Genomic DNA, 115343 nt, shown 5'->3' on the forward strand with positions numbered 1-115343 from the left:
TCTCATCAGATTTCAGGGATTCAGGCATCGCTGGAAGCTGTTTTCCCCACTGTAGTAATTGCCGGTACTTCTCTTCCCAGCCATGAAGATCCTGCATCACTTGCAGAATATCATCAGCTGTCATTTGCTCACCAAACGGAGCTGTTGTCACAATTTGCATCTCTGAAAGCACTTTCTATGATTGATGTTTTTGAATCAGTTTTTCTATCAGCCGGGCAGCAGCAATCAGACCAAAGCTGGCAGTGACCATCATCGCTGCACCAAAACCGCTGGCACAATCCATTCTTTTCGGCCCTTCTGCGGTTGATTTTGCCGCACAAACCGAGCCATCTGGCTGTGGATATTTCAGCTGTTCCGTTGAAAATACGCACTCAATACCAAATTTCCGGGCAGGATTTCTGGGAAAATTAAATTCCCGTCTTAAACGATCTTTAAGCTTTTTCGCTAACGGATCCTGAATTGTTTTTGTCAGATCCGCGATCTTAATCTGCGTCGGATCCGTCTGTCCGCCAGCGCCACCTGTGGTAATCACTTTGATTTTTTGTCTGCGGCAGTAAGCCAGCAATGCGGCTTTCGCTTTCAGGCTGTCAATCGCATCCAGCACATAATCAAATTCGTGCGTGATATACTGCTGAAGATTATCCGGTGTAATAAAATCATCGATCAAATTCACCTGGCATTCAGGATTGATCTGCCGGATTCTCTCTGCCATGACTTCGATTTTACTCTGACCCACCGTATTAGCCATCGCATGAATCTGACGATTCACATTCGTCACACAGACATCATCCATATCAATCAGCGTCAACGCACCAATTCCCGTCCGGGCCAGTGCTTCTGCCCCCCATGAACCCACACCGCCTATGCCAATAACGCACACATGCGCCGCTCTGAGGATCTCAACTTCATCATGCCCATAAAGCCGGCGGGTACCGCCAAAACGCTGCTGATAAGCTTCTGAAGCCGGGGAAGTTAACTCTCGCATAAAAAGCACCCAAATGTGATAACCGGACGAAAACAATAGCCGGAAAAGATAAAGAAAGAGTGCGATTTATACGCACTCCTTTGTCAAAAGTCCAGCGGCCATCAGCCGCGGAACGAACAAAAATTATCACTCAGTTTTTTCTGGTGGTAAAGCCCAGGGGGCCTGAGTTGCTGTGCCAATGAGTCCGAGTTTCCACACCCGGCCAAAATGACGGTAGTGCCCTGCGGCAGTACCGGCACGTGCCCCCATGCCATGATATAAATCCAGATGATTATCTTTGACCGCCCCGCCGGTATCGAGCACGATAAGTAATTTTAACTCATGCGTACCACTCCAGCTTCCATCTGCATTCAGCAGAGGTACTTCAGCCAGAATCGGGGTTCCCATTGGAAATATGCGTTTATCGCCAGCAACCGATGCCATCGGAATTAAAGGAATTCCGGCAGTTCCGGTCACGGGCGCTGCGGCTTTGGGGGCAAAAAAGACATACGAAGGATTCTGCTCCAGTAATTCCCTGACCTCGTTTTCCGGATGAGTCATCACCCATTGCTTAATCGCTTTGAGTGACATTTTTTCCTTTGGGATCTCTTTTCGGTCAATCAGCACTTTGCCAATACTGACATAAGCTTTTTTATTTTTGCCGGCGTAGGCGAAATATTCCAGAGAGTCATCATCCCCGAAATGAACAAACCCACTTCCCTGAACTTCCATAATAAACGGATCAATCCGGTTAGCGGCATATCCAAGTTCAAGTCCCTGACCTTCTAGTGCACCGGCGTATATTTCCGCTCTGGTCGGACAATCATCTGTACAATCCGGTTTCTGATAAACCGGGAAACGAAACCGTCGGTTGGCGGTATGCCTGAGTTCAACAACCGGCGAAAAATACCCGGTGAACAAAACATTCCCCCGCTGATCAGCGCCGCCTAGCTGTGCACTCTGAATACCGTATTGACTGAGTGCCTGAGGGTCACCACTTTTTTCTGCCCACTCACGAAGCTGCACATAAAGTGGCTGATAAATTTTAGACAAGGATGGAGATTTTTCTGCCACCAAAGCACTCTGGCGATTAAATTCACTAAAATCTCTTGGTGAATTTGAGCGGATATGATCTGTTTTGTTTAATATCTCAGGTAACACACCATCAGCATATTGTTGGGCTCTGTCTGTAGGATTGACACATCCTCCCAAAAGAAAGGCACTAAAGAGCAGAGCCAAAAGCTTATATAAATTCACCTGTATTCCTCATCATCGATATCCAATTAAACAGAGACCCAACAGTCTGACAATGCAGGGCACAATTTCAGAGCAGAGTTTATCACCTGAATGTCATAAAAAATCAATATGGTAAAACGACATCATATACTCAGGGGATGAATATAAGCTGAAAAAATCAGAATCACAAAAACAAAGCAATAAAACACTTGCCTGAGAATGAATAAAAAGTCATCATTTCAGCATAATTAAACAAGGAGATGCCTGAACTGTGAAAATCAGAAGTACTGCACTCGTTAAAGGATTCCGCCAGTCTGTCCCTTATGTCAACGCCCACAGAGGCAAAATAATGGTCATTATGATTGGTGGAGAAGCTATTGCTGATAAAAATTTTGCCAATATCATCAGTGATATAGCTTTACTCCATAGTCTGGGAGTAAAAATCGTACTGGTCTATGGTGCCCGGCCACAGATGAATCAGTTACTGGATGCTCACAACTGCAATACGCCTTACCATAAAGGTATCCGGATTACTGATGAATTGGCACTTCCATATGTTGTTCAGGCTGCCGGACAACTTCAGCTGGCAATCACCGGCCGGCTGTCATTGAGTCTGAACAACACACCAATGGCCGGTAATCAGCTCAGCGTTATCAGCGGAAATTTTGTGATTGCACAACCGCTGGGAGTTGATGACGGAATCGACTACTGCCACAGTGGTAAAGTCCGCCGTATCAATATCGAAGGCATCAATCAGGCATTAAATCAGAATTCCATTGTCTTACTTGGCCCCATTGCCAGCTCAGTGACCGGAGAGTGCTTCAATCTGTTATCAGAAGAAGTCGCCACGGAAGTGGCCATCCGTTTAAAAGCAGAAAAACTGATTGGGTTCTGCTCCGAACAAGGTATTTTTGATGAAGAAGGCAACTCAATTGCTGAGCTGTTCCCGGCGGATGTAGAAGCGATGCTACAACGAGTCGAACAAGAGACGGAAGAACCAGAACATACAAACCGTGGCCGGTTCCGCTTCTTGCGGGCAGCGATAGCAGCCTGCAGAGCCGGTATTCCCCGAAGTCATCTGGTGAGCTATAAAGAAGATGGTGCGCTGATTCAGGAGCTGTTCTCCATCGATGGTATCGGCACACAGTTGGTCATGGCAAGTTCAGAGCAGGTCCGGGAAGCGCATATTGACGACATTGGCGGTATATTCGATCTTATTCAGCCGCTGGAAGAGAAAGGAATTCTGGTCCGCCGCTCCCGTGAACAACTGGAACAGGAAATTCATCAATTTACCATTATAGAAAAAGATGGGCTCATCATTGGTTGCGCTGCACTTTATCCCTATCCGGAAGAGCGGATGGGCGAAATGGCCTGTGTCGCGATTCACTCAGAATACAGAGATGGAAACAGGGGATTAATGCTCCTGAAGCACATCAAGAATCAGGCAAAAAGTATGGGAATCCAGCAAATATTTGTCCTGACGACCCACAGTGTTCACTGGTTCAGGGAACAGGGCTTTGTCGAAACTGGTGTTGAATCACTGCCAATCACCAAACAGAATCTGTACAACTACCAGCGCCGCTCTAAAATTCTTTGTCTGAGCCTGTAAAAACATCGCGGACTTTTCATCCTGTGAAGTCCGCTTCCTGACTCTCTTTCTGACATCTGACTGAGTCATCAATACCACTTCGCAGAAATTTGAGATGAACGCACTCAATCTCCAACAAAGATGGATCCTGATGATTAAACACTTTGATTCATAATGGAGATTGTGTAAAATTCCCGACAATGAGACATATTTATATTGACTTTTGTGACGCATACCTCACTTTAATCGCAATAAATAAACTATGCGTCCGAATTATTTATACAAAAAGTGTAATTAAGAGCATATAGCGTATGAGAACCATCATTTGTAATTCACTACAGAGCTTCTGGGACATGGGAGATAACCATTTTCTGGAAGGGTTAAATGTTCATTGTGTATTTCCGGTAGATGAACGCATCAAAGGATTTATTCTGGGTTCGAAAGAACGCTATAAAATTCATGAAATTACATTTACAAAAGCTTTTTCTTAACCAAATCCCGCCATACCGTCTATTCAGCCCCGGTCAGTTGAGCGACAAGCCCGCTTAACCTTTGAGTTCTGGTCCGGATTGCGCGCCTGAAGACAACTGGATCCGCATAAATATTGAGTTTGTTTTTTGCCCGGGTAATGCCGGTATATATCAGTTCCCTGCTCAGAACAGGATTAAACTCCGGTGGTAAAACCATCAGTGTAAAGTCAAATTCACTTCCCTGCGATTTATGAATCGTCATTGCATACGCCGTCTCATGCTCCGGCAACCGGCTGGGAATCACGCCCTTCACATTGCCATCAAACTGTTCAAAATAAATTTTAAACACTTCCCTGCCTGACTCCATGGTAAGCAGACAAATTCCGATATCGCCATTATAAATCCCCAGAGTGTGATCGTTTTTAGTCACCATCACCGGCCTGCCGTTGTACCAGACTTCCTGATCTTTCTGAATCATTCCCCGCCGTTGCAACAGACTTTCGATTTTCTGATTCAGCCCTGAAACGCCAAAGTCTCCTTCTCTGAGCGCACAAAGCAAACGGCACTGATTAAACAGAGTAAGGACCCGTTTTGCGGTGTGTTCTGCTGTCAGATGTTCTTCAGCCAAAGCGCTGTGAAGTTCAGACAAATAACGACTATACGCTTCCACCAGCGTATTCAGCATATGATTATAATGCCCCCCATCCAGCGTCCTGACTTCAATATCGGAATAGCCCATATCATCAATCTCATGAAAAGGCCGGTATTCTCCGGAATTCACTAAAGCGGCCAGAAATCCGATACCTGAATCAGCATGAAAGCGATAACTTTTCTTCAGTGTACATAAACCATTTGCAATATCAGGGATCTGCTCCCGGACGGGAACCGGTAAAGAATTCCCGGTTAATCGCTCAAGTAAACGGGTTTGTTCACGGGAAAAGCCACAGGACTGAAATGAACAGATATCTCCCAACACCGCCCCGGCTTCAACAGAAGCCAATTGATCTTTATCGCCTAATAAAATCACCCGGGTATGTAACGGCAACGCCATTAATAGTTTATACATCATGGGTAAATCAACCATAGAAGCCTCATCCACCACCAAAATATCGACATGCAGTAAATTTTGTTCGTGGTGTAAAAACTCCGCACTGCCCGGTCTCACGCCCAGTAACCGGTGCAAAGTACTGGCCTGAACCGGAAGCAAGGCTTTGATTTCCGGTGATACCGGTAGTTTCTCAATGGCCTGTCCGATTGATTCTGTCAGGCGGGCTGCAGCTTTACCTGTGGGGGCGACCAATCTGATTAAAGGTGCAATCTGATGTGCCTGAGCCTGAACAACTAACGCTGCAAGTAATCGGGTCACGGTTGTTGTTTTTCCGGTTCCCGGTCCCCCGGAAATGACCGTAAACTGACGGGTCAGTGCGGTTGCCGCTGCTGTTTTTTGCCAGTTCAGACACACACGGTCGGGAATCAGTTCATCCAGCATGGTCAGATCATCAGGATGAGCCGCCTGTCTGACCCGCTGGTGAATAACTGCCCAGTCCGGTGTATCAGGAGAAGTGATATCAAGTAAATCGCAAAGACGCTGCTGCAGTTGTTCCTGCGATTCACTCCCGGATAACTGATGCCACATTGCCCGATAATTCCGGCTGAATAACTGCTGTAACTGAGCTGTTAATAATTCGATATCTTCAGTATCGAGGTGGACGGGTGCAGATAACTGCCGCAGGCGTTCAGCCAGCTTTGCCTCATAATACCAGTAGCGGTGTAAATAAAGCCGCTGACCGTCAAAGACCAGCGGACAATTGTCTTCAGATGAACCAATGAAGGGACATCGCCGAATCACACCAGGCCAGTCAACCGATTCCACATGTGATCTGAAACGGAGTGATTCATCAGTACTCAGACCAAAATATAACCATGTATCATTGAGCCGCCCCTCAGTGTCATAAATGGGGATACAGATATGACCATGCCCAAGCTCAAAACTCACGACAGCACATAGCCAGGCAACCTCAGACTGATCCTGGCTGCATTGTCTGGCAATGAACATCGCAAACTGGTAATCCAGTTGTCGAATCAACTGCTTCTCGCTAAAGTAACTCAGGATATCCGCAAGAGAATCTGTCACAAATCCATCTCCATTTGACCACTTTCCGGGTTGTTGTCTGTCTCTGACTGGCCGGCAACCAGGCGATCCAGTGCCAGAATCAGTGCTTCTTCAGGACGATGAGAAAAAACACCATATTCGGCACGCCCGGCCACACCCCGTAAGAAAATATAATAGACACCACCAAAATGCTTTTTGTAACGATATCCGGGAATGCGCGCAGATAAAAACCGGTGTAATGCCAGTGTATAAAGCTGATATTGCAAATCGTAACGATGCTCAATCATCGCAGCCTGAAGTCTTGACTGACTGTAATCTTCAATATGATAACCAAGGTGATTCGATTTCCAGTCCAGAATGTAATATTGACCCCGATATTCGAATACCAAATCAATAAAGCCTTTCAGCATACCTTCGACTTTGGCAAACCCAAGCATTGCTGCCTGTGCTGACAAGGGATCCTTTTGCCGGATCAGCCGGTTCAGACCCGCGGCCTGCAAGACTTCGACCGGAAGTAAAAACTCCATCTCAGCCAGTCGCTTACGCTTATCGATCTCTGCAAGCCGCAATGATTTGCCATCCAGCGGCGTCGTCAGTACCTGATGCATCATGTTTAACAAAGTGGGTAACCATGCAGAATCTACTGATGACGTTTCCATCAGCGCGGAGATGATCCGGATGTTCTCTTCACTGTCCGGCGGTTGCGTAAACTCCGTTTCTTCAAACAGGCTATGCAGGAAAGTCCCCGGTGCTGCACCTTTGGGAAAGGTGAAAATATTCTTCTCTTCATCTGTCCATAGCATTTCGTCTGACTCTCCGGCAGAGTCGATATCAAACCCCTTTGGCTCCAGTGGTGCATCCAGAAAAGTCTGATGGCCGGACTGCTTCACCAGATTCGAATAGCTGGTCATGCGCCAGTACCGCTCAATCACATGATTGAGGGTTTTCACACATAGGTCATCATGATCGTTTGTCTGCAACGTCAGTGGCGTTTCTCCGGGCTCTGGTGGCGCACATAACACACCAGAAGATGAGCCGAGGACTTTTTCAATACCCTGTTTCAGTAATGCCGCATCCCCCGGCTGCCCCTGTTGAAGCAGATAACCCATCGCACAAAGGTGAGCGAGACTGTCTCCCTTCTTCGAACGTCCGGCGACGGCTGCCACTCCGATAAAGCACCCATAAACGGCCCGGGTCAAAGCAACATAAAGTAATCGCAGATCTTCCGCCAGACGTTCCTTTTCCGCCTGAGACATTGCAAGATCCGAACGGAATAAATCTAATATCACTTTGTCTTGTTCATCATCATGATATTTCGCTTCTGCAGCCTCACGAAAATTCATGGCAAACGGCAGGAACACCAAATCAAACTCAAGCCCTTTGGATTTATGAATCGTGATGATTCTGACCAGGTTTTTCTCTGATTCGAGACGCTGAATATATTCATCCTGATGCGACAACCCCTGTAATGAATCTTCGATAGATTGTGTCAGCCAGCGGGCCAAACCGTGAGCACTATCTGTTTCTGAGGCAGCCTGCTGCAACAGCTCACTGATATGCATGTAATCCGTCAGCATCCTTTCGCCGTCAGAATGCCGGAGCCATCTTTCGGCTAACTGCCGCTGATAAAGCACAGTGCGCAGCATCGGCTGAATCCCTTTATCGGACCAAATCTGACGATACGCTTTAAACTCACGAATGACCTGCTCCCACAGCAACTCGTCAGTATTGAGCTGATCGAGTTCAAAAATTTCCAGCATGAAAAATGCTGAAGCCAGTGCAGCCTTTAACAATCGCTCATTTTCCGGAGCAAGCACTGCCTGCAGCAAGCGCAGAATGTCCCGGGCAACGCCACCGGTAAAAACACTGTCCCGGTTGGATAAATAAACACTGGCGATTCCCTGTTTTGCCAGTGCGGATTTGATCATATGTCCTTCATGTCCGGTACGAACCAGCACAGCAATATCTCCGGCCTGCACCGGCTGTTTCTTTTGACCGGATATCAAATGGCAGCGCCCCGCATCAGACGCCTGTAAAATCGTCTGAATCTGCGCCACTGTCGCACCGGTCATCTGTTGCATGTATTCCTGCTTCATCAGGTAACTTTCCTGATGATCCGGCCACCACCAGGTCATTGCCGGCTGTTGTTCATTCTCCAGCTCCCAATAACGCTCTTTGGCACCCGGCGCCGCAGAAACCGGAATGAAAGGAATATCATTTTCATAAATAAATGCCCGGGAAGCTGAAAGAAACAACTGGTTCACCGCCATCACCATGTCATAACCAGAACGCCAGTTCGTTGCCAGAGTGAAGTGAGAAGAGACCTGTCTCCGTGCCTTCATGTAAGTGAAAATGTCCGCCCCCCGAAAGGCATAAATCGCCTGTTTCGGGTCACCGATCATCAACAGCCCGGTGTCAGTTTCACCCGAATAAATCTGACTGAAAATATGATATTGCAGTGGGTCGGTATCCTGAAACTCATCAATCATCGCGACCGGATATAAACCCCGGATCCGCTGTGCTAACAGCTGTTGATGATCATTTTTTAATGCAACGGAAAGATAAGCAAGCAGGTCATCAAAAGATAACCATTGTTTCTCCTGTTTGGTCCGGGCCAGAATTCGGCGACACTCTTTTATCGCATGAGCCAGCAAGGGCGCCTTCAATGAAACGGGTTGTGCCAGAAAATCCTCAATGGCATCAAATACCGGATGGCTGGGTGGTTCCCCCTTCGGTGTTTTTTCAACAAGCACCTGACGGGAAAAGCGTTCCAGCTTATCGGGAATGTCATAGCTGTTGGTTTCTTTTGCTGCCCAGGCAGAAACCTGCTCAATCCACGCAGGCAGGGATTTTTTGGTATAACTGCGTTTATTCACACCTGAGTCGGCAATTAAGCCCTGAAATTCATGACAACTCTGCCGCCACTGCTGCTTTAATGTTTCAATGCGGGACAGATTTTGCTGATGGAGAGACTCAAGGTCTGTCACAGGAAACGATACGGATAAGTGTGGTTCGCTGCCGGATAAATATAAGCCAATGTCATCCAAAAGATGAGAAGGCGTCGGCCAAAGCTGGCGGACCTGTTCTGCCAGTGTCAAAGACAAACCATAGAAATTACAACGCCAGAAATCAGCCACTGCCATCACTTTTAAACGACTTTCATCTGTAATAAATTCATGCTGAAAACGGCTTCCTGATTCAAACGCATTCTGAACCAGCATTCGCTGACAAAAACCATGAATGGTATAAATAGCGGCCATATCCATATCCCGCTCTGCTTGCAGCAAAACCTGTGCAGCCCGGCCGTGATCTGCCGTCTCTTCCAGCAGTGAGCAAAGAAACGGATCCTCACTTTCTCCACGGGTAAAGGCCAGACGGGCCTGATGAATCCGTTCACGAATTCGTCCGCGTAACTCAGCGGTTGCAGCCTCTGTAAATGTGACCACCAGAATTTGCCCGACAGACAAAGCCTGCGGGTGGGCTGACATTTTATCGCCATGGCCCAGCAACAGACGTAAATACAATCCGGTAATTGTGTATGTCTTCCCTGTACCGGCCGATGCCTCTATCAACCTCATTCCGGATAAAGGGAACACAAGCGGATTCAGATGAGTAATGTTATTTTCCGGCATTTTCAACCATATACCTCGGTAAAACTTAGAGCGTGTTTAATCAGAATAAGATTGTGATCAAACTAATAAAAAAAGACTAAAGTAATGATTATGTAAAATGACATCATGGGGAGTGAGATCTGACTCACGGTTAATGAGTGATTCTGTCATTAAGATGCTCCCCATCGTCTCAGGACAACAAATTTATGGTCCCTCTGACCTGTGGCCGTACAGTAAACACCCTACAATATAATGATTTTCTGACGGCCACCCTACACTCATTCACTCAGCTTCTCTCGCATGCAGTCTGGCTTTTTTCATGACTTTTAACATATATGCCTGTACCTCTTCCGATAGTGTATCTGACCATTCCGGCCATACGCGGGAAATATAGGGTGAATCGCATTCTCCGGGAATTTTCAGATTCCCCAGAAAAGTTTCTGCCATTTTTTTTGCTGCCTTTTCATTATCTTCCTGCCATTGTCCCTGCTTATCCATATTCGCTTCAACACCGGCCAATACCGTTTTGGGGAAATAAGGTAACGGCTGATTCATCCCTTTGAGATAAAGCGCCAATAGTTCATCAATCAGCGACATCGCCTCTGCAGCATCGTTCATCTCATCAAAAACCAGATGCCTGATTCCGGCTTTTTTCTCGTAGCCAATCAAATGAGTCGGGCATGAACACCCCATTGCGGCCATCATCAGATGCTCAATCCAGCCGGCGAGATAATCCTGAGAACGAACTTTTCCGCTGCGGTACCGGACCAGACCGCTCTGGTAACGGCGAGAAATCCAGCCCACAATCCGGATTCCGCGGTTTTCTCCCAAAACAGCGGAAAGAAGATTGACCTCCTGATCCGGCAACGGCTCACGACATAAATCCCGCAGTGCATCAACCATCTGGTTTGCCTGCTCCAGATGGTTGGCAAACTCAAGCTCTCCGAATGCGCCCACCGGTAAAAGTCCCTGAGCCCGTTTGGTTTTCATATAATCTTCTGCCCGCGAGGCCGAAGATTCCTTATCGCCGGCCTCTAACAGAACCGCCACCAGCTCATCACGAAGCTGATAGCTTTCAAGACCATTGAGTGCAAAAGGCTCTTCATCATCCATGACCAGCAAAGATGACTCAAAAACAACCCTTAACCGCCGGTTAAAAAAGTATTTAACCGGCAGATGCCAGAAGCGCTGAAACTCACTTAAATCCAGCTCTGCCGGAAAAGTGAGATCCGCCAGATAATCGGGAAGTTGCTCCGGAATAGCTGGCGTGCCGGGTTCATCACCTCTGGCAACCGGTAACCATTCCCGGGCATAACTGCCCGGATACTGGCTGAATGTTTTCCGGCTGTAAGGTACCATGGCATGGTCAATCGTCAGATACTCCGCCAGTTTTTTTCCGGAAAGATCAACTGGCAGGTCTTCATCACCGGATAAACAGTAATTCTGGCAGCAGTATTCCATCAGCTCGGTCACCAGCACCGACGGCTGACATGATGAGTTATCCCGGACCGACTGACCCACATAACTGATGTAGAGTCGTTCTCTGGCTGACAACAGCGCTTCAAGAAACAGGTAACGATCGTCATCTCTTCTGGAACGATCACCCGGTCTCGGTTGTTCTGCAATCAGATCAAATCCTTCCGCCGGCATATTTCGCGGATAAATACCGTCATTCATTCCCAGTAAACACACAACACTAAACGGGATAGAACGCATTGGCATTAATGTACAGAAATTCACCTGTCCGGCCAGAAAACGTTGACTACCCCGGACACCAGACAGTTGATCCGTTAAATGCCGGACCATCACTTCTGCTGAAACAGCCCGGTCATAACCGGCATCGTCCAGGTTCTCATTCATTCGGGCCAGCGTATCCCGGATACTTTGAAAAATGACTTCTTCTTCCACTGAAGGTGCAAAAAAATCATCCAGCAATGTATTAAGCAGCTGACGCCAGTCATGAATTTCTCTGGGTTGACCCAAAATAGTCCGGTAATGACGAATCCGGCTGATAAACGCAGCAAGTTTGCCGGCCAGCACCGCTTCCAGTCCCTGAACTTCGTTAAAGGGGGCAACGATCCAGGAGCCATACTCAAATACATCGACCGTATGAGACATCGCATAGCCCGACAGCATGCGCTCTATCCCGAATTCCCAGGTATTCTGATGGGTTGCCGGCAACCCCAGAGTACGGGCTGTCTCTTCATTCAGCCCCCAGCGAATTCCGGATGCCTTCACCCAGCTCCGTGCTTGTTCAAACTCCGCTTCAGAAATATCAAAACGGCCCATCATGGCTGGCGTTTCAAGTAACTCAAGTAGTTCAGAAGACAGACAACGCGATTCCGGCAGTTGGATCAGACGAAGAAATGCCTGCAGAACCGGGCTTTCACGATCAGCCGTCCGGTCAGAAATCGAGAAAGGAATAAACCGTTCTCCGGGCGCATTACCGAATACCGCCTCAATCGCCGGACTGTAAGTATTGATATCAGCGACCATGACAATCATGTCACGGGGTTTTAAATCCGGGTTGGTATCAAATAACGTCAAGAGTGCATCATGCAAGACTTCGACTTCCCGCATGGCACTATGGCAAACATGTACAGAGAGAGAATAATCACCTTGATGAATACGTTGTTTATGCTGGCTCGACGCTAAAACTTCATCATTCTGATGCATTTCAAGATGCAGGATATCGGCCTGAATCTGATGAAGCAGACTGTCGCGGGGAGCTTCGATAAAAAATTCATGTTCTTCACATTCAAGCTGAGAAAGCAGATACAGGTGATCCCGTCCCAGTTTGCCCATCGACGCCAGCAAGCTATTCCCGGTCATCAGATCAAGATGCAATTCATCTTCTGACGGTATGTGCCCTTCTTTCAGTAAAGTACCTGACTTACCTGTGATGAGCCTGCCCTGTTGTAGCATCAGCGACTGACGATGTTTATTCGCCAGTCTTGCCAGATATCGCTGATCCCGGATATCTCCCCAGTAATAGCGACAAGGATTTGTCAGCATCAGGTGAACATCAATATGTGCCCCTATTGCGTTAAATATTTCCAGATAGTGAGGTGGGAGTGCAGTAATCCCAAAGATGAATAAACGTTTTGGTAATACGCCTTCCGGCACCAGGCCCTTTTGAAGCGATTCAATAAAAGTCTGATAAAGATTAGCCCGGTGATAATGGGAGTGCCCCTGAGAAAGGGTCTCCTGATATAAACGCTGCCACAGTAACGACTGCCATTCATGTTTCCCTTTCAGTTCGGCAACAACCTCCCCGGCTTCCCATTTCTCGACCCAGTCAGCCCTGTAAACCAGATAACCATCGAATATATCAGCAATTTTTTCTGCCAGCTGGTAACACTTGAGATCCGAACCATCTTTTTCAAGATATTGCTGCAGCGGCTGGAATTGTGGCATATCCAGCATATGCGGCAACGTCTGCATAATTTTCCAGATGAGCGCATTTTTATTAAAAGCACTGCGCTGAGGCACATCCGGTAACACTGACGTATAGAGTTCCCAGATAAAAGCCGCCGGCAGCGGAAAAGCCAGATTTGCAGCCACACCAAACTCTTCTGCCAGCGCCATTTTCAGCCATTGTGACATACCAGAGCTCTGCACCAGTATCTGCTCTGTATCAAACGGATGCGCTAAAGGTTCATTTCTGATCAAATGAAGCAGAATAATTTTCAGGGTATCCAGTTGATTGGAATGATAAACAGTAAACAAGGCCCCATCCGGAAAAATCAGAGATACGAATGTGTATCAGAATAGCATAAGCCTTTCTCAACCCGAACAGATTAGGGTCAGTTGGGTATAACAGTATTTCAGACTCTGGCTTGATCAAAACCTTAAAATCCCTAAGATGATGTTTTACTGCCGCTGATAAGCATTGTGCTCTATGTATCATATATCCCTGAGACAACTTCATATTTTTACCGCCATTACGCAGCATGAAACATTAACTCAGGCATCCGAGGCCCTATTTTTGTCTAAAGCTGCCGTCAGTATGTCGCTTGCAGAACTGGAGAAGCAGCTGGGACATGTGTTATTTGACCGGGTCAATCACCGGCTGATTCTGAATCAGGAAGGAAAAAAACTGCTGCCTCTTGCCGATGAACTGCTGCACAGGACCAATGATATTCAGCAACTGTTTGATAATGAAAACAACCTGACCGGTCAGGTCAGAGTTGGTGCCAGCGATACGATTGGCAATCAGGTCGCGCCATGGCTGCTCAGTGCATTCAGACAAAATTTCAGGCATACATCCCAAACGTTGTTTATTTCTAATTCAGCCCTGATTTGTCAAAAGCTGGTTGACTACGAACTGGATATCGCCCTGATTGAGGGAAAAACCCAACATCCGGAACTCATTGCAGAGCAATTCAGCCACGATCAAATGTGCATCATCAGCTCACCGGATCATCCGCTGGTCAGCCATTCCAATATTCAGCTGGCAGATTTTGAAAACAGCAACTGGGTGTTAAGAGAAGCCGGATCAGGCTCCAGAGAGTTTTTTCTGAGAACCGTCGCCCCCCGTCTGGAACGATGGCAGGAGACATTTCAACTCAATACAACAGAAGCTTTAATCAACAGCGTCGCTGCAAATCTTGGGTTTGGCTGCCTCTCCGAACTGGCTGCGCAATCCGCACTGAAAGACGGACGGGTCGTTCGTCTTTCAGTGCCTCTCAATATGCGGCGGAGATACTGGTTGCTGGTTCATAAAGAGAAATACCAAAATCCGTTACTGAAACATTTTATCCGGTTTTGCTTTGAATGGCCGGTCAATGATTCAGTTTAATTTGAAATGATCAGACACATGAAATACTGTATAAAAGAACAGTAACTATCAATAATCACATAGAGGAAAAACCATGACTGTAATCGTCAAGTATGTGGTAGAGCGCAACGGAGAAGAAAAAATGACTTTCACTTCCAAGGCCGAAGCAGACGCTTATGACAAAATGCTGGATATGGCAGATGAACTGTTTACTTTACTTGGCCAGAGTGAGCTGCTGGATAACGAAGAAAAACAGGAAGAACTGGCCTTATATCTGGCGAAGCACAAAGAAGAGGTTTTATATGCTCTCGGTGCGAAACGTAAACCTGCACCGAAAAAGCCCAAGGCCGTCCCGGAAGATAAGCCGGAAGATACAGACGAACAGGCAGCCTGATACAAAACCATCCCGTGTGGACAGACTGCCCGTTTGAACGCAGCTTCGTCATTAAAAAACGGGAAATATGGATTCTGATTAAAGAGATATATCGGTAAAAAGACAAAACATATCGTTTGACAGACTTTATCTGTCAGAAGACTTTTATCTTTTTCCCGGCTCTTTATCATAACGCCAACATTCAGATTTCGTATTCAACTTACGGCAAAAACGCACAGATACACGGAGATATATCATGTCAGACTTTGCACTTGCTCTTGGGACTGCCACTAAAAACTGTGATAACAAAATCATTGAAGCTTACTTCCCAACGCCAGTTTTCCATCCATCTGCCGCTCTGGTAAAAAGTATCACTGAAATGACAGGGGAAAACGGAAACCATGCCGTTGAAATTTCAGCAGAACAGGCAGCAAAGCTTGCACCGATATTTCTGGCTCATGGTGAAACAACCAGTGCTGAATTTTCTGAAAAAGCATCAAAAGCCTCACAACCACTTGTCCTGGTTGTTCTGCGGACCGATGAGCAACCTCAGTCAGTGGCTGAAGGCTTCCTGAAATTACAACTGATTTCACACCGCCTGGTGCAACCTCACGGGACTGTGCTCGACGGTATTTTCGGCCTGCTTCACAACATTGCGTGGACGAATGAAGGGCCGGTTGACCTGCCAGAACTGGCAGCTCGTCAAATGGAAGCACGCCTGGCCGGAAGAACACTGACGGTAGACTGTGTGGATAAATTTCCGAAAATGGTGGATTACGTTGTTCCGGCCGGGGTACGTATCGCAGATACATCGCGTGTACGTCTGGGTGCTCACGTCGGTGAAGGAACAACCGTCATGCATGAAGGCTTCATCAACTTTAATGCCGGTACAACAGGTGTCAGCATGGTTGAAGGACGAATTTCTGCCGGTGTGATGGTCAATAATGGTTCAGATATCGGCGGGGGTGCATCGATTATGGGCACCCTGTCTGGTGGCGGTAAAGTCGTTGTATCTATTGGGGAAAATTCACTTCTGGGTGCAAATGCTGGTTTAGGATTCCCGCTGGGAGATCGCTGTACAATCGAATCAGGACTTTATGTCACTGCCGGTACAAAAGTTCAGATGTTGGATAAAGATGGCAACCCGGTAGAAATCGTGAAAGCGAGAGACTTAGCCGGTGTCTCTGATCTGCTGTTCCGTCGCAACTCTCAAACAGGTCAGGTAGAATGTCTGGCGAACAAATCAGCGGTTGAGCTGAATGATGAGCTGCACAGTAATAATTAATTGATTCTGATTATATACTTGAGGACACTCATGTATATAAGGCTGGCATTGTCATCATGCCAGCCTTTTTTGTATCTTAAACTGTACCGGAGCAAGCTGAGATGGCATCTCTCAGATTGTTCAGGTATCAATTCATTTTCTGCGGATAATAAAAGAGGCGAGTATGCAAAAATTTATTCAGAAATTACCAAAAATCGAGCTTCATCTGCATATTGAAGGCACGCTGGAACCTGAGCTGATGTTCGAGCTGGCCAAACGCAATCAGGTTGAAATACCATATTCAACCCCGGAAGAAGTAAAAAACGCCTATCAGTTTACTGACTTACAATCTTTTCTGGATATTTATTATCAGGGAGCAAATGTACTTCTTCATGAACAGGACTTTTTTGATTTAACCTGGGCTTATCTTCAGCATTGCCATGAAGAAAATGTCATTCATACGGAAATATTCTTTGATCCTCAAACCCACACAAGCCGGGGGATCCCATTCAAAACTGTGATTCAGGGAATCAGCCGGGCGCTGGAGCAGGCCAGAACTGAACTTGGTATTTCCAGCCAGTTGATCATGTGTTTTCTGCGTCACCTGAGTGAAGAAGATGCGATAGAAACATTCAATCAGGCGCTGCCATATAAAACACTCATTGCAGGTGTAGGTCTGGATTCCTCCGAACAGGGCCATCCACCGGAAAAATTCTCGAAAGTCTTTGCAATGGCAAGAAATGAAGGGTTGCTGACCGTAGCACACGCCGGAGAAGAAGGTCCGGCCGAAAATATTATCACAGCCATCAATGACCTTGGGGTAAGCCGGGTGGATCACGGTGTCAGATGCGTTGAGGACAAAAAACTGGTCCGGCAATTAGCAGAAACCCGAATGCCGCTGACTGTCTGCCCACTCTCCAATATCAAACTTTGTGTGTTTGAGAACATGCAGCAACACAACATAACAGATCTGCTGAAAAAAGGCCTGTGCGTGACAATTAACTCAGATGATCCCGCTTATTTTGGTGGTTACATGAACGCTAATTTTATGGCAGTTGCCGGTGCACATGAATTAAATAAAAATGAACTGGCTCAGTTCACATTGAATGCAATTGAAGCCAGTTTTATCACAGAGGAAGAGAAAGATGCAATGACCAAACTCGTTCTTGATTATCTGGCCACTGCACATTGATGAAGCGCGTATTGATGAAGCGTATTCAGCTTGCCTGAGTACTGCTTTAAGATGCCAGAAGCAGTAGTTTCGGCAACGGCTGTTTTGAATCTCTCAGATATTTTGTTCTTCCTTTCAGCCGTACTTTTCAGCTTAAAATCTTTTATTGACAAACATCACAATAAAATTATGCATTTCACAGCGAATCATTCAGCTTTCAGCCGATTCATCGCCTAAAATTAGTACATAAGGATCCAAAATGTATTGAATCAAGGGGAAAGCTCATGGGTGAAATGCAACATGACTCTCGGCAACCAGAAAAATTTAAAAGTCTGAACTCACAACTCGCCCGGCTTCATGAGAGCATTTGCACAGAAATTCCTCAGATCGTCCGGGTCTCGTTTGCAATTTATGACCAAATGACTGATCACCTTAAAACTTATGCTGACAGCACACCAAAAGGAGAGATTCTGATTCATTATGAGTATCCGCTGAGTAAAATCCCGTCATTGAAAGAATGTGCAGAACAAAACACAAACCGGTATATCAATAATTTGTATAAACGCCTGGAAAAAGAGAGTCATCATAACAACTGGTTAAGAGCACAGAACTTTTCATCCTCTTTTGCTTCCCCCACTTACTACAATGGCGATTTTATCGGCTTTATTTTTATTAATGCATCGGAGGATTTTATATTTGATGAATCATCAGACAGAATTCTTGCTCCCTATCTGGAACAGATCAGAGAAGCCGTTCTCAAAGAATATCAAATCATTCACGCTATCTTAAAAGAAACTGAAGAGATTCTTCAGCGCAATCCAAAACACTTCAAACAGGCGAAAGATCATCAGGAAAGAATGTACTTTTTTACCAAGGTGATAGCTCAGGGCCTGACCGAAGTTTACCAATTGGATGATGAACAGATTGATTTCATCACCCTGTTTTCCCGGCTTCATGACATCGGCAAACTGTCACTTCCCTGTGATTTGCTGACAAAACCGGGAGCGCTTGCGAGCCTCGAAAGGAAACAGGTGACGGGTCACATAGAGAAAGGGGTTGAGATCATCAATAAAATTCTTCCCGGATCTGAATGTGATAATCATGCGTGTATCGCTATTCTTAAAGATATCATGGCATACCACCATGAACTGATGGATGGTTCAGGATACCCACATCGCTTAAAAGGTCAGGACATACCAGTGTCGGCACGCATTATTACCGTCGCCAACATATTTGATGCATTGACCAGTCACCGTCCATACAAACAAGCCCGCTCTGTGCCGTTTGCCTTGCTTGAGCTGGAGAAAATGGTCGCAGAACAAAAACTGGATCGTCATTGCGTCAATGCTTTAAGGAATAATCAGGAATATCTGAAAAAAGTCATTGAGAAATATCCGGAACCCGATCCCAGCAGTTTGTCTGACACCTACTACACATAAACACGCACCGGAATGATATCCGGCCATCACACAATAAAAAATGGAACGGAGCCTGATGATGGGTGATAACAATGCACATGAGGAGTTACTGGTAACACCTGACGAGTATCTTCTGAAATGGGCTCAGTCCCGCCCGGATGATATTTATCTGAAACAAATCAAACACAGGAAATTCGAAACTTATACGTTTTCACAAGTTGCAGACCATGCGTTACGTCTTGTCACTGCACTACAAAATCAGGGACTCAAACCTCAGGATAAAGTGGCCATCATTTCGAAAAACTGTGCAGAATGGTTCATCTGTGATTTGGCCATGATGCTGGGAAATTTTATCAGTGTTCCGGTATTTCCGACCGCCAACTTTGAAACTATTGATTACTGCATCAGCCATAGTGAATGCCGGGCTGTTTTTGTCGGTAAATTAGATGATACACAAACAACCCGGCAGATTCTGGATAAGCATCAACAGCTTTACAGCATCGCTTTACCCTATTCTTCTGCCCCGGATTGCCAACATCAATATTCAGACCTTATTCAACAATGTCACCCGGCAGCAGTTATCCCAAAACATGACAGAGATGACATCATGTCAATTGTCTATACTTCCGGGACATCAGGAACCCCCAAAGGAGCTATGCTGAGTTATGGCGCATTTTTCTGGGCAGTCCGCCAACTGACGAATTTAATTTCGGTCCATATTCAGGATCGCTTATTCTCTTATTTACCCCTTTCTCATATCACCGAGCGGGTTTATATATTTGGCGTCTCAATCATGACGGGCGTTCAAACTGCCTTTCCTGAGTCTCTGGATACCTTTATCGAAGATGTCAGGATGCAGCGCCCGACCCTGTTCATTTCCGTTCCCCGTTTGTGGACACTCTTTCAGCAACGTATTCTGGATAAACTCCCGCAAAACCGTTTGAATTTACTGTTAAAAATTCCCTTCATCAACCAGATCATCAAACACAAAATAGCACGGGGACTGGGACTGGATAAGGCAAGAATTCTGGGCTGTGGCTCAGCACCTGTATCGCCCGGACTACTGTTCTGGTATGACAAAATTGGCTTGCCCATTACAGAAGCATGGGGAATGACCGAATTGCTTGGGCTCAGTACTCTCAACTATCCATATCATCAAAACAAAATAGGTACAGTCGGTATCGCGGCGCCCGGTATTCATCTCAAAACAAATGAAGAGGGTGAAGTTCTGGTACAAAGTCCCGGTGTGTTTTCCGGATACTATAAAAATGAGTCCGCAACCAGGTGTATCTTTGATCCCGATGGATGGATGAAAACCGGTGATATGGGCATGATAGATTCTGAAGGATATCTGAGTTTATCCGGCAGAAAAAAAGACACCTTTAAAACAGCAAAAGGTAAATTTGTTTCACCGGTTCCTATCGAAAAAGCACTGTATCAGGCAGGGCGTTTTGAAATGCTGTGTTTGATTGGTCCGGGACTTCCGGGTCCTGTTCTGCTTGTTGTCCCCCATGAGTTTCCTGACTTTGACCGGCAAAGGTATGAGCGCTCAACCGACAGAATCATTCAGCAAATCAACCAGCAACTACAGGCCCACGAGCAAATCAAAGGTGTCCTGATGATTCAGGAGCCGTGGACAATAGAGAACGGCATCCTGACGCCTACTCTGAAAATTAAACGATTTTTGCTTGAAAAAAAATATCATGAACTGGGATATCAATGGCCGGAGAACAGGCTGATACTGTGGGAAGACGAAATTCAGGAACAGTCTCCGGCTTTTCATGGTTAATCCCAGAATGGACGTTCTGACTCTTTTTTCATCATATTCCGATCAATACCAAGGTCGTCATACAATGATTCGGGCAGTTCCTTCAGCTGTTTCCGGGTACGGTAATTTTGTATCCATATTTTTACTATGGCAAAGATATCCTTAACTATGGTTCGGGGAGAGTTCGATAAAACTGAATCGTATCTTTCCGGCTTATTCAATAGCTCATTCATAATGACTCCTTGATTATCGTTGATTTCATGAGCAATAATCACAAAGTTATCAATGACCCACAAACGATAAAAATTTCCATTCAGTTAAGGAATTCTTAAGTGAAAGAACGACTTCCTCCTCTGCAGGCACTGTACTACTTTTATGTTGCGGCTGAGACCGGCAGTTTTAAACTTGCAGCCGGCCAGCTATTTGTCAGTGCGGCGGCTGTCAGCCAGCAAATTCGTCAGCTTGAAGACTGGTTCAAATGTGATTTATTCGTCAGGCAACACAGACAGGTTCAACTGACCAATGAAGGCAAATTGTTATATCAGTCTGTTAGCAAGGGGTTTAGTGAAATTAAAAATGGCGTGAGATTATTAACTCAGGATCCCGATCCCGGACGTCTTTCTATTTCAACAATTCCATCTTTTGCCCAACACTGGCTGGTCCCGCGTCTCCAGCTTTTCCGTCAACAACATCCGGATATGTTGTTACTGGTTGAACCTGTCAGCCAACTGGCTTCATTTGAGGATTCTTCTCTCGATATTTGCATCCGCTATGGGAAAGGTAACTATGACAATCTGGATTCCATTCTGCTGATGGATGAAGTCCTTTATCCGGTTTGTCACCCTTTGTACCAGCAGCAACATCAGATTCATGATATCGATGATCTCTACCGGGCCGATTTGATCGAAGATATGTGGCCGGATATGAATTGGGCGCTGTGGCTCGAAACGGTTGGTGCGAATCATGCTTCGGCAGCCAGACCTACCCTGAAATATAATGGTGCCCTCTATGTTCTTGAAGGTGCTTTATCGGTTCAGGGGGTTGGACTTGCCAAACATAGCATGGCTTACCGGTTAATTCAGGAAGGGAAGCTGGTCAGAATCGGGCAAAAGAGCACCCGGTCCAGATATAGCTATTATTTGTGTGGTCCGGAAAGTTATATGAAAAGAGAAAAGATAGTCCTGTTCCATCGCTGGTTGAGTGAACAGATTGAGCACTTCCGGAAACAATATCCTCACCAGACAGAAGTTGTTTCCCTGTAGCCATATCATACCATTCTAAGTCATTTTCTGATCTGGATATATCTGGTTCCGCAAACCACTCAAGCCATCCATGGGCGCTTAAACAAGGGCATGACAGAAACAAAAAAGCCCGCCATCAAAGGCGGGCTGTATCTATTCAGTCAGAATGAAGAATGAATTACTTCGCTTCTTTTCTTGCTTTCACTTCAGCAATAACTTCTTCTGCAACGTTTGCAGGACATGGTGCGTAGTGAGAGAACTCCATAGAGAACTGACCACGACCAGAAGTCATTGTACGCAGGTGACCGATATAACCAAACATTTCTGAAAGTGGGACATCAGCTTTAATACGTACACCTGTGACGCCTGCTTCCTGATCTTTGATCATACCGCGACGACGGTTCAGGTCACCAATCACATCACCAACGTGATCTTCTGGTGTGAACACGTCAACGTGCATGATTGGCTCAAGCAGTTGCGCGCCCGCTTTTGGAATAGACTGACGGAAAGCGCCTTTCGCTGCGATTTCAAATGCAATTGCAGATGAATCCACCGCGTGATATGCACCATCAAACAGTTCAACTTCAACATCAAGCACAGGGAATCCGGCCAGAACACCTTCTTGCATCATGCTTGCAAAGCCTTTTTCAACTGCTGGCCAGAATTCTTTAGGAACGTTACCGCCCACAACAGTTGAAGAGAACGTGAAGCCACTGCCAGTTTCGCCAGGCTTGATACGGTAATCGATCTTACCGAACTGACCAGAACCACCAGACTGTTTCTTATGCGTATAGCTATCTTCAACAGGCTGTGTAATTGTTTCACGGTAAGCAACCTGTGGCTGACCAACTTCCAGCTCAACACCGTAAGTACGCTTCAGGATATCGACTTTGATATCCAGGTGAAGTTCACCCATACCTTTCAGGATGGTATCGCCAGTTTCTTCATCCGTTTCAACCTGGAATGAAGGATCTTCTGCAACCATTTTACCGATCGCGATACCCATCTTCTCAGATGCGCCTTTATCTTTAGGCTTAACAGCAATCTCGATAACAGGTGTTGGGAAGATCATTGGCTCAAGTGTACATTCATGCTTAGGATCACACAGAGTGTGACCAGTCTGAACATTCTTCATACCAACAACAGCGATGATATCACCCGCCTGCGCTGAAGAAATTTCGTTACGATCGTTTGCATGCATCTCAACCATACGGCCGATACGCTCAGTTTTACCCGTTGCTGAGTTCAGGATTGTGTCACCTTTGTTCAACTTACCTGAGTAGATACGGATAAAGGTCAGGGCGCCGAAACGGTCATCCATGATCTTAAATGCAAGTGCACGTAGTGGCTCATCTGCATCAACTTTAGCAACTTCACCAGTTGCTTCACCCGTATCTTTATCAGTCAGTGGCTGAGGTTCAACTTCTGTTGGTGCCGGCAGATAGTCAACAACACCATCCAGCATTGGCTGCATACCTTTGTTTTTGAATGCAGAACCACAGAAAGTCGGGAAGAATGCAAGATCACGAGTCCCTTTACGGATACAAGCTTTCAGTTGCTCAACAGTTGGTTCTTCACCATCCATATAAGCCATCATCAGCTCATCGTCCTGTTCAACCGCTGTTTCAATCATCATTTCACGGTATTCAGCAGCTTTATCAGCATACTCAGCAGGAATATCTTCAAGTGTGTAGTTTTCTGGCTGACCAGACTCATCCCAGATCCACGCTTTCATGTTCAGCAGATCAATCACGCCTTTGAAGTCATCTTCAATACCGATAGGCAGAGTCATCACAAGTGGGTTTGCACCCAACACGTTTTTCACCTGTCCAACAACACGGTAGAAATCTGCACCCATACGGTCCAGCTTGTTCACGAAGATCAAACGGGCAACGCCTGATTCGTTCGCATAACGCCAGTTTGTTTCTGACTGAGGTTCAACACCACCAGAACCACAGAACACACCAACACCGCCATCAAGAACTTTTAGTGAACGATATACTTCAACAGTAAAGTCCACGTGTCCCGGAGTATCGATAATGTTCAGGCGGTGGTCTTTCCAGAAACAGGTTGTTGCTGCAGACTGGATAGTGATACCACGTTCAGCTTCCTGCTCCATGAAGTCAGTAGTAGCAGCGCCATCGTGAACTTCACCGGTACGGTGGATTTTACCAGTTAGCTTAAGGATACGCTCGGTAGAGGTAGTTTTACCCGCATCTACGTGAGCAAAAATACCAATGTTTCTGTACTTTGATAAATCAGTCATTGTCTTACTCTGTTAATAAGGTATAAATTGCGCGCAGAGTATATCATAATCTATCCAGACTGATAGCCCTGCATGCACTTTGGTTAAAAATAATTTCAGTCGGTGACCAGATAGTCATTACAGGCTGTTTCAAACGACTGATTCTTTGTTGAGTGATACAAATGCATCACCTTTTAAATATGTTTTTACTCTATAACGCATCAAAGGCTTCTATTGCCTCTGAAAGTTTTTTCACCGGATGAATCTGCATACCGGATATACCACCTTTGGGCATATTTGCCGCCGGAATTACCGCGGTTTTAAAGCCGTGTTTAAAGGCTTCATTCAGACGCTCTTGCCCGCTGGGAACCGGACGAATTTCGCCAGCCAGCCCCACCTCTCCAAATATAACGACATCTTTTGGCAAAGGACGATCCCGGAAACTGGAAAGCAGAGCCATCACCAAAGCCAGGTCAGCACTGGTCTCAGTCACTTTAACGCCACCGACAACATTCACATAAACATCCTGATCGGCCATCATCAGTCCACCATGTTTGTGCAAGACCGCTAAAAGTAGTGACAACCGGTTTTGTTCCAGACCAACAGCCACCCGGCGAGGGTTTGCGAGCTGAGAATAATCGACAAGTGCCTGAATTTCAACCAGCAAAGGACGAGTTCCTTCCCAGATCACCATCACAGAGCTACCTGACGTTTCTTCTTCCCCTCTGGACAGAAATATAGCAGAAGGATTACTCACCTCCTTCATTCCATGCCCCGTCATGGCAAACACGCCCAGCTCATTCACGGCACCAAAGCGGTTTTTATGGCTTCTGAGTGTCCGGAAGCGGCTATCAGTACCACCATCGAGCAAAACAGAACAATCAATAATATGTTCGAGCACTTTAGGTCCGGCAAGCGTGCCGTCTTTAGTCACATGGCCGACAATAAACACAGCAACATTATTCTGCTTGGCATAACGTGTCAGTGCTGTCGCAGACTCACGCACCTGAGCCACACTGCCCGGAGACGACTGAACATCAGAAACATGCATCACCTGAATCGAGTCAATGACCATAATTCCGGGACGTTCTTTCTCTGCAAGCTGACATATTTTGTCAACACTGGTCTCTGACAACATTTTCAGGTGTTGTTTTGGCAGTTCAAGCCGGGATGCCCGCATTGCCACTTGTTGCAACGATTCTTCTCCGGTGACATACAACGTCGGCATGGTATTCGCCAGATAGCACATCACCTGTAATAATAAGGTGGATTTTCCTGCACCGGGACTTCCCCCGATGAGAATCGCAGCACCCGGGACAATACCGCCCCCCAACACCCGGTCAAACTCTTTAAATCCACTGGTAAAACGGGGAACTTCCTGCAGGTCTATCTCTGCCAGTACCTGTACTTTTGACTCTGACAGAGTGCCGGAGTATCCCGTCAGGCGCTCATTTCTTGCAGCCTGCGGTGATGCAGGCATTCTGACTTCTGTAATTGTGTTCCATGATCCACATGCATTACATTGACCTTGCCATCTTGGAAAATCGGCTCCACAATCATTACATACATACGCTCTTTTTAATTTAGCCATGCTTCCCCGGTAAATTATTTAATGTGATCCAGAAAACAATTTAAATTTAACATGTTTTGAAATATAACAAGATAACACTAAAGATCGATTAAAAAAGTCGATAATGATATTCAGGCCGGAAACTTGATAAGAATATGCAACAATCTGAAATATTGTCTCTTGCGGAAAAGCTCATACCCATTTACAACACAGAAGAGTTTGAACAGATTTTGTCTCAGATTACCAAGGGGCAACCACCATCTGTAAAACTACTGGTAAAAATGGAGCTGAACAGAAAAATGGCACCATGTTCCAAGCCTGTTGATTTAAGGGGGCGGGTTCAGGGTGAGTGCAGAGAATATATCCTGGATGGTCTGACTCACTGGCTCGATGATGTTGCTTTTAACGACTATCACAAAAACGTAAATAAGTTTGGTCGTTATACAGAAGGTGTCTGGGAAGCGTTATACAACACCAGAAACAACTTCCGGGTGATGAATGAAAAGCCAAACGGCTCAAAAGAAGATCTCTCAACTGCTGATAATCCGTTTCTCGTGGAAATCATTGATTTAGGTTATGATTTATTGCGTCAGGAAAACCGGCTGAAATTCTCATCTCAGGCAGAAATAAAACTTGCCAACGGTCAGCTGGTCAATGCGCTGACTGTCGATTTATCTCCTTCGGGCGCAAAACTGAAAGTCCCGGCTGCATTTGATTATAAACTTGGAGAAGTCATTCATGTCCGGTTTACCGAGCTGGATAAGAAAACAGAAATACAGGGATTATATCAACCGATAGAATACCGGTTAATCGGCGTCGATGAGTCCTTTGAAAATGATGCGGTCAAATTTCTCCGCATCAAAAAACTGACTGATTCTGATCTGATTGAATATGTGATTGAAGAGCAATTAAAAAATGAAAAACAAAAGCTCCGGCATGACAATCAGGATAAAATTATCCGGGCCAGAACCCGTGCTTATGAACATATGTTTTTAAAACATGCCTGTCAGCTGCCGGTTTTTTTCAGTAAAGATGAACTAAAAGTTGTTCTGCTTACGGAAAGTAATCACGCGCTCTGGCATTACTGGCATGATGAGAGAAATCAGCAAACACTGAGTAATCTGTTTACCCCGCAGAGAATGAGGTTGCTCACCCGTTCAGGCGTTTCTGAAAGCAGTAATACGATTTATGCCTTTAAGCATACACATCAGGACAAAACTTTGTTCTTTTCGATGATGAAGCCTGAAGCGAACCCGCAGCTCAGGAAGCTTTTCTGGCATCTTGGCGCAAAGAAAGAGTCATGGCGTGCCTTCCGTTTTTCAATTTATGAACTTTCAGAAAGTGAGCGAAAGACTTTATCCACTAAGTCGCCAGAACTTACGAAACATTTATCATCTCTCACCCACTGCGGTATTCTTCAGGAGATTTCTAACACCGATAGTGCGAAAGATTACCTGCTTTCTGAGCAGCCAAATCTTCCCGGCGCAGAGTTAAACCAGTTCAGACATCCACGGAAAGCATTACATTCGCCAATCTCTGTCTTCTTTGATGCCAGGACACAACGTAAAGAACCCCGGTATAATCTGCATTCACCACTGGAAATGACACTGGAAGATAACACCGTCATCAAAGGGCAAACACTTGATTTATCAAAAAGAGGTTTGAGTCTCCAGCTTGAAAAACCAGCAAAATTAAAAGTCGGAGATCAGGTCACGATTAATTATCTTGAGCTGAAGTTATATGACAATAAATTGCCACTCGATCATGTCTCTTACAATATTGTTCGGGTTGCACCGAATGGTCAGCAGATTCAGCTGGTGATTGAAGAGAGCAGCCAAACGGTCAGAATTATTGCGTTCTTCAGCAAATTAATTGAAAACAATCAGGACCGCCTGACTGAGAGCCTTGAAGTTTTACCCAGTATCACGCTGCTGGAAAACCTACACCACATTTTGCTTAACCGGGTTGTCTGCGCCCCTGTTTTTGTCGAACGTCAGCGTGCAAATCTGAGAGCCGCAGCAATCGGTATCAGTGAACCCCCTTCAGCCTGCCTGACATTGCTGGCAAAACTGGGGCGTGAGAACCTTTTATCGCTGGAGCCCATATTAAAAGGACACACGAATACACTGATGGCCAACCCGATGAGACATATTGATGGCGCGACACCTCAATATTTCGATATCTATCTTTCAGTGAAAAAATTTGGCTCGCAAATTCAATCACTGGAAAGCCGGCTGATTACTGACTTTTCCAGCCATAAAGAAAGAATAGCCTTTATCCACGATGCGCAGGTTTTAGGTGAAATTTTTGTACTCAGATTTTGTGCAATTCCCGTCTTTCACCCGATGACTACCCTGCTCCGTCAGGATCTGGATGAACTGGCAGAAATTAATCTCTATCATGCTAAAAATATAGAAAAATCAATTACATCGCTTGCGGGGTATGCTGAGATTGTTGATATTACAGACGAGGTCCTGAACAGGCTGGAGATTAATAACTAACCCTTGAAACGCTGACTTCCCCGGAACCATAATGATATCCGGGGAAGTCATTTTATCCGGAGACATACGCTATTACTGCAGGCGTATTCCAACTGACAAAATACACATGACGCCCCCCAGATGACTATAACGGATTGCGGACTGCGCAAGTGCTTCGACTTTTGGTTTTGCATGATAGGCAATGCCCAATCCGGCTTCTCCCATCATAGTCAGGTCATTTGCACCATCGCCAATAGCGACCGTATTCTCACGGGGAATCTTGTATTCATTTGCCAGCTGAACCAGAATATCGGCCTTGGTCTGTGCTGAAACAATACTCCCGATAACATGACCGGTCAGTTTTCCCTGTTCAATTTCAAACACGTTGGATTGCGCAAAATCTAATGATAACAGTGTCTTCAGATAATCAGAGAAATATGTAAATCCACCGGAAGCAATCGCCACTTTCCAGTGATGCGCTTTCAACGCAACGACTAAAGCTTCCAGCTCCGGCATCAAAGGAAGCTGACTTCTGACCTGTTCAAGAATTGATGCATCGGCGCCTGCCAGTTTTCCAACCCGCTGGCGTAAACTCTGCTCAAAATCCAGTTCTCCCTGCATCGCCCGTTCTGTCACCGCGGCAACTTCTTCACCGACACCGGCAAGCTTGGCAATTTCATCAATACATTCAATCTGAATCGCCGTGGAATCCATATCCATCAGCAGTAATCCGGGTTGATTGAGATCCGGCAGGTCCGCAGTCAATGCATAATCAATCTGATACTGGTTTAAAACGTCCTGATGTTGTGAGGTTAATTCACCATCCATTAAGACCACATCATATCGCCCAACACGCCATAAGCGGACAATATAGTTTGTCTTGCCTGTCAGACGATCCATTTGTTCGAAAACATCTGGTGTAACATTATCGCCATAAAGGAACCATTGAGCCTTTGTGGGTTCGGGTTGAATAAAACGATCCTGTGATAAACGTCCGGTCAGGGGACTTGTTTCTTCTGTCAACAATGTCTTTTGCGAGTCCATGAAATTCACCTTTAACAAATGTAACCCGACGTTACCCTATTGCAATTTAAAAACGCAAGCATCAATATGGATCTATATGTAATTTCTTTCGGTCAGAACAGATGAACGGTTCATTATTTTCTTTACGGGTCGTTTTACGCATTATTGCTGTATTTTGTCTTGTTGCTATGTTTTTCTTTATGGCAGAAAACAGTGTCATGATAAGTAAAGGCAATGAGCGAATTCAGGCAAATCAGTTAGAAACCCTGACGAAGCTGCTGATCTCGCAGGCTGCATTAACAGCCAGTGAATTTCTGAGTGAGCAGGATGAAAAAAGGCTCAAAGCACTGACAAACCAGTTATCCAAAGATCGCCTGGTATTTGATGCAACCGTTTATGATGCAGAAGGCGTTCTGGTCGCTTCCAGTGATTCAGCACTCAGTGTCAGGGATGTTCTGGGACTGGATACACCACTGCAGACTGCCAGAATCGGCCGTCAGCAACTCGTTGAACCGGTCATTGATGAAGGAAACGTGATTGGTTTTATCCGGATAACCTTTGAAACCGGTAAAGTGACCGCAATCTCAGATCACCATTACCGCAAAAGCGACCGGTACATGTATATGATGATTGTTACCAGCTTTATCAGCGGACTTCTGCTTGCTTTTCTGCTGCGCAAGAAAAGCTATTCACGCAGCTCAGATAATATTTTGCTGAAACATACGGGATAAAGCCTATCCCGTATTAAGCAGTGATATCAGGCCAGAAGTTAAAGAACAGATTCCAGAGCGATTTCAATCATATCATTAAACGTTGTCTGACGTTCCTGTGCGGTCGTCTGCTCACCCGTCTTAATATGATCAGATACGGTACAGATAGTTAAAGCTTTTGCACCGTATTCCGCTGCCACACCATAGATTCCGGCCGCTTCCATTTCTACGCCGATAATGCCGTATTTATCCATGACATCAAACATTTCAGGATCTGGTGTATAGAAGAGTTCGGCAGAAAAAAGGTTACCGACTTTCACCGGGATTCCTTTCTTATTTGCAGCTTCTTCAGCAGCTTTAACCATCTGGTAATCGGCAATAGCGGCAAAATCATGATCCTTAAAACGAATCCGGTTTACTTTTGAATCCGTGCATGCACCCATGCCAATGACAACATCTCTGACGTGAATATCTTTACTGACCGCACCGCAACTTCCCACACGGATAATTTTTTTCACACCAAAGTCTTTAATGAGCTCAGTCACATAAATTGAGCAGGAAGGAATTCCCATACCATGTCCCATGACAGAGACTTTCTTTCCTTTATAAGTGCCGGTGTAACCGAACATATTTCTGACATCACACACCTGAACGACATCTTCCAGAAAAGTCTCTGCGATAAACTTCGCTCTCAGCGGATCTCCGGGCATCAATACAACGTCTGCAAAGTCACCGGGTTCAGCATTGATATGAGGGGTTGCCATAATTATCTCCTATTCAAGTATTCTTCTTATCGCTTTAATCAGTATGAACCAGCATCTGAAGACGTTTTATCAGACATGCCAAGCGTTGAAAGCAAGCTATTTAACAGGCTGGATGCACCAAAGCGATAATGACGACGATCGACATTCTCTTTGCCCAGAACTTCATCCGCAATGGCCAGATAATGCGCTGCTTCTTCGGCAGTACGCACACCACCAGCAGCTTTAAAACCAACCTTATCAATCACACCAAGATCACGAATGACTTCCATCATCATTCTGGCGGATTCTGGCGTTGCATTCACAGGCACTTTACCAGTTGATGTCTTAATAAAATCAGCCCCGGCACGGATAGAAATTTCAGACGCTTTTTTGATCAGCGCTTCAGTTTGTAATTCACCTGATTCAATAATCACTTTCAGTAATTTGTCACCACAAACTGCTTTACACTGCTTCACCAGCTCGAAACCTGTATTTTCGTCTCCCGACATCAATGCCCGGTAAGGGAAAACCACATCAACTTCATCTGCACCTTTTTCAATCGCGTCACGTGTTTCAGAAACAGCAACATCGATATTATCATTCCCATGGGGAAAATTAGTGACAGTCGCTATCCGTATATCTGGCGTCCCCTGTTCAGACAATGCTTGTCTTGCAACAGATATAAATTGAGGATAAATACATACCGCTGCAGGCGTGCCTGCCGGTGTGTTTGCACTCTGACATAAAGCAATGACTTTCTCATTCGTATCATCATCATTTAGAGTTGTCAGATCCATTAACTGAAGTGCACGAATGGCTTCAGCGTTTATATCACTCATATAAAAAGCCTCTGTTACCGGATGAATAAATTCATCTCATTCAAATAAAAATGCCCCAAAGAATGCACTCCGGAGCATATAGAAGTATCATTTTCATTCTGACCAATATCAGATTGAAAGGAACAAGCCAGCGATTGTCGCCGCCATCAGGTTCGACAATGTCCCTGCAATAACCGCTTTAATTCCCATACGGGCAATATCGTGGCGGCGTCCAGGCGCCATACCACCCAGCCCGCCTAACAAAATAGCAATTGAAGACAAGTTCGCAAACCCACACAGAGCAAAAGAGATGATTGCAGAAGTTTTCTCTGACATCACCTGACCTGTAGAAGCGACAACCTGAGCATGCTCACCGATATAAGGAACAAAGTTAGAATAAGCAACAAACTCATTCAAAACAATTTTTTGCCCGATAAATGAGCCAGCCACTGTGGCTTCAGACCAGGGAACACCAATAATGAAAGCCAGCGGAGAAAATAACCAGCCCAGAAGACCATTCAGAGACAGCTCAGGCATGCCAAACCATCCCCCGATACCGCCCAAAATACCATTAAGCAAAGCAATCAATCCAATGAATGCCAGCAGCATTGCCCCGACATTCAATGCCAGTTGCATCCCTGTGGATGCGCCACCAGCTGCCGCATCGATAAAGTTTGATGGTCTTTCTTCATCAAAATCTTTTAATTCATCATTTACAGGCTTATCAACTTCGGGTTTCAGAATTTTTGCAAATAGTAATCCACCGGGTGCCGCCATAAATGAAGCGGCAATCAGATACTCCAGCGGAACACCCAGCTGGGCATAACCCGCCAGTACACTACCGGCAATCGACGCCAAACCACCACACATGATCGCAAATAGTTCGGACTCGGTCATCTTTGCGATGTAAGGACGCACAACCAGTGGCGCTTCAGTCTGGCCAACAAAGATATTTGCCGCTGCAGACATAGATTCTGCACGGGAAGTGCCCAGAGCTTTTTGCAGACCGCCACCAATAATTTTAATAATCCATGGCATCACACCAATGTAATAAAGCACGGCAATAAGGGAACAGAAAAAGACGATAGCCGGCAAAACCTGAAACGCAAAAATGAAGCCAATCCCATCGACTGAGAAATTAACCAGATTCCCAAACAGAAATTGTGTGCCATCTTTGCCATAGTTAATTACATGCTGAATACCATTGGTAATTCCTGCAAGAAGGTCACGCCCCCATGGGCTGTAAAGAACAAATGCACCCAGAAAAAACTGGATTGCAAAAGCGCCCCCGACCGTACGTAAATTAATCGCTTTACGATTTTCGGAGAGTAATACAGCGATGCCAAGCAATGCCACAATGCCAATCAGGCTCATTAGCAAACTCATAGTTAATTTGGTTCCTTAGCGGTTAATTAATAAGTAATGAATGAAGTGGAATTCATGTGGCAATTATACTGAGCAAAATAACGAAAAGTAATGATCAATCACGCTTTAATAGAAATCAAACATTTCATACATAAAAAAAAGAGAACTTAATCACACTGACAACATTGAAATCAAATTTGTTAAACAATATCATTTACAAAAATGCAACATCACCAAGATCATCCTCTCTAGTGATATTTTTACTATCAACCGCTGAACGGAATCAGCAAATATATTTGTATACAGATACTTTTTCTTGTTCCTGCTGGTCATTGAACGAAAAGAGCGGACGAGAATCATTAATGACAAATGCACCATTTTGGCGCTCACAAATGAAAGGACTCACAAAAAATGCAACAAAAATAAAACAATAAAAAAACACTTTATCCCATCTTTGTTGATTGTCTTTATAGAAATGACACTTAATTTGAAACACGTACTTTTTTTTTTGCAGGCAAACGATAAACTGATGGCGATAAAACCATACAACAGACGTCTCTCTTGATTTTTATCGGAAGACCTCTGAATCAGAATGACAACTTATAGGGATTTATAGTGTGAAAAAGTCCATCCTGAAACTATCTGCACTGACTTTAGCCATCACTTCATTTCACGTTTTTGCACAGGCAAAACCAGCCGTGATCTATGATACTGCCGGTAAATTTGATAAATCATTCAATGAAGCCGTTTATCGTGACGGTGTTCTGGCAATGAAGGAAAAAGAAGGGATAAAAGTCCGGGAATATGAACCTCAGAATGAAGCGCAACGCGAACAGGGTTTACGTCGTCTGGCTCAGCGGGGATACTCTCCGATTGTGGCGGTCGGTTTTAATATGTCTTCAGCAGTAGAAAAAGTTTCCGGTGAATTCCCGAAAATCCACTTTACGATTCTGGATATGGTTGTTGACAAGCCGAATGTTCAGTCCGTCGTATTTAAAGAGCATGAAGGCTCTTTCTTAGTTGGTGCACTGGCTGCTAAAGTTTCTAAAACAGGCACTATCGGCTTCGTTGGCGGTATGGATATTCCATTGATCCGTAAATTCGAATGCGGCTATGAGCAGGGCGCAAAGTATGCCAATCCTGACATTACTGTTTTACAAAATATGACCGGCTCAACCCCGGCAGCTTTCTCTGATCCGGCAAAAGGTTCAGAGCTGGCAAAATCACAATTCTCTAAAGGTGCTGATGTTGTTTATGCTGCTGCCGGTGGTACAGGTCTGGGCGTTTATCAGGCAGCTAAAGATGCAGGTAAATATGCAATCGGTGTGGATTCAAATCAAAACCACCTGCATCCGGGAACGATGCTGACATCCATGGTTAAAATGGTGGGCTCAGCAGCAAGAGACAGCTGGAATGAAGAAATCAAAGGCACCTGGAAACCGGGTATCAAAGTCCTGGGATTAAAAGAAAATGCCGTGGACTGGGCGTATGACAAATATAATAAGTCTCTGATCAGTGATGAGATGAAATCCTATATGGCAAGTCTGAAGAAAGACATTGTATCAGGCAAAATTAAGGTTCATGACTATATGTCAGATAACACCTGTAAGTACTGATGTCGCAGCAAACACTCTCTTTATAACAGAATTTCATCCACGAAATACTGTTGTAATCCGGATAAAAACTTAGTCAGGATTGAATACAAAAATAATATTAAATACGCCGCTGTCATCAGTGGCGTATTCTTATACAAATGAAGCAACACTGACTTTGTATCTTCGTTTATTTCGTATTTATTTGTTAATTCAGGAAGTCATCCCGTGGCCCAATCGCAACATTATGCTATTGAACTCAAGCACATAGATAAACGGTTTGGTAGTGTTCATGCCAACCAGGATATCGATTTACAGGTTCCCGCCGGAACCATCCATGGAATTATTGGGGAGAATGGTGCCGGCAAATCAACGCTGATGAGTATTATTTACGGCTTTTATCACCCTGATTCAGGCCAGATGCTCATTCATAATCAACCCTATCAACCTTCCAACTCTCAGGATGCTATTGCCGCGGGTGTTGGCATGGTGCATCAACACTTTATGCTGGTTGATACTTTTACTGTGCTTGAAAATATAATCCTTGGCGCAGAAACAGGTTGGAAGCTGGAAGACAGTTTATCCTCTGCCAGAAAGAAACTGCTTCAGCTTGAGCAGGACTATGGCCTGGAAGTTCCTCTGGATGCCATTGTTGGCCAACTGCCTGTTGGATTGCAACAACGGGTAGAGATTCTGAAAGCACTGTACCGTGGTGCCAAAATTCTGATTCTTGATGAGCCCACAGGTGTACTGACACCACAGGAAGCAGATCACTTATTTAAAATACTGGATAAGCTCCGGGCGCAGGGAACCACTGTCATGATCATCACCCATAAACTGCGAGAGGTTCTGGCAATCACAGATAATGTATCCGTGATGCGACAGGGACAAATGGTCTCGCATGTCGCCACTGCGGATACAAACCGGGAAGAACTCGCAGAAATGATGGTGGGCAGAAAAGTCCGTCTTCAGGCAGATAAAACAGCAGCGAATCCGGAAGAGGAACTGATTCGCGTGCAAAACCTGAGCTATATCGACAGTGCCGGAGTCAAACGGGTCAAAGATATTAGTTTCACTGTCCGTAAGGGGGAATTAGTCGGGATTGCTGGTGTATCCGGCAATGGTCAGTCTGAAATACTCAATCTGCTGTCAGGCATTACGCCCCCAAGTTCCGGGACCATTGAACTCAATGGCAATACAATCACTTCGGAGCATCCTTCAGATCCTCAAAAAGTCCGGGCTATGGGAGTTGGCCATATTCCGGAAGACCGGCATAAACAGGGGCTGGTGAATAAGTTTGAAGCCAAAGAAGCCTACATTCTGGGCTATCACCATCTGGATAAATATAACCGGGGATTTTTGCAGGATACAAAATCGATTGAACGTCACTGTCAGGAAAGCATGGATAAATGGGATGTCCGCCCAAATGACATTCATTTAAAAACAGCAAACTTTTCTGGCGGCAATCAACAAAAACTGGTGATTGCCCGTGAAATGGAAGAAAACCCGGATATATTGCTTATCGGACAGCCGACCCGGGGGGTTGATATCGGCGCAATTGAATATATACATCAGCAAATCATTGCATCCAGAGATGCAGGAAAAGCGGTATTGCTGGTTTCTGTAGAGCTGGACGAAATTCTCAGTCTGGCTGATCGGATTATTGTTGTTTTTGACGGGGCAATTGTTGGCGAGCTGGATGCCGCTCAGGCTGATGAAAAAACACTGGGGCTGATGATGGCAAACATTGTTCCGGATCATATTAAAAACTTATCTTGCCAGGGAGATCAATCATGAGTCAGACAAGAATCCCTGCATGGGTCACGATCGGCTTACTTCCTGCAGTCAATGTTATGGTTGCTTTTCTGGTTTCTGCGCTTCTGTTTATCTATATCGATATCAATCCGCTTGATGCTGTCAAAGTCATGTGGGCAGGTGCTTTTGGTTATGCCGAGGGACTCGGTTACACACTGTACTATACAACCGGATTTATTTTTACCGGCCTTGCGGTTGCTGTCGCTTATCATGCAGGTTTATTTAATATCGGTGTTGAAGGACAGGCATATATCGGCGGTCTTGGCGTTGGATTGGTTTGCCTGACACTCGGAGACGTTGCCCCCTGGTATATTGTTTTTCCTGTCGCGATTCTTGCCGGAGGCTTATTTGGAGCAGCATGGGCATTTTTACCGGCCTATCTGCAGGCAAAAAGAGGATCACATATCGTGATTACCACGATTATGTTTAACTTTATTGCTTCCTCACTCATGGCTTACTTACTTGTCGATATATTAAAGCCTGAAACAACGATGGCCGTTGAAAGCCGGGTTTTTGCACAAAGCAGCTGGCTGCCGAAAATGCATGATATATTTTCAGCCTTTGGCATTGAAGTCGCCTCAAGCCCGCTCAATATCAGTTTCCTGTTTGCACTGTTATGCTGTGTCTTTGTCTGGTTATTCATCTGGCATTCCCGTTGGGGATATGAGATCAGATCAATTGGTGCCAATGCATCTGCTGCAGATTATGCAGGAATCAACTATCTGAAAATTGTCGTTATTACCATGTTAATCTCCGGCATGCTGGCTGGCTTCTTTGGACTCAATGTTCTTCAGGGTGAACTGCACCAAATCAAGCTTAATTTTGTCGAAGGCTTTGGCTTTACCGGGATTGCTGTCGCATTAATGGGCAGAAATCACCCGGCAGGTGTCTTCCTCGCCAGTCTGCTGTTTGGCTTTCTGTATCAGGGCGGTGCCGAACTGAGTTTTGAGTATGGCGTTGACCGGAATATTGTTGTGGTTTTACAAGGACTTGTCATCCTGTTTTCCGGAGCTCTTGAGCATATGTTCAGACCGACACTGGAACGCCTCTATCTGAAATTCTTTTCTTCTGAACAAGGAGCCGCATAATCATGTTTGAGACCATAATACTTATGCTTGATGCAACCATCCGGGTTGCAACTCCGCTTATTCTTGCGGCTCTGGCAGGCATGTTCAGTGAACGTTCCGGCGTCGTGAATATTGCACTGGAAGGCAAACTGCTCTCTGCAGCCTTTGCCGGCGCAGCAACGGCACATATTACCGGTTCGGCCTGGGCAGGCTTATGTGCCGGGATATTTATTTCGGTACTTCTGGCCCTGTTACATGGTTTTGCTTCAATTACGCACAAAGGCGATCAGGTGGTCAGCGGTATGGCAATCAATATTCTGGCTGCCGGACTCACCATTACGCTGGGTCGCTACTGGTTCTCTCAGGGCGGCCAGACACCGGCGCTGTCTGGTGATGCGAGATTCGCACCTTTAACGCTGCCCGGCGCGGATGCAGTGAAAGATACCCCGGTTATCGGGCTGCTTTACTCTGAATTAATCAGTGGCCATTCAGTGATAGAATACCTTGCATTCTTCATTGTCCCGCTTAGCTGGTATCTGTTATTTAAAACCCGCTTCGGACTGCGTCTGAGGGCTGTCGGAGAATCACCTTCAGCAGTCGATACTGCGGGTATTTCTGTGATTGGGATGCGCTATAGTGCAATGGTTATTTGTGGGATTCTTGTCGGACTGGGTGGCGTTTATCTGTCTGTCGGACAAACCGCTCAATTCCTGCCCAACATGAGTGCCGGGAAAGGATATATGGCTTTAGCTGCTTTGATATTTGGCAAATGGCGGCCTTTCAATGCTCTTGCAGCGTGTCTGCTGTTCGGCTTCCTTGATGCACTGGCAATCAGATTACAGGGAGCAAGTATCGGTGGCATAGTGATTCCGGTTCAGGCTATCGAAGCACTTCCGTATGTCTTAACAGTCTTCCTGCTCGCAGGCTTCATTGGTAAAGCGATTGCACCAAAAGCGATTGGTGTTCCATATACCAAAGAACGCGAATAACAGGGTCAATATTGTCAGACATCGTCAGGAGAACTCATTCTCCTGACGATGGTCATTCCATCAATGACAACCCCGCCAACACGAAGCACCTTAAGGTATCAGGCCATAAAGCGCACAACTATTACGCCATAACTGCCGTGAAAACTCCGGAGCAGATACCTCCCGCAAAGATACCAGTGCTTTGAAAACCTCAACCAAACGAGCCGGATGATTGGGCTGCCCCTGAAAGCCACAAACGGGCATATCCGGTGCATCGGTTTCAATCACAATCGAAGCTTCGGGAAGCTGACGAACAGCCTGTCGGGTTTTATTAGCCCGGGTGTAAGTAATCACACCGCCGATACCAATCTTAAAACCGAGGTCAATGAAAGCGCTTGCCTGTTGGTAACTACCAGAAAATCCATGAACAACCCCACCATAAGTAAACCGGGCTTTTTTTAACAAAGAGAGCAAACGGTCATGTGTTTTACGGCTGTGAACTATCAGCGGAAGGCGGGCCTGTGTGGCCAGACTCACCTGCGCCAGAAAAATGCGTTCCTGCAAAAATGCGGGGGTATCAATCATGCCATCTAAACCACATTCCCCAACAGCAACACACGCTTTATCCGCTTGCATCAGCGTTTGTTCCAGGTCAGTTAGTGTCTTTTCACTGTCTGCATGAAGAAAATACGGATGAATTCCCAGGCCATAGTAGAGCCCGGGAGAAAAACGTTCGGCCAGTTGAGCCACCTGTTGCCAGTTTTGAGTGCCAATGGAAGGAATAACCAAACGCTCGACACCGCACTGCCGTGCCATCTGCAGATGATGCTCCGGGTCAGCCTGAAACACATCGAAATCAAAATGACAATGCGTGTCAAACAACCGGCCCCTCGCTTCATGTCCGGTCATTAATTTATCTCAGCAGAAACAATCATCAGGCTATGCATCTGACGCATCGCGCTTAAACACCAGCTCAGTTGCTGTTGACTCAGCTTCAACAAAGTAATAACCGGCAACATCGAACTCTTTCAGTTTATCCGGGCTATCGATCTGGTTATCCACGACATAGCGAGCCATCAAACCTCTGGCTTTTTTGGCATAAAAACTAATGATTTTATACTGCCCGTTTTTCTGATCTTTAAACACAGGGGTGATCACCTGTCCTGCAATTTTTTCAGGATTCACGGCTTTGAAATATTCGTTAGAAGCAAGATTCACTAAAACCTGATTCTTCTGAGTCTGCAAATCCTGATTCAGCTGCTCTGTAATGATATCCCCCCAGAATTGATAGAGGTTATTCCCTCTGGAATTTGCCAGCCGGGTACCCATTTCAAGCCGGTAAGGTTGCATCAGGTCAAGCGGTTTCAAAATACCGTACAAACCAGAAAGAATCCTCAAATGAGACTGAGTAAACTCAACCGCGTCATCATTCATTGTATAGGCATCAAAACCGGTATAAACATCCCCTTTAAACGCAAAAATAGCCTGACGGGCATTTTCATGGGAAAAATCAGGACGCCACTGAGCAAATCGCGCCACATTCAATCCTGCAATTTTATCACTGACTTTCATCAGTGAAGCAATATCAGCCGGAGTTAACTGACGACAAACCTCAATCAGTAATTCAGAATGTTCCAGTAAACCAGGTATCGTATGCTTTTCAGTAATGACCGGCGATTCATAGTCCAGAGTTTTTGCAGGTGAAACAACCATTAACATAGTTTTCTTCCTTTTTTTGACTTTTAATGTGCGCCTGACAAGGCTGACCAGACGCTCCTGCAAAAAATCTTAACGTTTTATTCAGGAGCTCTTTCTCAGGATATCCGGACAGTTTGAAAAAACAGAATCGGGTTATCCGGATATGATTCAGCGTACAAAAAAAACCATGCATTGTCTGCATGGTTTTTTCTATCTGTCTCATTGAAAGAATCAATCAGACGATTTGGACTTGTTGTCCCAGATCCCCTCTTCCAGCTGAGACTGAAGTTCAGGGTAATCTTCCACATTAAATGTTGGCAGTTTGCCTTGTTTCAACTGTTGGTTGTAATCTTTCGCCAGTTTCACCGCGACACCTGACAGCAGCAGAACAGCAGCCAGGTTAACAATCGCCATCAACCCCATCGACATATCGGCCAGAGCCCAGACTGTCGGCACCGTTGCCAGCGCACCAAACATCACCATGCATAAGAAAACAATCCGGAAAATCGCTAACCCTTTCTTATTATTATGTTCAAGAAAGATAAGGTTTGTTTCCGCATACGAGTAGTTTGCAATAATCGATGTAAAGGCAAAGAAGAAAATTGCAAAAGCGATGAAGATACCCCCCCAGGCACCAACCTGAGAATTAAGGGCCAGCTGAGTCAGCTCGATACCTGTGATTTCACCATGTGGCACATACTCACCAGACATCAGAATAATCGCAACGGTCGCTGAACAGATCACAATGGTATCAATGAAAACACCCAGCATTTGCACATAGCCCTGAGATGCAGGATGTGGCGGATATGGTGTTGCAGATGCTGCAGCGTTAGGTGCAGAGCCCATCCCGGCCTCGTTGGAGAACAGACCACGTTTTACACCGTTGATCATTGCCTGAGCAACCATATATCCAATACCACCAGCCGCGGCTTCCTGGAATCCAAAAGCGCTCTTAATAATCAAACTGAAAACAGCAGGAAGCTTATCCAGATGACTCAATAAGATGAAAATAGCGATTGCCAGATAAACTAAAGCCATCAAAGGTACAATCAGTTCCGCCGTTCTTGCAATCTTTCGGATACCACCAAAGATAACAAATGCAGAAAGCAGCACAATCACTAAACCAGTATATAGAGGCTGAACCCCAAAAGCTGTCGTCATTGCATTCGTGATAGAGTTTGCCTGTACTGCATTGAATACCAAACCGAAGGCTATCATCAAAAAGATTGAAAAAAGAACCCCCATCCAGCGCATGCCAAGCCCTTTTTCCATATAGTAGGCTGGCCCGCCACGATAGTTTCCGTCTTTATCTTTCGTTTTATATAACTGAGCTAAAGCACTTTCTGCAAATGAAGTTGACATCCCCACCATCGCAGTCACCCACATCCAGAAAATAGCACCCGGTCCGCCCATCGTCAGTGCAACTGCAACGCCAGCCATGTTTCCGGTTCCAACCCGTGCCGCCAGACTGGTACAAAGCGCCTGAAAAGATGAAATACCAGCTTTGTCAGCTTTACGGCTATTCTTGAGCACTTTAAACATATGAAAAAAGTGCCTGACCTGAATAAAACCTAACCGAATCGTGAAATAGACACCGACTCCGACAAGCAGGTAAACAAGAATCGACCCCCAAAGCAGGTCATTTATTAAATTAACTAAGTCTGTCACAAAAACCTCTTAAAGAGCATCAAGCACCGTTTTTCATTACGGCTGCATATTATTGTTACGTGACCCGTCCCTGAGCACTATTTCTATCGTCTCTGAAGCATGCACAATCAGCATTCTGAATACTGACTTTTATAGCGATTCATGACTCAGAACTATCCATATCTGTTTTATCAGTCATCTGGATAATGATGAGACATTACCCATTTAAGGCAGAAGATAATGCTATTGAAGTATTAAAAAATCAATATACATCTCCATGTTTAATTTCAAACCTAACGTTAACTTTCAATCAAATTAATTTACATACCAAGTAAAAATAAATAACATCACGTTAACACAACAAGGAAGCCAAAGCCGGTGATATGGTAAAAAACCGACGTTTTTTATTCAGGGGAATACAAATGAAGAAACGAGTGAAAGCAATAGATTGAGTAATATCTTAACGGATGAACTATCAGATAAAACCACTCTAAAAATAAGTGTATATGAAAAATATACTCAAAAAGTGCAGTTTCTTAACAATCTGATAAAAGTGAAATGTTTAGAAAAAACATCATTTGGCTAAAAATTAATCGATTTTTTTGTGCTGTCGGTACAATAATTTAAATTTGAATAGAAAATAATTCACTAAACCGAAATAAATGAGAAATAAATCATAGATAGATTTTGGGAAACTATGCTAATTAAGCATTGAGAGCAACTATCAATCAGGGGAGCTGATTATGGACGACTTGCATTTTGAGGAATTACTCGACAAAGAGATCCGGAAAATACGTGTAACCCGCTCTAAACCAACAAAACGTATGTGGAGAGAAATTGAAGCGATACGGGATAAAAAGCGTCTCCGGAAGGAACTGATGGAGATGGATGTTTGCTTTGAACTGGATGATATCGATCTGTGAATTTATCAAGGCTTCCCATGACTGACGGGAAGCCTTTTCATGATTAAATGAATCATATGGCAAAGGGAGTTAAGCGTTCAAAATTGCTCTTTTCTCTCCTCTCTGAGACGTTGTGCCAGTTGTTTATAGCGATCTGCAATTGTTTCACCAAATACCGGATCATCTTCATTATATGTCCACTGACTCTCTACATATTGCCAGTCTTCAACAGTGAATGTTTTGTCTATCAATGGAAGTACTTCTTTTTCTTCAAATTCCAGGTGCTTTTTCTGTACCTGAATAAAATCAGCTAACTGATTCATAAAAATATCCTGTGGTACAATGACATCCTGCAGGATCATATCAACAATATCTAAAAAAGCATGCGTCTTCTCAGCAAGGCGCTTATGATCAGTTTCAAGATCAGCAATGCAGGCTTTTTCACCATAATTCTGCATGTAATAATTGTACATCAGGTCTTCTTTCGGATGATGCGCAACTTCAGAATGAGAAGAGAGATAATCAACAACCTCCCTGACTAAAGAATAGTTGATTTTCTGTTCATTCTGCAGCAAGTGTAATTTCTTACTCAGGATTGCTAACAGCCGGGTCATATAACTATGTTCTCGCCTAATCCGTTCAATCATCATCATGCTTCTCCAATGCATTGTGTCAAACCGATTGTATATATAGTAAGACATCGTTGCTTTGATTGTAGTCGTAAAAATTAAACCTCACCGGCATCAAGCTTTGGCTGCCAATCAACCGGCACTTTGCCCTGCTGCTTAAGGTACTGATTTGCTTTAGAGAAATGCTGACAGCCGAAGAAACCACGGTGAGCTGACAATGGAGAAGGATGAGGCGCTTTCAGAACATAGTGCTTTGTCTGATCAATAAACCGGCCTTTTTTCTGAGCATGTGATCCCCAAAGCAGAAAGACCAGATTCTCACCATGTTGGTTGAGTGCTTCAATCACTTTATCGGTGAACAGCTCCCACGAAGTTGTATTTGCATGCGAATGGGCTTGCCCCTGTTCAACCGTCAGAACTGTATTAAGCAGAAAGACCCCCTGGTCGGCCCAGCTTTTCAGGTAGCCATGTTCAGGGATGACAAATCCGGGAATATCCTGAGCCAGTTCTTTGTACATATTGACGAGAGAAGGCGGAGTTTTTACGCCTGGTAAAACAGAAAAGCACAATCCGTGAGCCTGATTTGGCCCGTGGTAAGGATCCTGACCGATAACCACAACCTTGACATGATTGAACTCAGTAAAACGAAAGGCATTAAAAACATCTTTTGCCGGCGGGTAAATGACTTTCCCGGCCTGGCGCTCAGATTCAACATAATCTACCGTTTGCCTGAAATAGTCCTGTTGTTTTTCCGATCCGATGACATCGTGCCATGTCAGTGAAGTGGTCATAATGAGCAGCCCTGAAAACGTTGAAAAAAACTATTGTAATCAGAAAACTGCTCTGCGACATAGCGAAATGCTTATTTTTCATAAATCAGGACGGACTACGTTGCGGTGTCCGGTTATGTCCCTGTCCTTTCACATGACGGTTTGGAACAGGTAGAGGAGCAGAATACCCTACATTGCAATTTATATAACTTTTCATAACACTCTCCATAATCAGCGCTTGATGACCATCAGGCTCAGAGTGCTCCTGTTGCCAGCAAGAAACACAAGTTGCCTGTATTTCACTTTTATGAAAGTTTTATGCCAGCTTATTTTTTATACTCAACAATGACGTCTGATGACCCGTTTCCCCTCTCAGACGGGAAATTTCATCGGGCCATAATTGTGGGTCGATCGTTTCTAAAATCAAGGGAATATTATTAAAATCAGCATGTTGACTAATATAATCAAAGCATGTCCAGCCAATCATTCCTTGTCCCAAAGAATGATGCCGGTCTGTATGACTGCCTAATTCTGTTTTTGAATCATTTAGATGCATTGCTTTCAAATAGTGCATCCCGACAATCTGATCAAAGGCTGTAAATGTGTCCTGACATGACTCAAGAGTTCTCAAATCATAGCCCGCGGCAAACAAATGGCACGTATCAAGGCAAACACCAACACGCGCTTTATCCTCAACCAGTTCTATAATTCTTGCCAGATGGCTGAACTCATGGCCGAGATTAGTTCCCTGCCCGGCTGTATTCTCAATCACAGCGATAACATCCGGGACCTGTTGATGCGCAAGATTAATTGACTCTGCAATTCTTTCGAGGCACTGGTCTGCCGGGATTTTCTTTAAGTGACTGCCGGGATGAAAATTCAGCAGATGTAATCCCAGCTGTTGACATCGGATCATTTCATCAACAAAAGCCGCCCGGGATTTTTCAAGTTTTTCTGCATCAGGGGAGCCCAGATTAATCAGATAAGAATCATGCGGTAAAATATGCTGCGGCAGAAAACCAAATTTCAGGCAATTGGCCTTAAATGCCTCAATTGAATGATCTGAAAGTGGCTTTGCGGTCCACTGCCGCTGATTTTTGGTAAACAAAGCAAACGCATTTGCACCAATTTCAAATGCTCTTTGTGGTGTATTCTCAACACCGCCTGCTGCTGAAACATGTGCACCCACAAATTTTTGCTGCTGCTTTTCAGGCTTGTGAGTCTTTTCCATATCCGTATTTTCCCGTCGTAAAGTGATATCAAACACCTGAATTTAAAAAATTTTTTAAAAATTAAAAAAGATTAATAATATTATATTTCAATGTTTTATTGATAAAAATCAAGAAAAAATCGTCATTATCCTGAAAAATAAAGGTGGACTTTTGACCTAAATCAATATAAAAATTAGGGATATTAGATACGCAACATCAGGCTCAACCTGGTGATAAATGAACACCCATAAAACTCACAATCTTTGTGAATAAGGAGAAAGCTATGATCCAAGGCATCCAAATTACTCAATCAGCCAATGCCCAGCTCGTCAACTCCATCTGGCTTATCGATCAAGAAAAAAATGAAGCACGCTGTGTTGCTGCTGAGTCTGGCTACACCGCAGATCAAGTTGTACCTGTCAGTGATCTGGGCAACTATGAAAGCCGTGAGCTCTCGATTGAAGCTGCACCAAAAGTTGAAGGCGGACAACACCTGAATGTCAACGTATTAAAACGTGAAACGCTGGAAGACGCCGTTGAGAATCCGGAAAAATATCCTCAGCTGACAATTCGTGTCTCTGGCTATGCAGTACGCTTTAACTCACTGACACCAGAACAACAACGTGATGTCATTGCACGTACTTTTACTGAATCCATGTAATTCGTGTAATCTGAACAACCATTTCCAAGTTGATTAAAAAAGCGGCACTTTTGTGCCGCTTTTATCGTTAACACTTTTTTACTCATAAAATCAGAGCGAAATACAGAGAAAAGCCACTCACTTTTCCCTGACGCCTGATTAAGACTGAACAGCCCTGAGAACTTTCTTCAATGCTTCGAAATCGTCATCCATCTCCTGTGATAACAATGCCATCTCAGCGTGTTTAGCCAATGGTCCCGGCAGTTCAATATCGCTGCCAAGAATATCATCAACAACATCTTTAAATTTCGCCGGATGGGCCGTACACAAAAACAATCCGGTTTCACCAGGCTGTAACTGCTCATTCAGTACACGGTAAGCGATTGCACCATGTGGCTCACACAGATACCCCAACGCATGTAATTCACGCACAGACGCTGCACTTTGCTCATCGGTCACGGCACCTTTTCCGAGCGTTTCAAGTCCCCATTGTTTGATGCCGGATAATTCCTCAATACGGGGCCAGTTGTTTGGCTGGCTCACATCCATGGCATTCGAAGTCGTCGCAATCGTTGGTTTTGGTGCCCATTCACCGGTCTCCAGATAACGGGGCACTGTATCATTCACATTCGTTGAAGCAATAAAACGCTTCACCGGCAATCCTAATGCCTTAGCCAGAAGTCCGGCAGTCAGATTACCAAAATTACCACTCGGTACAGAAACAACCAGATTCTCACGCTCTTCTTTTGACAATTGTGCAGCGGCTTCAAAGTAGTAGCAGATCTGAGCCATCAAACGACTGATATTGATCGAGTTTGCGGAATTCAGCCCGACTTCACTTCTCAGAGTCTGATCATCAAATGCCTGTTTAACCAAAGACTGACAGGCATCAAAGTCACTGTTAATTGCAACGGTATGAATGTTCTTACCCAGCGTACAAAATAGTTTTTCCTGCAACGGACTGATTTTCCCTTTCGGGTACAGAATCACAACCTGAATATTCTCCATACCATAAAAAGCATGGGCAACAGCAGCGCCTGTATCGCCTGAAGTCGCAGTCAGAATAGTAATTTTTCCGCCATCAGATACCGCAGCAAGAGACTGAGCCATGAAGCGGCCACCAAAGTCTTTAAAGGCCAGCGTCGGACCGTGGAACAGCTCCAGCGCATAAGTATGGTCTTTGACTTTGTTTAAAGGTGCAGGGAACTGAAACGCCTGATTCACCATCTCTGCCACTTTTTCTTCCGGCAGCTCATCCCCAATCAATGCAGATAAAATTTTTGCACTGCGGGGAATAAATTCTTCTTCCAGCAAAGCATCAATGTTGTCAAACTTTGGTAGCTCAGAAGGAAAAAACAGGCCCTGGTTCCGGCCTAATCCCTGACGTACAGCCTGAGAAAAAGAAACCTGTTCATCATTCTCTTTAATGTTATAAAGCTTCATAGCTTACTTCCTGTTGATTTTGAACCCTGTTTATCCAGGCGACAAATATGAACGAATCCATCATTATTTTGTACATAATTATCTGACAGCCATTTTGCAACACGCTCTGCAACATCCTGACTCTGACAGACACTAAAAAGTGTTGGGCCACTACCGGATATCCCGGTCGCTAAGGCACCTGCTGAAGAAGCATACTGACGGGCGGCAGAAAATCCAGGTAAAAGTTTTTCCCGGTATGGTTCTGCAATCACATCCTGAATCATGCTAGCAGCCAGTTCAGGCTGGCGCGAGTAACAGGCATGAACAAAACCTGACAGATATCTTCCGTGTGCAATGACATCCTGACGACGGTATTGAGAAGGTAAAATGGCACGGGCTTCAGCAGTTGAAACTTTAATCCCCGGATAAGCCATCACCCAGAACCACTCGTCAAAACAAGGAATCTCCTGACTGATAATTCCAAGCTGTTCAACCATTAATTGTAAGCCACCCAGATAGCAGGGAGCGACATTATCATAATGGACACCACCCGATATTTTTCCTTCCATCTCTCCCATTAATGCAAGTAATTCACTCTCATTAAGTGGCTGATTATGGAAACGGTTCAATGCATCTAATGCAGCGACAATCGAGCAGGCACTGGAGCCCAGCCCTGAACCTATCGGCATATTCTTTTCCAGTGTAATATCCACTGGCCTGAGTGGCACATTTTTCTTTTTTAATTCCCGGCCAAAAACCGTCCAGCAATCATAGACGATATTTTCTTTCGGGTTTTCAGGTAACCGGTCAACGAAACGTCCGACCGCTTCAAGTGTAAAAGGCTCTGATCCGGCTTTCACTTCAACCCGATCACCCAATTTTGTCCCGTCAACTGGTGAAACAGCCGCACCGAGTACATCAAAACCAACACTGACATTACCAATCGATGCAGGGGCATAAACAACAACGCTCTCATTCATTTCACTCATGAATTAAACTCCCAGCTTCCAGCCTAACGTACGCATTAAATCAGCAAAAACACCTGCCGCAGTGACTTCTGTGCCCGCACCATAGCCCCGCAGAACCAATGGAATAGGCTGATAATAACGGCTATGGAATGCCAGCGCATTTTCACCATCTTTAATTTTAAACATTGGGTCATCTTCACCGACTGCTGCAATCGAAACCCGGCACTGACCATCGGCAATCTCCCCGACATAGCGTAACACTTTCCCGGTTGAACGGGCTTCTTCAATCAGAGAATGAAAGTATTCATCGGCCTGGGGCAGACGGACCATAAAATCATCAATACTTCCTGAAGCATCAAAACCCGGCGGTAATGCCAACTCCACATTCACATCATCCAGCTCTAGTTTCATACCGGTTTCCCGGGCCAGGATTAACAACTTTCGCGCAACATCCATTCCTGAGAGATCGTCTCTTGGATCTGGTTCAGTAAATCCTTTTTCTTTTGCAATCTGAGTGGCCTGACTAAAGCTTAAGCCTTCATCAAGTTTACCGAAAATAAAAGAAAGAGAGCCAGACAAAATGCCACTGAATTTTTCCAGTTCATCACCTGCTGCAACCAGATTCTGCAGGTTTTCAATCACAGGTAATCCCGCGCCAACTGTTGTTTCATACATCAGCTTTCGTCTTGATGTTCTGGCAACGTCACGAAGCTGCTGATAATAAGCCATACTGGCCGTATTGGCTTTCTTATTCGGTGTCACAACATGGAAACCGGAAGCGAGAAAGTCAGCATATTGTCCGGCGATGTCATCGCTTGACGTACAGTCAACAAGAACCGGATTAATGATATGGTTGCGCTGAACCAGAGCAATCAGACGGGCCAGACTGAATTTATCAGTGACACCGTTCAGGCGATCTCGCCAGTTTTCCAGCTCCAGTCCTTCCGCATCAAGTAATAAACCTTTACTGTTTGCCAGACCACATACCCGAATCTCAATGCCTTTCGCGGCCAGTTTATCCTGTTGGCGATGAATCTGATCGATGAATTCACCGCCGACGCCGCCGACACCCAATACAAACACATCGAGATAATGCTTCGAGTTAAACAGATTTTCATGACACGCTTTAATTGCTTCAGAAATCTTGTCTTCCGGTATAACAGCAGAAATTGCCCGCTCAGAAGATCCCTGCGCAATCGCAATGATATTGACGTGAACTTCAGCCAGAGAAGTGAAGAACTGAGAAGCAATACCACTGGCAGTTCTCATCCCATCACCGACTAAGGTAATAATGGCAACGTCATCGATAAATTCGACAGGCTCCAGAATGCCGTCTTTCAGTTCAAGTTCAAAAGATTCAGATAAAACCTGCTTCGCTTTCAGTTTATCTTCCGCTTCAATACAAAAACTGATTGAATATTCAGAAGAAGATTGAGTGATCAGGACAATCGATACACCGGCAGCAGACATGGCACCAAAAACACGGCTGGCCATACCAACCATTCCCTTCATACCAGGTCCGGATACGTTCACCATCGTCAGATTATTGAGGGTCGTAATCCCTTTGATAGACAATCTGTCTTCACCGGTATCCTGTCCAATCAGAGTACCTGCACCCTGAGGGTTAAAGCTGTTTTTGATCAGGCATGGAATCTGGAAGCGGGCGATAGGAGCAATGGTTTTGGGATGGAGAACAGAAGCGCCAAAATAAGATAACTCCATCGCCTCCTGATAACTGAGAGACTTCAGTAATCTGGCATCTTTCACCAGTCTCGGGTCACAATTATAGACACCATCGACATCAGTCCAGATTTCACAGCACTCAGCCCGCAAACAAGCCGCAAGAACTGCAGCAGAGTAATCAGAACCATTTCGTCCCAGGCAAACCAGCTCTCCTTTTTCATTTCCGGCAGTAAATCCGGGCATGATATGCACATGGTTCTCAGGTAATGGTTTCGTTTTAAAATTATTGGTTGAAGCATCAACATCAACCATCGACTCCAGGTAATCACCTTTGGCACTTAAATACTGAATGGGATCAATCAGATTCACAGCATGCCCTTTGGCTTCAAGTACAGCCTTCATCAACTGAATCGAGATGCGTTCGCCTTTACTGATAACGCGGGCATTTACATGGTCAGGACACGTTCCAAGCAAGCTGATACCATGCACAAATTTTCTCAGCATACCCAGAGAATGTTCTACTGTCTTTTGAAATTCTGTCCCGTCAATATCAGGCAGCTCAGACTGAATGTCCTGAAATAAAGAAGAAAAAGATGATTCCAGATCTGCAATCTGCAGTTCAGCTTCTCCCTGCTTCAGTGCAAACTCAATGACCGAAACTAATTTATTTGTTGTTTTTCCCGGCGCTGATAAGACAACAGAAACTGATTCTTGCTGAGCATTATTAGCGATTATTTGTGCAGCCCGTAAAAACCGATCAGCATCTGCTAATGACGAACCACCAAACTTTAATACACGCATCCATTCCTCCGATATTTAAAACATATAAAAAAAGGCCTGTATCTTGTGGGATACAGGCCTTTTTTGAAATTATTTAACTCAGCAGCCTGCCCCAACATCTGTAATGTCGGTAATAATAATGGTGGTCGTCATTACTACTAAGCAAGTCACTGTCATTCTCAATTCGATTACAAGCACTAATTAACCTACGTTTACCCCATTTAATGGGAAACTGTCAATGAAAAAGTGATAAATTTTATCTTTCACCGCCAGAAAACATCACCCAAACACAGAGTTAACGAGGGTATTTATATAACTAAATCAATAGAATAAATATCAATTTAGCACTAAAGCCTGCTCTGAGAGCAAGATACCATTCCAGTCAGCATAAATATAATCTCCGGGCTGAATGATTTGGCTGGTCAGGGACAATGAAACATTCAACTGTCCGACGCCTCGTTTTTCTGTCTTGAAAGGACAGACGCCCAAGGCCTTAATTCCGATCTCAATCCCGGACAATGTCACTACATCCCGGACAGCACCATAAACGATAATACCTTCCCAGTTATTCTGATAAGCTTTGAGTGCCAACTGGTCACCTAACAATGCGCGCTGGCAGGAACCATGTCCATCCACCACGAGAACTTTGCCCTGACCGTTCTGACTAAGCACTTCTGCGACTTTTGAGTTATCGTGATAGCACCGGACCGTCACAACTTCTCCCCAAAATGCACATTTCTGACCAAAATTTTGTAAAGGCAAATCAAGCAAGGTCACTTGTGACTCGTATTTATCACAAATATCAGGTGTTATGTCTTGCATCATTCCTCCATGATTCTCATTCAAGCTTTTTATAAATTTTTTCGGACAGGAGCCCCAAATGGTCAACTCTGACATCAACACAGGCGTATAAAAATAGTTGTCCCTGTCTCACATAATAAATCGCGTTTTGCCCAAATTCCCGGGCAATCTGCAACGACGTCTCCAGATCAGCAGCAACAGCGAAGCTTTCTTCAATCCATTTAAACTGAATATCCCCAACCCGGACACAAGCCCATTCATACTGACAAATCTTTTCGAGCAAGCGTTTATTATTTGCACAATTTTCTGATTCTGGCAATTGTTGACTTTCCGGATTCCATGCGGTAATGATAGAAAAGTTTCGGGCAAATATTGGAGATTTAAAATCAAAACAGCTGGAAGCGTAAGCAGCCCATAAAGTCTCGTCAATCATCTGTTTCATCACCATTTATCTCTTTGTTTCAGACATAAATCAGAAGTTTCATCCTCTTGATATAAATCAACAAAGTGTGTTGTATTGAAAATATCCCATTGTTAGCATGCTGTTAACATTATAAAATCCAACGCAACAAATAGATCATAGAAGTCGGCAAGATCGGATCCCTTGCAGTACTCATCCATGGATGGCGGCACAGTTTATATCGTATTCCGAAGAATACTTTAACTTATTAACAACATATATTTAGCATTATTACTATGTTATATATAATGAATATAAGTTCATTTTACAGAATAGTTTTTCACAATTTAGGTACCGCCAATGCAAACCCCGCAGATTCTTATCGTTGAAGACGAGCAAGTTACACGTAACACGCTTAAGAGTATTTTTGAAGCAGAGGGATACGCAGTATTTGAAGCCAGTGACGGTGAAGAGATGAATCAGATTCTATCGGACAAATCGGTGAATCTGGTCATTATGGATATCAACCTGCCAGGAAAAAATGGCTTATTACTTGCCCGTGAACTCAGAGAACAAGCTGATGTGGCGCTGATGTTTCTCACCGGCAGAGACAATGAAGTCGATAAAATACTGGGATTAGAAATTGGTGCGGATGATTATATCACCAAGCCATTTAATCCTCGTGAGCTGACCATCAGGGCCAGAAATTTACTCAGTCGCTCAATGACACCAAATACTGTTCAGGAAGAAAAATGAACAGTTGATAAGTATAACTTTAATGGATGGGAACTGGATATTAACAGTCGCTCACTCATCAATCCTGATGGCGATAGTTATAAACTTCCCCGTTCAGAGTTCAGAGCCCTGCTTCATTTTTGCGAGAACCCCGGAAAAATCCAGACCCGGGCAGAACTACTCAAGAAAATGACCGGGCGAGAGCTGAAACCGCATGATCGGACTGTCGACGTCACAATACGCCGTATCCGCAAGCATTTTGAATCCGTTGCCGGAACACCCGAAATTATTGCTACAATTCATGGTGAAGGCTACCGTTTCTGCGGCACGCTGGATGATTGATAACAGATGGTTGATGACAAAAGTCTGAAAATTATCAGCTTCAAATGATGTAAAAAGCTCTGTATGAAAACAGAGCTTTTTTATTGCAAAAATGTTAAATCCAGACTGCTATTATCTAAATTTGCCGCCTTGCCAGAGTCAAAAACAGCCTCCGGCAGGAGCGGCGATGAAAGATAAACACGCTCTAGCGCTCAGACAACCATTGTCTCAAGACTTCCAAATCATGTTGATACTCTGTTTTGATTTCATCAACCCAGTCACCAATATTCTCCCACCATGCTGGTTCATCCGGTGACTGAGCCATTTGTGCAACAGACTGGATCCGGCGTAACCCGATGGCACCTGCAGCGCCTTTTATTTTATGCGCTTCAGAAGTGATCCCAGCCTGATCTTTTGCCACCATATTCGAATCAAGAATTTCGAGATACTCAGGCATCATTTGAGCAAACATTTCAATACTGTCAATCACAGGCTGCTCACCAACAATATCAACATAAGAAGTCAGCATATCTAAATCCAACAACCGCGCATACTTCATCTGCCGGTCGTCTTCAACCTGAATGATAGGTTTCTGCTCCCGGAGAGCATTCTCATTTTCATCAGAAAAACGGGCAATGACATTCTGAACAGCCATCACAGATAAGGGCTCACTGATGACCTCATCCATACCTCCGGAGTAATAAGTCTGTTTACTCTTCTGCACATTGGCCGTCAATGCAATCAAAGGCGGAAGTTCTGCATAGGTTTCCCTGAAATACTTTGCAACATCAAAACCCGTCATATCCGGCAGTTGAATATCAAGAAAAACCAGATCATATGTCTCCGGCCTGAACAGGTTTTTTGCTTCTTCCCCTGTCATCGCAACAGTTAAAGTATGCCCCAGACTTTCAAGCAAAGAACGGGCAACGGTAACGTTCAGTTGAATATCTTCCACCATAAATATGCTCAGTGGTTTCTGCATCTGAGGCAATGCCGTATTCTGCAAGGCATCTTCAGCTAAAGGTGCCTGTAACGTAACCCGGAAAGTACTGCCATATCCTTCTTCACTAATCACAGATATATCGCCATTCATTAAATTCATCAGCTGGCGGGAAACTGCCAGTCCAATGCCTGTCCCCATGGCATGCAGATTATTTTTTTCCGATTTAACCTGGTAATACATCGCAAAAATATTCTCAAGTTCGGCTTCAGGAATACCAATACCGGTATCTTCCACTTCAATCACAATCGAGGCCATAGAGGCTTCAATTTCAGCCTCTATGGTCATGACAACACCGCCCTCTTTCGTAAACTTAATCGCATTACTGATTAAATTCCACAGTACCTGTCGCAGGCGGGTTCCATCCACGTTGACAACAAACTGTAGCTGAGTCAGCCTTTCCAGATCAAACCGAAGCCCCTTTTGTTCTGCCATCAGGGCAGACAAACTTTCAATCTCAACAATAAATTCTTCAAAGTTCAGTGGTTCAGGAAATAGTGCAAGTTTTCGCTGATCGAACTTATCCATATCGATTATATCGTTAAAAATATTCCCCAGAGTCACAGCACTGACATTGATGGTCTGCAGGTACTTTCTTTGTTCCGGATTCATTGGAGAATCCAACAACATACGGCTCAGCCCGACGATACCGTTTAACGGCGTCCGGAGTTCATGACTGATGGTGGAAATAAAGGTGGTTTTATCCCGGCTGGCTTTTTCAAGTGATTCTTCGTGATGCTTCCGCTCCGTAATATCACGGCCAAAACCAACTAATCCCAAATGGCGGCCTTCCTTGCTGTAAAACGGCACTTTCCTCAGTTCAAAATAACTCTTCCGGCCATCCGGATACTCAAGCCACTGTTCATAAGTAATGGCACGGTTCTGTGAAAATACCTGTTCATCGGTATGCACAATTTGCCGGGCGACTTCTTTGCTGTAAACTTCCCACGGCGTTAACCCCACCAACTCCTGTTCGACTTTTCCTGTCAGTTCTTCCATCGCGCGGTTACAGCCGGAAAAAATACCATCGGCGTTCCGGTAGTAAATTAAGTCAGGAGATGCATCGATAAAAGAACGAAGCAGAGCGGTTCTTTCTGCCAGTTCAAGCTGTGTTTTTTCACGTTGGTAAACCTCATTTTCCAAATCGACCATCGCTTCTTCTCTGGCTTCTTCCGCTTTGATTCGTTCTTCAATTTCCTGGTTCAGCTTGGCAATATTTTGTTGTAGCTGGTAGTTCAGCTCCTGATCTCTTGAACGCATATCCTTTAGTTTGGCAACCAGCTTGGAGAGACGTTGCCTCGACTCCTCCAGCTGATCGACAACAACAGACAGGAAATAGACAGCCCAGGGCGTAATAATCAAACCAAAAAAGACTGAGCGGATGATATCAAGATCATCGACAAAGCCATTCAGCACCAGCGTGATCGCAACCTGAACCACAACAGCAAGCGCAACCAGTGCTAACGCAAGAAGAATAGAAAAGCGGAGAATTCCCAGTTTGACCAAAAGATCAACATAGTATTGCGCCAGATTTTTCAGTGGTTTCATCAAAATGCTCCAGACGACCTCATTGTTCCATCAATTCAAAGAATGCCGGTTAATTTATACCATACTCGTCATATAAATGATTGTTCTTATCAACACTGATGGCAGGGCTCATCCTGCTTGTAACAACTCAACCCACACAACAAACCTGTTTTTTCCGGCCAATAAAAGGACGATGAATTAAACTCCCCTGAGCGCCTTCTTCATTCAGTTTTTTTTCAATATCAGTCATCGCAACCCAACGGTTTTCACACCAAAGCGGCGCCAACAGTGTCGGACGCCGTGCAGCGGAAGCAATCCTGTGAAAAACAACCTCAGGCGGTGTCAGACGAATCATCCGGCTGGCAGTATCTACGTAATGAGACAAGGTTGGTGCCTCTAAACGACCAGCCCGCCACGCTTTGGCCATCACACTCCCTTCCACAATATGTAAACTGTGTAGCTTAATCCCGTCAGTCCCGGTCTCCAGAACCCGCTCCAGCGTATCAAGATTGTCTTGCCGGACTTCACCAGGCAAACCAACAATCAGATGTGTACACACTTTCAGATTCAAAGCCCGTGCTTTTTGCGTGATCTCATGATACACATCATACCCATGCCCGCGGTTGATGAGTTTGAGTGTTTTTTCATTTGCGGTTTGCAACCCAAGTTCCAGCCAGACTTCAAAGCCCTGCTGCTGATAACCTGACAATAACGCAAGCACATCATCCGAAACACAGTCAGGTCTCGTTCCCACACACAAGCCAACAATATCCGATGAAATTAATGCTTCTTCATACATAGATTTCAATCGCTGTAACTCTGCATAAGTACTGGTGTATGCCTGAAAATAAGCAAGATACTTACGGGCCCGGTCTACTTCTTTTGCCCGCTCCTGAAGCTGTTCGCTGATGCTGGTTTGCCTGGCTGTTTCATCGGCAAAAGAAGCCACATTACAGAATGTGCACCCGCCTCTGCCAATCGTCCCATCCCGGTTCGGGCAACTAAATCCGCCATGTAAAGTTAACTTGTGGACCCGCTCACCATACCGGTGCTTCAAATCCTGACCTATCGTGTTCACAAGTTCGTGTAACTGTTTCAAAAAAGCCTCACTGAGTGAAAATAAATTACACTCTGTCAAAATTAAGGAGTGTTTGTGTTCATATGTTACCGCTCTGTTACGGTATTCGGGGATTTTAATTCGGCTTTATTTTTAATGTCTTATTCCATATCAAGAAACGAAAAAAACGTGCTTCTGTTAAATTAATCCTTAATAAAAACCATAAAAACCAAACAATCGATAAATCAGACGATAGTTTTTTATTGGAATTTTATATAACAAATGTGTAGGATAGTTACAATTTCGTCTCTATTTTTTGGGGTTTATCCAATTGGATTTAGATGAAAATTCGGTGATATGCAAATCCCTCCAAAACAAAGTACCAAGTTACTTTAAAAAATAAACCGCTTATCACTAAAGATTGTTTTTCTTACGCTATTTCCTATGAGAAACGGAATAAATTAAAACCATCAGAATCGTCTTGGTTTTAACTATAAGAATGGATAAAGGACCTGTCGCGCGTTGTCGTTGTAATTGACTGGAGTGGTAATGAACTTAACCAGCTCATATTTGCACGCGCGTCTTGATTGAACCGGAAGGATGTATCAATGTTAAACTCACAAGGGTTATACACGCCAGAGCTTGAGCACGATGCCTGTGGTATCGGCTTTGTCGCTCATCTCAAAAACCGAAAATCGCACCAGGTCGTCACCCAGGCCCTGGACATGCTTGCCCGCATGGAACACCGGGGTGGACAGGGATGTGACCCGTGTAGTGGTGATGGTGCTGGTATTCTGTTGCAAAAACCGCACGAATTTTTACTTGAAGAAACCGTAAAACTGGGAATTCGCCTGCCGTCATTTGAACAGTACGGTGTCGGTGTCGTTTTATTTCCGAAGGATGAACATCAACGCGCTCAATGCCGGGACATTCTGGAAAGAAATGCACGTCGTCTGGATTTAGAAATTCTGGGTTACCGGGTTCTTCCTGTCGATAATAGTATGTTGGGTGCTGATCCACTCAGTACCGAACCTCAGTTTGAACATGTATTTATTACCGGTGGTCCGGGAACCACCCCGGAAGCTTTAGAACGTAAGCTCTATGTATTACGTAACTATACTGTCCGGGTCTGTCTGGAAAGTGTGTCAAACATCGGTGATGATTTTTATATCAATTCACTGTCATACAAAACCCTTGTTTATAAAGGTCAGCTGACAACCGAACAGGTGCCACAGTACTTCCTGGATTTACAAAATCCAACGATGGTCACCGCTCTGGCACTGGTCCATTCCCGCTTTTCAACCAATACATTTCCCAAATGGCGTCTGGCGCAACCTTTCCGTTATATCGCACATAACGGCGAAATCAATACGGTCCGGGGTAACCTGAACTGGATGAAAGCCCGCGAAGCAATCATCGAGTCCAAACTGTTTACCAAAGCCGAAATTGACATGCTGCTGCCAGTCTGTCAGGAAGATAGCTCTGACTCATCAAATTTCGACATGGTGCTGGAACTGCTGGTTCTGTCCGGACGCTCTTTACCACACGCACTGATGATGATGATTCCTGAAGCCTGGCAGGAAAACCAGCAAATGGATCCGAAACGCCGGGCGTTTTACCGTTATCACGCGAATGTGATGGAACCTTGGGATGGTCCGGCTTCCGTCTGCTTTACCGATGGTGTGATCGTCGGTGCGACGCTGGACCGTAATGGCCTGCGCCCGTCCCGCTACACGGTGACAAAAGATGATTTCCTGATTATGGCGTCAGAGTCTGGTGTGGTTGATATTGCATCGGACAATATCGAATATCGCGGACGCTTACAGCCGGGACGGATTTTCGTCGCAGATCTGGAAGAAGGGCGAATCATTTCTGATGAAGAAGTGAAAGAGAATATCGCCAATGCCCAGCCATATGAACAATGGCTGAAAGAGAACCTGCTCAGTCTCAAATCTCTGCCGGATGCAGATACAGGCCATAATCAGCCAAAACCGGAAAGATTACTCCATAAACAGCAGGCATTTGGTGTCACGATTGAAGAAATCAATCAGATTATTCAGCCGCTGGCGCAAACCGGTTATGAACCGCTGGGTTCTATGGGTGCTGACTGGCCACTGGCCGTATTGTCTCACCAGTCACAGCATTTATCTAACTATTTCAAACAGCTATTTGCTCAGGTCACGAACCCGCCTATCGACCCGATTCGTGAGCGGATGGTGATGTCACTGAATACCTATATTGGTCAGGACCAGAACCTGCTGTCAGAATCACCGGAACACTGCCTGAAGGTCGAACTTGAATCGCCGCTCGTTTCTAATGCTGAGCTGGAAAAACTTCGTGCGATTGACAATGAACATTTACAGGCCAAGACTCTGGATATTGTCTTCCAGGCAAGTGAAGATTCCGGCAAGCTGGAACGTGCACTCAAACGGATCTGCCAGTATGCAGAAGATGCTGTTATTGATGGCTACTCAATCATTCTGCTGACTGACCGGGCCGTCAATTCAAACCATGCGGCGATTCCGGCAATGCTGGCCGTAGGTGCTGTGCACCACCATTTAATCCGCAGAGGATTGAGAGCGAAATGTGGCATCATCGTCGAAACAGGTGATGCACGTGAAACACATCACTTCGCAACACTGGTTGGCTATGGTGCCAACGCGGTTAACCCATATCTGGTCACAGAAACCATTGTTGATCTGCAAAACAAAGGAAAACTGGATCCCGATGCATCGATTGCAACGCTATTTGATCAATACCGGAAAGGGGTCAACGGCGGTCTGCTGAAAATCTTCTCGAAAATGGGAATTTCCACGCTTCAGTCATATCATGGCGCGCAGATCTTTGAAGCATTAGGTATCAGTAAAGCCGTTGTCGATAAATACTTTACCGGTACAGTCACCCGTATTCAGGGACTGACGCTGGATGATATCGCGAAAGAAGTTCTCGTCCGTCACCGGATTGGATTCCCGCAACGTGAAATCCCGCTGCAAATGCTGGATGTAGGTGGTGTCTATCAATGGAAACAACGGGGAGAGCAACACCTGTTTAACCCGGAAACCATCAGCCTGCTGCAACAGTCTACCCGGAATAAAGACTATACGAAGTTCAAAGCCTACACTGAAGCCGTTGATGCACAGGGTGATAAAGCCGTTACCTTACGCAGCCAGCTTGAGTTTTTGAAAAATCCGGCCGGCTCCATCTCGCTGGATGAAGTTGAGCCAATAGAGAATATCGTCAAACGTTTTGCGACCGGCGCAATGTCGTTTGGTTCGATCTCTTATGAAGCCCACTCTACGCTGGCCGTTGCGATGAACCGGCTGGGCGCCCGCTCCAACTCTGGAGAAGGTGGTGAAGATCCGGCCCGTTTCGAACGAAAAGCCAATGGAGACTGGGAGCGCTCAGCGATCAAGCAGGTTGCCTCCGGGCGATTTGGGGTGACATCTTACTACCTGACCAATGCCGATGAGCTGCAAATCAAAATGGCTCAGGGAGCAAAACCTGGCGAAGGCGGGCAACTTCCCGGTGATAAAGTCGATGACTGGATCGGGGCAACACGTCACTCCACGCCGGGAGTCGGGTTGATTTCACCGCCACCACACCATGATATTTATTCAATCGAAGATCTGGCGCAATTGATTTACGATCTGAAAAATGCCAACCGTGCTGGCCGTGTTAACGTCAAACTGGTATCAGAAGCCGGTGTCGGAACAATTGCATCCGGTGTTGCCAAGGCAAAAGCCGATGTCGTTCTGATTGCTGGCTATGATGGCGGAACAGGAGCATCTCCGATTTCCTCTATCCGTCATACAGGGCTGCCATGGGAACTGGGTCTGGCTGAAACACATCAGACACTGTTGAAAAATGGTTTGCGTAACCGGATCGTCGTGCAAGCCGACGGTCAGATGAAAACGCCAAGAGATCTTGCGATTGCGACCTTACTGGGTGCGGAAGAATGGGGCGTTGCGACAGCCGCACTGGTTGTCGAAGGCTGTATCATGATGCGTAAGTGCCATAAAAACACCTGCCCTGTCGGAATTGCCACGCAAAACAAAACACTGCGGGAACGCTTTGACGGCCGGGTAGAAGATGTGGTGACCTTCTTCCGCTATATGGCCGAAGGCTTACGCGAGATTATGGCTGAGCTGGGATTCCGGACCATTGATGAGATGGTCGGCCAGGCAAATAAATTAAAAGTCCGCGACGATATACAGCACTGGAAATACAAGCATTTGGATCTGTCTCCGGTCCTGCATATGGAATCTCCGCGTAAAGAAGATGGTATCTACTGTCAGACGACCCAAAACCATGCGTTGGAAGAGGTGCTGGATCGACGTCTGCTTGAAGCAGCTGCACCAGCACTTGAGCGTGGTGAAGCGGTTCAGGCTGAATTCCCGATTCTCAACACAGATCGTAGTGTTGGTTCGATGCTCTCGAATGAAATTTCAAAAGTCTATAAAGCTGATGGACTGCCACAAACCATGAAAGTTAAATTTAACGGTTCTGCGGGTCAGTCTTTCGGGGCATTTACCACTAAAGGTGTCCAGTTTGAAGTTGAAGGGGATGCGAATGACTACTGGGGTAAAGGATTGTCAGGCGGAACACTGATTCTTTATCCAAACAAACAATCATCGATTATTCCTGAAGATAACATCGTTGTGGGTAACGTCTGTTTCTATGGTGCAACGTCCGGTGAATCATTTATCCGCGGTAAAGCTGGTGAACGTTTCTGTGTGCGTAACTCAGGTGCGACAGTGGTTGTCGAAGGGACCGGTGATCACGGTTGTGAATACATGACCGGCGGTGTGGCGATTATTCTTGGCCCGACAGGACGTAACTTTGCTGCCGGTATGAGTGGTGGCGTGGCTTATGTCTGGGATAATCAGGGTGATTTCGAGAATAAGCTGAACCAGGAGCTGGTCGATCTGGATCCAATCGATAAGGAAGATGAAGCTTTGATCCGGAACATGTTAACCAAGCATGTCCAGTTTACCGGAAGTGAAGTCGCGCAGTCGTTCCTGGATAACTTTGAAGTGAGTTTACAATCACTGATGAAAGTTATGCCAAGAGACTATAAAGCCGTACTTCAGAAACAAAAAGCAGAACAGGGAACAGAGCAAGTTCAAGCGGAGGCAGTGTAATGGGAAAGCCAACTGGATTTTTAGAGTTCGGTCGAGAACTACCACCAAAAGCAGATCCGGCAGAGCGGATTCAGCACAACAAAGAGTTTGTCCTGAATGAAGCCTTCGGAGAAAAAATTAATGAACAGGCGTCTCGCTGTATGGACTGTGGTGTACCGTTCTGCCATAACGGCTGCCCTATCGGTAATATCATTCCCGAGTTCAATGACGCTGTTTACCGGGAAAGCTGGCAGGAAGCCTGGCATATTTTGAGTTCAACGAATAACTTTCCTGAATTTACCGGCCGGGTTTGCCCCGCGCCGTGTGAAAGCGCCTGTGTGCTTGGGATCAATCAGGATCCCATCACAATCTGTAATATCGAAAAAACGATTGTGGAAACCGCATACAAAGAAGGTTATGCCCAACCCAAAACGCCGGGAAGCCGTACCGGAAAAACCGTTGCTATTGTGGGCTCCGGTCCTTCCGGACTGGCTGCTGCTGAACAGTTAAACAGTGCAGGCCATACGGTGACAGTTTATGAACGGGATGAGAAAGTTGGCGGCCTGCTGCGCTTTGGCATTCCGGATTTTAAACTCGGTATGGATGTCATTGATCGTAAAATCGATCTGATGAAGGAAGCCGGGATTAAGTTTGTCGTCAATGCGCATGTCGGCGTCAATATCAACGCCCGCCAGCTTCGGCAGGAATATGATGTGGTTCTGCTGACCGGTGGTTCCACGGTACCACGCGATTTGACGGTTCCCGGCCGCGAGCTGAAAGGTGTTTATTTTGCGATGCAGTTCCTTGCTCAAAATAACCGCCGGGCTAACGGCATGGACCTGAAAGGTGAAGAAATTCATGCGAAAGGGAAACATGTCGTTGTGATTGGTGGTGGTGATACCGGTTCAGACTGTGTGGGAACCTCAAACCGACATGGCGCAGCCAGTATCACTCAGGTTGAAATCATGCCGGTACCGCCAGAGAAACGTCCGGCAAACATGCCATGGCCGCAGTATCCGATGATTCTTCGCACGTCCACTTCTCACGAAGAAGGCTGTGAACGTCACTGGAATATTCTCACCAAAGCGTTTATTGGCAATGATCAGGGTGAAGTCACCGGATTAAAAGTGGCAGATATCGTCTGGCAAGATGCTGCACCGGGAGAACGTCCGGCTTTCGAAGAAGTTGCCGGAAGTGAACGGATTCTTCCCTGCGATATGGCTTTCCTTGCAATGGGCTTTCTGCATCCGGAACCAGACAGCGTTTTAGCGCAGTTAGACATCAAACTGGATGAAAGAGGCAATGTCGCTACCTCTGATTTCCAAACCAATCAGAAAGGCATTTTTGCTGCCGGTGATATGCGGACCGGTCAGTCGCTGGTTGTTCGTTGCATCAACGAAGGTCGTGAATGTTCCCGCGCAATCGATAACTATCTGATGGGCCAGACTAACCTTGAATCCAAGGCTGACTCACTGATGTTATCCGCATAATCAACTATACTTCTCCTTGTATCAAGAGATGCAGGGAGAAGCTTTTCCTGCCATATTCTTCACACACAAGTTCACAGCTGCAGCAGCATTTCCACTAAGAAAAATGACTTATTATTCACATGAATGAATTATTATGCATCACAGAAAGGAAATTTCTTGATCTTTCCCCCTGTTAAAGCTAATTTTTAAGGTTCGCATTAAACTAACAAATGAGAATGAATTGCTTTACTAACTAAATGCGACAATAAAATAACATACATAATAGTCAGTCATTTTCTGTCTTGAAGACAGCACGCAAAAGGAGACTTGCAATGGCTCTATATGACCCGAATCTTGAAAGAGATAACTGTGGTTTTGGTCTGATCGCTCACATGGAAGGTCAGGCAAGCCATAAACTGGTCCGGACGGCGATCTCAGCCCTTGATCGCATGACTCACCGTGGCGGGATTGCAGCCGACGGAAAAACAGGTGATGGTTGTGGCCTGCTGCTGCAAAAACCTGATTCTTATCTACGTCTTATAGCAACCGAGCAACAATGGAAACTCGGAAAGCAATATGCTGTCGGCATGCTGTTTTTAAACCGTGACCCGGTCAAAGCCCAGTCAGCCCGTGATATTATTCATCAGGAACTCTCAAGGGAAACCCTCACAATTGCCGGGTGGCGGGATGTACCGACTAATCCGGATGTTCTTGGCCCGATTGCCCGCGATTCACTGCCGGATATCCAGCAGGTATTTATTTCCGCACCGGCAGGCTGGCAGGAACAGGATATAGAAAGACGCTTGTATATTGCCCGGCGGCGCATTGAGAAGCGAATAACTGATGATCGGGATTTCTATATCTGTTCTTTTTCCACTCAGGTGCTGGTCTATAAAGGATTGTGTATGCCGGCTGACCTGCCAAGATTTTATCTGGATCTGGCAGATCTCCGCATGGAGTCAGCCATCTGCTTGTTCCACCAGCGCTTTTCAACCAATACACAACCCCGCTGGCCACTGGCACAACCATTTCGCTATCTGGCCCATAATGGTGAAATCAACACGATTGCCGGTAACCGACAGTGGGCAAGAGCCCGCGCCTATAAATTTGCTTCACCACTGCTACCGGATTTGCAATCGGCTGCGCCGTTTGTGAATGAAACAGGTTCGGACTCTTCCAGTCTCGATAATATGCTCGATTTATTCCTTGCCGGTGGGATGGATCTGTTCCGTGCCATGAGAATGCTGGTGCCGCCTGCATGGCAAAATCACCCGGATATGGATGAAGAACTTCGTGCCTTCTATGATTTTAACTCAAAACATATGGAACCATGGGACGGCCCGGCCGGTATTGTGCTTTGTGACGGACGTCATGCGGCCTGTAACCTGGACCGGAATGGCCTCAGACCAGCCCGTTATGTCATCACCAAGGATAATCTGATAACTCTGGCTTCCGAAGTGGGCATCTGGGATTATGCCCCCGATGAAGTTGCAGTCAAAGGACGTGTCGGTCCGGGAGAATTACTGGTTATAGACACACAAACCGGAAAACTGTGGCAGTCAGAAGAAATAGATAATGATCTGAAGAGCCGCCATCCCTATCAGGAATGGATGAAACATAATGTTTACCGGTTAACCCCCTTTTCAGAGCTGGGTGATAGCGAGATCGGACAACGTGATTTCGATGATCATCAGCTTCGGACCTATCAAAAACAGTTTGCGATGAGCAACGAAGAAATCGATCAGGTCTTGCGGGTACTGGGCGACATGGGACAGGAAGCCGTTGGCTCCATGGGCGACGACACACCAATGGCGGTCTTATCATCAAGAGAACGACTCATTACTGACTATTTCCGCCAGAAATTCGCTCAGGTGACGAACCCGCCGATCGACCCGCTGAGAGAAAAACACGTCATGTCGCTGGCCACCAGTATTGGTCAGGAGATGAATGTATTCTGTGAAACAGATGGGCACGCCCACCGGGTCAGCTTCAATTCACCGGTCCTGCTGTACTCCGATTTAAAGCAGTTGTTATGCCTTGGCGATCAGCACTATAAGAATACGATTCTCGATATCAATTATGACCCGGATGAGAAAGACCTTAAACAGGCGATTCTCGATCTGTGTGATATTGCTGAACAAGTCGTTCGCGAAGGGACTGTTTTGATTGTCCTTTCGGACCGGGAAATTACGCCGGAAAAAGTGCCTATCCCGGCAGCAATGGTTGTTGGTGCAATACAAACCCGGCTGGTCGAAGCTCAGCTGAGATGCGATGCAAATATCATCATCGAAACCGCTGCCGCCAGAGACCCGCACCAGTTTGCCGTTTTACTTGGCTTTGGCGCAACCGCAGTTTATCCGTATCTGGCTTATGAATCACTGGGGAAACTGATCGATGATGGCGTACTGGACAAAAACTATCGCGAAGTGATGCAGAACTATCAAAACGGCATCAACAAAGGTTTGTATAAAATCATGTCGAAGATGGGGATTTCCACTGTCGCGTCTTATCGGTGCTCCCAGTTATTTGAAGCCGTCGGTCTGCATCAAAATCTGGTTGATCTGTGCTTCAGAGGTGTGACAACCCGGATTCAGGGCGCAGACTTCACCGATTTTCAGCAAGATCTGCTGAACTTATCACGTAAAGCCTGGACCAAACGAAAAGCAGTTGATCATGGTGGTTTACTCAAATTTGTTCATGGCGGGGAATATCATACGTACAACCCGGATGTCGTCAGCACCCTGCAAACTGCGGTCAAATCAGGCACAGCGCAGGATTATCAGCAGTTTGCACAACAGGTCAATCAAAGACCGGTCGCAACATTACGAGACCTGATGAGACTGAAAAAAGCCGCTTCTCCCTTACCGCTGGCTAAAACTGAATCTGAACAAGATCTGTTTAAACGTTTTGATTCCGCCGCAATGTCTATCGGGGCACTCAGCCCTGAGGCGCATGAGGCACTGGCAACAGCAATGAACCGCCTGGGGGGATATTCTAACTCCGGTGAAGGCGGAGAAGATCCCCGCCGTTTTGGGACTGAACGTAACTCAAAGATTAAACAGGTCGCCTCCGGCCGCTTTGGTGTAACACCCCATTACCTTGTCAATGCAGATGTGCTGCAAATTAAAGTCGCTCAGGGAGCCAAACCCGGTGAAGGCGGACAGCTCCCCGGTCACAAAGTCACCGCAGAGATAGCACGCCTTCGTCACTCAGTGCAGGGCGTTACCCTGATTTCACCACCACCACATCACGATATTTATTCGATTGAAGATCTGGCGCAGCTGATTTTTGATTTGAAGCAGGTCAATCCGGATGCGCTGGTCTCCGTGAAGCTGGTTTCTGAACCCGGTGTTGGCACTATCGCAACCGGCGTGGCCAAAGCGTATGCGGACCTCATTACGATTTCAGGCTATGACGGCGGAACCGCAGCCAGCCCACTGACATCAGTAAAATATGCGGGTTGTCCTTGGGAGCTGGGACTGGCGGAAACACAGCAAGCACTGGTTGCTAACGGATTAAGACATAAAATCCGCCTGCAGGTGGATGGCGGTCTGAAAACAGGCTTAGATGTCATTAAAGGCGCGATCCTGGGGGCAGAAAGCTTTGGATTTGGTACTGCGCCGATGGTTGCAATGGGATGTAAGTTCCTGCGCATCTGTCACTTAAATAACTGTGCAACGGGTGTCGCGACTCAGGATGAAACACTACGCCGCAATTACTTCAAAGGCCTGCCGGATATGGTCGTCAACTACTTTACCGGACTGGCACAGGAAGTCCGTGGCTATCTGGCTGAATTAGGCGTTGAAAAACTCACAGACTTAATTGGCCGAACCGATCTGCTGGAAGTCGTGGATGGCTTCACTGCAAAGCAAACCAAGCTGGATTTATCCGATATTCTGGCACAACCCATCTCGGCTGAAGGACACCCGATGTTCTGTAGCGAGCCCAATACACCATTTGATCAGGGGCAACTTAACCAGACGATCATTCAGGATGCCAGCGAAGCGGTGAACACGCAGCAAACCGTGAATTTGTATTACGATATTATCAATACGGATCGCTCTGTCGGTGCCCGGCTATCTGGTGAAATCGCAAAACGCTATGGAAATCAGGGCATGGCAGCGTCCCCGGTCAAAATTCATTTTGAAGGCACCGCGGGCCAATCCTTCGGTGTCTGGAATGCCGGCGGCGTTGAACTGTATCTGACCGGAGATGCCAATGACTATGTCGGTAAAGGGATGGCAGGCGGAAAAATTGTGATTAAGCCGCATGTTGGCACGGCATTCAAATGCCATGAAGCGACCATTATCGGGAATACCTGTCTTTATGGCGCAACCGGCGGGAAACTATTTGCCTCAGGCAAAGCCGGAGAACGCTTTGCAGTCAGAAACTCAGGGACAATTGCCGTGATTGAAGGCGCAGGAGATAACGCCTGTGAATACATGACGGGGGGTATCGTCGCCATACTTGGTGCGACAGGCGTCAACTTTGGCGCCGGGATGACCGGCGGATTTGCTTATGTACTCGATCACAATCAGGATTTTCAGGGACGGGTCAACAAAGAATCAGTGGAAGCAATTTCGCTGCAGGAACTCAATATTCATCAGGAACACTTGCGGGGCTTGATTGCAGAACATCTGGAAGAAACAGGCTCACTTCATGCCGAAGCCATTCTGGCAAACTTTGATGAGTGGATTCCGAAGTTCTACCTCGTGAAACCACAAGCAGCAGATCTGAAAACATTGCTGGGGCATCAAAGCCGCAGCGCAGCAGAACTGCGTGTTCAGGCACAGTAACAGGAGCCAGAGAATCATGAGTCAAAATGTCTATCAGTTTATTGATGTGAATCGTGTTGATCCGGCGAAAAAGCCGCTGAACATCCGTAAAATCGAGTTCGTGGAAATTTATGAACCGTTCACCAAACAGCAGGCAACTGCTCAGGCAGACCGCTGTCTGGACTGCGGTAACCCGTACTGTGAATGGAAATGCCCGGTTCATAACTACATTCCACAATGGTTAAAACTGGCCAATGAAGGCAGAATTATTGAAGCTGCGGAACTATCTCACCAGACCAACAGCCTGCCCGAAGTCTGTGGACGGGTTTGTCCGCAGGATCGTTTGTGTGAAGGCTCCTGTACCTTAAATGATGATTTCGGTGCAGTCACAATCGGTAACATAGAAAAATATATTACCGATAAAGCCTTTGAAATGGGTTGGAAACCCGATATGTCCCAGGTGGTATGGACCGGTAAAAAGGTCGCGGTGATCGGTGCAGGTCCGGCCGGACTGGCCGCAGCCGACGTGCTGGCGAGAAATGGTGTCAAACCAGTTGTGTTTGACCGCTACCCGGAAATCGGCGGGCTTCTGACTTTTGGGATCCCATCGTTCAAGCTGGAAAAGTCAGTGATGACCAATCGCCGCCGTATCTTTGAGGGCATGGGCGTTGAGTTCCGGCTGAATACAGAGGTGGGACAAGATGTTTCCCTGCAGAATCTCATTGATGATTATGATGCTGTTTTTCTCGGCGTCGGGACTTATCAGTCCATGCGTGCCGGACTCAGGAACGAAGATGCATCCGGCGTGTATGATGCACTGCCATTTCTGATTTCCAATACCTACCGGGTCATGCGCTTAAAACAGGAGCAGCCTTTCATCGATATGGCCGGGAAAAAAGTGGTGGTTCTTGGGGGCGGGGATACAGCGATGGACTGCGTCCGGACTTCAGTCCGTCAGGGAGCCAGCCGGGTCATCTGTGCTTACCGCCGTGATGAAGAGAACATGCCGGGATCACGCAGAGAAGTCAAAAATGCCAGAGAAGAAGGGGTTGAATTTATGTTTAACCTGCAGCCTCTGGGCGTCGAAGTCGATGAAGAGGGCAAAGTCAGCGGAATTCAGGTCGTGAAAACCGCTTTAGGCGAACCGGATGCTGCCGGACGTCGCAGACCTGAACCCGTTCCCGGAAGTGAGCACATACTTGAGGCCGATGCGGTGATTATGGCATTTGGCTTTCAGGCTCACCCGATGCCATGGCTGGAGCCTTTCGGCGTTGAACTGGATCAATGGGGACGCATCAAGGCACCGGATAACGGCCAGTTCAAATATCAGACCTCGAACGAAAAAATCTTTGCCGGAGGGGATATTGTCCGGGGATCCGATTTGGTCGTTACGGCCATCGATGAAGGCAGGAAAGCTGCTGAGGGTATCCTTGACTATCTGCAAGTCTGATACATCTGAAGATGCAGTACAATCTTTCAGTCTGTTTGTGAAAGCTTGTACTGCCCATCAGGTAACAGTGGCGCTGTTCATACATCAATGCTCTTCCTGTCTACAGATTTCATGCTAAACTCTGCCCAAAATGTTATTCAGTGAGAGATACGCCATGAAAATCGGCATTATCGGTGCAATGGAGCAGGAAGTTGCACTTTTAAAATCGGCATTAACCCAGCTTAAAGAAGAAAAAAAAGCTGGATGTACATACTTTACCGGTCAGATTAACGGCATAGACGTTGTGCTGCTGCAGTCAGGTATCGGTAAAGTTGCCGCATCGGTCGGAACCGCCTTACTTTTGGAACTCTATCAACCGGATATTGTGATTAACACCGGCTCTGCCGGAGGATTCGACGCATCACTGACAATGGGTGATGTGGTCATCTCAACTGAAGTCCGTCATCACGATGCCGACCTGACCGCTTTTGGATATGAGCAGGGACAAATGGCAGGACAACCCGCTGCATTTGCCGCCGATGCCAAACTGATTGATCTGGCAGAAAAAGCGCTGACCCAGGGAAATCATCACGCTGTCCGCGGGCTAATCTGTACCGGTGATACCTTTGTCTGTAAACCAGAAAGGCAGGCATTTATCCGGGAGCACTTCCCTCAGGTCATCGCGGTTGAAATGGAAGCAGCGGCGATTGCTCAAACCTGTTACCAGTTCGGAACACCATTTGTTGTCGTCAGAGCCATTTCTGACGTTGCAGATAAAGAATCACCCATGTCTTTTGACGAATTCCTGCCGCTGGCGGCGAAGAGTTCATCAGATATGGTATTAAAAATGCTTGAATTACTGCATTCATCCTGAAAAATTCTGAATTAATGAACCCTGTCATTGAAATCATTCAGGCAAACAGCGCTCTGCTTATTTTGTGGGGCGCTTTGCTGATTCATTTTATTCTCCCGATTCCGCGGCATGCTCATCCTGTCACACTGTGGCACAAATTTGCCGAAATTCTGGCAGAGAAAGTTAATGGACCAAATAGTTTTACGCAAAAAGGAATTTCCGGCGCAATGGCCTGGGCGCTGATGGTCATTCCCGCCCTGATATTATTGATAGCCTTCCGTCCTTTAGTCTGGCAACCCGAATTTTATGACCTCGCCCTTTTATTACTCGCACTGAACTGGCGGGAACAAACCCAGCTGGCGTCGGGTCTGATAAAAGCTTTATCAACAGAAGATAAACAGACTGCAAGACAGCTTTTATCTGAGACCAATAATCGTCAAACAGCAGCATTATCTATTGTCGGTCTTGGAAAAGCCGGGGCTGAAACACTTATTGTCGGGCAAGCCCGGCAAGTCGTCGCTGTCATGTTCTGGTATGGCATTGCCGGTGGCTGCGGTGCATTCATATTCCGCCTGATAACGGAACTGAGCCGGGCGTGGTCTCCTTCTCAACCGGCCTGCTACCCTTTTGGCGTCACCAGCGCCAGATTACTGGCACTGCTTGAGGCGATTCCGTCCATCCTTTTCACCGGCCTGCTTTTACCGGGTAAGTCCTTGCCCTGGAGACAAATCCGCACCCAGGCGGCTATCTGGCCATCATTTGCTCCCGGCTGGCTACTGGCAACCGTAGGAAATAAACTGAATCTGTCTCTTGGCGGACCTGCCATTTATGATGGAAAAAAATCTGTCCGGACCAAAATAGGCGGCCGGATTGTTCCGTCAGCACTGCATCTCTCCCAGACTCAGAGAATGCTCAATCAGCGTACATTCATCTGGATTCTGGCGCAAAGCCTGATAACCTTCATGATCATGCAGGTCATCTGATGAGATATGTACACTTTTTCATTCTGTTTCTTTGCCTCTCTCCAGCTTGTTTTGCAAAGCCTGTTTCACGAGTGATCACGCTGTCACCACACGCGACTGAAATTGCTTTTGCAGCCGGACTGGGTGACAAAGTGATTGCGGTCAGCAAGCACAGTGACTATCCGCTTCAGGCGCAAAAACTTCCTGAAGTTGCCAATTATCACGGCCTGAATATCGAAAAAATTCTTGCGCTGAAGCCTGATCTGGTGATTAGCTGGCCGGACGGGAATCCTCCCAAAGAAATCAATAAGCTCAAACGAATGGGACTTCGGATTTATCCGTCTCACATCTCCACCCTGAGTGATATCGCACAAAATATTGAGGACCTGAGCCAGTTTGCAGATAACCCGCAGGAAGGCCTGAAGAATGCGCAACATATCCGCGACGCTGTGACTGCATTAAAACACAAATACCAGCATCGCCGGAAAGTGACCTATTTTTATCAACTGAGCAGTAAACCACTCATAACTATGGCTCGTCACAGCTGGCCTGCCGAAGTGTTTGACTTATGTGGTGGAGTGAATGTTTTCCGGGATGCAATCACGCCATATCCTCAGGTTAGCCTCGAAAAAGTGCTCCTTGCGCGGCCAGAAGTGATCTTCAAAACAGATGAGCAGAGCCAGAAAGAAAATCTGTGGTCTGAATGGCCGGATATTCCAGCGGTGAAACATCATCATATCTGGTCAGTGCATGCCGACTGGATGAATCGCCCTACACCACGAACTTTATATGCGGTCAAAGAAGTCTGCCGGTATTTTGATTCCGTCCGGCAAAATCACTAACGATTCAGTGCATTTTTATTTACAATGCGCTCAATTTTTCGAGTTTAACCCGCGGATATGCATCGGTGGCTGTTTATGTTTCTTTATCTGATTGATTTATTTGGCACTGCGGTATTTGCAGTTTCGGGCGTCATACTTGCAGGAAAACTAAGAATGGATCCGTTCGGTGTCATCGTGTTAGGTGGGGTGACCGCAATTGGTGGCGGGACAATTCGCGACATTATGCTGGATGCGACCCCCATCTTCTGGATTCATGATACCACCTATCTTTGGGTCATTTTATCGACCTGTTTTCTGACCATGATGATTGTCCGGCGTCCCAAGCGTATCCCCTGGTGGGTTTTACCAGTATGCGATGCCATTGGTCTGGCTGTTTTTGTCGGGATTGGCGTCGATAAAGCACTCGCCTATCAGGATTCTTATCTGGTGGCTGTGATGATGGGGGTGCTAACGGGCTGTGGCGGCGGAATTATCCGTGATGTATTAGCCAGAGAAATTCCCATGGTACTGCGCCATGAAGTTTATGCGACGGCATGTATTGTGGGGGGTATCTTCCATACCACAGCCATTGCACTTGAATATAATCACCAGATCGCGCTGCTTGCCGGGCTGGTGTCAACGCTCATTATCCGGCTCGGCGCGATTCGCTGGCACCTGTCATTGCCGGTGTTCGCAATGAATAAGTAATCCGGAATAATTTTAAAACAGCCAAGCGGGAATCATAGACTGCTGGTTCAGCGATAAAAGCACTATCAGAAGAAATATGATTCCCGCTTGCCTCAAGGCGTGTATGTCTTTCATCGCCGTTCCTGCCGGAGGCGATGAAAGATAAATACGCTCTAGAGTATGGATAATAACCATTGCTGATGTTGCTCCCACAATAGCTTCAATGCCATCAGAATACACATCGTCACGACCAGAGGGCGAATCCATTTCTGCCCTTTGCTCACCACAATTTTTGCGCCGGTTCTCGCACCAATAAACTGTCCGGCAGCCATCACTAATCCAATTTTCCATACCGGCAGCCCGGCAAGAATAAAAAAGCTGAGCGCGGCAATGTTCGAAGTAAAGTTCAACACCTTGGTTCTGGCAGTTGCTTCAACCAAAGAGAAACGCATCAATGTCACATAGGCAACAGCAAAAATAGCACCGGTTCCCGGTCCGAAGAAGCCATCATAAAACCCAACGCAAGTACCAACACACAAAGCAAACACCGCTTCAGATATAACTGCAGGCTTCCCGTGTGAATCAGAGACGGGCTGAGGAGCAAACAGAAAGTATGCTGAAATACCAAGCAATAAAAGAGGAATCAGACTGGTTAATATCGTGGCATCTATCAGCTGAACACATCCGGCACCAAACACCGCACCAACAAACGTACACAAGATAGCCAGGCGCATTTGCCGGAGTGAAACCAGCCCACTACGGATAAAATAAAGTGTTGAAGAAAAGCTCCCGAACGATCCCTGCAGTTTATTCGTTGCAATGGCCTGAGCTGGCGGCACGCCTGCCGCTAATAATGCAGGAACCGTGATCAATCCACCACCACCGGCAATCGCATCAATCCACCCTGCAACGACAGCAACAGAAAAAAGTAATGTCAGTAATTCAACAGAAATATCCATACCATCTCTCATTCATCTGAAATCTTCTCCTTCTCACCTGACAAGAACGAAATTTTTTTCACGGTCATCGCAATCGGTGACTTCGCCCCCTCCAGTAAAAGCATATCCCCCACAGAAACATGATGCCAAACCGCTTTGGGAACATCACATAAAAGCCTTTCAGCAGAAGGATCTGAAGGAGAACGAAGCCAGAGTTTTCCATCACAACTTCCCCGGCCATGTCCATACCAGTCATCAGATTTATCAGAAACACGCTCTATCTGGGTACCTGGTTCAGCAATCAGTAAATGTAGCGGAACCGCGATACCTTGTACCATAAAAAGCACACTCATCGGTCCGATAAAGATAAGGCCACAAACAAGCATCAACTGAGTTCCAAAGGTCGCCCCTTTCAGGCTTTGACGAAAATGGGCAGTAAACGCAAACAACACAGATAACGGACCACCAACATATAAAAGTGATGGCCAAAACCTCTTATCGAAAGACGGACTCATTAACGGATCAATCCAATGCCCAATCAAAAATCCAACAAAACAGAACAGCATGACTATAAAAATCGTGCAGGCAATTCTTTGTTTTATTCCATCTTTACGACTCTGTTCCCTGTATTGATCATACAGTTGAGAAATGCTGTATTGATGTAAAGGTGACAACTTCACCTCCAGCTCATCCATGCTGCATTCACCCAGGTCGACTGAAGCAGAAGCTTTGTCCCAAAATCCCCGCTTCTGGCTTTTATTGAGGATATCAAGGCTTAACAAAAAGACATCTTTGTCCAGCGGAAGTAGTGAGAAACTCATGATATCTTGTTCACTCTCCGCTTTATGAAGTAACAGCCCGGCAGTCCCTTCCCCCTGGTTCAATTTATCCAGTTCCTGCTGCCAGTTAAAATTCTTCGCAAAATTGATCGCCTGCTCAAAGGTCAGTCCGGATTGAGATTCATATTCAATATCCAGGAATTTTTTACCTTCAGGCTGATGCGGAGATGCCCAGTTCGCTGTAATCCCCTGTGTAGATTTATAATTTTGGTGCATAAACAACAAAGCTCTGACAAAAGTGTCAGCATACTGCAAAACCAGAATAACAGAAACCCATATAACCACCTGAAAGACAATAAAAAGACCCTGGTATCAAATGAAAAAAAGCCTGACATGAAAGCCAGGCTTTAAGACAGAAGAAATACAAAAATTATTTTATTTTACGATGCATTTCCTGAACAGAAATCACCGAGTTTTTCGGATTCGCGGTATGTGCCATTGCCGTTGCAAATGCTGCATTCAGTGTCGTTGTGTAGTTCACTTTTTCAGCCAGAGCACCGCGGCGCAATACTTTCGAATCTTCAATCGCCTGACGTCCGGATGCCGTATTAATGATGTACGTATACTCATTATTCTTAATCCGGTCCAGAATATGAGGACGTCCTTCATGTACTTTGTTCACCAGGCGGGGATTGATCCCAGCTTCACCTAAGACGACTGCCGTACCATGAGTCGCATCCAGATGACATCCCAGCTCAAGCAACTGATGCGCTAAATCAACAACCCGCTGTTTGTCGCCAGCCCGAACAGAAATCAGAGCCCGGCCACCTTCAGGATAAACGTGCCCACACGCCAGCTCAGCTTTTGCAAACGCTTCCGCAAAAGTACTGCCTACGCCCATCACTTCACCTGTCGAACGCATTTCAGGCCCAAGCAGTGGATCCACGCCCGGGAACTTGTTGAACGGCAAAACGACTTCTTTGACTGAATAGTAAGGCGGTACAATTTCCTGAGTGAATCCCTGCTCGGTCAGTGACTGTCCAGCCATCACACGGGCTGCAATTTTAGCCAGTGGTGCACCCGTTGCTTTAGAAACAAACGGCACTGTACGGGCTGCACGCGGATTCACCTCAATCAGATAAACCTCATTGTTTTTCACCGCAAACTGGGTATTCATCAATCCGCGAACACCAAGTTCAAAAGCAAGTTTTTCTACCTGCTCGCGCATGACATTCTGGATGTCCTGACTCAGGGTATAAGGAGGCAGAGAACACGCAGAATCACCGGAGTGAACTCCTGCCTGCTCGATATGCTCCATAATACCGCCAATCACAACGCGCTCACCATCACAGATCGCATCAATATCAACTTCAATGGCATCGTCAAGGAAGTGATCGAGTAAGACCGGAGATTCATTCGAAACACTAACAGCTTCGTTAAAGTAACGACGTAAATCAGCCTCGTCATACACGATTTCCATCGCCCGGCCACCCAGCACGTAAGAAGGGCGAACAACCAACGGATAACCAATCTTCTCAGCCTTATCAACCGCCTGTTCAATCGCCGTGACAGTCGCGTTTTCAGGCTGCTTCAGTCCAAGGCGCTCAACTGCCTGCTGGAAACGCTCCCGGTCTTCTGCACGGTCAATTGCATCAGGGCTGGTTCCGATAATCGGCACTCCGGCAGCTTCAAGCTCACGGGCCAGTTTTAAAGGCGTTTGGCCACCATACTGAACAATCACACCGGTCGGTTGTTCAACCCTGACAATCGACAAAACATCTTCCAGTGTCACTGGCTCGAAATAGAGACGGTCAGAAGTGTCATAGTCGGTTGAAACGGTTTCCGGGTTACAGTTGACCATGATGGTCTCATAACCGTCTTCACGCAAAGCCAGTGAAGCATGAACACAGCAGTAGTCAAATTCTATCCCCTGACCAATCCGGTTCGGGCCACCACCCAGAACCATAATTTTCTTCTGGCTGGTTGGCTGAGCTTCACATTCGTCATCATAGGATGAATACATATATGCCGTTGAAGAAGCAAATTCGGCAGCACAGGTATCAACCCGTTTGTAAACCGGATAAATGCTGAACTGGTCACGCAAGCGGCGAATTTCATTTTCTGAAACGCCTACCAGCTTCGATAAACGGGCATCAGAGAAACCTTTGCGTTTCACCTGACGAAGGACCTCTTCAGTCAGACCAGCAAAACCACTGGCCTTCAATTGCTCTTCGAGACGCACCAATTCTTCAATTTGCACGAGGAACCAACGGTCAATATTCGTCAGCTTAAAGATGCCATCGACAGAAAGGCCTGCGCGGAAAGCATCTGCGATATACCAGATTCGCTCAGCACCTGCTTCTTTGAGTTCCTGACGAATCCGGGTGAGTGCATCCGGAGATTCAAGGTCAACAATTTCATCAAATCCGGTCGCACCAACTTCCAGTCCTCTTAATGCTTTTTGCAAAGATTCCTGCTGGTTACGGCCAATCGCCATCACTTCACCCACAGATTTCATCTGTGTTGTCAGGCGATCATTTGCTCCGGCGAATTTTTCGAAGTTGAAACGCGGAATCTTCGTGACGACATAATCAATGGTAGGCTCAAATGAAGCCGGCGTTACACCACCGGTAATATCATTGGTTAACTCATCAAGGGTGAAACCAACGGCCAGTTTCGCTGCAATTTTTGCAATCGGGAAACCTGTCGCTTTCGAAGCAAGCGCAGAAGAACGGGAGACCCGCGGGTTCATTTCGATGATCACCATCCGGCCATCTTTTGGATCGATACCAAACTGAACGTTAGAACCACCGGTTTCTACACCGATTTCACGCAGAACAGCCAGAGAAGCATTCCGCATCAGCTGGTATTCTTTATCCGTGAGTGTTTGCGCCGGTGCAACCGTAATTGAGTCTCCGGTATGAATTCCCATCGGGTCAAAGTTCTCAATCGAGCAGACGATGATACAGTTGTCATTTTTATCCCGGACAACTTCCATCTCGTACTCTTTCCAGCCAATCAGTGATTCATCAATCAGCAATTCATTAGTTGGTGAGAGATCGAGCCCGCGGCTACAGATTTCTTCAAACTCTTCTTTGTTATAAGCAATACCGCCACCGGTGCCGCCCATTGTAAAGGACGGGCGGATAATACAAGGGAAGCCGACTTTATCAAGTACCTGATAAGCTTCTTCCATCGTTTTCGCAGTATCTGCACGCGGGCATTCCAGACCGATAGATTTCATCGCCGCGTCAAAACGGGAACGGTCTTCCGCTTTATCGATCGCATCGGCTGTTGCACCAATCATTTCCACGCCAAATTCAGCCAGAACACCATGGCGATCCAGATCCAGAGCGCAGTTCAGTGCAGTCTGTCCACCCATGGTGGGCAATACAGCATCCGGACGTTCTTTTTCAATAATCTTTCGAACAACTTCCCACTGAATTGGCTCGATATAAGTTGAATCAGCCATCTCAGGATCAGTCATAATTGTCGCCGGGTTAGAGTTCACCAGAATCACCCGGTACCCTTCCTCTTTCAGCGCTTTACATGCCTGAGCGCCAGAGTAGTCAAACTCACAAGCCTGACCAATAACAATAGGACCAGCACCCAGAATGAGAATACTTTTTATATCGGTACGTTTTGGCATTATTTGTAACTCCGGTTAAGCGCTGTGTTTTTGAATCAGTTCAATAAAATGGTCGAAGAGTGGTGCAGCATCATGCGGCCCCGGACTTGCTTCAGGGTGTCCCTGGAAGCTGAAAGCTGGTTTATCAGTACGGTGAATACCTTGTAAAGAACCATCAAACAGAGACTTATGAGTGGCTTTCAGATTGTCAGGTAAAGAGGCTTCATCCGCAGCAAAACCATGATTCTGGGAAGTGATCATCACAACATCCCGCTCAAGGTCTTTCACCGGGTGGTTTGCACCGTGATGACCGAATTTCATTTTGATGGTTTTAGCACCAGAAGCCAGCGCCAGAATTTGATGTCCCAGACAAATACCAAACACAGGCAGACCTTTATCAAGAAAAACTTTTGTCGCTTCGATTGCATAAGTACATGGTTCCGGGTCACCCGGGCCATTAGATAAGAAGACGCCGTCAGGATTCATTGCCAGAACTTCTTCAGCCGTTGTCTTGGCAGGGACGACAGTCAAACGGCACCCGCGATCCACAAGCATCCGTAAAATATTTCTTTTCGCACCGAAATCATAAGCGACGACGTGATAAGGCAAATCTGTCTCATCTTTCGGGCAAGGTAATCCTTTTTCCAAAGTCCAGGAACCCTGGGTCCACTGATAAGATTCTTTTGTTGTCACTTCTTTTGCTAAATCCATCCCTTTCAATCCGGGAAACTCTTTTGCTTTTGTTAAAGCCAAGGCTTCATCCAGATTATCACCAGCCATGATACATCCATTCTGGCTGCCTTTTTCTCTCAGGATACGAGTGAGTTTGCGGGTATCGATATCAGCAATACCAACAATATTTTTGGCTTTAAGGTATTCAGACAATGACTGTTCGCTTCTGAAATTAGAGGCAACAAGCGGAAGATCCCGAATCACAAGTCCTTGTGCATGAACAGCAGAAGATTCTTCATCTTCGGTATTGGTTCCGGTATTTCCAATATGGGGATAGGTAAGAGTTACGATTTGCCGGGAATAGGAAGGGTCAGTGAGGATCTCTTGATACCCCGTCATCGAGGTATTAAAAACGACTTCACCAACGGATATCCCATCTGCGCCAATGGATGCTCCGTGGAACACTGTCCCATCTTCAAGGACTAACAGTGCTGACTTACTCAAGACAACCTCCAGAATAAAAATTCAAAAAAAATGTATTAAACTGCAAATTCGTCTTTCTTACTTGCTATTTATGAACACCATAGCGTATTTCGGACAAATTGGACACATTTTATAGACGGGTGTGATTTCTGTCAACATACAACCCAACAAAAGCTTTTTCTTTTAAACAGTTGAAATAGAAAACACGCTAAAACCACTAAAAAACCATCTTTATTATAGTAAATTTACAGCAATTGGATAAAAGAGCGCCATACAGAAATATGAACATCAAAACTCACATAGAAAATGTATAAAAACAGAAGCAATCGATTAACCTCATCAGATAAGTGTTATTTTTATTTTTTTTAGGCAAAAAAGACGTTGTAATACTTATAATCAATATAAAAATGAGTTTAAACAACCAGAATGTAAGAAAGGAAACAGATGGGCAGATAACATCAGAAATGAATGCGCCAAAACCATTTGACGCATAATTATGTAGTTATAGTTCGTTGAGAGAAAGTACATCTGTCATGGTGTAAAGACCAGCAGGTTTGGAGACAAGCCAGACAGCTGCTTTGATCGCGCCATTTGCAAATGTCATCCGATCCGTTGCTCTGTGTGAGATTTCGACAATTTCTCCGATATCTGCAAACATAGCGGTATGCTCACCAACAATATCTCCGGCACGAACCGTCGCAAAACCAATCTCATCGCGGCTTCTTTCACCGGTAATCCCTTCACGCGCATAAACCGCAACATCACCAAGCTTATTCCCCATCGCTCCGGCAATCGCTTCCCCCATTCCCAGCGCAGTTCCGGACGGTGCATCAACTTTATGCCGGTGATGGGCTTCTATAATCTCAATGTCACAATAGTCGCCCATTACTTTTGCTGCTTTCTCCAATAATTTAAATACCAGATTCACACCAACACTATAGTTCGGTGCCATCACAACCGGAACCGATTGAACGTATTTTTCAATTTCAGACTTTTCAGATTCAGAAAAACCAGTCGTTCCTATCACGATAGCTTTATTATGTTTCTGACAGAGCTCAAGGTTCTTTAATGTGCTCGCAGGCACTGTAAAATCAACAATAACATCAAAGTCATCAATGACACTTTCCAGGTTATCAACCAAACTGACGCCAAAATGTCCTTCACCACATAGTTCACCTACATCAACACCAATAAGTGATGACTCAGAACGTTCTGAACCAGCACCAACCAAAGCGTCAGAATGATGGCGGGCTGCTTTTACAAGGTTACGCCCCATCCGGCCAGCAGCTCCTGCGATTGCAATTTTTATCATTGCTTATTTCTCCATGATTAGTCAGATATGAATATAAGCTCGGGGAGTCTGATATTCAGTAATATGTATTTAAACTATCAATATTCTTGAGATGTGACCAGTATGACCAGTAAGAAACTGCCTATGTGTATTCTTTTATTACTTTTTCAACAATCAATACATTGGCTGCCGGAAATTCATATTGGGTCAGCTCGCTAATATTAACCCATTGACCACACTGACCTTCTTTCCCATATGGTTCTCCATCAAATGCGGTGACAAGCATAAAATCAAACACCAATGACTTATCCGGGTAATCATACTCAAAAGACTCAAAGCGATGTTGCTGTTTTACCCTGATATCAATCTCTTCATACAATTCGCGGCTCATCGCATCCTCAACCGATTCATCAATTTCAACCTTTCCTCCCGGAAACTCCCATAAACCGCCCTGATGGAGATGGTCCGGACGTTTCGTAATATAGATTTGAGATTGTGCTTTATTCAATATAACAGCTGCAACAATATGGACTCTTTTCATGATGACTTACTCTTATTCCGGATGAAAAAAAAGCCGCTATAACAGATATAGCGACTTAATTTATTCAAATCTAACAAATTAATTAAGCAATCTTGCCATGGCAATGTTTATATTTTTTGCCACTTCCGCACGGACAAGGTTCATTTCGGCCAACTTTTCTGTCTTCCCGAACCATTGGCTGATGATTTTCATCCTGCACTTCGCTACTTCCACCGTGCTGAGTTTGTGCATGTCTTGCCGCTTCCTCAGCCTGAGCTCTGCGTCTCTCTTCCATCTGATCAACATCTTCAGGTTGCTGAACCCTGACTTTTGAAAGCACAGAGACAACATCAAATTTCAATGAATCAAGTAGTCCTTCAAATAATTCAAAAGACTCCCGCTTGTACTCTTGCTTAGGATTCTTCTGCGCATAACCACGCAAATGAATGCCCTGACGCAAATGATCCATTGCTGACAAATGTTCTTTCCACAATGTATCCAGTGTTTGCAGCATCACTGATTTTTCGAAGTTGCGCAAAACTTCAGCGCCGACAAGTGTTTCTTTTTCCTGATAAACTTTCACAGCTGCTTCAATGATTCGCTCACGCAAAGCTTCTTCATACAATTTATCATCTTCGTCCAGCCAAACCTGAATTGGCAGATCCAAATCAAAATCATGTTTCAAGCGATCCTGAAGGCCAGAAATATCCCACATGTCATCCAGAGATTGTGGCGGAATATATTCATCAATTGCAGTCGTCAGGACATCAAAACGGTTTTGCTCAATCATATCACTGATATCATCTGCTTCCATCAGCTCATCACGGAGTTCGTAAACAACTTTACGCTGATCATTCGCAACATCATCATACTCAAGCAACTGTTTACGAATATCAAAGTTTCGTCCCTCAACTTTACGTTGAGCTTTTTCTATTGAACGGGATAATAACTTACTTTCAATCGCTTCACCTTCATCCATACCACTTTGAATCAGGCCTGCCATTCTGTCTGAGGTAAAGATCCGAAGCAGTGAATCTTCCATTGATAAATAGAAACGGGAAGAACCGGCATCTCCTTGCCGTCCGGAACGACCACGTAACTGGTTATCAATCCGGCGGGATTCATGTCGCTCAGTACCGATGATGTGTAAACCACCTGACTCAAGCACTTTGTCATGTTCAATCTGCCAGGATGACTTAATCTCATCGATTTGTTCCTGAGTCGGATTATCAAGTTGCTCGACCTTAGTCTGCCAACTGCCTCCTAACACGATATCTGTACCACGGCCAGCCATATTGGTTGCAATGGTGACAGCTGCAGGCTTACCGGCTTCGGCGACAATCTCCGCTTCTTTCTCATGGAATTTTGCATTGAGTACATTGTGTTTTATTTTGGCCTTCTTCAATGCCTGAGAGAGTAATTCTGATTTTTCAATAGAAACAGTACCCACCAGAATTGGCTGACCTTTTTGCACACGTTCTTTAATGTCTTCAATAATTGCTGCAAACTTTTCAGACTCTGTTCGATAAACCACATCTGGCATATCGTCACGGATCATTGGGCGATTTGTTGGAATCACAACCGTATCCAGGCCATAGATAGACTGGAACTCAAACGCTTCTGTATCGGCAGTACCTGTCATACCTGACAGTTTTTCATAAAGACGGAAGTAGTTCTGGAAGGTGATTGATGCCAGTGTCTGGTTTTCATTCTGAATTTGCACGCCTTCTTTCGCTTCAACCGCCTGATGTAATCCATCAGACCAGCGCCGGCCCGGCATCGTTCTGCCCGTATGTTCGTCAACGATGACAACTTCACCATCTTCATTCACGATATAATCAACATCTTTTTCGAACAGAACATGAGCACGTAAAGCTGCATTCACATGGTGCAATAAGCTGATATTAGCCGGTGAATACAAGGTCTCACCCTCAGCCATCAGCTTACTTTCCACTAATAACTCTTCAACATACTCCTGACCCGTTTCTGTGAGGTAAACCTGTTTTGCTTTTTCATCGACGGTATAATGACCCGTTCCCCGGTACTCTTCTGAGTCTTCCTGATCCTGTTTTTCAAGATTTGGGATTAATGCATTCACCCGGGTATAAAGTTCAGAGCTGTCTTCTGCCGGACCAGAAATAATCAGTGGTGTACGGGCTTCATCAATCAGGATTGAATCCACTTCGTCGACAATGGCAAAGAAACGGGCCCGCTGTACACGATCTTCCTTACGGAAAGCCATGTTATCCCGAAGATAATCGAAGCCGAATTCGTTATTTGTACCATACAGAATATCTGCCTGATAGGCTTCCTGTTTTTCCGCAGGCATCATGCCGGGAACATTGACACCGACTGTCATTCCTAAAAATTCAAATAAAAGACGATTGGTTTCTGCATCCCTTTTCGCCAGATAATCATTCACAGTGACAACATGGATACCATGTCCCGGCAAAGCATTCAGATAAGCAGGTAACGTTGCAGTCAGAGTTTTACCTTCACCTGTTCTCATCTCTGCAATACGACCACCATTCAGTACCATGCCACCAATTAACTGAACATCAAAGTGACGCATACCAAAGACACGCTTTGATGCTTCACGGACAGTTGCAAAGGCTTCCGGAAGTAGCTGATCCAGAGTTTCTCCCTGAGAAAGACGCTCACGAAACTCTGCAGTTTTGGCTTTCAATTCTTCGTCAGATAAAGCTTCATAGGCAGGTTCATAATTATTAATCTGTTTTACTATTTTTCTCAGGCGACGCAATGTTCTGTCATTACGGCTACCAATAACCTTGGTCAGTAGCTTAGTTATCATTTTAATACGAATCTCTCTGTTGTTCGCTCACCAGGCGATCTATTCCTATGCCATCAGTCTCTACCAGTTCTCAACTAAGTGTACTGAGATATATCATAAACCTTAGATATTGAGGTACATAAGTGGCTTTTCAAGGCAATATGTTGATATTGAGGCCATAGTTTAAATAATTTCACATTATGTACAAAACACAACAACATACAAATTTATGTTTTACAAACTATGAGCCCAAAAATCATCAGTTTAAATAAACAATTTTAATTACAGCCATATAAAGCCGGGCATTTAAAACGCTCAAACATACCATATTGCACAAAATCTCATGGATAGTTGTTCTTTTTAGTGATGTTAATGGTTGGTTTTATGCCATTCTGAATCAGTTTCTGATCAAAATATATCTGGTTCTGCAAGCCACTCAAGACATCCATGTACGCTTAGACAAGGCGGCAAAAATTAGCCGCTCGCCCCAGATAAGCTCATCAAAGAATAAAAGCACAAAAAAACCAGACGTTTTAGCGTCTGGCTTTCTTTTTCATCAATGAAAAATGATCAGGCAAGAACCATGTTTGGTTCAGCAAAAGCAACCGGTGAACCCGTTTCTTCTGCATAAGTTGTCCATTCCCAGGCATCCTGATTCAGCAGCAGCGTCCGTAAAAGTTGATTATTCAATTGATGACCGGACTTGTAAGCTCTGAACTCCCCGATGAGAGCGTGCCCACACATATACAAGTCACCTATCGCATCAAGTACCTTATGGGTAACAAATTCATTTGAAAAACGCAGGCCATCTTTATTCAGAATACGGTAGTCATCCAAAACAATTGCACAGTCAAAACCACCACCTAAACAGAGTTTCTGAGACTGTAAATACTCGATATCACGCATAAAACCGAATGTTCTTGCCCGGGAGATATCTTTTACAAATGATTGAGATGAGAAGTCAAAACACAGGTGCTGCTCTGTAGACTCAATCGCCGGATGATTAAAATCAATTTCAAAATCCATCCGAAAACCATGATATGGGACCAGTTCAGCCCATTTATCACCGTCTTCAAACCGGACAGGCTTCTTGACACGAATAAATTTTTTCGGCGCATTTTGAGTTTCGATACCCGCCTGCTGGAGAAGAAAAACAAACGGACTTGCACTTCCGTCCATAATTGGAATCTCAGGCGCATCGACTTCAACGATGATATTATCAATCCCCATACCAGCAAGTGCAGCAGTCAAGTGCTCTACCGTGGAAATTCTGACACCCTCGTCATTGACTAATGCCGTACATAACATTGTATCCCGGACGTTGTCAGGCTTAGCAGGGAAATCCACAGGAGGGTTCAAATCTGTACGACGATAAATAATACCGGTATTGACAGCAGCAGGACGAAGAGTAAGCGTTACTTTGCGCCCTGAGTGAAGTCCCACCCCGGTAGTTTTAACGATTTCTTTCAAAGTACGTTGTCTGATCATCTGCCCGCCTCAATATCAGTACTACAAGTCATGACCGATATAAATCGGTCACACATTCTATCATCAATGATCACATCTGCAAACTTATGATGCAAATCAATCAGCCTGACGACGCAAAAAAGCTGGAATATCCAAATAACCGCTCTCTTTCTCTTTAGGTGCTGTATTTTGTCCACCACCCTGAGTTTTTGCCTGCGAAGGCTGAGGTTTAGCTTCAACATTCCCTTGCAAGTTCGGTGCCGGCTTCTTCTCTTCAGAAGTTGTCACTTGCGCCGGAGCCGGTGTTTGCTGCACTTTTGGTTGCTGCTGAGGCGTACTTGTTTTTCCACCTGCCACTAATGTAATGTCTGGTTTCCTTTCATTACCAATACCTGTAGCAACAACCGTCACCCGAATTTCATCGGCCATATCCGGGTCAAGTGAAGTACCAATCACCACAGTCGCATTATCTGAAGCAAATGCTTTCACCGTATTACCGACCGTTTCAAATTCATCTAAGCGCATATCGAGACCAGCGGTGATATTCACTAAGACCCCACGGGCACCGGCAAGATCGATATCTTCTAAAAGAGGGCTGGAAATTGCCATTTCAGCAGCCTCTTCCGCCCGGTCTTCACCACTGGCAACTCCGCTTCCCATCATTGCGTGGCCCATTTCAGACATCACGGTTCTGACGTCCGCAAAGTCCACATTGATCATGCCGGGTCGCGTAATCAGTTCAGCAATGCCCTGAACTGCGTTTTTCAATACATCGTTAGCATTTGCAAACGCCTCTAAAAGCGTAATGCCACGACCTAATACCTTCAGCAACTTCTCATTTGGTATCGTAATCAAAGAGTCAACATGCTTTGATAATTCTTCAATACCCTGCTCTGCAAAGGCCAGACGCTTTTTACCTTCGAAACTAAATGGCTTCGTGACAACCGCCACAGTAAGAATACCAAGTTCTTTTGCAACTTCAGCAATGACTGGCGCGCCACCAGTTCCGGTACCGCCACCCATTCCGGCCGCTATGAACACCATATCGGCGCCAACCAGTGACTCTTTAATTTTTTCTTTATCTTCGAGAGCTGCATCACGTCCTACTTGAGGATTTGCGCCAGCACCCAGACCTTTTGTGATATCACCACCAATTTGGATTACGGTACTGACACTTGTTTTACGAAGTGCCTGAGCATCTGTGTTCACACTGATGAATTCCACGCCTTCGATGGATTCACGCACCATGTGTTCTACGGCATTACCGCCACCGCCACCAACTCCAACGACTTTAATTACAGCATCGTCAGACATTTCCATCATCGGTTCAAACATGTGTTATCTCCGTTTTTCCTGCAACTCAGGTTAAAACTCTTTTTGTATCCAGTTACGCAAACGTCCAATCAACCCCGACATGGACTGACGCTTAGGCTCGCTATAGTCTGTCTCGTCAATAACCTGACTGTCTTTTGCATAATGAAGTAAACCAACAGCCGTCGCATGGTACGGCTCTTTAACATAATCAGTAAGTCCACTGACCTCTAATGGCTTCCCAACCCTGACCTGGTTGCGAAACACGCGCTCTGCACATTCAACTACACCTTCAATTTGTGCGGCACCTCCAGTCAGGACGACTCCGGCAGCCAAATGATGTTTTACACCTTCAGATCTGAGTTTTTCCTGAACTGAGTCTATTGTTTGATGAACAAGCCCCATTAATTCAGTGTAGCGAGGCTCGATTACTTCAGACAAGGTTTGTCGTTGTAAACTTCGGGAAGGACGACCACCGACACTGGGAACATTCACAGTATCGTCCTTGCTTACAAGTTCACTCAAAGCACAACCATATTTCACTTTAATTTCTTCAGCATCACTAACCGGGGTTCCAAATGCAAATGCAATATCATTCGTCACCGCATTTCCTGCATAGGAAAACACTTCTGTGTGCCGTAAAGCTCCACCTGTCCAAATTGCTATATCCATTGTGCCAGCGCCAATATCAACGACACAAACACCAAGCTCTCGTTCATCTTCAGTAATTACTGCATTACTCGCGGCCAAACCAGAATAAACTAACTGCTCAACTTTTAAGCCACATCTTTCAACCGCTTTAATAATATTTCTTGCCATATCATTATGGCACGAAATAATGTGCACACTAACTTCCATGCGCACTCCTGATAAGCCTAGCGGATTTTTGATACCTTCCTGGTAATCAATTGTAAATTCTTGAGGAATAACGTGCAGAATCCGCTGTTCATCACTGATTTTAATCGATTTCGCAGTATGAATCGCCTGATCCATATCTTCCTGGGAAACTTCCTCATCAGAAATAGTTCCCATACCTTTTTCTATGCGACTGGCAATATGTTTTCCTGAAATCGAAAGAAAAACATGATTAATCTGACACTCTGCCATTAATTCAGCTTGATCTATCGCCCGCTGAACAGACTTTACAACTGACTCTAAATCATTGACGCCGCCCTTATCCATTCCTCTGGAAAAGCTTGTGCCTGCCCCGATAATATTAATCTGGCCGTCAGGCAAAACCTCTCCGACTAAGGCTGATACAGAAGCCGTGCCAACATCAAGACCTACAATTATGTTGTCATCGGTCATTTTTGTCATTTGTACTATTTAGTCCTAAATCTTGCTGAGGAAACCAACCCACAGCCGCGCCAGTGTCATATCTGAGATCAATATAGCTAACCTTTTCAACATCATGACCAAGATACTGATACAGCATAAAAAAACGTTTTATTCGCTCAGAAATTGATTCTTTACCCAGTTCCAGCCGAATACCATTGTCCAGTATAATCTGCCATGCCCGCCGTTCATTCAGCACAAGGGATGAAATATTCAGTCCGGCCTGCTGAAATAAGGGATTATACTCCCGCCACATATTCAGTACTTCTGTTCCTGAATTTTCCGGACCATATAACCGGGGATAGTCCCCATGTACAAGGCCCGGATCGCCGTCAAACACGATGCCATCAGCATCAATTAAAGCCTGACCATTCCAAATAGCCTGAACCTGATGCTCAGTCAGAAAAACTTTAATTGTATCCGGCCACTGCTTTCGGATTGAAGCATGTGACACCCAAGGGATGTTTTGAACGCAAGCCTGTAACTCATCCACATCCTGAGACATAAAAGTCCCGATATGATCCAGCTTCGCAAAGGCATACTGAACATCTTGCGCCGTCACATATTTAAGATCACCCTGCAATATAATCTTAGACAGGGGTAACCTGTGATCATCCCACATCCAGCTTAATGTGGCATACAACAACGCACATACAACAGTAAAAACAAAAAATAAAAACACACAGCCACTGGCATGTTGCTTTATTAATGATGTTTCTGATTGCTGATGACCCTTCTCCAAAACTAATTTCATTCAGATCACTTTCATGCCACCAACATAATAACAATGATGTCTGTAATAATAATCACGGCAAAAGCTCTTACTTTAACTTTCGGATTATACTGAGCTCCCAAAAAGTATCAAACAAAGAACTTCAGAAATTTATATTTGATGCCAACTTACTCAATACAGGCCTGATTTTTTGACGTTCGACTATTCCATTTGTTTCATCTTTTCGATCTGAAGCTCCAGAGCTGCAAGCTGCTTTGCCACTCTGCCAATATCACCAGCCCCCTGAGTCAGCAGTAAGTCACCATCTTGTAATACATTTGCCAGAACCGATGGTAAAACCTGACTATCAGAAACGAAAATGGGATCCAGTTTCCCGCGACTTCTGATTGTTCGGCATAAAGAACGACCATCAGCACCGGCAACAGGCTTTTCTCCGGCAGCATATACATCCAGCATAATCAATACATCCACTTTCTCTAATGTATTGACAAAATCATCATACAAATCTCTGGTCCGGCTATAACGGTGAGGCTGAAAAATCATCACCAGCCTTTTGTCAGGCCAGCCATTTCTTGCGGCCTGGATCGTGACACTGACCTCCGTCGGATGATGACCATAGTCATCAACCAGCATCACCTGCCCATTCCCGGTTTCGAATTCACCCAGATCATCAAAGCGGCGCCCCGTCCCCTGAGTACTTTCCATCGCCCGGAGAATCATATCATCAGGAATCTCATCTTCCGTAGCGACAGCAATGGCTGCAGCTGCATTCAGCGCATTATGTCGTCCGGGTATATTCAATGTAATGGGTAATGCATTTTTTCCCTTACGGGTAATCGTGAATTTCCCCTGCTGCCCTATTTGATCATAGTCCTCTATTTGCACATCTGCATCAACGGAAAAGCCATAAGTAATCACCTGCCGGCTAATTTGTGGGATCAACTCTCTGATGACCGGATCGTCAATACATAAAATAGCCTGTCCATAGAATGGCAATTTATGAATAAAATCTATAAACGTTTGTTTCAGCGAATCAAAATTCCCCTGATAAGTATCCATATGATCAGCTTCAATATTTGTAACAATACTCACCATAGGTTGCAGATGAAGAAATGATGCGTCACTCTCATCAGCTTCTGCGATCAAAATCCGGCTGGACCCTAAACGGGCATTGGTTCCGGCACTTTTCACCAAGCCACCGTTTACAAAGGTAGGATCAAGCCCTGCTTCAAAGTAAATCTGTGTGACTAATGCTGTCGTCGTGGTTTTACCATGAGTCCCTGCAACAGCAATGCCATGCCGGAAACGCATTAATTCAGCCAGCATCTCAGCCCTTCTGACGACAGGAATACGCTTTTCTTTTGCTTCCTGAACTTCAGGGTTATTTTTATCGATAGCTGTTGAAACAACAACAACACTAGCCTGAGCCACATTTTTGGCAAAATGTCCGATAAAGACTTCAGCTCCTTTTGTCTGTAATCTTTTGGTCACCGGATTCTCTGCAATATCTGAGCCAGTAACCCGGTAGCCTTCATTCAGCAGTACTTCTGCAATACCACTCATACCAGCACCACCAATTCCAACAAAATGGATACTTTCAACTCTCCGCATTTCAGGAATAATCGCCCGAAGCTGGGTTAAATCAGGTGTCTGTTTAATTGTCATGATTGAAAATCCACTACTCTGTTAAAGTGATAATTGCATCGGCAACAACTTTGTCTGCATCATTTCTGGCTAAATCACGGGCTTTAACCGCCATCTGCATCAGTTGCTCTCTGTTAAGAGCACTGATTTCATCGGCCATTTTGCGGGGAGTCAGGTCAGGTTGCTCGATCATTTTGGCAGCACCATGATGAATCAGGTGTTCCGCATTGAGTGCCTGCTGCCTGTCTTTATGCATAAAAGGAACAAAAATCGCTGCGACACCAGCAGACGAGATTTCAGAAACAGTCAGTGCACCCGAACGACAAACAATCACATCAGCCCACCGGTAAGCCGCCGCAACATCATCAATAAACTCAGTCACATCGACCTGAGAAACAGCCTGACTGGCATATAAGGCTTCAACTTCTTGTTTTTGCCCCTTACCTGCCTGGTGACGCACCTCAAAATTTCCATCCAGTAACGCTATCGACTGCGGCAACGTCTGATTTAAAATCCGGGCTCCCTGACTTCCACCCATCACAAGGATATGAATCGCACCCTGACGATCTTTCATGCGCGCCAGAGGCGATTCCAGCGCAATCACATCCCGCCTGACAGGGTTTCCAACGACTTCAGCATGGTCAAAAGCACCAGGAAATGCCTGAAAAACCCGTTTCGCTATTTTAGAAAGCCAACGGTTCGTTAGCCCGGCAACTGCGTTCTGCTCATGAAGCACCACCGGAATACCAAGAGACCAGGCTGCAATCCCGCCCGGACCACTGACATAACCGCCCATACCTAAAACGACATCTGGCTGAAAACGTTTCATATGTCGCCGTGCCTGAAGAATTGCCTGAATAATCTGAAGCGGTGCTTTGACTAAACGCAGAAGACTTTGTCCTCTCAGCCCTTTAATCTGTATAAAATCAATCTCAATCTGGTGACGGGGAACCAAATCCGCTTCCATCCGGTCTGCTGTCCCTAACCAACGGATTTCCCACCCCTGCTGTTGTAATAATCCAGCGACCGCCAATCCGGGAAACACATGACCTCCGGTACCGCCGGCCATCACCATTAAGCGCTTATTTTTTTTCATCTTTTTCATAAACAGTATCTGACTGACCTAAGTTCAGTCTGCGTTCAAAATCAATTCTCAGTAAAATAGAAACAGCCACAGACATGATAATTAAACTGGAACCACCATAGCTAATCAGCGGTAAAGTAAGCCCTTTTGTCGGCACAATACCCGCTGCGGCGCCCACATTGACCAATGTTTGAAACGCAAACCAGATCCCAATACCAAAAGCAAGATACCCACCAAACTGGTGACCACTTTCAAAAGCTTTCCTGCCGATAAATACCGCCTTTAAAACTAAGGCCATCAGTAGTCCGAGAACCAGAACAACGCCGACAAACCCCAACTCTTCAGCTAGTACAGCAAACACAAAATCGGTGTGGGCTTCAGGCAAATATTCCAGCTTCTGGATGGAATTACCCAGTCCTTGCCCAAACCAGCTTCCACGCCCGAATGCCATCAGGGACTGAGTCAACTGATAGCCACTGCCAAAAGGATCTTCCCAAGGGTCCAGGAAAGAGGTCACCCGACGTATACGATAAGGTTCAGCCACAATCAATCCGATGACAGACATAATCCCGGCAACCATAAGCGCGATAAACTGAGACAACTTAGCACCGGCAATAAAAAGCATCCCAAACAGGGTCACAAGCATCACAATGACTGTCCCTAAATCGGGCTGCATCAACAACAACACAGCCAGACAAGAGAACACCATAATAGGCTTCATAAAGCCCCCAAAAAAAGTCTGGCGGACTTCATCCTGTTTTCTGACCAGATATCCTGACATAAAAATAAACAACGACAGTTTAGCCAGCTCTGCGGGCTGAAGATTAAACAGCCCTAAGGGAATCCAGCGCGATGCACCATTGACTGATTTGCCTAACACCAGAACAATGACCAGCAGGAACAACGAGACTCCCAGTAGTAATGAACTATACTGAAACCACTTTTGAGTGGGTATCTGCATCACAACCGACGACACAACGATCGCCAGAAAAAGAAATGTGGCATGCCGGAACATAAAATGAAAGGGCTGATCAGTCAGACGTGAACTCACAGGAAATGAAGCGGATGTGACCATGACCAGACCCACTAACATCAGTCCTAAAGCAATCCAGACTAATTGCCTGTCAAACAATGCATCAGGATCAGATGTCATCAGTTTCTCTTTGAGAACTGAGATATTTTTCAAAAAATCAGCCACGATATACCTGAATTAAGCAAAACGTTTAGCCAGCCGGGCAAACGCATCTCCGCGCGCCATAAAATTCTTATATTGATCAAAACTTGCACATGCAGGCGAAAGCATCACAATATCACCACTTTTCAACCCGGGAGCGATATCTTCGAGTACATCTTCGATGCCTTCATACAACTGAGCCGAATCATGGAGTGGCATAAATTGTTCACCATCCCGGCCGAAACAACACAACTTCAGATTCAGAGAAGACAGAACCGGCTTGAGCGGAGAGAAATCGGCGCCTTTTCCCACACCACCAACTAAAAGATATAATTTGCCATCCAGTGTCAGCCCAGACAAAGCAGCTAACGTACTGGCGACATTCGTCGCTTTTGAGTCATTCACCCATTTTATATCACGTCGCATTTCGACCAGCTGACAACGATGAGTTAAACCTGTGTAAGATTTTAAAGCGTCCAGATGAGATGAGTAATCAATATCCGCTAAATCCAGAAGTGCAAGAACTGTCAGCACATTGGCAACATTGTGTCTGCCCACCAGATGCAAAGAGGCTGTCTCTGCCACCGGAAGACCTTTTGCAACCAAATATTCTGTTCCTTCAATCTGTCGCACTGAAAAGTCCGCGGATTGCTTTAATGAAAAACTAACCTGATTTCCTGAATACAAGTCCGGATAAGTGGCTGGATCATCGCAATTAACCACAATTGATTCTGCATGATTGAATATTCTGAGCTTTGCTTCACGGTAAGCTGCCATACTGTCATATCGATCCATATGATCTTCTGACAGGTTCAGAAATGCAGCGGCTTTGACCTGTAAATGATCCGTTGTTTCCAGCTGGAAACTTGAAAGTTCTAAAACATACAGATCGATGGATTCATCAATTAAATCCAGCGCAGGAACGCCAATATTACCACCAACCCCCACGTTCAGACCGGCAGCTTCAGCCATTTTCCCGGTTAAATCTGTGACGGTACTCTTGCCATTAGACCCCGTAATTGCAATGACAGGCTGATGAACATGCCATGCGAACAATTCAATATCACCCACAATCGCAATATGATGGTTCCGTGCCTCCTGCAGTTCAGGTGTCGCAAGAGAGATGCCCGGATTTACCACAATAAGGTCTGCCTGACTCAACCATTCAGCACGCCATCCTCCCAGATGAATTTCCACATGCCCGGGCAATTGATCAACTCCGGGAGGGTTTTGACGGGTATCAATCACCTGAACAGATACATCCTGATGATATTTCTGAATATATTTAACCACTGACAGACCCGTGATACCCAATCCAACCACAACGACCTGTCTGATTTCCTGCCAACGATTCATCTTATGTACCATGTATAGAGACCGACAATGAAAGACTAACGAACTTTCAGTGTCGCCAGACCGATAAGAACCAGAACAATTGAAATAATCCAGAACCGGACAATCACTCTCGGCTCAGGCCATCCTTTTAATTCATAGTGATGATGTATAGGTGCCATACGGAAAATTCGCTGCCCCCTGAGCTTATAGGAGCCCACCTGCAAAATCACCGAAAGTGTCTCCATCACAAAAACACCGCCCATAATGACCAGTAGAAATTCCTGACGCACTAAAACGGCGATCGTTCCGAGAGCACCACCCAATGCCAGAGAACCGACATCACCCATAAAGACCTGTGCCGGATAAGTGTTAAACCACAAAAATCCTAATCCAGCGCCAACAATAGCAGTACACACCACAGATAACTCAGAAGCATTGGCAATGTAAGGGATATGCAGATAATTCGCAAAATTCACATTCCCGGTTGCCCAGGAAATGACACCAAAACCGGCAGCGACCAAAACTGTCGGCATAATTGCCAGGCCATCCAGACCATCGGTCAGATTCACCGCATTACTGGTGCCAACAATCACAAAATAACTCAGCACAATATAGAACATCCCCAGCTGTGGCATGATTTCTTTAAAAAACGGCACAACCAACTGAGTTGCTGCAGTATCTTTACCATAGGCATACAAGAAGAAAGAAATCACTAAGGCAATCATGGATTGCCAGAAATACTTCCAGCGGGCAATTAAACCATCCGTATTTTTGCGAACAACTTTCCGGTAATCATCAATAAACCCGACAACACCGTAACCAACCAAAACAAAAAGCACCGCCCAGATATAGGGATTTGATAAATCAGTCCAGAGTAACACCGTGAGGACAATTGAGGCTAAAATCATCACGCCCCCCATTGTCGGTGTCCCCTGCTTACTGAAATGACTTTCAGGGCCATCATCCCGGACAACCTGTCCGATTTGCAATAACTGAAGCCGCTGAATCAACCGGGGTCCCATCCATAATGATGCACCTAAAGCAGTCAGGATGCTGACAATCGCCCGAAACGATAAATATTCAAATAACCGAAAAAAAGAAAAATATGGCTGTAGTAACTCTGCAAGCCAAATAATCATGCGTATTTCTCCTTGAGAGCAGCCACTATTTTACTCATGCCTGCGCTATGAGCACCTTTCACTAACAAAACATGTTGCTTCCGGCTCTCTTTATTTAATTCACTACTTATATAATTAACAATATCCTGATGAGAGTCAAAATGCATCCCATGACAGATATCACTGATAACCTGAGTGTCATGCCCATAAGTCAGGACATGTTCAAACCCAAACTTTGCCGCATGTTCACCGACCTGCCGGTGAAGTTCAGGGGCTTCCTCCCCCAACTCAGCCATGTAACCAAAAACTAACCATCGCTCAGCTGAAAACTGTCCCAGCATATCGGCGGCTGCAAGCATCGAAGGAACGCTGGCATTATAGCTGTCATCAATCAAACGAACAGAGTCAGTTAACCGAAAAACATCACAACGTCCAGCTATATTTCTGGATGACTCAAGCCCTGCCTGAATATCATCCAGTCTGACGCCGGCTTCCATTGCCAGAGCAGCAGCTGCAAGCGCATTACTGACATTATGCAATCCCATAATCCCAAGATGAATCTCACAAGAACCTTTAGGGGTATGAAGAACAAAAGTGGGGTATGCCATCTCATCCAACGTCACGGAAGAAACACAATAATCAGCCTGAGGATTTGTAGCAGATATCGTTTTAACAGCCTTATCACGTAAGACCTCATCCCAGTATTCCGCCCCCTGACTATCAAGATTCACAATCGCTGTCCCACCGGGCTTCAATCCCTGATAAATTTCCCCTTTGGCCTTTTTTACACCGTCGATCGAACCGAAACCTTCTAAATGCGCTGCAGCGACATTGTTGACCAAAGCAATATCCGGACGAACCAGGCGCGTCGTGTAATCAATCTCACCCAGATGATTCGCACCAAGCTCAATGATGGCAAAATCATCTTCAGGCTGAGAGCGCAACAACGTCAGCGGCACACCAATGTCATTGTTAAAGTTGCCTTGCGTAAACAAAACAGACCCTTTACGGGACAGAATGGTAGCCGTCATTTCTTTCACTGTGGTTTTACCACAACTTCCGGTAATCGCAATAGTCGGTGTCTCACACTGCTGATGCACCCATGAAGCAATCAAGCCCAAAGCAATTCGGGTATCAGGCACAATCATTTGTGGAATTGAGGCAGAAACTTCCCGGCTCACAAGCACAGCAGATGCCCCCTGCTGAATCGCCTGCTCAATAAAGTCATGCCCATCAAAATGTTCACCGGTTAAAGCGACAAAAAGAGCACCTGTGCTGATAGTTCTTGTATCTGTGGAAACAGACACGATCTGGCAATCTGCGCCTGTTTTTTTTGCCTGAAGCAGTTGTGTCAGTTGATTCAGAGTCGTTTCTATCATAACGTCAGCCCCAGTAAATGCTGTGCTGATTCACGATCAGAATAGTGAACAGCACCTTCGGAGGTCACCTGATAATCTTCATGACCTTTGCCTGCAATTAAAATGATGTCCTGAGCCTGAGAATGTTCTAAAGCAAATTTTATAGCCTCATAACGGGAGTGTTCAACAGAGACATTGGTCGTATGAGACAGCCCGGCTTTCATTTCTTCGATAATCGCTTCAGGAGACTCGTTTCTGGGATTGTCATCTGTCAGCACAATTTTATCTGCAAGCGACGCTGCCGTTCTTGCCATCATTGGTCGCTTCCCTTTGTCCCGGTTACCACCACAGCCAAATATCGCCCACAGCTGACCATGACAATGCCCTCTTAAGGCAACCAGTGCTTTTTCAAGTGCATCCGGTGTGTGCGCATAATCGACAACAAGTTTTGCTTTACCCGGCACATGAAATAACTCCATTCTGCCGATAACCGGTAATAATTGCGGCGCGGTATCCATAAGCTGCATCTTATCAATCCCCAGAACCAGTAACGCAGCCATAGCCAGTAAAACATTACAGGCATTAAACGCACCAATCAGCGGTACAGAAAGGGTTCCGGCTCCCCAGGAACCGTCAAAAGAGATCCGCATACCATTTTCAGTACATTGAATCTCCGTCGCCCATAGTGCAGATGTCGCATCCGGCCGGGCCACTAAAGAAACTGCAACCGCATTTTTCATTTCAGACAGCCAGCGTTTTCCCAGTGGGTCATCGGCATTTATCACAGCATAACGGCACTGATGTGTGGTAAATAACAATTTCTTTGCGTTACCGTAAGCATCCATATCTCCATGATAATCAAGATGATCACGGCTCAGATTGGAAAAAATACCCACATCAAAACTTAGTGCTTTGACACGCCCCTGAACCAACCCATGGGAAGAAACTTCCATTGCCGTGTATCCGGTGTCCTGAGCCAGTAACTCAGACAAATTTTTTTGAATCGCAACCGCACTTCCGGTGGTATTCGTTGCCGGTTTCAGTTGCCCGGGAAAACCATTACCGGCAGTTCCCATCACCGCAGCCTTCTTATCTGATAACGTCAGCCACTGGGCAATCAACTGTGAAATTGTTGTTTTACCATTCGTGCCTGTCACTGCCACTAAATAATGTTGATGACTGGGATGGGAGTAAAGCCGGCCAGCAAGTTCAGACAGATGGTTACCCAGATCATCCAGATACAGGACCCATGTTTCTTCAACCAGATCCGTTTCACCATGAGGATGCTGTGCATCAGACTGAGCCAGTACCAGATTGGCACCTTTTGATGCAGCAGAAGCGATAAAGTTCCGTCCATCGACCTGGTGGCCGATAATTGCAACAAAAGTGTCTCCGGGGCCAATCTGACGACTATCTAACTCCAGATGGTTGATACAAAAATCAGGACAATTAGTCTGTTCAAGCTCGATCCAGGGAGAGATAAGTTTTGACAGAACAATTCTATCGTTTGCCATATTGTATAGTCCTTAATCGGTATGGAGCTGCTGAGCATCCGGCGGTACATTCATGATTTGTAATGCACCTTTCATAATTTCGGAAAAGACCGGACCAGCAACAGAACCTCCGGAATATTCATCCCCCTGAGGTTCATTGACAACAACAACCATAGATATTTTGGGATCACTGACAGGTGCAACACCAGCTGTAATCGTCACATATTCATCACTATAACCGCCTTTCGCCGCTTTTCTGGACGTTCCGGTTTTGGCCGCAATCCGATAACCGGGAACAGCAGCCCGTGTCGCCGTTCCTCCGGGCTGTGTCACTGTCTCAAGATACTCAAGAACCAGTTTTGCGTATTCAGCATCCACAACCTGATGCGATAAATCCTGCTGGTTATTATCAATAATATGGATCGGCTGATAACGCCCATAATTTCCTAAAGTCGCATAGGCATGTGCCAGCTGAATCGGCGTCACCGCAATGCCATACCCAAATGCCAGTGTAGCAATTTCGAATCTGGACCATCGCCGGCGGTTGGGAAAAATTCCCGGCGTCTCTCCGACAATATTCAGACCTGAAACTTCACCCAGTCCAACAGATGTATACATACCCAGCAGCGCCTGAATCGGCATTCTGAGCGCCAGCTTGGCTACACCAATATTACTGGACTTTTGTAATATCTTCTGGAGCGAAGCTTTCCCGATACGGGATACGTCTCTGACCCGGCTGCCACCAATCTGAAAAATGCCATTTCCGGTGTCAATTACCGTGTCTTTGTCCGCAACACCATTTTCCAGCGCAGCAAGTACAACAAAGGGTTTTACGGTAGAACCCGGTTCCATCGAGTCAGTCAGAACCCGGTTCCGCATTTTAAATGTTTGCAAATCAGCCCGGTTATTTGGGTTATATGACGGTGCATTCACCATCGCCAATATGGCCCCCGTTTTGACATCAATAATCACAGCTGAAGCAGAGGTTGCCCGGTGATCCGCTTTCGCCTGCTTCACTGCACGGTAAGCAATTGCCTGTATTCGTTGGTCAATCGTTAATTTCAGCGATTGACCTTCATGCTTTTCTTCCAGCGCAATATTTTCAACAACCCGGCCGTAGCGATCTTTACGGATGACCTGTTTGCCCGATTCACCACTCAGCCAGCTGTCATAACTCCGCTCAACGCCTTCCAGACCGTGCCCGTCAATCCCGGTTACACCGACTAAATGAGCACTAACTTCGCCTGCTGGGTAATAACGCCGGGATTCAGATTTTAACCCAACCCCTTTTAACTTCAGTTCATGGATATACTTAGCCATGGGTGGATTGACCTGTCGCTGTAAGTATATAAATCGTCTGCTTTTATTGGCTTTAATCTTATTGATCAGAGCCTGACGGTTTAATCCAAGTACATCTGCCAATGCATACCACCGGTCAGTTTCTTTGAGTTCGTCATACTTAAATATAGTCGCAGGATCAGCCCAGACGGCTTCGACAGGCACACTGACAGCCAGAGGATCACCATTGCGGTCAGAAATAATGCCACGGGCAGAAGGGATTGTTTTTGCACGAATAGAGCGTAAGTCCCCCTGATAAATTAAATTATCCGGTTCGAGAATCTGAATATAAGCAGCCCTGCCCACCAAAATTGCAAAAGCCACAAACACAAAAACAAGCAGGACATAAAAACGCCAGCGAATGAATACGCTTTTTTGTTCTGTCGGGGACAAAGCAGGCTGAACTTTTTTCATTTTAAAGAAATCACAACTTCTTTATCGGGGTCAGGGCGTTTCATTTCCAGCTCTTTGCTGGCCATATCCTGAACCCTGCTGTGTTCAGATAACGCCGTTTCCTCTAATAGTAAATTTCGCCATTCTTCATTCAAGCGCTCTCTTTCGGCCATTGTATTTGCTCTCTCTAAAATTGCCTGGCGAGATTGATGCGTGGTAAAAACAACCCCCATCGCCGTTATAAATATAACTATCAACAAGATCAGGGAAAACTTCCCGGTGGTCAAGAGATCAAATAAAACGATTTTAGCCAGATTCGGCTCCGATGAAGATGCGAATGGCGTTCTCATAATTTTTCGGCAACCCTGAGAACAGAACTTCTTGAGCGGGAATTTAATTCAACTTCCTGTTTTGAAGGTTTGATTGCTTTTCCTATCGTTTTCAAACTGGCTTGTCCCAAAGCCTGAATTTGCGTCTCTGTCAATGGCATACCATGAGGGACTTCCGGCCCCCGGCTCTCTTTGCGCATAAACCGTTTCACCATCCGATCTTCAAGAGAGTGGAAGCTAATGACAGAAAGCCGCCCTTCAGGTGCAAGAATTGACAACGCGCCTTGCAAAGCCGTATCAATTTCTTCCAGTTCACTGTTAATGTAAATTCTGAGCGCCTGAAAAGATCGCGTTGCAGGATGTTTTTTCTCTTTAAAACTTTTAGGCACAACATCCGATATGAGCTGCGCCAGTTGCCGGGTACGAAGCAATGGCTCATTTTCTTCATTGTCGCGATAGCTCACAATTGCCTTAGCAATTTTCCGTGCATAGCGCTCTTCACCAAACTCGCGGATAACCCAGGTAATATCATCCAGCTCAGCATCAACCAGCCATTCAGAGACAGGAATACCTGATGTGGGATCCATCCGCATGTCCAGCGGACCATCTTTCAAAAAACTGAAACCACGATCGGCATCATCTAACTGAGGAGAAGAAACACCCAGATCAAACAGAACACCATCCACAGAGCCAGCTAAATGATGCGCTCTGGCATAATCGGCAATCCCGGAAAAGGGGCCATGGATAATCGTAAATCTGGGATCATCGATGCTTTGTGCGACTTCAATCGCCTGAGGGTCGCGATCAATACTGAACAAACGCCCCTGAGGTCCAAGCCTGGACAAAATCGCTCTGCTGTGCCCGCCACGTCCGAAAGTACCATCAATATACAAACCATCAGGTTTGATATTTAAACCATCTAAAGATTCATTAAGCAGGACAGAAATATGCTGAAGTGGGTTTGTCATCATTCTCTCGTATCAGCCAACCAGGGCGTATGTTGCGCAATATGGTAGTAAAATGCTTGAAATTCTGCCACCAGTTCACGTTGTACTGACGTGATATTACGCGCAGTTTATATGATTTGTTACAGGATACGTCAGTAAAAAGCAAAAACCCATCATAACAAAAAGTCATGATGGGTCATAAATAGCTGGAGTCAACCTGTAAGCCGGGTTTTGTACCGTCTGAGACGGCAGTAGCCATTCGTCTAGGCCAGCAATCACTCACTGGCTCAAGCAACCTACCCGCTTCCCAACGCGAGCAACGCTATACGGAAGCCTATTTGGTCTTGCTCCGGGTGGAGTTTACCTTGCTACGAACTGTTGCCAGCCGCACGGTGCGCTCTTACCGCACCCTTTCACCCTTACCTGGTCTGATGACCATCGGCGGTCTTCTCTCTGCTGCACTTGTCGTGGGCTCACGCCCCCCAGGTGTTACCTGGCACCCTGCTCTGTAGAGCCCGGACTTTCCTCCCCTCCATCAGTCTCCCCAGCTGAATCAGCTAAGGGACATCAATGAAGCAGCGACTACCCGGTCAACTCCGGCGGCGATTGTATAGATAAACCGGAGAGCTGTCTATAGCTTGTTAACCGCCGGACTGTTCATCTGCTTTTAATGATCAGCAGATTTTAAATGTTCCAGTCCCCACTTATATAAAGCATTCTTTTTCAGGGCATACATTTCAGCCACAACCCCGGCAGCTCTTTTCAGGGGTAATTCACTCACCAAAATTGTCAGCATTCTTTTTGCATCGTCCGGAAAATCAGCTTCTTTGGGGCGCCGGAATCCATGAATCAACAGTACGATTTCCCCTTTTCTCTGGTTCTCATCATCTTTGACCCACGCCACTAACTCTCCCAAAGGCAAACTTTGAATGGTCTCGAACGTTTTCGTCAGCTCTCTGGCCAGCACAACCTGCCTGTCAGGGCCTAAAACCACCAGCATGTCATCCAGAGTGTCCAGAATCCGGTGTGGCGACTCATAAAAAATACAGGTTCGTTCATCGGTTGCAATATCAGACAGTTTATCTTTGCGTGCTTTGGTTTTTGCAGGTAAAAAACCTTCAAAACTGAAACGGTCCGAAGGTAAACCAGAAGCACAAAGTGCTGTTGTTACCGCACATGCTCCCGGAAGTGGCACAACTTTTACACCTGCCTGACGACACTGGTGAACCAGATGGTATCCTGGATCGCTAATCAGTGGTGTTCCCGCATCAGAAACCAGCGCAACCGACAAGCCAGACAATAACTTTTCAACCAAAAATGAGGCCTTGTCCTGTTCATTGTGATCATGAAGCGCAAAAGTTTTCGTTTGTATCTGAAAATGTGATAATAATTTACCTGTATGGCGTGTATCTTCTGCGGCAATCAGATCGACACCAGCAAGCACCTGAATTGCTCTTTGAGTGATATCATCGAGATTACCAATAGGCGTCGGAACAATGTATAGTGTTGGAGACTTCGTCTGAAAAGATTGATTATCTGTCATTTGTTTATCATCACTTCAAAGATTATTATAGAGACAATTTCACCGGGATAATGCATAACTCATGGCTAAGAAAAAGCATACCAGATTCAATTTTGTACGCCTGATCACCTCAATGATGTTAACCGTTTTTCTTGTGGCATGCTCCTCTCGGCCCAGTGTCCCCACAAGACCAGACATTTCGGAAACACCAAGCCAGAGCGCTCAGACCTACCTGATGAGAGCAGACAGTACTGACGGAGCCATCCGCAATGACTGGCTGATTATGGCGCTCAAAGCAGCGATCAAAGCAAAGCAGGTCACTCAGGCAAATCTGCTCCTCTTCAGACTCACAAAAGAAACACTTTCAGAACAACAACTGGCTGAATGGCAACTGGCGCGGGCCAGACTACTGTTAAATAACGGACAATACAAGACGGCCCTGAAACAATTAACATTTAAAGTCTGGTGGAAGCTTAAAGACAAACAATGGCTTTCATTCTATCAAACCAGAGCGGCGCTTTTCACCCGGCTGGGACGTAGTTTTGAGACAGCCAGAGCTCTGAACAATGAATATAATTATAGTTCTGACCAGCAAAAAGAAAGACTTGCACACCAAATATGGCAGAACCTGACCCGTTACTCAGCCAGTGAAATTACCGGACTAACCGTCGAAAGTGATGAAGATCAGTTGGCAGGCTGGCTGCAACTGGCCATTTATATGAAGGTACTGGATAACAATATCGCTCAGTTGAAAAACACACTGGAAAAATGGCTGGCAGAAAACAAAGACCATCCCGCGGTAAAATACATGCCTGCGGAAGTACAATCCGTACTCTCGATGAAAATCTCAACACCGAAGCAAATCGCGTTATTGCTCCCGATTACCGGCAAGTTCTCACACCAGGCTCAGTTAATCCGGGATGGTTTTATGTTTGCGATGATGAATAACCGTGAACGAAATGCCAATATCACCATGACGGTGATGGATACACATGCCCAGAGCCTGCAAAATATAGCCCGGATGATAAAACAAAAAAATATTGATTTTGTCGTGGGTCCCTTAGTAAAAGAAAACATCACCCGCTTACAGGATATTGAAAAGGCGCAAAACCATCAGATACAGATGCTGGCATTGAATATTCCCGAAAGTACAGATAAAAATGCAAACATTTGTTACTTTGCACTGTCTCCTGAACAGGAAGCAGCTCAGGCTGCCAAACATCTGTTCAGACTCGGCTATCAGTACCCGATGATACTGGTACCGCAAGGTAATTATGGTAACCGGGTGAGTGATGCTTTCCGGACTGAATGGGAAAAATACAGTAAGCATGCGGTCAGTATCAGTACATTTGGTGATAAAAAACACCTGCAGAAAGATATCAATACAGCGTTTGGGCTGAAAGAAAGTCAGCAAAACATTGCTCAAATGCAATCTCTGCTTGGCATCAAACTCAAGAGTCAGCCAAGAAGCCGTCGTGATGTGGACGCGGTTTATATCGTGGCAAACAGTGCTGAACTGACGCTCATCAAGCCATTTATCGAAGTGGCGATTAATCCGGATACGACTCAGCCCCGGCTCTTCTCAAGCTCGCGGAGTAACAGCGGTAAAAACAAATATGAAGATTTAACGGGTGTCACATTCAGTGATATACCGCTTTTGATCAATCCCCAGGCTTCTGTCAAAGAGCAAATGGATTCACTCTGGCCCAAAGACTCTAATGGTGAGAAACGCCTGAAAGCCATGGGAATGGATGCGTATACACTGATGCTGGAACTATCTCAGATGAAAGCCGTTAGTGATTATCAGGTACAGGGACAAACCGGATTACTCAGCATTGATAATCGCTGTGTTGTTCAGCAGGAACTGAGCTGGGGAAAATATGATGACCTCTGAGGTGAATCACCGCAAGACAGGTCATCAATATGAACAAACGGCTGCAGACTATCTGACCAGACATCATCTCCGTCTGATCGAAAAAAATTTCTTCTGCAGAAGCGGGGAAATTGATCTGATCATGAAAGACAAAACAACGCTGGTATTTGTTGAAGTCAAATACCGGAAAAGTCGTGCTTACGGGCATGCAGCTGAAGCGGTAACCCAAAGCAAAGCGAAAAAACTCATCAAAACCGCTTTTTTCTGGCTCAAAAAACAGAACCTGTCTCCTTATACAACTGATTTTCGTTTCGATATTGTTGCCATCCATCAGGGTGGCGCTGATATCGATTGGTACCAAAATGCAATTACCCAGGAATAATTCATGCTCGATAGCATAAAAGCCAGCTTCACTGAAAGCATACAAATTCAAATTGCAGCCGCAGAAGCCCTTCCGGATGCAATTACCCATGCGGCTCAGGCCATGGTTGCCAGCCTGCTCAATGGCAATAAGATTTTATGTTGTGGTAATGGCGGTTCTGCTGCAAACGCACAGCAGTTTGCAGCCTGTCTGCTGAATCGCTTTGAAACAGAACGGCCGAGCTTACCGGCAATGACTTTAACTGCAGATAATACAACGATGACAGCCGTTGCAAATGACTACCGTTATCAGGAGATTTTTGCCAAACAGGTCCGTGCTTTCGGACAAACGAATGACATTCTGCTGGCAATCTCCACCAGTGGTAATAGTAAAAATATCATTAAAGCCATGGAAGCAGCAGTAACCAGAGATATGACCATTATTGCTTTGACTGGCAAAGATGGTGGTGAAATGGCAGGTTTGCTGGGAGAAAATGATGTAGAGATCCGGATTCCTTCTCACAGAACAGCAAGAATTCATGAGGTTCACATGGTTACCCTTCATTGTCTGTGTGATTTAATCGATCAAGTTCTGTTTCCGGCTCACGAAGAATAAATAATGAAAAACTTAACACTACTAATTACTTTATCACTCACCATTATGTTAACCGGGTGCGTAGGGCTGTTTATTGCCGGCGCAGCAACAACAGCGAATATCATGACCGATCCCCGGAGTACCCAGGAAATCTGGGATGACAACTATATCGAAGCGGAAATCACCGGCCTGATTCGTAAACCGCCATACCGCGGAAAAACCCGGGTTGTATCCAGTTCATTCAGAGGACAGGTCGTCCTGATGGGACAATCCAGAGACCCCGACCTTCTGGTCTCATTAGAAAAAGATGTTCGTCATATCAAAGGTGTTCAATCCATTCATAATCAGATACGAACCCGGTCCCCCCTTGATACGGAAGAAATCGGGCAGGATAGCTGGATCACAACCAAAGTAAAATCAGCGCTGTTAACCGATAAACAACTGAGCGGTGTCAAAGTCAAGGTGATCACAGAAGATAAAGAAGTCTTTCTGTTTGGATATCTGGATAAAGTACATGCTGACAGAGCAACAGAGCTGGCCCGCAATATCTCAGGTGTAAAAAGAGTCATCAAAGCATTTCAGTATGCAAGTGCGCCTGCTGCTGCAAAATAAATCTCAGACACAAAAAAGACCATGAAATCATATTCAGTATTCATGGTCTTTTTTCAGCACGATCGTGCTACCTGCGCGCCGGTTTATACTCATTCCACTTATTTTCTGATCAGAATGAGTCTGGTATTACTTCTGTGGAACGACCCGGCCGATATAAGGTAAATGACGATATTTTTGAGCGTAATCAATCCCGACACCGACCACAAACTCATCAGGAATGGCAAAACCAATCCAGTCGACCGGAACATCAACTTCACGTCTTGAAGGCTTATCCAGCAGCGTACAGATGCGAATTGAGCGCGGTGCCCGCAAAGCCAGAATCTCCTTGACCCGGCTCAGCGTATTACCGGTATCAATAATATCTTCAACCAGAAGAATATCCTTGTCTTTAATATCATCATCAAGATCCTTCAGGATCCTGACATCCCGAGAACTTTCCATGGCATTGCCGTAACTGGATGCCGTCATGAAATCAACCTGATGCGTGATTTGAACGGCTCTGGCCAGGTCGGCCATAAAAACGAACGATCCGCGCAATAAGCCGACCAAAACCAAATCTTCGCTATCCTGATAGAATTCTGTAATTTCTTTTCCTAACTCCTGAACCCGCTTCTGAACATCCTGTTCCGGGATCATCACTTCAACTATATGTTTCATACTGAACTCATTCACCTAATAGCATTTCCCGCATACATTTTCATCACATAAACGGTGTACTGATTATACCTGGCGTGTATGGTATCACTGATAATTTATGAGTTAAATGTTACGTAAAACAATGGGCAATACTGACTAAAAATTCATAAATAAATCTGAACAAACAAAATGTTCAAAAAATTAATATTAACAATTGACCTTGCCTATATGCACCATTACACTCATATATCGAACACAAATAATAAAATAATCATTAGAACGTATGTTCTTAACAACGTATTGGCAAGGAAAAAACTATGGACGCATCAATAGAAAAACGCCCTCGTACACGCTTATCTCCTCAAAAACGCAAACTTCAGCTGATGGAAATCGCATTAGAAGTGTTTGCGAAAAGAGGTATCGGTCGTGGCGGACATGCAGATATAGCTGAAATCGCACAGGTCTCTGTTGCGACTGTCTTCAACTATTTCCCAACCCGGGAAGATCTCGTCGATGATGTATTAACTCATGTTGTTCACCAGTTCTCAAATTTTCTGGCAGACAATATTGACGTTGACGCATATATTAAAGATAACCTGCGTCATTTAACTAATGAAATGACAAAGCTTGTTTTTGCCGACTGTCACTGGATCAAAGTCTGGTTTGAATGGAGTGCATCCACACGCGAAGAGGTGTGGCCACTCTTTGTATCAACAAACCATACCAACAGACTTCTGGTCAGAAACATGTTTGTGAAAGCGATTGAACGTGGTGATGTGAATAACCAATATGATCCGGATCATCTGGTTTCACTGTTTTTAGGCATCCTGTATTCACTGTTTGTGCAAGTGAACCGACTGAAAGATCAAAAAGAAGTTGATGAACTTGTACATGTTTATCTGGACATGCTTTGTATTTATAACCACAACCAAAACTGAAACGCTTATCATCGTTGAAAAGATTTTTCAGTAACAAAAAAACCGCTGCATCGCGCAGCGGTTTTTTATTCAGTCAGAAAGCTTATTTTTTCTTTTTCGCTTTCGCATTTGGCAAGTCAGTAATCGTGCCTTCAAAGACCTCAGCAGCCAGTCCAACCGACTCATGCAGTGTTGGGTGCGCATGAATGGTCAACGCTAAATCTTCAGCATCACAGCCCATCTCAATTGCAAGACCGATTTCACCCAGCAACTCACCACCATTGGTACCAACAATCGCACCACCGACGACACGATGCGTATCTTTATCAAAGATCAGCTTTGTCATACCATCAGAGCAGTCTGAAGCGATAGCACGGCCCGAAGCAGCCCACGGGAAGGTCGCAACTTCGTAGTTAATGCCTGCGTCTTTCGCTTCTTTTTCAGTTTTACCAACCCATGCAACTTCCGGCTCGGTATAAGCAATTGAAGGAATGACTTTCGGGTCGAAGTAATGTTTCTTACCGGCAATCACCTCAGCAGCGACGTGACCTTCATGCACACCTTTGTGAGCCAGCATTGGCTGACCAACAATATCACCGATTGCAAAAATATGCGGAATATTCGTCCGCAATTGCTTATCAACATTGATAAAGCCACGGTCATCGACTTCAACACCCGCTTTTTCTGCATCAATCAGTTTACCATTCGGGGTCCGGCCAATCGCAACAAGCACAGCATCATAACGCTCAGGCTCAGCTGGTGCTTTCTTACCTTCCATTGAAACGTAGATACCATCTTCTTTCGCTTCAACAGCCGTGACTTTTGTTTCAAGCATCAGCTTGAACTTATTCTTAATTCGCTTGGTAAAGACTTTCACAACGTCTTTATCTGCGGCTGGAATCACCTGATCGAACATTTCAACGACTTCAATCTGAGATCCCAGCGCGTGATATACAGTCCCCATTTCCAGACCGATAATACCACCACCCATAATCAGCAGCTTTCCGGGCACTTCTTTCAGTTCAAGTGCATCCGTTGAATCCCAGATACGAGGATCTTCATGAGGAATAAACGGCAATTTAATCGGACGAGAACCCGCAGCAATAATTGCATTATCAAAGTTAACGACCGTTTTACCATCATCGCCTTCAACTTCGATACTGTTCGGGCTGGTAAATTTACCAAAGCCGTTTACCACCTGAACTTTACGCATTTTTGCCATACCGGAAAGACCACCCGTCAATTGGGTAATTACTTTTTCTTTCCACAGGCGGATTTTATCGATATCCGTTGAGGGTTCACCAAATACGATACCGTGGTCTGCAAGCGCTTTCGCTTCTTCAATCACTTTAGCAACGTGCAACAGCGCTTTAGATGGAATACATCCCACGTTCAGACAGACACCACCCAGTGTGCTGTAACGTTCAATCAGAACAGTCTCAAGACCTAAATCTGCACAGCGAAAAGCAGCGGAGTAGCCAGCAGGACCTGCCCCAAGTACAACCACCTGGGCTTTGATTTCTTTGCTCATTTTGACCTCTTGTAGTCATTATCCCTAACAGGCAAATAGGAGGGTTCTTATTCTTTCTGTGAAAATACGAAACCAGTTCATAAAACGTCTCAAGTTTACAGAGATGTTAAGAATATGAAAAGAAAACCTCAAAAGCCTGTGAGCCAGTCAACAATTCAAATGAAAGACAATCTATCACTTCAACTGTCTTACGATTCTGTGAATAAAGGCGGCTATGATACCGCCTTCTCGTCTATTCAGGCATTACAATACTAAACGACGAATGTCACTCAGACATCCATTCAGGTAAGTAATAAAGCGAGCACCTTCCGCACCATCAATGACCCGGTGGTCATAAGAAAGAGATAATGGTAACTGCAGACGCGGAACAAAGTCCTTCCCGTTCCATACAGGTTTCATCTCTGATTTAGACACACCAAGAATCGCAACTTCAGGCGCATTTACAATTGGTGTAAATGCAGTTCCACCTAAACCACCAAGGCTTGAAATCGTGAAACAGCCACCTTGCATATCAGCTGCAGTCAACTTACCTGCGCGGGCTTTTTTCGATACAGCCATCAGCTCTTCAGACAGTTCATAAATGCCTTTTTTATCAACATCTTTGAAGACAGGAACAACCAGACCATTTGGTGTATCAACCGCAATACCGATGTTAACATACTTCTTGAGAATCAGGCTTTCACCATCTTCTGACAATGAAGAGTTAAATGACGGGAATGCTTCCAGAGCTTTAGCCGCAGCTTTCATGATAAAGACAAGTGGTGTGATTTTCATACCGGTGTCTTTCTTCGCTTCAATTGCATTCTGCTCTTTGCGGAATGCTTCAAGCTCAGTGATATCTGCATTATCCCACTGAGTTACATGAGGAATCATGACCCAGTTACGTGCCAGGTTAGCACCGGAAATTTTCTTAATCCGGGATAATGGCTTCACTTCAGTTTCACCAAACTTACTAAAGTCAACTTTAGGCCATGGCAGAAGACCTAATGCACTGCCATCGCCCTGACCAGAAGCCGCACCAGATTCCAGACGCTTCAAGGCTTCTTTCACATAATTCTGAACATCTTCTTTCAGAATACGGCTCTTACGGCCAGTACCTTTGACTTTTGACAGGTTCACACCGAATTCACGAGCCAGGCGACGTACAACCGGTGAAGCATGCGCATATTCATGATTTTCCTGGAAATCACCCGTTGAAGCAGGGGCAGACGCTGATGCTTTGGGTGCTTCAGCAGCTGGTGCCGGAGCCGCAGCTGGCGCAGCGGCAGGCGCTGGCGCAGCACCTGCAACTTCAAACATCATGATCAAAGAACCGGTAGAAACTTTGTCACCCGCGACAACTTTAATTTCTTTCACTGTACCGGCAAATGGTGCAGGCACTTCCATTGACGCTTTGTCACCTTCAACGGTGATCAGTGACTGTTCTTCTTCAATCGTGTCACCAACTGCAACCATGATTTCAGTCACTTCAACTTCATCACCACCGATATCAGGAACATTCACTTCCTGAATCGCAGAAGCTGCTGGTGCAGCGGGTGCCTGAGCTGCTGGCGCTGCCGCTGGTGCAGCACCTGAACCTGCGACTTCAAAGACCATAATCAAAGAACCGGTGGACACTTTGTCACCCGCAGCCACTTTGATTTCTTTCAAAGTACCGGCAAATGGTGCAGGCACTTCCATTGACGCTTTGTCACCCTCAACGGTAATCAGCGACTGTTCTTCTTCAATGCTGTCACCGACTGCAACCATGATTTCAGTGACTTCAACTTCATCACCACCGATATCAGGGACATGAACTTCTTTCAGTTCAGCCGCAGCTGGTGCTGCTGCAGGCGCAGCTTCTGCAGCCGGTGCTGGTGCAGCTTCAGCTGCACCTTCTGCTTCAAAAATCATAATCAAAGAACCCGTCGAGACTTTATCGCCTTCGGATACTTTAATTTCTTTGACAATCCCTGCCTGAGAGGCAGGAACTTCCATCGATGCTTTATCACCTTCTACTGTGATGAGCGACTGTTCTTCTTCAACTTTGTCACCAACACTTACAAGGATTTCGGTTACTTCAACCTCATCCGCACCGATGTCTGGAACATTAATTTCAATTGCCATTGTTCTTCCTACCTTATATTAAGCGTACAGTGGGTTTGTTTTGTCAGTGTCGATATCAAATTTCTTAATTGCTTCAGTCACAACAGATTTTTCAATATCACCGCGTTTAGCCAGCTCAGTCAGTGCAGCAACAACGACATAGCCAGCGTTCACTTCAAAGTGACGACGCAGGTTGTCGCGGCTGTCTGAACGACCAAAACCATCTGTACCCAGTACTTTATAAGACTCAGCAGGAACATAAGCACGAACCTGTTCTGCGTAATTTTTCATGTAATCTGTCGCTGCGATTGCAGGTTCAGAGCCAAGAACGGTTGTAATATAAGGCACTTTTGCTTCTGCTTCAGGATGAAGCATCGCGTCACGCTCACATGCCTGACCATCACGGGCCAGTTCATTAAATGAAGTCACAGAGAATACGTCAGAAGCAATGCCATACTCATCACTCAGAATACCAGCCGCTTTGCGCACTTCATTCATGATGGTACCAGAGCCCATCAACTGAACTTTACCTTTCTCACCCGCATAAGTTTCCAGCTTGTAAATCCCTTTACGGATGCCTTCTTCAGCACCTTCTGGCATTGCCGGCATTGCGTAGTTTTCATTCATCAGTGTCAGGTAGTAGTACACATTTTCCTGTTCACCATACATACGGCGGATACCGTCCTGAATGATCACGGCAACTTCATAAGCAAAAGTCGGATCATAAGAGATACAGTTCGGAATCGTCGCGGCCTGAATATGGCTGTGGCCATCTTCGTGTTGCAGACCTTCACCGTTGAGTGTCGTCCGGCCGGCAGTACCACCCAGCAGGAAGCCACGGGCTTGCTGATCGCCAGCCATCCATGCCATATCACCGATACGTTGGAAACCGAACATTGAGTAATAGATGTAGAATGGAATCATCGGCAGATCATTGGTGCTGTATGATGTCGCAGCAGCAACCCATGATGACATGGCACCCAGTTCGTTGATCCCTTCCTGAAGTACCTGACCGCCTGTATCTTCTTTGTAGTAAGAAACCACGCTGCGGTCTTCCGGCGTATAAGTCTGACCATGTGGGTTATAGATACCGATCTGACGGAACAGACCTTCCATCCCGAATGTACGCGCTTCATCGGCAATGATTGGCACGATATTTTTACCAATACTCTTGTCTTTCAGCAGAATATTCAGTGTACGGACAAACGCCATTGTGGATGAAATATCACGCTTCTGTTCTTCCAGCAGCGGTTTGAAGTCTTCCAGTTCAGGAACTTTCAGTTCTTCAGAGAAGTTCGGCAGACGCACAGGCGTGTAACCATGCAGTGCCTTACGACGGGCATGCAGGTATTCGAATTCTTTAGAGCCTTCTTCCAGTTGCAGATAAGGCAGGTTCTTCACTTCTTCATCAGAAATCAGATCCTGAAGACCAAGACGATCACGCACCTGAAGCACATGAGTCATGTCCATTTTCTTCACCTGGTGCGCAATGTTTTTGCCTTCGGCTGCATCACCCATACCGTAACCTTTGACTGTTTTAGCCAGAATAACGGTTGGACGACCATTGGTGTCCTGTGCATTTTTGAATGCAGCAAACAGTTTCGAACTATCGTGACCGCCGCGCTTCAGGGCGAAAATTTCATCATCGGTCATATCAGCCACTAAAGCAGCTGTTTCAGGATATTTACCGAAGAAGTGTTCACGAACGTAAGCACCATCTTTAGACTTGAATGTCTGATAGTCGCCATCGATGGTTTCATTCATCAGCTGAAGCAGTTTACCGGATGTATCTTTCGCCAGCAGCGCATCCCAGTTACTTCCCCAAACCACTTTCACTACGTTCCAGCCAGCGCCTTTAAACAGACCTTCCAGCTCCTGGATGATTTTACCATTCCCCATCACCGGTCCATCCAGACGTTGCAGGTTACAGTTAATCACAAAGCACAGGTTGTCCAGCTTTTCACGGGCAGCAAAAGAAATCGCACCACGTGATTCCGGCTCATCCATTTCACCATCACCCAGGAAGGCATAAACACGCTGTTCTGATGTATCTTTCAAGCCACGACCTGCAAGATATTTCAGGAAACGCGCCTGATAAATAGAAGCGATTGGTCCAAGACCCATAGATACAGTCGGGAATTGCCAGAATTCAGGCATCAGTTTAGGGTGAGGATAAGAAGGAATCCCTTTTCCATCAACTTCCTGACGGAAGTGATCCAGCTGTTCAGCAGTTAAACGGCCTTCGACGAATGCACGCGCATAAATTCCCGGAGAAATATGGCCCTGATAATACACCAGATCGCCGCCATCTTTTTCATTCGGTGCGCGGAAGAAATGGTTAAAGCATGTTTCATAAAAAGCAGCTGATGACTGGAATGAAGCCATATGGCCACCCAGTTCAAGATCTTTCTTCGATGCACGAAGCACGATCATGATTGCGTTCCAACGGATAATCGAACGAATACGACGCTCAAGTGTTGTGTCACCAGGATAAGCGGGTTCCTGATCAGCAGGAATCGTATTGAGGTAATTGGTGGTCATACCCGTAGGCATATCAACACCATCCAGACGCGCTTTTTCTAAAACTTGCTCAAGCAAATACTGAGCACGCTCTACGCCTTCTTCACGGACAACAGATTCAAGAGCTTCCAACCACTCCTGAGTTTCCAGTGCATCTACGTCATGCTTCATGTCAGACATGCGATCTTTCCTTTTGTTGGTTTGATCTAAAAACAAACAATAACAAGCCAATCAGGACTCGTTACCCTGCTGAATCCGACGCAATGAACGCTCACGACGCGTTTGTTCCCGCGTTAAATCCAACAGTGTTTCTTCAATATAGGCAAGGTGTGAATGCGACATTTCCCGAGCCTTTTCCGGCTCTCCGGCAACAATAGCATCCACAATACTGGCCCGATGCTTACTTACTTTGTCCACCACTTCAGGGCGGTGGTGTAATAGTTTTAAATTCTGTAGTACGTTCTGCTCAAGCAATGGTGCAAGGCTTCGGACAATATGCAGCAAAACGACATTATGTGAGGCTTCGGTGAGCGTCACCAAAAACTCCACGACACAGGCAGACTCGGCTTCAACATTTTTTTCGTTCTGTTTTTCATGAATTTTTACGAGACAGGCCTGAATACGCTCGAAATCTTCTTCATTGCCACGCAAAGCGGCAAAATACGCTGAAATCCCTTCCATGGCATGGCGGGCTTCTAATAAATCTAACTGAGTTTCAGAGTGACTGGATAATAATTCCAGCAAAGGATCAGAAAAACTCGTCCATATGTTTTCGGTAACGAAAGTTCCGCCGCCATGACGCCGGGTCAGCAGACGTTTTGCTTCGAGTCTCTGTATCGCTTCACGTACCGATGGACGGGAGACATCAAATTGTTTAGCAAGTTCACGCTCAGGAGGTAACTGTTGTCCGGGCGCGAGCGTTCCTTCGACAATCAAACGTTCAAGTTCCTGTTCAATCACATCGGCAAGTTTAGGCTGACGAATCCTTTGATATGCCATAGTAATAGTTCTTTTATTTTTATATTCATTATTGTTGAGTCAATTGGTAATACCAATTTTCAGGTCGCCGAAGAAATTAACATATTCAAAACTTCTTTGTCCAGATAAAAATTTGACCAGAATCATAGAAGCCGCCTATGATTAACAAGCCGTTAACATTCGGGGCGTGAAATATTAAATCAATGTTAATCACAGGCAAAATGGATGATATGAAAATAAATGTACTTGTTAAATTGCAAAATGGCCGCAATTGAAAGAGAAAACACTATATTTTGTGAGGAAATCAGTTGATATTGATAAAAATGAATTCATTTTTTCTGATATTAAATCAATCAGTTTTTACAAAAATGATACTTATTTGAGAAGAATGTAAGAATAAAAGAAACAGTAAAAAAGAGAGTAAACGAAACATCCTGGCTCATCAACTCTCACGATAATTTTCAGTAACTTCGGGCTTCGATATGATCAATTAATAACTGTAATGATTGATTCCCTCTGAAAACATTGATATCAAGTTTATAAGCAATGTGTACTTTCTTAACCGAAAGATCCGGCCAGCGGCGTAAATCAACATTAAAAGCAATCGCATCAACCATTTGATGGCCCGGCATTCCTTTATACAGAGGCTCCAGCATCAGTTTTAAATGCTTCTCTCCGACCAGTTTTTGACTCAGAACCCTGAATTCACCATCAAATAATGGCTCAGGAAAAGCCTGCCCCCATGGCCCGCCAGACCTGAGTATCTCAGCGGTATACATCGATATTTCTTCAGGCAGTAACTCTCCGTCAGAGAGTAATACGCCTTTCAGTGCAGACTCATCCAGCAGTTCAT

General features: G+C 45.5%; 84 protein-coding genes, 1 other RNA gene, 1 pseudogene and 1 other annotated feature (2 of these 87 only partly in view). Of the genes and pseudogenes, 31 read left to right on the forward strand and 55 right to left on the reverse strand.

Annotated elements, in window-relative coordinates; translation table 11 throughout:
* The 3 genes from OCV29_RS14320 to mltA all read right to left on the reverse strand — a co-directional run.
* A protein-coding gene (locus OCV29_RS14320; RefSeq protein ID WP_073602538.1) for a SufE family protein crosses the window boundary here: on the reverse strand, nucleotides 1–160 show its 5' portion. Its footprint begins 290 nt before the window's first position; the window shows 160 of its 450 coding nt (coding positions 1–160); it begins with the start codon at nucleotides 158–160; its stop codon lies beyond the left edge, outside the window.
* Between the two features lie 15 nt (nucleotides 161–175).
* The gene (tcdA, locus tag OCV29_RS14325; RefSeq protein WP_073602539.1) at nucleotides 176–985 is read right to left on the reverse strand and encodes a tRNA cyclic N6-threonylcarbamoyladenosine(37) synthase TcdA; all 810 of its coding nucleotides are present in this window, start codon (nucleotides 983–985) and stop codon (nucleotides 176–178) included.
* 126 nt (nucleotides 986–1111) lie between these two features.
* Complete coding sequence (gene mltA, locus OCV29_RS14330) at nucleotides 1112–2221, reverse strand: murein transglycosylase A (protein WP_073602540.1); 1110 nt, start codon at nucleotides 2219–2221, stop codon at nucleotides 1112–1114.
* A 250-nt stretch (nucleotides 2222–2471) separates the two neighbouring features.
* Between mltA and argA the strand changes: the two genes are divergently transcribed.
* Nucleotides 2472–3809, forward strand: coding sequence for an amino-acid N-acetyltransferase (argA, locus tag OCV29_RS14335; RefSeq protein WP_073602541.1), 1338 nt, complete (start codon nucleotides 2472–2474; stop codon nucleotides 3807–3809).
* A gap of 290 nt (nucleotides 3810–4099) precedes the next feature.
* The gene (locus OCV29_RS14340; protein WP_073602542.1) at nucleotides 4100–4279 is read left to right on the forward strand and encodes a hypothetical protein; all 180 of its coding nucleotides are present in this window, start codon (nucleotides 4100–4102) and stop codon (nucleotides 4277–4279) included.
* Between the two features lie 19 nt (nucleotides 4280–4298).
* Here OCV29_RS14340 and recD read toward each other — a convergent pair whose 3' ends face one another.
* The 3 genes from recD to recC all read right to left on the reverse strand — a co-directional run bounded on the left by recD (nucleotide 4299) and on the right by recC (nucleotide 13711).
* Nucleotides 4299–6392, reverse strand: a complete 2094-nt coding sequence (recD, locus tag OCV29_RS14345) for an exodeoxyribonuclease V subunit alpha (RefSeq protein WP_073602543.1) — start codon at nucleotides 6390–6392, stop codon at nucleotides 4299–4301.
* Nucleotides 6389–10003, reverse strand: coding sequence for an exodeoxyribonuclease V subunit beta (gene recB / locus OCV29_RS14350; protein WP_073602544.1), 3615 nt, complete (start codon nucleotides 10001–10003; stop codon nucleotides 6389–6391). Before recB ends, recD begins: the two co-directional genes overlap by 4 nt.
* 261 nt (nucleotides 10004–10264) lie before the next feature.
* On the reverse strand, nucleotides 10265–13711 hold the full coding sequence (gene recC / locus OCV29_RS14355) for an exodeoxyribonuclease V subunit gamma (RefSeq protein WP_073602545.1): 3447 nt from the start codon (nucleotides 13709–13711) through the stop codon (nucleotides 10265–10267).
* Between the two features lie 172 nt (nucleotides 13712–13883).
* Here recC and OCV29_RS14360 point away from each other — a divergent pair, with 172 nt between their 5' ends.
* From OCV29_RS14360 to OCV29_RS14385, 6 genes are all read left to right on the forward strand, one after another.
* Nucleotides 13884–14783: a LysR substrate-binding domain-containing protein gene (locus tag OCV29_RS14360; protein WP_073602546.1), complete on the forward strand. Its 900-nt coding sequence runs from the start codon at nucleotides 13884–13886 to the stop codon at nucleotides 14781–14783.
* Between the two features lie 73 nt (nucleotides 14784–14856).
* On the forward strand, nucleotides 14857–15156 hold the full coding sequence (locus OCV29_RS14365) for a YebG family protein (protein ID WP_073602547.1): 300 nt from the start codon (nucleotides 14857–14859) through the stop codon (nucleotides 15154–15156).
* Nucleotides 15157–15391: 235 nt separating this feature from the next.
* The gene (gene dapD, locus OCV29_RS14370; protein ID WP_073602548.1) at nucleotides 15392–16420 is read left to right on the forward strand and encodes a 2,3,4,5-tetrahydropyridine-2,6-dicarboxylate N-succinyltransferase; all 1029 of its coding nucleotides are present in this window, start codon (nucleotides 15392–15394) and stop codon (nucleotides 16418–16420) included.
* A 163-nt stretch (nucleotides 16421–16583) separates the two neighbouring features.
* On the forward strand, nucleotides 16584–17591 hold the full coding sequence (locus OCV29_RS14375) for an adenosine deaminase (RefSeq protein WP_073602549.1): 1008 nt from the start codon (nucleotides 16584–16586) through the stop codon (nucleotides 17589–17591).
* A gap of 263 nt (nucleotides 17592–17854) precedes the next feature.
* Nucleotides 17855–19009: an HD-GYP domain-containing protein gene (locus OCV29_RS14380; RefSeq protein ID WP_073602550.1), complete on the forward strand. Its 1155-nt coding sequence runs from the start codon at nucleotides 17855–17857 to the stop codon at nucleotides 19007–19009.
* 55 nt (nucleotides 19010–19064) lie between these two features.
* Nucleotides 19065–20777, forward strand: coding sequence for an AMP-binding protein (locus tag OCV29_RS14385; protein ID WP_139281507.1), 1713 nt, complete (start codon nucleotides 19065–19067; stop codon nucleotides 20775–20777).
* On the opposite strand, the gene OCV29_RS14390 is transcribed toward OCV29_RS14385, so the two are convergent.
* Nucleotides 20774–20989, reverse strand: coding sequence for a DUF1127 domain-containing protein (locus OCV29_RS14390; RefSeq protein WP_073602692.1), 216 nt, complete (start codon nucleotides 20987–20989; stop codon nucleotides 20774–20776). The genes OCV29_RS14385 and OCV29_RS14390 overlap by 4 nt on opposite strands.
* A gap of 99 nt (nucleotides 20990–21088) precedes the next feature.
* On the opposite strand from OCV29_RS14390, the gene OCV29_RS14395 reads away from it, so the two are divergent.
* On the forward strand, nucleotides 21089–22018 hold the full coding sequence (locus OCV29_RS14395; RefSeq protein ID WP_073602551.1) for a LysR substrate-binding domain-containing protein: 930 nt from the start codon (nucleotides 21089–21091) through the stop codon (nucleotides 22016–22018).
* 157 nt (nucleotides 22019–22175) lie between these two features.
* Here the strand turns inward: OCV29_RS14395 and fusA are convergent, their stop codons facing one another.
* Nucleotides 22176–24263: an elongation factor G gene (fusA, locus tag OCV29_RS14400; protein ID WP_073602552.1), complete on the reverse strand. Its 2088-nt coding sequence runs from the start codon at nucleotides 24261–24263 to the stop codon at nucleotides 22176–22178.
* A gap of 190 nt (nucleotides 24264–24453) precedes the next feature.
* Nucleotides 24454–25833: a DNA repair protein RadA gene (gene radA / locus OCV29_RS14405; protein WP_073602553.1), complete on the reverse strand. Its 1380-nt coding sequence runs from the start codon at nucleotides 25831–25833 to the stop codon at nucleotides 24454–24456.
* Nucleotides 25834–25967: 134 nt separating this feature from the next.
* On the opposite strand from radA, the gene OCV29_RS14410 reads away from it, so the two are divergent.
* Nucleotides 25968–28313 carry a PilZ domain-containing protein gene (locus OCV29_RS14410; protein WP_073602554.1) on the forward strand — a complete coding sequence of 782 codons (2346 nt, stop codon included), beginning with the start codon at nucleotides 25968–25970 and terminating at the stop codon, nucleotides 28311–28313.
* Nucleotides 28314–28385: 72 nt separating this feature from the next.
* On the opposite strand, the gene serB is transcribed toward OCV29_RS14410, so the two are convergent.
* On the reverse strand, nucleotides 28386–29336 hold the full coding sequence (serB, locus tag OCV29_RS14415; RefSeq protein ID WP_073602555.1) for a phosphoserine phosphatase: 951 nt from the start codon (nucleotides 29334–29336) through the stop codon (nucleotides 28386–28388).
* Nucleotides 29337–29437: 101 nt separating this feature from the next.
* On the opposite strand from serB, the gene OCV29_RS14420 reads away from it, so the two are divergent.
* Nucleotides 29438–30046 (forward strand): YtjB family periplasmic protein, encoded by a 609-nt coding sequence (locus OCV29_RS14420; protein ID WP_073602556.1) that lies wholly within the window; start codon nucleotides 29438–29440, stop codon nucleotides 30044–30046.
* A gap of 38 nt (nucleotides 30047–30084) precedes the next feature.
* On the opposite strand, the gene deoD is transcribed toward OCV29_RS14420, so the two are convergent.
* The 3 genes from deoD to OCV29_RS14435 form a co-directional block, all read right to left on the reverse strand.
* Entirely contained in the window at nucleotides 30085–30789 is a 705-nt protein-coding gene (gene deoD, locus OCV29_RS14425; protein WP_073602557.1) for a purine-nucleoside phosphorylase, read from the reverse strand.
* A 38-nt stretch (nucleotides 30790–30827) separates the two neighbouring features.
* On the reverse strand, nucleotides 30828–31607 hold the full coding sequence (deoC, locus tag OCV29_RS14430) for a deoxyribose-phosphate aldolase (protein WP_073602558.1): 780 nt from the start codon (nucleotides 31605–31607) through the stop codon (nucleotides 30828–30830).
* 108 nt (nucleotides 31608–31715) lie between these two features.
* Nucleotides 31716–32972 carry a NupC/NupG family nucleoside CNT transporter gene (locus OCV29_RS14435; protein ID WP_073602559.1) on the reverse strand — a complete coding sequence of 419 codons (1257 nt, stop codon included), beginning with the start codon at nucleotides 32970–32972 and terminating at the stop codon, nucleotides 31716–31718.
* A 596-nt stretch (nucleotides 32973–33568) separates the two neighbouring features.
* Here OCV29_RS14435 and OCV29_RS14440 point away from each other — a divergent pair.
* The 4 genes from OCV29_RS14440 to OCV29_RS14455 all read left to right on the forward strand — a co-directional run bounded on the left by OCV29_RS14440 (nucleotide 33569) and on the right by OCV29_RS14455 (nucleotide 38414).
* Nucleotides 33569–34567 (forward strand): BMP family lipoprotein, encoded by a 999-nt coding sequence (locus OCV29_RS14440; RefSeq protein ID WP_217653286.1) that lies wholly within the window; start codon nucleotides 33569–33571, stop codon nucleotides 34565–34567.
* A 204-nt stretch (nucleotides 34568–34771) separates the two neighbouring features.
* Nucleotides 34772–36340, forward strand: a complete 1569-nt coding sequence (locus OCV29_RS14445; RefSeq protein WP_073602561.1) for an ABC transporter ATP-binding protein — start codon at nucleotides 34772–34774, stop codon at nucleotides 36338–36340.
* Nucleotides 36337–37446: an ABC transporter permease gene (locus OCV29_RS14450; protein ID WP_073602562.1), complete on the forward strand. Its 1110-nt coding sequence runs from the start codon at nucleotides 36337–36339 to the stop codon at nucleotides 37444–37446. The genes OCV29_RS14445 and OCV29_RS14450 overlap by 4 nt, the downstream gene beginning before the upstream one ends.
* Nucleotides 37447–37448: 2 nt before the next feature.
* On the forward strand, nucleotides 37449–38414 hold the full coding sequence (locus OCV29_RS14455; protein ID WP_073602563.1) for an ABC transporter permease: 966 nt from the start codon (nucleotides 37449–37451) through the stop codon (nucleotides 38412–38414).
* A 90-nt stretch (nucleotides 38415–38504) separates the two neighbouring features.
* Here OCV29_RS14455 and OCV29_RS14460 read toward each other — a convergent pair whose 3' ends face one another.
* From OCV29_RS14460 to OCV29_RS14470, 3 genes are all read right to left on the reverse strand, one after another.
* The gene (locus OCV29_RS14460; RefSeq protein WP_073602564.1) at nucleotides 38505–39302 is read right to left on the reverse strand and encodes a TatD family hydrolase; all 798 of its coding nucleotides are present in this window, start codon (nucleotides 39300–39302) and stop codon (nucleotides 38505–38507) included.
* Between the two features lie 30 nt (nucleotides 39303–39332).
* Nucleotides 39333–40112, reverse strand: coding sequence for a peroxide stress protein YaaA (gene yaaA, locus OCV29_RS14465; protein WP_073602565.1), 780 nt, complete (start codon nucleotides 40110–40112; stop codon nucleotides 39333–39335).
* A gap of 210 nt (nucleotides 40113–40322) precedes the next feature.
* Nucleotides 40323–41759 (reverse strand): alanine/glycine:cation symporter family protein, encoded by a 1437-nt coding sequence (locus OCV29_RS14470; RefSeq protein WP_073602567.1) that lies wholly within the window; start codon nucleotides 41757–41759, stop codon nucleotides 40323–40325.
* A gap of 722 nt (nucleotides 41760–42481) precedes the next feature.
* Here OCV29_RS14470 and OCV29_RS14475 point away from each other — a divergent pair.
* The gene (locus tag OCV29_RS14475) at nucleotides 42482–42661 is read left to right on the forward strand and encodes a DUF3545 family protein (RefSeq protein ID WP_073602568.1); all 180 of its coding nucleotides are present in this window, start codon (nucleotides 42482–42484) and stop codon (nucleotides 42659–42661) included.
* Nucleotides 42662–42738: 77 nt separating this feature from the next.
* On the opposite strand, the gene OCV29_RS14480 is transcribed toward OCV29_RS14475, so the two are convergent.
* From OCV29_RS14480 to nfo, 3 genes are all read right to left on the reverse strand, one after another.
* A complete protein-coding gene (locus OCV29_RS14480) occupies nucleotides 42739–43290 on the reverse strand; it encodes a hemerythrin domain-containing protein (RefSeq protein ID WP_073602694.1) in 552 nt (183 codons plus the stop codon).
* A 77-nt stretch (nucleotides 43291–43367) separates the two neighbouring features.
* Complete coding sequence (gene ung, locus OCV29_RS14485) at nucleotides 43368–44060, reverse strand: uracil-DNA glycosylase (RefSeq protein WP_073602569.1); 693 nt, start codon at nucleotides 44058–44060, stop codon at nucleotides 43368–43370.
* A gap of 295 nt (nucleotides 44061–44355) precedes the next feature.
* Nucleotides 44356–45270, reverse strand: coding sequence for a deoxyribonuclease IV (gene nfo / locus OCV29_RS14490; protein WP_073602570.1), 915 nt, complete (start codon nucleotides 45268–45270; stop codon nucleotides 44356–44358).
* A 263-nt stretch (nucleotides 45271–45533) separates the two neighbouring features.
* Here nfo and grcA point away from each other — a divergent pair, with 263 nt between their 5' ends.
* Complete coding sequence (gene grcA, locus OCV29_RS14495) at nucleotides 45534–45911, forward strand: autonomous glycyl radical cofactor GrcA (RefSeq protein ID WP_073602571.1); 378 nt, start codon at nucleotides 45534–45536, stop codon at nucleotides 45909–45911.
* 138 nt (nucleotides 45912–46049) lie between these two features.
* Here grcA and thrC read toward each other — a convergent pair whose 3' ends face one another.
* The 5 genes from thrC to OCV29_RS14520 all read right to left on the reverse strand — a co-directional run bounded on the left by thrC (nucleotide 46050) and on the right by OCV29_RS14520 (nucleotide 51986).
* Nucleotides 46050–47333, reverse strand: coding sequence for a threonine synthase (gene thrC, locus OCV29_RS14500; protein ID WP_073602572.1), 1284 nt, complete (start codon nucleotides 47331–47333; stop codon nucleotides 46050–46052).
* Nucleotides 47330–48301, reverse strand: a complete 972-nt coding sequence (thrB, locus tag OCV29_RS14505; protein ID WP_073602573.1) for a homoserine kinase — start codon at nucleotides 48299–48301, stop codon at nucleotides 47330–47332. Before thrB ends, thrC begins: the two co-directional genes overlap by 4 nt.
* A 3-nt stretch (nucleotides 48302–48304) precedes the next feature.
* Nucleotides 48305–50764 (reverse strand): bifunctional aspartate kinase/homoserine dehydrogenase I, encoded by a 2460-nt coding sequence (gene thrA / locus OCV29_RS14510; protein WP_073602574.1) that lies wholly within the window; start codon nucleotides 50762–50764, stop codon nucleotides 48305–48307.
* Nucleotides 50765–50789: 25 nt separating this feature from the next.
* Nucleotides 50790–50911: a sequence feature (Thr leader region), on the reverse strand.
* A 168-nt stretch (nucleotides 50912–51079) separates the two neighbouring features.
* On the reverse strand, nucleotides 51080–51565 hold the full coding sequence (locus OCV29_RS14515) for a putative 4-hydroxy-4-methyl-2-oxoglutarate aldolase (protein WP_073602575.1): 486 nt from the start codon (nucleotides 51563–51565) through the stop codon (nucleotides 51080–51082).
* 16 nt (nucleotides 51566–51581) lie between these two features.
* Nucleotides 51582–51986, reverse strand: coding sequence for a DUF3293 domain-containing protein (locus OCV29_RS14520; RefSeq protein WP_245796772.1), 405 nt, complete (start codon nucleotides 51984–51986; stop codon nucleotides 51582–51584).
* 318 nt (nucleotides 51987–52304) lie between these two features.
* On the opposite strand from OCV29_RS14520, the pseudogene arcA reads away from it, so the two are divergent.
* Nucleotides 52305–53021: pseudogene (arcA, locus tag OCV29_RS14525) on the forward strand (two-component system response regulator ArcA).
* Between the two features lie 184 nt (nucleotides 53022–53205).
* Here arcA and arcB read toward each other — a convergent pair.
* A complete protein-coding gene (gene arcB, locus OCV29_RS14530) occupies nucleotides 53206–55548 on the reverse strand; it encodes an aerobic respiration two-component sensor histidine kinase ArcB (RefSeq protein WP_073602577.1) in 2343 nt (780 codons plus the stop codon).
* Nucleotides 55549–55675: 127 nt separating this feature from the next.
* Nucleotides 55676–56626 (reverse strand): TIGR01212 family radical SAM protein, encoded by a 951-nt coding sequence (locus tag OCV29_RS14535; RefSeq protein ID WP_073602695.1) that lies wholly within the window; start codon nucleotides 56624–56626, stop codon nucleotides 55676–55678.
* 566 nt (nucleotides 56627–57192) lie between these two features.
* Here OCV29_RS14535 and gltB (OCV29_RS14540) point away from each other — a divergent pair.
* From gltB (OCV29_RS14540) to OCV29_RS14575, 8 genes are all read left to right on the forward strand, one after another.
* Nucleotides 57193–61725 (forward strand): glutamate synthase large subunit, encoded by a 4533-nt coding sequence (gene gltB / locus OCV29_RS14540; protein WP_073602578.1) that lies wholly within the window; start codon nucleotides 57193–57195, stop codon nucleotides 61723–61725.
* Nucleotides 61725–63194 carry a glutamate synthase subunit beta gene (locus OCV29_RS14545; protein ID WP_073602579.1) on the forward strand — a complete coding sequence of 490 codons (1470 nt, stop codon included), beginning with the start codon at nucleotides 61725–61727 and terminating at the stop codon, nucleotides 63192–63194. The genes gltB (OCV29_RS14540) and OCV29_RS14545 overlap by 1 nt, the downstream gene beginning before the upstream one ends.
* Before the next feature lie 311 nt (nucleotides 63195–63505).
* Nucleotides 63506–67969, forward strand: coding sequence for a glutamate synthase large subunit (gene gltB, locus OCV29_RS14550; protein WP_073602580.1), 4464 nt, complete (start codon nucleotides 63506–63508; stop codon nucleotides 67967–67969).
* A gap of 16 nt (nucleotides 67970–67985) precedes the next feature.
* A complete protein-coding gene (locus OCV29_RS14555; RefSeq protein WP_073602581.1) occupies nucleotides 67986–69398 on the forward strand; it encodes an FAD-dependent oxidoreductase in 1413 nt (470 codons plus the stop codon).
* Between the two features lie 154 nt (nucleotides 69399–69552).
* Nucleotides 69553–70251 (forward strand): 5'-methylthioadenosine/S-adenosylhomocysteine nucleosidase, encoded by a 699-nt coding sequence (mtnN, locus tag OCV29_RS14560; protein WP_073602582.1) that lies wholly within the window; start codon nucleotides 69553–69555, stop codon nucleotides 70249–70251.
* Nucleotides 70252–70265: 14 nt separating this feature from the next.
* Entirely contained in the window at nucleotides 70266–71213 is a 948-nt protein-coding gene (locus tag OCV29_RS14565; protein WP_073602583.1) for a cobalamin biosynthesis family protein, read from the forward strand.
* The gene (gene btuF / locus OCV29_RS14570; protein WP_073602584.1) at nucleotides 71213–72034 is read left to right on the forward strand and encodes a vitamin B12 ABC transporter substrate-binding protein BtuF; all 822 of its coding nucleotides are present in this window, start codon (nucleotides 71213–71215) and stop codon (nucleotides 72032–72034) included. The genes OCV29_RS14565 and btuF overlap by 1 nt, the downstream gene beginning before the upstream one ends.
* 75 nt (nucleotides 72035–72109) lie before the next feature.
* Nucleotides 72110–72721 carry a TRIC cation channel family protein gene (locus OCV29_RS14575; RefSeq protein ID WP_073602696.1) on the forward strand — a complete coding sequence of 204 codons (612 nt, stop codon included), beginning with the start codon at nucleotides 72110–72112 and terminating at the stop codon, nucleotides 72719–72721.
* Nucleotides 72722–72873: 152 nt separating this feature from the next.
* On the opposite strand, the gene OCV29_RS14580 is transcribed toward OCV29_RS14575, so the two are convergent.
* From OCV29_RS14580 to rsmI, 23 genes are all read right to left on the reverse strand, one after another.
* Nucleotides 72874–73659 (reverse strand): TSUP family transporter, encoded by a 786-nt coding sequence (locus OCV29_RS14580; protein WP_073602697.1) that lies wholly within the window; start codon nucleotides 73657–73659, stop codon nucleotides 72874–72876.
* An 8-nt stretch (nucleotides 73660–73667) separates the two neighbouring features.
* Entirely contained in the window at nucleotides 73668–74693 is a 1026-nt protein-coding gene (locus OCV29_RS14585) for a hypothetical protein (protein ID WP_139281510.1), read from the reverse strand.
* Between the two features lie 154 nt (nucleotides 74694–74847).
* On the reverse strand, nucleotides 74848–78066 hold the full coding sequence (gene carB, locus OCV29_RS14590; protein WP_073602586.1) for a carbamoyl-phosphate synthase large subunit: 3219 nt from the start codon (nucleotides 78064–78066) through the stop codon (nucleotides 74848–74850).
* 15 nt (nucleotides 78067–78081) lie between these two features.
* Nucleotides 78082–79221 (reverse strand): glutamine-hydrolyzing carbamoyl-phosphate synthase small subunit, encoded by a 1140-nt coding sequence (carA, locus tag OCV29_RS14595; protein WP_073602587.1) that lies wholly within the window; start codon nucleotides 79219–79221, stop codon nucleotides 78082–78084.
* Nucleotides 79222–79702: 481 nt separating this feature from the next.
* The gene (gene dapB / locus OCV29_RS14600) at nucleotides 79703–80512 is read right to left on the reverse strand and encodes a 4-hydroxy-tetrahydrodipicolinate reductase (protein WP_073602588.1); all 810 of its coding nucleotides are present in this window, start codon (nucleotides 80510–80512) and stop codon (nucleotides 79703–79705) included.
* 121 nt (nucleotides 80513–80633) lie between these two features.
* A complete protein-coding gene (gene mutT, locus OCV29_RS14605; RefSeq protein WP_073602589.1) occupies nucleotides 80634–81032 on the reverse strand; it encodes an 8-oxo-dGTP diphosphatase MutT in 399 nt (132 codons plus the stop codon).
* Nucleotides 81033–81114: 82 nt separating this feature from the next.
* Entirely contained in the window at nucleotides 81115–83823 is a 2709-nt protein-coding gene (gene secA, locus OCV29_RS14610; protein WP_073602590.1) for a preprotein translocase subunit SecA, read from the reverse strand.
* Between the two features lie 549 nt (nucleotides 83824–84372).
* Nucleotides 84373–85290: a UDP-3-O-acyl-N-acetylglucosamine deacetylase gene (gene lpxC / locus OCV29_RS14615; protein ID WP_073602591.1), complete on the reverse strand. Its 918-nt coding sequence runs from the start codon at nucleotides 85288–85290 to the stop codon at nucleotides 84373–84375.
* Between the two features lie 96 nt (nucleotides 85291–85386).
* Complete coding sequence (ftsZ, locus tag OCV29_RS14620) at nucleotides 85387–86604, reverse strand: cell division protein FtsZ (RefSeq protein WP_073602592.1); 1218 nt, start codon at nucleotides 86602–86604, stop codon at nucleotides 85387–85389.
* Nucleotides 86605–86634: 30 nt separating this feature from the next.
* Nucleotides 86635–87897, reverse strand: a complete 1263-nt coding sequence (ftsA, locus tag OCV29_RS14625; protein ID WP_073602593.1) for a cell division protein FtsA — start codon at nucleotides 87895–87897, stop codon at nucleotides 86635–86637.
* Nucleotides 87878–88669, reverse strand: a complete 792-nt coding sequence (locus tag OCV29_RS14630; protein WP_073602594.1) for a cell division protein FtsQ/DivIB — start codon at nucleotides 88667–88669, stop codon at nucleotides 87878–87880. Before OCV29_RS14630 ends, ftsA begins: the two co-directional genes overlap by 20 nt.
* A 180-nt stretch (nucleotides 88670–88849) precedes the next feature.
* Nucleotides 88850–90313 (reverse strand): UDP-N-acetylmuramate--L-alanine ligase, encoded by a 1464-nt coding sequence (gene murC, locus OCV29_RS14635; protein WP_073602595.1) that lies wholly within the window; start codon nucleotides 90311–90313, stop codon nucleotides 88850–88852.
* A 13-nt stretch (nucleotides 90314–90326) separates the two neighbouring features.
* Nucleotides 90327–91388: an undecaprenyldiphospho-muramoylpentapeptide beta-N-acetylglucosaminyltransferase gene (gene murG / locus OCV29_RS14640; RefSeq protein ID WP_073602699.1), complete on the reverse strand. Its 1062-nt coding sequence runs from the start codon at nucleotides 91386–91388 to the stop codon at nucleotides 90327–90329.
* Entirely contained in the window at nucleotides 91375–92577 is a 1203-nt protein-coding gene (gene ftsW / locus OCV29_RS14645; RefSeq protein WP_084193233.1) for a cell division protein FtsW, read from the reverse strand. Before ftsW ends, murG begins: the two co-directional genes overlap by 14 nt.
* Before the next feature lie 9 nt (nucleotides 92578–92586).
* Nucleotides 92587–93906: a UDP-N-acetylmuramoyl-L-alanine--D-glutamate ligase gene (gene murD, locus OCV29_RS14650; protein ID WP_073602596.1), complete on the reverse strand. Its 1320-nt coding sequence runs from the start codon at nucleotides 93904–93906 to the stop codon at nucleotides 92587–92589.
* A gap of 35 nt (nucleotides 93907–93941) precedes the next feature.
* Complete coding sequence (gene mraY / locus OCV29_RS14655; RefSeq protein ID WP_073602597.1) at nucleotides 93942–95024, reverse strand: phospho-N-acetylmuramoyl-pentapeptide-transferase; 1083 nt, start codon at nucleotides 95022–95024, stop codon at nucleotides 93942–93944.
* The gene (locus OCV29_RS14660) at nucleotides 95021–96382 is read right to left on the reverse strand and encodes a UDP-N-acetylmuramoyl-tripeptide--D-alanyl-D-alanine ligase (RefSeq protein WP_073602598.1); all 1362 of its coding nucleotides are present in this window, start codon (nucleotides 96380–96382) and stop codon (nucleotides 95021–95023) included. The genes mraY and OCV29_RS14660 overlap by 4 nt, the downstream gene beginning before the upstream one ends.
* On the reverse strand, nucleotides 96379–97875 hold the full coding sequence (gene murE, locus OCV29_RS14665) for a UDP-N-acetylmuramoyl-L-alanyl-D-glutamate--2,6-diaminopimelate ligase (RefSeq protein WP_073602599.1): 1497 nt from the start codon (nucleotides 97873–97875) through the stop codon (nucleotides 96379–96381). The genes OCV29_RS14660 and murE overlap by 4 nt, the downstream gene beginning before the upstream one ends.
* A gap of 12 nt (nucleotides 97876–97887) precedes the next feature.
* A complete protein-coding gene (locus tag OCV29_RS14670) occupies nucleotides 97888–99606 on the reverse strand; it encodes a penicillin-binding transpeptidase domain-containing protein (RefSeq protein WP_073602600.1) in 1719 nt (572 codons plus the stop codon).
* Nucleotides 99603–99935 (reverse strand): cell division protein FtsL, encoded by a 333-nt coding sequence (ftsL, locus tag OCV29_RS14675; RefSeq protein ID WP_073602601.1) that lies wholly within the window; start codon nucleotides 99933–99935, stop codon nucleotides 99603–99605. Before ftsL ends, OCV29_RS14670 begins: the two co-directional genes overlap by 4 nt.
* Nucleotides 99932–100882 (reverse strand): 16S rRNA (cytosine(1402)-N(4))-methyltransferase RsmH, encoded by a 951-nt coding sequence (rsmH, locus tag OCV29_RS14680; protein ID WP_073602700.1) that lies wholly within the window; start codon nucleotides 100880–100882, stop codon nucleotides 99932–99934. The genes ftsL and rsmH overlap by 4 nt, the downstream gene beginning before the upstream one ends.
* A 183-nt stretch (nucleotides 100883–101065) precedes the next feature.
* An RNA gene (gene rnpB, locus OCV29_RS14685) (RNase P RNA component class A) lies at nucleotides 101066–101459 on the reverse strand.
* 69 nt (nucleotides 101460–101528) lie between these two features.
* Nucleotides 101529–102404 carry a 16S rRNA (cytidine(1402)-2'-O)-methyltransferase gene (gene rsmI / locus OCV29_RS14690; RefSeq protein WP_073602602.1) on the reverse strand — a complete coding sequence of 292 codons (876 nt, stop codon included), beginning with the start codon at nucleotides 102402–102404 and terminating at the stop codon, nucleotides 101529–101531.
* A gap of 61 nt (nucleotides 102405–102465) precedes the next feature.
* Here rsmI and OCV29_RS14695 point away from each other — a divergent pair, with 61 nt between their 5' ends.
* From OCV29_RS14695 to OCV29_RS14710, 4 genes are read left to right on the forward strand one after another with little or no spacing between them, the layout of a single operon-like run.
* The gene (locus OCV29_RS14695; protein WP_073602603.1) at nucleotides 102466–104277 is read left to right on the forward strand and encodes a penicillin-binding protein activator; all 1812 of its coding nucleotides are present in this window, start codon (nucleotides 102466–102468) and stop codon (nucleotides 104275–104277) included.
* On the forward strand, nucleotides 104264–104638 hold the full coding sequence (locus OCV29_RS14700; RefSeq protein WP_073602604.1) for a YraN family protein: 375 nt from the start codon (nucleotides 104264–104266) through the stop codon (nucleotides 104636–104638). Before OCV29_RS14695 ends, OCV29_RS14700 begins: the two co-directional genes overlap by 14 nt.
* 3 nt (nucleotides 104639–104641) lie before the next feature.
* Nucleotides 104642–105232, forward strand: coding sequence for a phosphoheptose isomerase (locus OCV29_RS14705; RefSeq protein ID WP_073602605.1), 591 nt, complete (start codon nucleotides 104642–104644; stop codon nucleotides 105230–105232).
* A 3-nt stretch (nucleotides 105233–105235) separates the two neighbouring features.
* On the forward strand, nucleotides 105236–105823 hold the full coding sequence (locus tag OCV29_RS14710; protein WP_073602606.1) for a BON domain-containing protein: 588 nt from the start codon (nucleotides 105236–105238) through the stop codon (nucleotides 105821–105823).
* Between the two features lie 126 nt (nucleotides 105824–105949).
* Here the strand turns inward: OCV29_RS14710 and hpt are convergent, their stop codons facing one another.
* Nucleotides 105950–106480 (reverse strand): hypoxanthine phosphoribosyltransferase, encoded by a 531-nt coding sequence (hpt, locus tag OCV29_RS14715; protein ID WP_073602607.1) that lies wholly within the window; start codon nucleotides 106478–106480, stop codon nucleotides 105950–105952.
* A gap of 296 nt (nucleotides 106481–106776) precedes the next feature.
* Between hpt and OCV29_RS14720 the strand changes: the two genes are divergently transcribed.
* Nucleotides 106777–107397 carry a LuxR/HapR/OpaR family quorum-sensing transcriptional regulator gene (locus OCV29_RS14720; protein WP_073582999.1) on the forward strand — a complete coding sequence of 207 codons (621 nt, stop codon included), beginning with the start codon at nucleotides 106777–106779 and terminating at the stop codon, nucleotides 107395–107397.
* Nucleotides 107398–107479: 82 nt separating this feature from the next.
* On the opposite strand, the gene lpdA is transcribed toward OCV29_RS14720, so the two are convergent.
* The 5 genes from lpdA to recJ all read right to left on the reverse strand — a co-directional run.
* Complete coding sequence (gene lpdA / locus OCV29_RS14725; protein WP_073602608.1) at nucleotides 107480–108907, reverse strand: dihydrolipoyl dehydrogenase; 1428 nt, start codon at nucleotides 108905–108907, stop codon at nucleotides 107480–107482.
* Between the two features lie 243 nt (nucleotides 108908–109150).
* Entirely contained in the window at nucleotides 109151–111013 is a 1863-nt protein-coding gene (gene aceF / locus OCV29_RS14730) for a pyruvate dehydrogenase complex dihydrolipoyllysine-residue acetyltransferase (RefSeq protein WP_073602609.1), read from the reverse strand.
* A gap of 18 nt (nucleotides 111014–111031) precedes the next feature.
* The gene (aceE, locus tag OCV29_RS14735) at nucleotides 111032–113692 is read right to left on the reverse strand and encodes a pyruvate dehydrogenase (acetyl-transferring), homodimeric type (protein ID WP_073602610.1); all 2661 of its coding nucleotides are present in this window, start codon (nucleotides 113690–113692) and stop codon (nucleotides 111032–111034) included.
* A gap of 51 nt (nucleotides 113693–113743) precedes the next feature.
* On the reverse strand, nucleotides 113744–114511 hold the full coding sequence (gene pdhR / locus OCV29_RS14740; protein WP_073602611.1) for a pyruvate dehydrogenase complex transcriptional repressor PdhR: 768 nt from the start codon (nucleotides 114509–114511) through the stop codon (nucleotides 113744–113746).
* A 440-nt stretch (nucleotides 114512–114951) separates the two neighbouring features.
* Nucleotides 114952–115343, reverse strand: partial view of a single-stranded-DNA-specific exonuclease RecJ gene (gene recJ / locus OCV29_RS14745; RefSeq protein WP_073602612.1) — the 3' portion only. It continues 1354 nt past the right edge of the window; only the last 392 of its 1746 coding nucleotides appear in the window; its start codon lies off the right edge, out of view — the gene reads right to left on this strand; it ends in the stop codon at nucleotides 114952–114954.

It is taken from the genome of Vibrio aerogenes, assembly GCF_024346755.1.
In the GTDB taxonomy this organism is placed as follows: domain Bacteria; phylum Pseudomonadota; class Gammaproteobacteria; order Enterobacterales; family Vibrionaceae; genus Vibrio; species Vibrio aerogenes.

Excerpts from the sequence above, each read along its gene's own strand:
- tcdA (WP_073602539.1), bottom strand. The coding sequence starts at position 985 with ATGCGAGAGTTAACTTCCCCGGCTTCAGAAGCTTATCAGCAGCGTTTT.
- OCV29_RS14340 (WP_073602542.1), top strand. The coding sequence starts at position 4,100 with ATGAGAACCATCATTTGTAATTCACTACAGAGCTTCTGGGACATGGGA.
- recB (WP_073602544.1), bottom strand. The coding sequence starts at position 10,003 with ATGCCGGAAAATAACATTACTCATCTGAATCCGCTTGTGTTCCCTTTA.
- OCV29_RS14360 (WP_073602546.1), top strand. The coding sequence starts at position 13,884 with ATGTATCATATATCCCTGAGACAACTTCATATTTTTACCGCCATTACG.
- OCV29_RS14365 (WP_073602547.1), top strand. The coding sequence starts at position 14,857 with ATGACTGTAATCGTCAAGTATGTGGTAGAGCGCAACGGAGAAGAAAAA.
- dapD (WP_073602548.1), top strand. The coding sequence starts at position 15,392 with ATGTCAGACTTTGCACTTGCTCTTGGGACTGCCACTAAAAACTGTGAT.
- OCV29_RS14375 (WP_073602549.1), top strand. The coding sequence starts at position 16,584 with ATGCAAAAATTTATTCAGAAATTACCAAAAATCGAGCTTCATCTGCAT.
- OCV29_RS14380 (WP_073602550.1), top strand. The coding sequence starts at position 17,855 with ATGGGTGAAATGCAACATGACTCTCGGCAACCAGAAAAATTTAAAAGT.
- OCV29_RS14385 (WP_139281507.1), top strand. The coding sequence starts at position 19,065 with ATGATGGGTGATAACAATGCACATGAGGAGTTACTGGTAACACCTGAC.
- OCV29_RS14390 (WP_073602692.1), bottom strand. The coding sequence starts at position 20,989 with ATGAATGAGCTATTGAATAAGCCGGAAAGATACGATTCAGTTTTATCG.
- fusA (WP_073602552.1), bottom strand. The coding sequence starts at position 24,263 with ATGACTGATTTATCAAAGTACAGAAACATTGGTATTTTTGCTCACGTA.
- radA (WP_073602553.1), bottom strand. The coding sequence starts at position 25,833 with ATGGCTAAATTAAAAAGAGCGTATGTATGTAATGATTGTGGAGCCGAT.
- OCV29_RS14410 (WP_073602554.1), top strand. The coding sequence starts at position 25,968 with ATGCAACAATCTGAAATATTGTCTCTTGCGGAAAAGCTCATACCCATT.
- serB (WP_073602555.1), bottom strand. The coding sequence starts at position 29,336 with ATGGACTCGCAAAAGACATTGTTGACAGAAGAAACAAGTCCCCTGACC.
- OCV29_RS14420 (WP_073602556.1), top strand. The coding sequence starts at position 29,438 with ATGAACGGTTCATTATTTTCTTTACGGGTCGTTTTACGCATTATTGCT.
- deoD (WP_073602557.1), bottom strand. The coding sequence starts at position 30,789 with ATGGCAACCCCTCATATCAATGCTGAACCCGGTGACTTTGCAGACGTT.
- deoC (WP_073602558.1), bottom strand. The coding sequence starts at position 31,607 with ATGAGTGATATAAACGCTGAAGCCATTCGTGCACTTCAGTTAATGGAT.
- OCV29_RS14435 (WP_073602559.1), bottom strand. The coding sequence starts at position 32,972 with ATGAGTTTGCTAATGAGCCTGATTGGCATTGTGGCATTGCTTGGCATC.
- OCV29_RS14450 (WP_073602562.1), top strand. The coding sequence starts at position 36,337 with ATGAGTCAGACAAGAATCCCTGCATGGGTCACGATCGGCTTACTTCCT.
- OCV29_RS14455 (WP_073602563.1), top strand. The coding sequence starts at position 37,449 with ATGTTTGAGACCATAATACTTATGCTTGATGCAACCATCCGGGTTGCA.
- OCV29_RS14460 (WP_073602564.1), bottom strand. The coding sequence starts at position 39,302 with ATGACCGGACATGAAGCGAGGGGCCGGTTGTTTGACACGCATTGTCAT.
- yaaA (WP_073602565.1), bottom strand. The coding sequence starts at position 40,112 with ATGTTAATGGTTGTTTCACCTGCAAAAACTCTGGACTATGAATCGCCG.
- OCV29_RS14475 (WP_073602568.1), top strand. The coding sequence starts at position 42,482 with ATGGACGACTTGCATTTTGAGGAATTACTCGACAAAGAGATCCGGAAA.
- OCV29_RS14480 (WP_073602694.1), bottom strand. The coding sequence starts at position 43,290 with ATGATGATTGAACGGATTAGGCGAGAACATAGTTATATGACCCGGCTG.
- ung (WP_073602569.1), bottom strand. The coding sequence starts at position 44,060 with ATGACCACTTCACTGACATGGCACGATGTCATCGGATCGGAAAAACAA.
- nfo (WP_073602570.1), bottom strand. The coding sequence starts at position 45,270 with ATGGAAAAGACTCACAAGCCTGAAAAGCAGCAGCAAAAATTTGTGGGT.
- grcA (WP_073602571.1), top strand. The coding sequence starts at position 45,534 with ATGATCCAAGGCATCCAAATTACTCAATCAGCCAATGCCCAGCTCGTC.
- thrC (WP_073602572.1), bottom strand. The coding sequence starts at position 47,333 with ATGAAGCTTTATAACATTAAAGAGAATGATGAACAGGTTTCTTTTTCT.
- thrB (WP_073602573.1), bottom strand. The coding sequence starts at position 48,301 with ATGAGTGAAATGAATGAGAGCGTTGTTGTTTATGCCCCTGCATCGATT.
- thrA (WP_073602574.1), bottom strand. The coding sequence starts at position 50,764 with ATGCGTGTATTAAAGTTTGGTGGTTCGTCATTAGCAGATGCTGATCGG.
- OCV29_RS14515 (WP_073602575.1), bottom strand. The coding sequence starts at position 51,565 with ATGCAAGACATAACACCTGATATTTGTGATAAATACGAGTCACAAGTG.
- OCV29_RS14520 (WP_245796772.1), bottom strand. The coding sequence starts at position 51,986 with ATGAAACAGATGATTGACGAGACTTTATGGGCTGCTTACGCTTCCAGC.
- arcB (WP_073602577.1), bottom strand. The coding sequence starts at position 55,548 with ATGAAACCACTGAAAAATCTGGCGCAATACTATGTTGATCTTTTGGTC.
- gltB (WP_073602578.1), top strand. The coding sequence starts at position 57,193 with ATGTTAAACTCACAAGGGTTATACACGCCAGAGCTTGAGCACGATGCC.
- OCV29_RS14545 (WP_073602579.1), top strand. The coding sequence starts at position 61,725 with ATGGGAAAGCCAACTGGATTTTTAGAGTTCGGTCGAGAACTACCACCA.
- gltB (WP_073602580.1), top strand. The coding sequence starts at position 63,506 with ATGGCTCTATATGACCCGAATCTTGAAAGAGATAACTGTGGTTTTGGT.
- OCV29_RS14555 (WP_073602581.1), top strand. The coding sequence starts at position 67,986 with ATGAGTCAAAATGTCTATCAGTTTATTGATGTGAATCGTGTTGATCCG.
- mtnN (WP_073602582.1), top strand. The coding sequence starts at position 69,553 with ATGAAAATCGGCATTATCGGTGCAATGGAGCAGGAAGTTGCACTTTTA.
- OCV29_RS14565 (WP_073602583.1), top strand. The coding sequence starts at position 70,266 with ATGAACCCTGTCATTGAAATCATTCAGGCAAACAGCGCTCTGCTTATT.
- btuF (WP_073602584.1), top strand. The coding sequence starts at position 71,213 with ATGAGATATGTACACTTTTTCATTCTGTTTCTTTGCCTCTCTCCAGCT.
- OCV29_RS14575 (WP_073602696.1), top strand. The coding sequence starts at position 72,110 with ATGTTTCTTTATCTGATTGATTTATTTGGCACTGCGGTATTTGCAGTT.
- OCV29_RS14580 (WP_073602697.1), bottom strand. The coding sequence starts at position 73,659 with ATGGATATTTCTGTTGAATTACTGACATTACTTTTTTCTGTTGCTGTC.
- OCV29_RS14585 (WP_139281510.1), bottom strand. The coding sequence starts at position 74,693 with ATGCACCAAAATTATAAATCTACACAGGGGATTACAGCGAACTGGGCA.
- carB (WP_073602586.1), bottom strand. The coding sequence starts at position 78,066 with ATGCCAAAACGTACCGATATAAAAAGTATTCTCATTCTGGGTGCTGGT.
- dapB (WP_073602588.1), bottom strand. The coding sequence starts at position 80,512 with ATGATAAAAATTGCAATCGCAGGAGCTGCTGGCCGGATGGGGCGTAAC.
- mutT (WP_073602589.1), bottom strand. The coding sequence starts at position 81,032 with ATGAAAAGAGTCCATATTGTTGCAGCTGTTATATTGAATAAAGCACAA.
- secA (WP_073602590.1), bottom strand. The coding sequence starts at position 83,823 with ATGATAACTAAGCTACTGACCAAGGTTATTGGTAGCCGTAATGACAGA.
- lpxC (WP_073602591.1), bottom strand. The coding sequence starts at position 85,290 with ATGATCAGACAACGTACTTTGAAAGAAATCGTTAAAACTACCGGGGTG.
- ftsZ (WP_073602592.1), bottom strand. The coding sequence starts at position 86,604 with ATGTTTGAACCGATGATGGAAATGTCTGACGATGCTGTAATTAAAGTC.
- ftsA (WP_073602593.1), bottom strand. The coding sequence starts at position 87,897 with ATGACAAAAATGACCGATGACAACATAATTGTAGGTCTTGATGTTGGC.
- OCV29_RS14630 (WP_073602594.1), bottom strand. The coding sequence starts at position 88,669 with ATGAAATTAGTTTTGGAGAAGGGTCATCAGCAATCAGAAACATCATTA.
- murC (WP_073602595.1), bottom strand. The coding sequence starts at position 90,313 with ATGACAATTAAACAGACACCTGATTTAACCCAGCTTCGGGCGATTATT.
- murG (WP_073602699.1), bottom strand. The coding sequence starts at position 91,388 with ATGAAAAAAAATAAGCGCTTAATGGTGATGGCCGGCGGTACCGGAGGT.
- murD (WP_073602596.1), bottom strand. The coding sequence starts at position 93,906 with ATGAATCGTTGGCAGGAAATCAGACAGGTCGTTGTGGTTGGATTGGGT.
- mraY (WP_073602597.1), bottom strand. The coding sequence starts at position 95,024 with ATGATTATTTGGCTTGCAGAGTTACTACAGCCATATTTTTCTTTTTTT.
- OCV29_RS14660 (WP_073602598.1), bottom strand. The coding sequence starts at position 96,382 with ATGATAGAAACGACTCTGAATCAACTGACACAACTGCTTCAGGCAAAA.
- murE (WP_073602599.1), bottom strand. The coding sequence starts at position 97,875 with ATGGCAAACGATAGAATTGTTCTGTCAAAACTTATCTCTCCCTGGATC.
- OCV29_RS14670 (WP_073602600.1), bottom strand. The coding sequence starts at position 99,606 with ATGAAAAAAGTTCAGCCTGCTTTGTCCCCGACAGAACAAAAAAGCGTA.
- ftsL (WP_073602601.1), bottom strand. The coding sequence starts at position 99,935 with ATGAGAACGCCATTCGCATCTTCATCGGAGCCGAATCTGGCTAAAATC.
- rsmH (WP_073602700.1), bottom strand. The coding sequence starts at position 100,882 with ATGACAAACCCACTTCAGCATATTTCTGTCCTGCTTAATGAATCTTTA.
- rsmI (WP_073602602.1), bottom strand. The coding sequence starts at position 102,404 with ATGACAGATAATCAATCTTTTCAGACGAAGTCTCCAACACTATACATT.
- OCV29_RS14695 (WP_073602603.1), top strand. The coding sequence starts at position 102,466 with ATGGCTAAGAAAAAGCATACCAGATTCAATTTTGTACGCCTGATCACC.
- OCV29_RS14700 (WP_073602604.1), top strand. The coding sequence starts at position 104,264 with ATGATGACCTCTGAGGTGAATCACCGCAAGACAGGTCATCAATATGAA.
- OCV29_RS14705 (WP_073602605.1), top strand. The coding sequence starts at position 104,642 with ATGCTCGATAGCATAAAAGCCAGCTTCACTGAAAGCATACAAATTCAA.
- OCV29_RS14710 (WP_073602606.1), top strand. The coding sequence starts at position 105,236 with ATGAAAAACTTAACACTACTAATTACTTTATCACTCACCATTATGTTA.
- hpt (WP_073602607.1), bottom strand. The coding sequence starts at position 106,480 with ATGAAACATATAGTTGAAGTGATGATCCCGGAACAGGATGTTCAGAAG.
- OCV29_RS14720 (WP_073582999.1), top strand. The coding sequence starts at position 106,777 with ATGGACGCATCAATAGAAAAACGCCCTCGTACACGCTTATCTCCTCAA.
- lpdA (WP_073602608.1), bottom strand. The coding sequence starts at position 108,907 with ATGAGCAAAGAAATCAAAGCCCAGGTGGTTGTACTTGGGGCAGGTCCT.
- aceF (WP_073602609.1), bottom strand. The coding sequence starts at position 111,013 with ATGGCAATTGAAATTAATGTTCCAGACATCGGTGCGGATGAGGTTGAA.
- aceE (WP_073602610.1), bottom strand. The coding sequence starts at position 113,692 with ATGTCTGACATGAAGCATGACGTAGATGCACTGGAAACTCAGGAGTGG.
- pdhR (WP_073602611.1), bottom strand. The coding sequence starts at position 114,511 with ATGGCATATCAAAGGATTCGTCAGCCTAAACTTGCCGATGTGATTGAA.